The 113543-nt window shown below is 72.1% G+C and carries 100 protein-coding genes and 1 tRNA gene (2 of these 101 only partly in view); 43 read left to right on the top strand and 58 right to left on the bottom strand.

Annotation, left to right across the window (positions count from 1 at the left end; all coding sequences use genetic code 11):
• Nucleotides 1-973, top strand: partial view of a zinc-dependent alcohol dehydrogenase family protein gene (locus ACZ59A_RS29130; RefSeq protein ID WP_470964331.1) — the 3' portion only. The gene continues 59 nt to the left of window position 1, outside the view; 973 of the gene's 1032 nt are visible here — the last part of the coding sequence; the start codon falls outside the window, past its left edge; it ends in the stop codon at nt 971-973.
• A 30-nt stretch (nt 974-1003) separates the two neighbouring features.
• On the opposite strand, the gene ACZ59A_RS29125 is transcribed toward ACZ59A_RS29130, so the two are convergent.
• Together ACZ59A_RS29125 and ACZ59A_RS29120 are read right to left on the bottom strand one after the other, a co-directional pair.
• Nucleotides 1004-1396 (bottom strand): TOBE domain-containing protein, encoded by a 393-nt coding sequence (locus tag ACZ59A_RS29125; RefSeq protein ID WP_468042872.1) that lies wholly within the window; start codon nt 1394-1396, stop codon nt 1004-1006.
• Nucleotides 1397-1448: 52 nt separating this feature from the next.
• Nucleotides 1449-5612 carry a molybdopterin-dependent oxidoreductase gene (locus tag ACZ59A_RS29120; protein ID WP_470964458.1) on the bottom strand — a complete coding sequence of 1388 codons (4164 nt, stop codon included), beginning with the start codon at nt 5610-5612 and terminating at the stop codon, nt 1449-1451.
• A gap of 315 nt (nt 5613-5927) precedes the next feature.
• Between ACZ59A_RS29120 and asnB the strand changes: the two genes are divergently transcribed.
• Both asnB and ACZ59A_RS29110 read left to right on the top strand, forming a co-directional pair.
• Nucleotides 5928-7778 (top strand): asparagine synthase (glutamine-hydrolyzing), encoded by a 1851-nt coding sequence (gene asnB, locus ACZ59A_RS29115; RefSeq protein WP_470964327.1) that lies wholly within the window; start codon nt 5928-5930, stop codon nt 7776-7778.
• A gap of 327 nt (nt 7779-8105) precedes the next feature.
• Entirely contained in the window at nt 8106-9821 is a 1716-nt protein-coding gene (locus ACZ59A_RS29110; protein ID WP_470964324.1) for a cellulose binding domain-containing protein, read from the top strand.
• 66 nt (nt 9822-9887) lie between these two features.
• Here ACZ59A_RS29110 and ACZ59A_RS29105 read toward each other — a convergent pair whose 3' ends face one another.
• Nucleotides 9888-10598 carry a M10 family metallopeptidase domain-containing protein gene (locus ACZ59A_RS29105; RefSeq protein ID WP_470964321.1) on the bottom strand — a complete coding sequence of 237 codons (711 nt, stop codon included), beginning with the start codon at nt 10596-10598 and terminating at the stop codon, nt 9888-9890.
• 211 nt (nt 10599-10809) lie between these two features.
• Between ACZ59A_RS29105 and ACZ59A_RS29100 the strand changes: the two genes are divergently transcribed.
• On the top strand, nt 10810-11154 hold the full coding sequence (locus ACZ59A_RS29100; protein ID WP_468042880.1) for a hypothetical protein: 345 nt from the start codon (nt 10810-10812) through the stop codon (nt 11152-11154).
• Between the two features lies 1 nt (nt 11155).
• On the opposite strand, the gene ACZ59A_RS29095 is transcribed toward ACZ59A_RS29100, so the two are convergent.
• Nucleotides 11156-12250, bottom strand: coding sequence for a cation diffusion facilitator family transporter (locus ACZ59A_RS29095; RefSeq protein WP_470964318.1), 1095 nt, complete (start codon nt 12248-12250; stop codon nt 11156-11158).
• Nucleotides 12251-12320: 70 nt separating this feature from the next.
• Here ACZ59A_RS29095 and ACZ59A_RS29090 point away from each other — a divergent pair, with 70 nt between their 5' ends.
• From ACZ59A_RS29090 to ACZ59A_RS29075, 4 genes are all read left to right on the top strand, one after another.
• Nucleotides 12321-12680, top strand: coding sequence for an ArsR/SmtB family transcription factor (locus ACZ59A_RS29090; RefSeq protein ID WP_470964315.1), 360 nt, complete (start codon nt 12321-12323; stop codon nt 12678-12680).
• Between the two features lie 93 nt (nt 12681-12773).
• Nucleotides 12774-13244: a hypothetical protein gene (locus tag ACZ59A_RS29085; RefSeq protein ID WP_470964312.1), complete on the top strand. Its 471-nt coding sequence runs from the start codon at nt 12774-12776 to the stop codon at nt 13242-13244.
• Between the two features lie 74 nt (nt 13245-13318).
• The gene (locus ACZ59A_RS29080) at nt 13319-13984 is read left to right on the top strand and encodes a DUF3105 domain-containing protein (RefSeq protein WP_470964309.1); all 666 of its coding nucleotides are present in this window, start codon (nt 13319-13321) and stop codon (nt 13982-13984) included.
• A complete protein-coding gene (locus tag ACZ59A_RS29075; protein ID WP_470964306.1) occupies nt 13981-14673 on the top strand; it encodes a DUF305 domain-containing protein in 693 nt (230 codons plus the stop codon). The genes ACZ59A_RS29080 and ACZ59A_RS29075 overlap by 4 nt, the downstream gene beginning before the upstream one ends.
• Nucleotides 14674-14709: 36 nt before the next feature.
• Here ACZ59A_RS29075 and ACZ59A_RS29070 read toward each other — a convergent pair whose 3' ends face one another.
• The 6 genes from ACZ59A_RS29070 to ACZ59A_RS29045 all read right to left on the bottom strand — a co-directional run bounded on the left by ACZ59A_RS29070 (nt 14710) and on the right by ACZ59A_RS29045 (nt 20074).
• The gene (locus tag ACZ59A_RS29070; RefSeq protein ID WP_470964303.1) at nt 14710-15330 is read right to left on the bottom strand and encodes a TetR-like C-terminal domain-containing protein; all 621 of its coding nucleotides are present in this window, start codon (nt 15328-15330) and stop codon (nt 14710-14712) included.
• Between the two features lie 450 nt (nt 15331-15780).
• Complete coding sequence (locus ACZ59A_RS29065) at nt 15781-17052, bottom strand: cytochrome P450 (RefSeq protein ID WP_470964300.1); 1272 nt, start codon at nt 17050-17052, stop codon at nt 15781-15783.
• On the bottom strand, nt 17049-17666 hold the full coding sequence (locus ACZ59A_RS29060; protein ID WP_470964297.1) for a GTP-binding protein: 618 nt from the start codon (nt 17664-17666) through the stop codon (nt 17049-17051). Before ACZ59A_RS29060 ends, ACZ59A_RS29065 begins: the two co-directional genes overlap by 4 nt.
• Complete coding sequence (locus ACZ59A_RS29055; RefSeq protein WP_470964293.1) at nt 17647-18009, bottom strand: DUF742 domain-containing protein; 363 nt, start codon at nt 18007-18009, stop codon at nt 17647-17649. Before ACZ59A_RS29055 ends, ACZ59A_RS29060 begins: the two co-directional genes overlap by 20 nt.
• Nucleotides 18006-18434 carry a roadblock/LC7 domain-containing protein gene (locus ACZ59A_RS29050; RefSeq protein WP_468042898.1) on the bottom strand — a complete coding sequence of 143 codons (429 nt, stop codon included), beginning with the start codon at nt 18432-18434 and terminating at the stop codon, nt 18006-18008. Before ACZ59A_RS29050 ends, ACZ59A_RS29055 begins: the two co-directional genes overlap by 4 nt.
• A 14-nt stretch (nt 18435-18448) precedes the next feature.
• On the bottom strand, nt 18449-20074 hold the full coding sequence (locus ACZ59A_RS29045; protein WP_470964290.1) for a sensor histidine kinase: 1626 nt from the start codon (nt 20072-20074) through the stop codon (nt 18449-18451).
• A gap of 305 nt (nt 20075-20379) precedes the next feature.
• Between ACZ59A_RS29045 and ACZ59A_RS29040 the strand changes: the two genes are divergently transcribed.
• Nucleotides 20380-20997 carry a TetR/AcrR family transcriptional regulator gene (locus ACZ59A_RS29040; RefSeq protein ID WP_470964287.1) on the top strand — a complete coding sequence of 206 codons (618 nt, stop codon included), beginning with the start codon at nt 20380-20382 and terminating at the stop codon, nt 20995-20997.
• On the opposite strand, the gene ACZ59A_RS29035 is transcribed toward ACZ59A_RS29040, so the two are convergent.
• On the bottom strand, nt 20958-23783 hold the full coding sequence (locus ACZ59A_RS29035) for a SpoIIE family protein phosphatase (RefSeq protein ID WP_470964284.1): 2826 nt from the start codon (nt 23781-23783) through the stop codon (nt 20958-20960). The two genes, ACZ59A_RS29040 and ACZ59A_RS29035, sit on opposite strands and share 40 nt — an antisense overlap.
• Before the next feature lie 231 nt (nt 23784-24014).
• Here ACZ59A_RS29035 and ACZ59A_RS29030 point away from each other — a divergent pair, with 231 nt between their 5' ends.
• Nucleotides 24015-24611, top strand: coding sequence for a DUF7144 family membrane protein (locus tag ACZ59A_RS29030; protein ID WP_470964281.1), 597 nt, complete (start codon nt 24015-24017; stop codon nt 24609-24611).
• On the opposite strand, the gene ACZ59A_RS29025 is transcribed toward ACZ59A_RS29030, so the two are convergent.
• Entirely contained in the window at nt 24553-25803 is a 1251-nt protein-coding gene (locus ACZ59A_RS29025; RefSeq protein ID WP_470964278.1) for a PP2C family protein-serine/threonine phosphatase, read from the bottom strand. The genes ACZ59A_RS29030 and ACZ59A_RS29025 overlap by 59 nt on opposite strands.
• Nucleotides 25804-25976: 173 nt before the next feature.
• Here ACZ59A_RS29025 and ACZ59A_RS29020 point away from each other — a divergent pair, with 173 nt between their 5' ends.
• A complete protein-coding gene (locus ACZ59A_RS29020; RefSeq protein WP_470964275.1) occupies nt 25977-27515 on the top strand; it encodes an ATP-dependent DNA ligase in 1539 nt (512 codons plus the stop codon).
• Nucleotides 27516-27579: 64 nt separating this feature from the next.
• The gene (locus ACZ59A_RS29015) at nt 27580-28635 is read left to right on the top strand and encodes an endonuclease/exonuclease/phosphatase family protein (RefSeq protein WP_470964272.1); all 1056 of its coding nucleotides are present in this window, start codon (nt 27580-27582) and stop codon (nt 28633-28635) included.
• Here ACZ59A_RS29015 and ACZ59A_RS29010 read toward each other — a convergent pair.
• Nucleotides 28632-29723: a LysR family transcriptional regulator gene (locus ACZ59A_RS29010; protein ID WP_470964269.1), complete on the bottom strand. Its 1092-nt coding sequence runs from the start codon at nt 29721-29723 to the stop codon at nt 28632-28634. The genes ACZ59A_RS29015 and ACZ59A_RS29010 overlap by 4 nt on opposite strands.
• 229 nt (nt 29724-29952) lie before the next feature.
• The gene (locus ACZ59A_RS29005; protein WP_470964266.1) at nt 29953-32025 is read right to left on the bottom strand and encodes a PhoX family protein; all 2073 of its coding nucleotides are present in this window, start codon (nt 32023-32025) and stop codon (nt 29953-29955) included.
• Nucleotides 32026-32315: 290 nt separating this feature from the next.
• On the opposite strand from ACZ59A_RS29005, the gene ACZ59A_RS29000 reads away from it, so the two are divergent.
• The 3 genes from ACZ59A_RS29000 (at nt 32316) to ACZ59A_RS28990 (ending at nt 36612) form a co-directional block, all read left to right on the top strand.
• Entirely contained in the window at nt 32316-34211 is a 1896-nt protein-coding gene (locus ACZ59A_RS29000) for a VWA domain-containing protein (RefSeq protein WP_470964263.1), read from the top strand.
• A 157-nt stretch (nt 34212-34368) separates the two neighbouring features.
• Nucleotides 34369-36123 carry a methionine--tRNA ligase gene (metG, locus tag ACZ59A_RS28995; RefSeq protein WP_470964259.1) on the top strand — a complete coding sequence of 585 codons (1755 nt, stop codon included), beginning with the start codon at nt 34369-34371 and terminating at the stop codon, nt 36121-36123.
• Between the two features lie 99 nt (nt 36124-36222).
• Nucleotides 36223-36612 (top strand): DNA-binding response regulator, encoded by a 390-nt coding sequence (locus ACZ59A_RS28990; RefSeq protein WP_470964256.1) that lies wholly within the window; start codon nt 36223-36225, stop codon nt 36610-36612.
• Nucleotides 36613-36741: 129 nt separating this feature from the next.
• On the opposite strand, the gene ACZ59A_RS28985 is transcribed toward ACZ59A_RS28990, so the two are convergent.
• From ACZ59A_RS28985 to aspS, 3 genes are all read right to left on the bottom strand, one after another.
• Nucleotides 36742-37671: an intradiol ring-cleavage dioxygenase gene (locus ACZ59A_RS28985; protein ID WP_470964253.1), complete on the bottom strand. Its 930-nt coding sequence runs from the start codon at nt 37669-37671 to the stop codon at nt 36742-36744.
• A gap of 95 nt (nt 37672-37766) precedes the next feature.
• Nucleotides 37767-38594, bottom strand: coding sequence for a L,D-transpeptidase family protein (locus ACZ59A_RS28980; RefSeq protein WP_470964455.1), 828 nt, complete (start codon nt 38592-38594; stop codon nt 37767-37769).
• A gap of 68 nt (nt 38595-38662) precedes the next feature.
• Nucleotides 38663-40480 (bottom strand): aspartate--tRNA ligase, encoded by a 1818-nt coding sequence (aspS, locus tag ACZ59A_RS28975; protein WP_470964452.1) that lies wholly within the window; start codon nt 40478-40480, stop codon nt 38663-38665.
• Between the two features lie 118 nt (nt 40481-40598).
• Here aspS and ACZ59A_RS28970 point away from each other — a divergent pair, with 118 nt between their 5' ends.
• Nucleotides 40599-42713 carry an ATP-binding SpoIIE family protein phosphatase gene (locus tag ACZ59A_RS28970; RefSeq protein WP_470964250.1) on the top strand — a complete coding sequence of 705 codons (2115 nt, stop codon included), beginning with the start codon at nt 40599-40601 and terminating at the stop codon, nt 42711-42713.
• Nucleotides 42714-42750: 37 nt separating this feature from the next.
• On the opposite strand, the gene ACZ59A_RS28965 is transcribed toward ACZ59A_RS28970, so the two are convergent.
• Nucleotides 42751-43704, bottom strand: coding sequence for a pirin family protein (locus tag ACZ59A_RS28965; protein ID WP_470964247.1), 954 nt, complete (start codon nt 43702-43704; stop codon nt 42751-42753).
• A gap of 120 nt (nt 43705-43824) precedes the next feature.
• Nucleotides 43825-44322, bottom strand: a complete 498-nt coding sequence (locus tag ACZ59A_RS28960) for an SseB family protein (protein WP_123107004.1) — start codon at nt 44320-44322, stop codon at nt 43825-43827.
• 159 nt (nt 44323-44481) lie between these two features.
• On the opposite strand from ACZ59A_RS28960, the gene ACZ59A_RS28955 reads away from it, so the two are divergent.
• The gene (locus tag ACZ59A_RS28955) at nt 44482-46308 is read left to right on the top strand and encodes an acyl-CoA dehydrogenase (RefSeq protein WP_470964244.1); all 1827 of its coding nucleotides are present in this window, start codon (nt 44482-44484) and stop codon (nt 46306-46308) included.
• A 94-nt stretch (nt 46309-46402) separates the two neighbouring features.
• Here ACZ59A_RS28955 and ACZ59A_RS28950 read toward each other — a convergent pair whose 3' ends face one another.
• Nucleotides 46403-46780 carry a hypothetical protein gene (locus ACZ59A_RS28950; protein ID WP_470964241.1) on the bottom strand — a complete coding sequence of 126 codons (378 nt, stop codon included), beginning with the start codon at nt 46778-46780 and terminating at the stop codon, nt 46403-46405.
• A 17-nt stretch (nt 46781-46797) separates the two neighbouring features.
• On the bottom strand, nt 46798-47547 hold the full coding sequence (locus ACZ59A_RS28945) for a TNT domain-containing protein (RefSeq protein ID WP_470964238.1): 750 nt from the start codon (nt 47545-47547) through the stop codon (nt 46798-46800).
• 191 nt (nt 47548-47738) lie between these two features.
• On the opposite strand from ACZ59A_RS28945, the gene ACZ59A_RS28940 reads away from it, so the two are divergent.
• The 5 genes from ACZ59A_RS28940 (at nt 47739) to ACZ59A_RS28920 (ending at nt 54129) form a co-directional block, all read left to right on the top strand.
• Nucleotides 47739-49031, top strand: coding sequence for a M18 family aminopeptidase (locus ACZ59A_RS28940; RefSeq protein WP_470964235.1), 1293 nt, complete (start codon nt 47739-47741; stop codon nt 49029-49031).
• Between the two features lies 1 nt (nt 49032).
• Nucleotides 49033-50988 carry an AfsR/SARP family transcriptional regulator gene (locus ACZ59A_RS28935; RefSeq protein ID WP_470964232.1) on the top strand — a complete coding sequence of 652 codons (1956 nt, stop codon included), beginning with the start codon at nt 49033-49035 and terminating at the stop codon, nt 50986-50988.
• Nucleotides 50989-51110: 122 nt separating this feature from the next.
• Nucleotides 51111-51869 (top strand): DUF4232 domain-containing protein, encoded by a 759-nt coding sequence (locus tag ACZ59A_RS28930; protein ID WP_470964229.1) that lies wholly within the window; start codon nt 51111-51113, stop codon nt 51867-51869.
• Between the two features lie 335 nt (nt 51870-52204).
• Nucleotides 52205-53200 (top strand): NlpC/P60 family protein, encoded by a 996-nt coding sequence (locus ACZ59A_RS28925; RefSeq protein ID WP_470964226.1) that lies wholly within the window; start codon nt 52205-52207, stop codon nt 53198-53200.
• Between the two features lie 209 nt (nt 53201-53409).
• The gene (locus tag ACZ59A_RS28920; protein ID WP_470964223.1) at nt 53410-54129 is read left to right on the top strand and encodes an XRE family transcriptional regulator; all 720 of its coding nucleotides are present in this window, start codon (nt 53410-53412) and stop codon (nt 54127-54129) included.
• A gap of 17 nt (nt 54130-54146) precedes the next feature.
• Here ACZ59A_RS28920 and ACZ59A_RS28915 read toward each other — a convergent pair whose 3' ends face one another.
• From ACZ59A_RS28915 to ACZ59A_RS28905, 3 genes are all read right to left on the bottom strand, one after another.
• Nucleotides 54147-55994, bottom strand: a complete 1848-nt coding sequence (locus tag ACZ59A_RS28915; protein ID WP_470964449.1) for an NHL domain-containing thioredoxin family protein — start codon at nt 55992-55994, stop codon at nt 54147-54149.
• Nucleotides 55995-56061: 67 nt separating this feature from the next.
• Nucleotides 56062-56457, bottom strand: a complete 396-nt coding sequence (locus tag ACZ59A_RS28910; protein WP_470964220.1) for a DUF2752 domain-containing protein — start codon at nt 56455-56457, stop codon at nt 56062-56064.
• The gene (locus ACZ59A_RS28905) at nt 56450-56854 is read right to left on the bottom strand and encodes a TM2 domain-containing protein (RefSeq protein ID WP_470964217.1); all 405 of its coding nucleotides are present in this window, start codon (nt 56852-56854) and stop codon (nt 56450-56452) included. Before ACZ59A_RS28905 ends, ACZ59A_RS28910 begins: the two co-directional genes overlap by 8 nt.
• A gap of 313 nt (nt 56855-57167) precedes the next feature.
• On the opposite strand from ACZ59A_RS28905, the gene ACZ59A_RS28900 reads away from it, so the two are divergent.
• Nucleotides 57168-57992 carry a maleylpyruvate isomerase family mycothiol-dependent enzyme gene (locus tag ACZ59A_RS28900; protein WP_470964214.1) on the top strand — a complete coding sequence of 275 codons (825 nt, stop codon included), beginning with the start codon at nt 57168-57170 and terminating at the stop codon, nt 57990-57992.
• A gap of 13 nt (nt 57993-58005) precedes the next feature.
• On the opposite strand, the gene ACZ59A_RS28895 is transcribed toward ACZ59A_RS28900, so the two are convergent.
• The 5 genes from ACZ59A_RS28895 to pdhA (ACZ59A_RS28875) form a co-directional block, all read right to left on the bottom strand.
• Nucleotides 58006-59301, bottom strand: coding sequence for an MFS transporter (locus tag ACZ59A_RS28895; protein WP_470964211.1), 1296 nt, complete (start codon nt 59299-59301; stop codon nt 58006-58008).
• Entirely contained in the window at nt 59298-59957 is a 660-nt protein-coding gene (locus ACZ59A_RS28890; RefSeq protein WP_470964208.1) for a GntR family transcriptional regulator, read from the bottom strand. The genes ACZ59A_RS28895 and ACZ59A_RS28890 overlap by 4 nt, the downstream gene beginning before the upstream one ends.
• Before the next feature lie 93 nt (nt 59958-60050).
• Nucleotides 60051-61439: a dihydrolipoamide acetyltransferase family protein gene (locus ACZ59A_RS28885; RefSeq protein ID WP_470964205.1), complete on the bottom strand. Its 1389-nt coding sequence runs from the start codon at nt 61437-61439 to the stop codon at nt 60051-60053.
• A gap of 22 nt (nt 61440-61461) precedes the next feature.
• On the bottom strand, nt 61462-62439 hold the full coding sequence (locus tag ACZ59A_RS28880) for an alpha-ketoacid dehydrogenase subunit beta (RefSeq protein ID WP_470964202.1): 978 nt from the start codon (nt 62437-62439) through the stop codon (nt 61462-61464).
• 1 nt (nt 62440) lies between these two features.
• Nucleotides 62441-63604, bottom strand: coding sequence for a pyruvate dehydrogenase (acetyl-transferring) E1 component subunit alpha (pdhA, locus tag ACZ59A_RS28875; RefSeq protein WP_470964199.1), 1164 nt, complete (start codon nt 63602-63604; stop codon nt 62441-62443).
• Nucleotides 63605-63928: 324 nt separating this feature from the next.
• Between pdhA (ACZ59A_RS28875) and ACZ59A_RS28870 the strand changes: the two genes are divergently transcribed.
• Both ACZ59A_RS28870 and ACZ59A_RS28865 read left to right on the top strand, forming a co-directional pair.
• Nucleotides 63929-64585, top strand: coding sequence for a response regulator (locus ACZ59A_RS28870; protein ID WP_470964196.1), 657 nt, complete (start codon nt 63929-63931; stop codon nt 64583-64585).
• Between the two features lie 112 nt (nt 64586-64697).
• A complete protein-coding gene (locus ACZ59A_RS28865; RefSeq protein WP_470964193.1) occupies nt 64698-65735 on the top strand; it encodes a phosphotransferase in 1038 nt (345 codons plus the stop codon).
• A 103-nt stretch (nt 65736-65838) separates the two neighbouring features.
• Here ACZ59A_RS28865 and ACZ59A_RS28860 read toward each other — a convergent pair whose 3' ends face one another.
• The gene (locus tag ACZ59A_RS28860; RefSeq protein WP_470964190.1) at nt 65839-67440 is read right to left on the bottom strand and encodes a protein kinase domain-containing protein; all 1602 of its coding nucleotides are present in this window, start codon (nt 67438-67440) and stop codon (nt 65839-65841) included.
• Between the two features lie 310 nt (nt 67441-67750).
• Here ACZ59A_RS28860 and ACZ59A_RS28855 point away from each other — a divergent pair, with 310 nt between their 5' ends.
• Nucleotides 67751-69421: a protein kinase domain-containing protein gene (locus ACZ59A_RS28855; protein WP_470964188.1), complete on the top strand. Its 1671-nt coding sequence runs from the start codon at nt 67751-67753 to the stop codon at nt 69419-69421.
• 428 nt (nt 69422-69849) lie between these two features.
• Here the strand turns inward: ACZ59A_RS28855 and ACZ59A_RS28850 are convergent, their stop codons facing one another.
• From ACZ59A_RS28850 to pdhA (ACZ59A_RS28810), 9 genes are all read right to left on the bottom strand, one after another.
• On the bottom strand, nt 69850-70416 hold the full coding sequence (locus ACZ59A_RS28850) for a bacterial proteasome activator family protein (protein WP_470964185.1): 567 nt from the start codon (nt 70414-70416) through the stop codon (nt 69850-69852).
• Nucleotides 70417-70496: 80 nt separating this feature from the next.
• Nucleotides 70497-70985: a hypothetical protein gene (locus ACZ59A_RS28845; RefSeq protein WP_470964182.1), complete on the bottom strand. Its 489-nt coding sequence runs from the start codon at nt 70983-70985 to the stop codon at nt 70497-70499.
• 137 nt (nt 70986-71122) lie between these two features.
• Entirely contained in the window at nt 71123-72100 is a 978-nt protein-coding gene (locus ACZ59A_RS28840; protein WP_470964179.1) for an NAD(P)H-quinone oxidoreductase, read from the bottom strand.
• 46 nt (nt 72101-72146) lie between these two features.
• Entirely contained in the window at nt 72147-73205 is a 1059-nt protein-coding gene (locus ACZ59A_RS28835; protein WP_470964176.1) for a potassium channel family protein, read from the bottom strand.
• Entirely contained in the window at nt 73202-74953 is a 1752-nt protein-coding gene (locus ACZ59A_RS28830; RefSeq protein WP_470964173.1) for a molybdopterin molybdotransferase MoeA, read from the bottom strand. The genes ACZ59A_RS28835 and ACZ59A_RS28830 overlap by 4 nt, the downstream gene beginning before the upstream one ends.
• On the bottom strand, nt 74950-75768 hold the full coding sequence (locus ACZ59A_RS28825; protein WP_470964170.1) for an NTP transferase domain-containing protein: 819 nt from the start codon (nt 75766-75768) through the stop codon (nt 74950-74952). Before ACZ59A_RS28825 ends, ACZ59A_RS28830 begins: the two co-directional genes overlap by 4 nt.
• 139 nt (nt 75769-75907) lie before the next feature.
• The gene (locus ACZ59A_RS28820) at nt 75908-77299 is read right to left on the bottom strand and encodes a dihydrolipoamide acetyltransferase family protein (RefSeq protein ID WP_470964167.1); all 1392 of its coding nucleotides are present in this window, start codon (nt 77297-77299) and stop codon (nt 75908-75910) included.
• Entirely contained in the window at nt 77299-78333 is a 1035-nt protein-coding gene (locus ACZ59A_RS28815; RefSeq protein WP_468042982.1) for an alpha-ketoacid dehydrogenase subunit beta, read from the bottom strand. The genes ACZ59A_RS28820 and ACZ59A_RS28815 overlap by 1 nt, the downstream gene beginning before the upstream one ends.
• Nucleotides 78330-79478, bottom strand: coding sequence for a pyruvate dehydrogenase (acetyl-transferring) E1 component subunit alpha (gene pdhA / locus ACZ59A_RS28810; protein WP_470964164.1), 1149 nt, complete (start codon nt 79476-79478; stop codon nt 78330-78332). Before pdhA (ACZ59A_RS28810) ends, ACZ59A_RS28815 begins: the two co-directional genes overlap by 4 nt.
• Nucleotides 79479-79658: 180 nt before the next feature.
• Here pdhA (ACZ59A_RS28810) and ACZ59A_RS28805 point away from each other — a divergent pair, with 180 nt between their 5' ends.
• On the top strand, nt 79659-80147 hold the full coding sequence (locus ACZ59A_RS28805; protein ID WP_468042985.1) for an Lrp/AsnC family transcriptional regulator: 489 nt from the start codon (nt 79659-79661) through the stop codon (nt 80145-80147).
• Here ACZ59A_RS28805 and ACZ59A_RS28800 read toward each other — a convergent pair.
• Nucleotides 80144-80749, bottom strand: a complete 606-nt coding sequence (locus ACZ59A_RS28800) for a TetR/AcrR family transcriptional regulator (RefSeq protein ID WP_470964161.1) — start codon at nt 80747-80749, stop codon at nt 80144-80146. The two genes, ACZ59A_RS28805 and ACZ59A_RS28800, sit on opposite strands and share 4 nt — an antisense overlap.
• Nucleotides 80750-80751: 2 nt before the next feature.
• Nucleotides 80752-82284 (bottom strand): 3-hydroxyacyl-CoA dehydrogenase, encoded by a 1533-nt coding sequence (locus ACZ59A_RS28795; RefSeq protein WP_470964158.1) that lies wholly within the window; start codon nt 82282-82284, stop codon nt 80752-80754.
• A 134-nt stretch (nt 82285-82418) separates the two neighbouring features.
• Here ACZ59A_RS28795 and paaN point away from each other — a divergent pair, with 134 nt between their 5' ends.
• The gene (gene paaN, locus ACZ59A_RS28790; protein ID WP_470964156.1) at nt 82419-84140 is read left to right on the top strand and encodes a phenylacetic acid degradation protein PaaN; all 1722 of its coding nucleotides are present in this window, start codon (nt 82419-82421) and stop codon (nt 84138-84140) included.
• Here paaN and ACZ59A_RS28785 read toward each other — a convergent pair.
• Together ACZ59A_RS28785 and ACZ59A_RS28780 are read right to left on the bottom strand one after the other, a co-directional pair.
• Nucleotides 84137-84910 carry a TrmH family RNA methyltransferase gene (locus tag ACZ59A_RS28785; RefSeq protein ID WP_470964153.1) on the bottom strand — a complete coding sequence of 258 codons (774 nt, stop codon included), beginning with the start codon at nt 84908-84910 and terminating at the stop codon, nt 84137-84139. The two genes, paaN and ACZ59A_RS28785, sit on opposite strands and share 4 nt — an antisense overlap.
• A 49-nt stretch (nt 84911-84959) precedes the next feature.
• Nucleotides 84960-86111, bottom strand: a complete 1152-nt coding sequence (locus tag ACZ59A_RS28780; protein WP_470964151.1) for an alkene reductase — start codon at nt 86109-86111, stop codon at nt 84960-84962.
• A 172-nt stretch (nt 86112-86283) separates the two neighbouring features.
• Between ACZ59A_RS28780 and ACZ59A_RS28775 the strand changes: the two genes are divergently transcribed.
• Nucleotides 86284-87174 carry a sigma-70 family RNA polymerase sigma factor gene (locus tag ACZ59A_RS28775; RefSeq protein ID WP_470964148.1) on the top strand — a complete coding sequence of 297 codons (891 nt, stop codon included), beginning with the start codon at nt 86284-86286 and terminating at the stop codon, nt 87172-87174.
• A gap of 47 nt (nt 87175-87221) precedes the next feature.
• Here ACZ59A_RS28775 and ACZ59A_RS28770 read toward each other — a convergent pair whose 3' ends face one another.
• Complete coding sequence (locus ACZ59A_RS28770) at nt 87222-88457, bottom strand: HTTM domain-containing protein (RefSeq protein ID WP_470964145.1); 1236 nt, start codon at nt 88455-88457, stop codon at nt 87222-87224.
• On the bottom strand, nt 88454-89125 hold the full coding sequence (locus ACZ59A_RS28765; RefSeq protein ID WP_470964142.1) for a DUF5819 family protein: 672 nt from the start codon (nt 89123-89125) through the stop codon (nt 88454-88456). Before ACZ59A_RS28765 ends, ACZ59A_RS28770 begins: the two co-directional genes overlap by 4 nt.
• Nucleotides 89126-89378: 253 nt before the next feature.
• On the opposite strand from ACZ59A_RS28765, the gene paaA reads away from it, so the two are divergent.
• The 6 genes from paaA (at nt 89379) to ACZ59A_RS28735 (ending at nt 94202) form a co-directional block, all read left to right on the top strand.
• Nucleotides 89379-90335 carry a 1,2-phenylacetyl-CoA epoxidase subunit PaaA gene (paaA, locus tag ACZ59A_RS28760; RefSeq protein WP_470964139.1) on the top strand — a complete coding sequence of 319 codons (957 nt, stop codon included), beginning with the start codon at nt 89379-89381 and terminating at the stop codon, nt 90333-90335.
• The gene (paaB, locus tag ACZ59A_RS28755) at nt 90332-90628 is read left to right on the top strand and encodes a 1,2-phenylacetyl-CoA epoxidase subunit PaaB (RefSeq protein WP_468043005.1); all 297 of its coding nucleotides are present in this window, start codon (nt 90332-90334) and stop codon (nt 90626-90628) included. Before paaA ends, paaB begins: the two co-directional genes overlap by 4 nt.
• Nucleotides 90625-91326 (top strand): 1,2-phenylacetyl-CoA epoxidase subunit PaaC, encoded by a 702-nt coding sequence (paaC, locus tag ACZ59A_RS28750; protein ID WP_470964136.1) that lies wholly within the window; start codon nt 90625-90627, stop codon nt 91324-91326. Before paaB ends, paaC begins: the two co-directional genes overlap by 4 nt.
• Entirely contained in the window at nt 91320-91838 is a 519-nt protein-coding gene (gene paaD / locus ACZ59A_RS28745) for a 1,2-phenylacetyl-CoA epoxidase subunit PaaD (protein ID WP_470964133.1), read from the top strand. The genes paaC and paaD overlap by 7 nt, the downstream gene beginning before the upstream one ends.
• Nucleotides 91838-92947: a 2Fe-2S iron-sulfur cluster-binding protein gene (locus ACZ59A_RS28740; protein ID WP_470964130.1), complete on the top strand. Its 1110-nt coding sequence runs from the start codon at nt 91838-91840 to the stop codon at nt 92945-92947. The genes paaD and ACZ59A_RS28740 overlap by 1 nt, the downstream gene beginning before the upstream one ends.
• Nucleotides 92948-93050: 103 nt before the next feature.
• Nucleotides 93051-94202 (top strand): acyl-CoA dehydrogenase family protein, encoded by a 1152-nt coding sequence (locus tag ACZ59A_RS28735; RefSeq protein WP_470964127.1) that lies wholly within the window; start codon nt 93051-93053, stop codon nt 94200-94202.
• A 50-nt stretch (nt 94203-94252) separates the two neighbouring features.
• Here the strand turns inward: ACZ59A_RS28735 and ACZ59A_RS28730 are convergent, their stop codons facing one another.
• From ACZ59A_RS28730 to ACZ59A_RS28715, 4 genes are all read right to left on the bottom strand, one after another.
• Nucleotides 94253-94606 (bottom strand): rhodanese-like domain-containing protein, encoded by a 354-nt coding sequence (locus ACZ59A_RS28730; protein ID WP_470964124.1) that lies wholly within the window; start codon nt 94604-94606, stop codon nt 94253-94255.
• Nucleotides 94607-94649: 43 nt separating this feature from the next.
• Nucleotides 94650-95588 carry a hypothetical protein gene (locus ACZ59A_RS28725; RefSeq protein ID WP_470964121.1) on the bottom strand — a complete coding sequence of 313 codons (939 nt, stop codon included), beginning with the start codon at nt 95586-95588 and terminating at the stop codon, nt 94650-94652.
• Between the two features lie 39 nt (nt 95589-95627).
• Nucleotides 95628-97073 carry a DUF2252 domain-containing protein gene (locus ACZ59A_RS28720; RefSeq protein WP_470964118.1) on the bottom strand — a complete coding sequence of 482 codons (1446 nt, stop codon included), beginning with the start codon at nt 97071-97073 and terminating at the stop codon, nt 95628-95630.
• A 204-nt stretch (nt 97074-97277) separates the two neighbouring features.
• Nucleotides 97278-97658, bottom strand: coding sequence for a winged helix-turn-helix transcriptional regulator (locus tag ACZ59A_RS28715; protein ID WP_468043021.1), 381 nt, complete (start codon nt 97656-97658; stop codon nt 97278-97280).
• Nucleotides 97659-97777: 119 nt separating this feature from the next.
• On the opposite strand from ACZ59A_RS28715, the gene ACZ59A_RS28710 reads away from it, so the two are divergent.
• Complete coding sequence (locus tag ACZ59A_RS28710) at nt 97778-98434, top strand: FMN-dependent NADH-azoreductase (protein WP_470964115.1); 657 nt, start codon at nt 97778-97780, stop codon at nt 98432-98434.
• A 280-nt stretch (nt 98435-98714) separates the two neighbouring features.
• Here ACZ59A_RS28710 and ACZ59A_RS28705 read toward each other — a convergent pair.
• Nucleotides 98715-98801, bottom strand: a tRNA-Leu gene (locus tag ACZ59A_RS28705).
• 306 nt (nt 98802-99107) lie between these two features.
• On the opposite strand from ACZ59A_RS28705, the gene ACZ59A_RS28700 reads away from it, so the two are divergent.
• The 6 genes from ACZ59A_RS28700 to pknB all read left to right on the top strand — a co-directional run bounded on the left by ACZ59A_RS28700 (nt 99108) and on the right by pknB (nt 107203).
• Complete coding sequence (locus ACZ59A_RS28700) at nt 99108-99935, top strand: FhaA domain-containing protein (RefSeq protein WP_468043025.1); 828 nt, start codon at nt 99108-99110, stop codon at nt 99933-99935.
• Nucleotides 99936-99945: 10 nt separating this feature from the next.
• Entirely contained in the window at nt 99946-100470 is a 525-nt protein-coding gene (locus ACZ59A_RS28695; protein WP_468043027.1) for an FHA domain-containing protein FhaB/FipA, read from the top strand.
• 75 nt (nt 100471-100545) lie between these two features.
• Nucleotides 100546-102126, top strand: coding sequence for a Stp1/IreP family PP2C-type Ser/Thr phosphatase (locus ACZ59A_RS28690; RefSeq protein WP_470964446.1), 1581 nt, complete (start codon nt 100546-100548; stop codon nt 102124-102126).
• Nucleotides 102127-102149: 23 nt separating this feature from the next.
• Nucleotides 102150-103577 carry an FtsW/RodA/SpoVE family cell cycle protein gene (locus tag ACZ59A_RS28685; protein WP_468043028.1) on the top strand — a complete coding sequence of 476 codons (1428 nt, stop codon included), beginning with the start codon at nt 102150-102152 and terminating at the stop codon, nt 103575-103577.
• The gene (locus ACZ59A_RS28680; RefSeq protein WP_470964111.1) at nt 103574-105046 is read left to right on the top strand and encodes a peptidoglycan D,D-transpeptidase FtsI family protein; all 1473 of its coding nucleotides are present in this window, start codon (nt 103574-103576) and stop codon (nt 105044-105046) included. The genes ACZ59A_RS28685 and ACZ59A_RS28680 overlap by 4 nt, the downstream gene beginning before the upstream one ends.
• Nucleotides 105047-105217: 171 nt before the next feature.
• Entirely contained in the window at nt 105218-107203 is a 1986-nt protein-coding gene (gene pknB / locus ACZ59A_RS28675) for a Stk1 family PASTA domain-containing Ser/Thr kinase (RefSeq protein ID WP_470964108.1), read from the top strand.
• Nucleotides 107204-107352: 149 nt separating this feature from the next.
• Here pknB and ACZ59A_RS28670 read toward each other — a convergent pair whose 3' ends face one another.
• The 6 genes from ACZ59A_RS28670 to ACZ59A_RS28645 all read right to left on the bottom strand — a co-directional run bounded on the left by ACZ59A_RS28670 (nt 107353) and on the right by ACZ59A_RS28645 (nt 111850).
• A complete protein-coding gene (locus tag ACZ59A_RS28670; protein ID WP_470964105.1) occupies nt 107353-108099 on the bottom strand; it encodes a class E sortase in 747 nt (248 codons plus the stop codon).
• 33 nt (nt 108100-108132) lie between these two features.
• Nucleotides 108133-109476, bottom strand: a complete 1344-nt coding sequence (locus ACZ59A_RS28665) for a class E sortase (RefSeq protein WP_470964102.1) — start codon at nt 109474-109476, stop codon at nt 108133-108135.
• A complete protein-coding gene (locus tag ACZ59A_RS28660; RefSeq protein WP_063734566.1) occupies nt 109473-110123 on the bottom strand; it encodes an aminodeoxychorismate/anthranilate synthase component II in 651 nt (216 codons plus the stop codon). Before ACZ59A_RS28660 ends, ACZ59A_RS28665 begins: the two co-directional genes overlap by 4 nt.
• A complete protein-coding gene (locus ACZ59A_RS28655) occupies nt 110120-110296 on the bottom strand; it encodes a hypothetical protein (RefSeq protein WP_470964098.1) in 177 nt (58 codons plus the stop codon). Before ACZ59A_RS28655 ends, ACZ59A_RS28660 begins: the two co-directional genes overlap by 4 nt.
• An 84-nt stretch (nt 110297-110380) precedes the next feature.
• Nucleotides 110381-111058, bottom strand: coding sequence for a class E sortase (locus ACZ59A_RS28650; RefSeq protein ID WP_470964095.1), 678 nt, complete (start codon nt 111056-111058; stop codon nt 110381-110383).
• Between the two features lie 21 nt (nt 111059-111079).
• On the bottom strand, nt 111080-111850 hold the full coding sequence (locus ACZ59A_RS28645; protein ID WP_470964092.1) for a DUF881 domain-containing protein: 771 nt from the start codon (nt 111848-111850) through the stop codon (nt 111080-111082).
• A gap of 145 nt (nt 111851-111995) precedes the next feature.
• Here ACZ59A_RS28645 and crgA point away from each other — a divergent pair, with 145 nt between their 5' ends.
• On the top strand, nt 111996-112253 hold the full coding sequence (gene crgA, locus ACZ59A_RS28640) for a cell division protein CrgA (protein ID WP_385446029.1): 258 nt from the start codon (nt 111996-111998) through the stop codon (nt 112251-112253).
• A gap of 302 nt (nt 112254-112555) precedes the next feature.
• On the opposite strand, the gene ACZ59A_RS28635 is transcribed toward crgA, so the two are convergent.
• A complete protein-coding gene (locus ACZ59A_RS28635; protein WP_470964089.1) occupies nt 112556-113440 on the bottom strand; it encodes a rhomboid family intramembrane serine protease in 885 nt (294 codons plus the stop codon).
• A 95-nt stretch (nt 113441-113535) separates the two neighbouring features.
• Nucleotides 113536-113543, bottom strand: the 3' portion of a protein-coding gene (locus tag ACZ59A_RS28630; RefSeq protein ID WP_009716467.1) for a peptidylprolyl isomerase. It continues 526 nt past the right edge of the window; only the last 8 of its 534 coding nucleotides appear in the window; its start codon lies beyond the right edge, outside the window; the stop codon is at nt 113536-113538.

The raw sequence follows: 113543 nt of genomic DNA, 5'->3' as shown, positions 1-113543 counted from the left end.
CGACGCCCTCCGCCCCGCCGAGCGCGAGGTGCCCGCCCCCGGGCCGCGGGAGGTGCTGGTCCGGATGCGCGCCTGGTCGCTCAACTACCGCGACCTGATGATCGCTTCGGACACCTACGGACGCGCCCTCGCCCCCGGCCTGGTGCCGCTGTCCGACGGCGCGGGCGAGGTGGTCGACGCGGGCGCCGACGTCACCCGGTGGGCCGCCGGGGACCGGGTGGTGGGCATCTTCATGCCGCACTGGATCTCCGGCCGGGCCACCGCGGAGCGGACCGCGGGCGCGCTCGGCGGCCCGTCCGGCGGCGTACTCGCCCAATACGTCCTCTTCGACCAGGACGCCCTCGTCGCCGCCCCCGCCCACCTGGACTTCGCCGAGGCCGCCACCCTCCCCTGCGCCGCCGTGACCGCCTGGCACGCGGTGGTGACAGCGGGCGGGGCCGCCCCCGGGCAGAGCGTGCTGACGCTGGGCAGCGGCGGAGTCTCGCTCTTCGCGCTGCAGTTCGCGGCGCTGAGCGGCGCCCATGTCCTCGCCACCTCCAGCAGCGACGAGAAACTGGCGCGGCTGCGCGCGCTCGGCGCGGCCGAGGGGATCGACTACGTCACGACGCCCGCGTGGGGGCAGACGGTGTACGAGGCGACCGGCGGCGGCGTGGACCACGTGGTGGAGGTCGGCGGCGCGGGCACCCTGCCGCAGTCGCTCACCGCGGTCCGCACCGGCGGGCGGATCAGCGTCATCGGGGTGCTGGCCGACGGCGACGGGGCGGATCCCATGGCGGTGGTGCGCAAGGGCGTCACGTTGCAGGGGATGTTCGTGGGCAGCCGGGAGATGTTCGAGGACATGAACCGGGCGATCGAGCGGCACCGGCTGCGCCCGGTGATCGACCGCGCCTTCCCGTATCCGGACGCGCCCGCCGCGTATCGCCACTTCGCGGGCCGGGGCCACTTCGGGAAGGTGGTCATCACCGACGCGTGACCCGGCCGCCGCCACGACGGCCGGGCGCGCTCACGCTTTCTCGACGACCACGTTGGTCGACTTGATCACCGCCACCGCGGGGACGCCCGGCTCAAGACCCAGCTCCTCCGCGGATTCCCGGCTGATCATGGACACCACCCGGAACGGGCCCGCCTGGATCTCCACCTGCGCGGACACATCGCCGAGGATCACCTCGGTGACGATGCCCGCGAAGCGGTTGCGGGCCGAGGAGACGCCGTTCCCCTCCGGGCCCGTGCCGCGGCTCAGCTCGCGGGCGAACGCGGCGAGCGCCGGGCCCGGGATGATCCGGCGGCCCTGTTCGTCCCGCTCGGCGGTGAGCCGTCCGCCGTCGATCCAGCGGCGCAGGGTATCGGCGCTGACGCCCATCAGGGCCGCGGCTTCGCCGATCCGGTAAGTGTGCATCCCCCCACCCTGGCAGACGCGTTGCGGGTGCGGGTCTTTCGTACACCTCGCGTCAGTAGACATCGCGGGCGTAGCGCTTGTCGGCGGCGAGTTGCTTGACGTACAGCTCGGCCGCGTCCTCGTCGAGTCCGCCGTGGGCGACGGCGATGTCGCGCAGCGCCCGGTCGACGTCCTTGGCCATCCGGGTGGCGTCCCCGCACACGTAGAAGTGGGCGCCGTCCTGGAGCCAGGACCACAGCCGGGCGCCGTGTTCGCGCATCCGGTCCTGGACGTACACCTTGGACCGCTGGTCGCGGGAGAAGGCAGTGTCGAGCCGGGTGAGCGTGCCGTGGCGGCTCAGCTGGTCGAGTTCGTCCTCGTAGTAGAAGTCGGTGGCGCGGCGCTGTTCGCCGAAGAACAGCCAGTTGGGGGCGGTCGCGCCGCGCGCCCTGCGCTCCTGGAGGAAGCCGACGAACGGGGCGACGCCGGTGCCGGGGCCGACCATCACCATCGGCGTCGTGGGGTCGGCCGGGGGCCGGAAGGACGGCGCGCGCTGGACGAAGACGGGCACGGGGCGGTCGGTGGCGGCGTCCGCGAGATGGGTGGAGGCGACGCCCTTGCGGAGCGTTCCGCGGCGGCTCTCGAAGCGCACCACGGAGACGGTGAGCCGCACTTCGTGGGGGTGGGCGAGGGGGCTCGACGATATGGAGTACAGCCGGGGCTGGAGCCGTTTGAGGACGTCGGCCCACTCCTGGGCGGAGGCGCGCACCGGGTGTTCGGCGAGGACGTCCACGGCCTGGCGGCCCCAGGTCCACTGGGCCAGACCATCCTTGTTGTCCGGGCGCAGCAGCCGCTTGAGGTCGTGGTCGTGGGTGCGGTCGAGGACGAAGCGCAGCAGGTCCGGGGTGATCTTCGCGATCTCCAGATGGCTCCGGAGGGCGTCGGCGAGCGGCATCGCGCGCGGGCCGGAACCGGAGCCGGAGCCGGGGCCGTGGACGGCCTGGACGGCCACCTCGGCGGCCGGGTCGAGGCCGGTGACGGCGAGCCATTCGGCGACCAGGTCGGGGCAGTTCTCGGGCCAGACGCCGAGCGCGTCCCCGGCCTCGTAGGCGAGCGCGCCGTCGCCGGTGTCGAACGCGAACTGCCGCACCTCCTTGGCCGCACCGGGCAGGCTCAGCAGCCGGTTGCCGGTGAGGCGGGTGGTGAAGGGCTCGGCCTTGGTGGGGCGGGCGGGGGCGGCGGGGGCTTTCGGCGCGGGTGCCGCCGTCGCTTTCGGCGCGGGTGCTGCCGGGGCTTCCGGCGCCGGGGCCTCGGGGGCGGAGGTGCCCAGGGCGTCGAGGACGGCGTCCAGCCAGGCGCGGGCGGGCTCGTCGTAGTCCGGTTCGCAGTCGGTGCGCGGGGCGAGGCGTACGGCGCCCAGCTCGTCGAGGCGTTCGTCCAGGCGGCGGCCGTGGCCGCAGAAGTCGTCGTACGTGGAGTCGCCGAGGGCGAGGACGGCGTAGCGGGTGCCCTCCAGTCGGGGCGCGTCGGCGGCGGCCAGGGACTCCCAGAAGCCGGAGCCGTTGTCGGGGGCGTCGCCGTCGCCGAAGGTGCTGGTGATGACGAGGAGGTCGGCGGGGCGGGGGAGGGTGGCGGCGGCGGTGCCGTCCATCTCCAGCAGCCGCGCCTGCCGTCCGGTCTCGGTGAGGCGGCGGGCGGTGGCACCGGCGACGTCCTCGGCGTTGCCGGTCTGGGAGGCCCACAGGACGACCACTTCGCGGACGGCCTTCCCGGGTGCCGCCTCGGGTGCCGCGGCGGTTGCGGGGGCGGTGTCGGCGGCGCGTGAGAAGGCCCCGGCCAGGACGCCGTTGACCCACAGGGCGTGCTCGGGCGAGAAAGGCGCGCCCTGGGGCAGCACGGGGACGGCGGTGGCGGCCTCGGTGCCCGGGTTCGTCACCGAGCCGTGCAGCCCGGCGAGGAAGCCGCGCAGATACTGGCGTTCGGGCTCGGTGAGGACCGGCGGGACCGGGTCGCCGAGGCCGAACGTCCCGGCGAGCCCGTCGCCCCCCGCCACTGAGGACGCCGGGCTCGCGGACGGCGCCGACGCGACCTTCGCCAGCGACACCGCGCACACCTTGAACTCCGGCTGGAAGGACACCGGGTCGACCGCGTCGTGGGTGACCGCGTTGACGCTGAGGTATTCACCGAACAGGTCGTTCCAGTGGAACGGCGCGAAACAGTCCCCCGGCCGCACCCGGTCGGTCACCACCGCGGGCAGCACCGCCCGCCCGCGCCGCGAGGCCACCTCCACCGAATCGCCCTCGCCGACGCCCAGCCGCTCCGCGTCCCGCGGATGCAGCTCGACGAACGGCCCCGGGTTGAGCTTGTTCAGCTTGGCGACCTTGCCGGTCTTGGTAAGCGTGTGCCACTGGTGCTGGAGCCGCCCCGTGTTGAGGAGGTACGGGAAGTCGTCGTCCGGCAGCTCGGCGGCGTCCATGTGCGGGCGGGCGTGGAAGACGGCGCGGCCGCTCGGCGTGGGGAACACCAGCCGGGGCCGGGTGCCGTCCTCCCGGACGGCGAGGGTCTGGCTGACGCCGTCGTTGAGGTAGCGGACGGGGTTGCGGTCGTCGCCGCCGTCGGGCGCCGCGGGCCACTGCACCGGGGTCTCGCGCAGCCGCCCGTATGTCACCCCGCGCAGGTCGTAGCCGGTGCGCGGGTTCGAGGTGCGCTTGATCTCCTCGAAGATCTCCTCCGCGCATCCGTAGCCGAAGGCGTCTTCGTACCCCATCTCGCAGGCGATCCGGGCGATGATCTGCCAGTCCGGCAGCGCCTCGCCGGGCGGGTCGACCGCCTGCCGGGCCAGGGTGAGGTTGCGCTCGGAGTTGATCATCACGCCGTCGGCCTCGGCCCACATCGCGGCGGGCAGCACCACATCCGCGTACGCGTTCGTCTCCGTCTCGGCGAAGGCGTCCTGGGTGACCACGAACTCGGCCGCCTCCAGGCCCTCGATCACCGTCCGGCGGTTGGCGACCGAGGCGACGGGGTTGGTGCAGATGATCCAGCACGCCTTGATCTCGCCGTCCGCCATCCGCTGGAACATCTCGACGGTGCCCTTCCCGGCCCCGTCCGCCCGCAGCGTGCCGGGCGCGATCCCCCACAGCTCCTCGGTGAACGCCCGGTCCTCCGCGTCCAGCACCGACCGCTGCCCGGGCAGCCCCGGCCCCATGTACCCCATCTCCCGGCCGCCCATCGCGTTGGGCTGGCCGGTGAGCGAGAACGGCCCGCTGCCGGGGCGGCAGATCGCGCCGGTGGCCAGATGCAGGTTGACCAGGGCGTTGGTGTTCCAGGTGCCGTGCGTGGACTGGTTGAGCCCCATCGTCCAGCAGCTCATCCACTCCCCGGCCGCCCCGATCCACCGTGCGGCCTGGCGGATGTCCTCCTCCGGGATGCCGGTGATCTCCGCGACCCGCGCGGGCGGATAGTCCTCCAGGAAGCCGGGCATGGTCTCCCAGCCCTCGGTGTGCTCGTCGATGAACCCCTGATCGACGTACCCGCCCTCGACCAGCAGCCGCAGCACCCCGTTGAGCAGCGCGAGGTCGGTCCCCGGCTTGATCTGCAGAAACAGATCCGCCTTGGCGGCGGTCGCGGTGCGCCGCGGATCGACCACGATCAGCTTCGCGCCCGCCTTCACCCGGTCCATGAGCCGCAGATACAGGATCGGATGGCAGTCGGCCATGTTGGAGCCGATGACGAGGAACACGTCCGCGTGCTCGAAGTCCTGGTACGAACCGGGCGGCCCGTCCGCCCCCAGCGACAGCTTGTAGCCACTGCCCGCGCTGGCCATGCACAGCCGTGAGTTGGACTCGATCTGATTGGTCCCGATGAACCCCTTGGCCAGCTTGTTGGCCAGGTACTGCGCCTCCAGCGTCATCTGCCCGGACACATAGAAGGCGAGCGCGTCCGGCCCGTGCGCGTCGAGGATCGCCCGCAGCCGCCGCGCGGTCGCCGTGATCGCCTCGTCCACGGGCGCCGCCGCGGGCTCCGCCCCCCGGTCGTCCCGCGACAGCGCCGTCTCCAGCCGCCCGGCCGCCCCGAGCATCTCCGCGCTGGTCGCCCCCTTGGTGCACAGCCGCCCCGCATTGGCGGGATGCGCCTTGTCCCCGGACGCCTTCAGCGCCTTCCGGCGCCCCTCGGCATCCCGCCCGACCTCCAGCACGATCCCGCACCCGACCCCGCAGTACGAGCACACCGTCCGCACCGGCCCCGCCGCCCCCGCGGCAGGCCCGGTACCCGCCGGTTCCGCCGACCGAGCCGATGCCGTCACGACTGCCCCTCTCACGCTCGCGGTGGGCCTCTCCCACTGCCGCACACCGTAAAAAACCCCGGTTGCGAGCGCGTCACAGCCGCCGATCGCGGGCGATTACGTCCCCTGCACAGTCCCCTTCCGTCGCGTGTGAGGCAGGGAGCCTCTGGCCGGAAATGATTATTGCCTGAGGCGACTGGTGGTCGATGCAATTAGTTGAGCGTACGGTGACATCAAGGGCGACTGTCGACCGGAGGGAGTGTTCCGCCGATGTGCGGCATTACCGGATGGATCGCGTACGACAAGGACCTGACCGCCGAGCGCGAGGTGCTCGGCGCGATGACCCGGACCATGAGCTGCCGCGGTCCGGATGCGGGTGGGGTGTGGGCGGACGGGCATGCGGCGCTGGGGCATCGGCGGCTGGCCGTCATCGACATCGAGGGCGGGAAGCAGCCGATGCCGGTCGAGCGGGACGGGCGCACGGTGCTGGTGACCACGTACAGCGGGGAGATCTACAACTACCGCGAGTTGCGGGACGAGCTGACGGCCCGCGGGCACGCCTTTCGGACCAGCAGCGATACGGAGGTGGCGCTGCACGCGTATCTGGAGTGGGGCGAGGGGTTCACCGAGCGGCTGAACGGGATGTACGCGTTCGCGCTGTGGGAGCCGCGGGAGCAGCAGTTGCTGCTGGTGCGCGACCGGATGGGGATCAAGCCGCTGTACTACTGGCCGACGGCGGACGGGGTGATCTTCGGGTCCGAGCCGAAGGCGATCCTGGCCCATCCGGCGGTGCGCCCCGAGGTGGACGCGGAGGGGCTCGCGGAGCTGCTGGCGTTCACGAAGACGCCCGGCCACGCGGTGTACCGGGGGATGTACGAGGTGCGGCCCGGGCATGTGGTGCGGGTGCGGCGGGAGGGGCTGAGCGAGCGGCGGTACTGGGCGCTGGAGGCCCGGGAGCACACCGACGGCCGGGAGACCACCGTGCGCCGGGTGCGGGAGCTGCTGGACGACATCGTGGAGCGGCAGCTGATCGCGGACGTACCGCTGTGCACCCTGCTGTCCGGCGGGCTGGACTCCTCGGTGATCACCGCGCTGGCCGCGCGGCGGCTGGGCGCGGCAGGGAAGGGGCCGGTGCGGTCGTTCGCGGTGGACTTCGTCGGCCAGACCGAGAACTTCCAGGCGGACGCGCTGCGCGGCACCCCCGACGGTCCGTACGCCCACGCGCTGGCCGAGCACGCGGGCTCGGACCACCAGGACATCGTGCTCGGCACCGCCGCCCTGATGGACGGGCGCAACCGCGACGCGGTGCTGACGGCGCGCGATCTGCCGTTCGGCTCCGGCGAGAGCGACACGTCGCTGTATCTGCTGTTCAAGGAGATCCGCAGGCATTCGACGGTCGCCCTGTCCGGTGAGTCGGCGGACGAGGTGTTCGGCGGCTATCGCTGGTTCCACGACGAGGACGCGGTGTGGGGGGACACCTTCCCCTGGATCACCTCGCTCGGCACGAACGGCTTCGCCGGGCGGGAGGCGGGCGGCCGCACGGGGCTGCTCAGCCGCGATGTCCTCGGCCGGATCGACATCAGCGGCTACCGGGACGCCCGCTACCGCGAGGCGCTCGCCGAGGTGCCGCACCTGCCGGGCGCGTCGCGCCTGGAGCACCGGATGCGGGAGATCTCGTATCTGCACCTGACCCGCTTCGTCCAGTACCTGCTGGACCGCAAGGACCGCGCGAGCATGGCGGTGGGGCTGGAGGTGCGGGTGCCGTTCTGCGACCACCGGCTGGTGGAGTACGTGTTCAACACCCCCTGGTCGCTGAAGACGTTCGACGGCCGGGAGAAGTCGCTGCTGCGCGCCGCCGCCCTGGACGTACTCCCCGAGTCGGTGGCGCAGCGCGTGAAGAGCCCGTATCCCAGCACGCAGGACACCCGTTACGCGGACGCCCTGCGCGACCGGGTGCGGGCGCTGGCGGCCGACTCCTCCTCCCCGGCGGGGCCGCTGATCGACCGGGCGGCCGCCGAGCGGGCGGCGAAGGGGACGGGACACCAGTCCCGGCAGAGCATGGAAGTGGCCCTGGGCCTCGACTCCTGGCTGCGGAGGTACGGGGTGGGGCTGACGCTCTGAGCGTCCGCGACGAGACGTGTCCGATGGCGTGTCCGATGGCGCGTCGCACTTCGTTTCTGATGCTGCGTCACACCCATTTCTGACGTAGCGTCAGGAGGCCCGGACCACCACGGTCCGGGCCCCTTGCACACAAGACCTTCGCGACTCCTCTATCGTCTCTTGTCAGTCGACTCACGGACGTGAAAGGCTCGGCCCACCCGTGAAGGGGAACCCCCAACTCCGAGTCTGATCTGTGCTGTTGGCTGTTGGCTGCCCACCCCGCGGCCCCTGTGAGAGGCTTGCCCCCCGGCGGGGGCGCCACTGTTCGTGAGTGAGGAATGTGCCTCCATGCCCGACCACTCGGCATCCCGGGACGGCGTGTTCGCGCCACCCGGCCAACCGTCCGTCTCCGCAGCGGACACCGACGCCGTCTCCCCGACGGACCTGCTCAACCTCTACTGGGACGCGGTAGCGGACTACGCGAACCTGTGCACCACCACCCCCGAAGACGGCATGCGGCTGGCCACCGAGGCGTTCCGGCGCGGCATCCGGGCCGCCCGTAACCGCCGGGCCCGCTCCTGGGGCCCGCGGCTGCCGTGGCTTCCGCTGCTCCTGACGTCCGTACGCAAGACCGCCGCCGACTGGCACCCGCACCGGGACGGCGACCGGCTCGACCCGGAGCTGCGGGTCTGGCTCTCCTCCACCGGCGTCGCCCGCTACGCCGTGCCGCCCCGCGAACAGCCGCTCGCCCTGCGCGGACTGCGCGACATGGGGGAACACGACGGGGCGCTGCTGTGGGCCGTCGAGGTGGAGTCGCAGCCGGTCGAGGCGGTGGCCTGGGGGCTGGGCGGCGACATCGCGTACGCCACCGAGGAGATAGCCCGGGTGCGGGCCGCCTTCCGGCAGCGCTGCCAGCGCAACCATGTGGACACCCTCACGCAGGAGGAGTGCCGCAGCTACGCCAAGCTGCTGGACGCCGCCACCCGTTCGCCCGATGCCCACTCCCCCGCGGACCTGTGGCAGCACCTCGCCGGCTGCCGGAACTGCCGCGAGGCCGCCGCCTGCCTGTATCTGCACGGCGGCGGGCTGCCCAACGCGCTGGCCGGAGGGGTGCTGGGCTGGGGCGGGCACGGGTACGTGACGCGGCGGCGAAGAGCCGTCGAGCGGACCCCGGGCGCCACCCCCGCGTCGACCGCACCGGCGTCGCACGCCGTCCGTATCCCGTTACGGGACCGGGTGCTGGACAAGGTCGGCGGTCCGCTGATGATGGCGCCGCGCCTGCTGCGCCAGAGACTCGGCGGCGCGACCGGGCGCAGACGTGCCGTAAGCGGCGGGCGCAGGGCCCGTACGGCGACGGTCGCCCTGGCCGTGGTGGCCGTCGTGGCGCTGGCCACCACGGTCGCGCTGACGCGAACCGCCGCGGTGTCCGGCGACGGAAACGAGGAGCAGGCCACCGGCCACGTGGCCCGCGACACCACCGCCCCGGGCGGCATGCCCTCGGACGCCACACCGGCGGGCACCGGGACCCCCGGGGGGCCGGGCGGGTCCGCCGAGCCGTCCTCCTCCCGCAGCGGCGACGGCGTGGGCGGCAAGGCCGGGAAGGACGGCACGGACGCCCCGCGGGACAAGGACCGCGCGGGGGACAAGGACGGGAAGCGCACGTCCCCGCCCGCCTCCGCGTCCGCCTCGAAGGACCCGGGCAAGGGCCAGCGGCCCCCCGGCGGCTCCCCCGGGAAACCCCCGCGCGAGTCCAACTGCACGGCCCGCTACGACCTGGTCACCGAATGGCCCGACGGCTTCAAGGCCGAGGTCACGCTGACCTCCCGGAGCGCGCTCGACACCTGGCGGGTCTCCTGGGACTTCCCCGACGACGCCCAGCGCGTCACCCAGATGTGGAACGGCGAATTCACCCAGCGCGGTTCCACGGTGACCACCACACCGGCCGACTACAACCGGAAGGTCGACGCCGACCAGCCGTTCTCCGTGGGCTTCCTCGCCACCTGGGACGGCAGCAACTCCCCGCCCCGCGCCTTCACCCTCAACGGTGAGCGCTGCTCGGCCTGAACGCCCGCTCTGAACGACAGCGGACGCGGCCCGGGATTCCGGGCCGCGTCCGGTGCGCCGGGGCGGTCAGCCGCCGTTGGCGACGAGCTTCCTGATGCCGCGCTGGTCCGCGGCCGTGTACTTCCCGCCGTTGCTGTTCAGATAGCCGCCGTTGGGCGACGTCATCACCGGCTTGTTCTCCTTCGGGTCGAAGGAGGAGGGGTTCGGATGGTCCAGCCCCATCATGTGGCCCAGCTCATGGGTGACCCCGTTGCGGGTCATGGCCGTGTTCTTGGCCTTGTTCGAGCTGAACCAGCCGTTCTCCTTGCCCGCGCTGTTCCAGTACTCGTCGTCCATCAGGACGTAGCCGCCCCAGGCGCTGTTGTCGGTGGTGTTGTAGCAGGGCTTGGCCTGCGACATGCCCTTCTGCCCGTTCAGCGGGCGGTGGGCCAGCGTGAACATGATGTGGTTCCGGGGCCCCGCGCAGTACTTCTTGTTCTTGAGGTTCGTGCCGCCCTCGACCGTGGTGGACAGCTTGAAGGTGATGCCCGCGGCCTTGACCTCCGGCATGGCGTTCAGCTGGGCGACCGGAATCCTCAGATACGGCGTGAGCCGGTCCCGGGCCGTCTTCGTCACGAACGACAGCGTGTACGTGGAGTGGTGGCGCAGCGATTCGATGTAGTAAGGGCTGCCGCTCTCCAGCTTCCAGCCCACCCCGCTGTTCGCGGCGTGGGCGACGCCGCCCGTGGCCAGCAGCGCCGTGGCGGCGGCCACGGCGACGATGCCGATTCTCTTCATCTGTGTTCTCCCGTTGGCGGTCGCTCCCCGTGAGCTTCCGCCCCCCGATTCTGCGGGCGGGTACGCCACGCCGCCTCGGCGGGGGCGCGATCATGACCGGATCATGACCGGATCGGGACCAACGGGCCCCCGGCCACTTCCCCACCCGAATGGCCGTACGGGACCCCCGACCGTGTCACACGAGGGGCGCGGGTGGCATGTAATGGCGCGCATGAGCAGTGTCCTGAGCGGCATCGTGTCCCTGCCCCCGGACACCCCCACGGTCCGGGCGGCCCGGGTGGTGGTGGAGGTGCGCAACGTGTCCCGCGCCGATGTGGCCACCTCCGTCGTGGGGGCGCAGGTGCAGACCGATGTGCCGCTGAGCCCGGCCGGTCACATCCCGTTCAGCGTGACGGTCCCCGGCGAGCTGGACCCCGACGACATCTACGGGCTGCGCGTCCACGTCGACCTGAGCGGTACGGGGTTCCTGGAGCGCGGCGACCTGGTCAGCGCCCGCGTGGGCCCCGTACCCCCGGCCTCCACCGCCGGGCTGATCGCCCCGGTCAGCGAGGTCTGACTCAGACGGCGTGGTGGGCCAGCGCGGCGTGCGGATCGGGGGACCGGTCGGACGGGGCCGGGTCGGCGTGGATCAGGGCGGCGGTCAGCCGGGGAACCGCGTGCAGCAGGGCGTGTTCGGCGTCCACCGCGACCCGGTGTGCCTCCCGTACGGTCAGCTCGCCGCCGACCACGACCGCGACCTCGGCGCGCAGCCGGTGGCCGATCCAGCGCATCCGCAGCTCGCCGATGTCCCGTACGCCCGGTACGGCGCGCACGGCCCGCTCGGCGGCGTCGGTCAGGTCCGGGTCGACGGCATCCATCACCCGGCGGAAGACCTCGCGGGCGGCGTCGCGCAGCACCAGCAGGATCGCGGCGGTGATGGCGAGGCCGACGAGCGGGTCGGCCAGCCGCCAGCCGAGGGCGGCACCGGCCGCGCTCAGCAGGACGGCGAGCGAGGTGAAGCCGTCCGTACGGGCGTGCAGACCGTCGGCGACGAGGGCGGCCGAGCCGATCTCGCGGCCGACGCGGATGCGATAGCGGGCGACCCATTCGTTGCCGATGAAGCCGACCACGGCCGCGGCGGCGACGGCGGGCAGCTGCTCGATGTCGCGCGGGTGCAGCAGCCGGTCCACGGCGGTCCAGGCGGCGAACGCGGCGGAGGCCGCGATGGTGAGCACGATCGCGATCCCGGCCAGGTCCTCGGCCCGCCCGTACCCGTAGGTGAAGCGGCGGGTGGCGGCGCGGCGGCCGAGCAGGAAGGCGAGGGCGAGCGGGAGGGCGGTCAGGGCGTCGGCGGCGTTGTGGACGGTGTCGCCGAGCAGCGCGACGGATCCGGAGGCGACCACGACGAAGGCTTGCGCGACGGCCGTCGCGCCGAGGATGGCGAGCGAGGTCCACAGGGCGCGCAGGCCGCGGGCGGAGGACTCCAGGGCCTGGTCCACCTTGTCGGCCGTGTCATGGGAGTGGGGGCGCAGCAGATGGCCCGCCCGGTGCCGCCACCGGGCGACGCGGCCGTGGGCGTGGGTGTGCTCGTGGGTGTGCTCATGGTCGTGCCCGTGGTCGTGTCCGTGGTCGTGTGATCCGTGCCCGTCGTCATGCCCGTGCCGGTCGTCCATGGCATCCGCCTTCCTCGCTGCGTCGCTTTCGTACTGGACACGGTCCGTCCCCGCCACCCATTATGTGCGTATGAGCGCACGCATGCACCTATCAGATGCGCACGGTTCGCACCCGCGCACCCCGAGCGCCGAGCAGTTCGCGCGCGCCGCCGAGGTCCTGGGCCTGCTCGCCGACCGCACCCGGCTGGCGGTGCTGCACACCCTCGCCGCGGGCGAGGCCGATGTGACGGCCCTGACCGCCGCCTGCGGGGCGGCCCGTCCGGCCGTCAGCCAGCACCTGGCCAAGCTGCGGCTCGCCGGGGTGGTCACGTCGCGCAAGGACGGCCGACGGGTCGTCTACGCCCTCCGGGACGGGCACCTGGCCCGGCTGGTCACCGAGGCGCTGAGCCACGCCGACCACGAACTGTCGGGCCTTCCCCGGCACGACTGACCCGCGGCTGACTCCACGACGGACTCCGCGACTGACGCGATTACCGCGCTACCCGTTCAGCCCCGGCAGGCCCACTGGTTACGATCTGGCGCGATGGTCAGAGGGCGGGGCGGAGACGAGGACATACGGAAGCGCGCGGTGCGAGCCACCGCGCGCTCCGCGCTCAGACGTGTCGTACCGCTCCTCGCCGCCGTGCTGTGGGTGGCGCCGTCGTGCGTCCACTCCGGCGGCGACCACCCGCCGGTGTCAGTGGGTTGTCACCACCGTCTCGTCGCCGAGACGCAGCTCGAACGGCCGCCGACGGGACCGGCCCCGGCCGCCTCCCTCAACCCGTTCCACACCTCCGGGGACGACGCCAAGACCCCGGGCGGCGGCAGCGACGACTGCGTGGCCGGTCCCCGCGGCGGGAACCCCGCCCTGGTTCCCGTCCCCGTCCCGCCGCCCGTCCCCGCCGGTTTCCGGCCGCCGGACGGCCCGCGGGGCACGGACTCCGTACGGGCGCCACCGCCCGACACCCTCGTCCACGCCCTCGGCCTCCATCAGCTCCAAGTACTCCGCACCTAGGCCGATCGCCGACATCCGCCACCACTTCACTCATTCAGTGCGTCAGTGCGAGAACTGCGAGGACTGGGACAGCCATGGCTTCCAAGGGTTCGAAGACGAAGGGCGCGGCCGAGCGCCGCGCGAAGATAGAGGAGCTGCGCCGCGCGGAGAAGGCCCGCGAACGCAGGTACCGGATCATCACCATCACCTCCTGCACCGTGATCGTCGCGGGGCTGGCCGTCGGCGGCTTCTTCCTGGTCGACGCGGGCAACAAGAAGGAGGAGAAGGCGACGAAGGTGTCCTCCTCGGTCGTGAAGACCGGTGAGTTCAAGGGCATGAAGACCTGGAAGAACCTGGGCCGCACCCATGTGGGCGGCACCGTGGAGTACGCCATGTCGCCGCCGGTCGGCGGAAACCACAACCAGGTCTGGCAGAACTGCAGCGGCGACGTCTACACCAAGCAGCTGACCAAGGAGAACGCCGTGCACTCGCTGGAGCACGGCGCGGTGTGGGTGACCTACAACGACAAGGCGTCGAAGGAGGACGTCGCCACCCTCACGACCCGGGTGAAGAAGACTCCGTACTCGCTGATGAGCCCCTACGAGGACCAGGACTCGCCGATCGTCCTCAACGCCTGGGGCAACCAGCTGAAGATCGAGAAGGCGTCGGACCCGCGGGTGGCCGCGTTCTTCAAGAAGTTCGTGCAGGGCAAGCAGACCCCGGAGCCGAACGCCTACTGCACCAACGGGAAGTCGTCGTGACCGACGGGACCACCGCCGTCGGCCGCGCCTCACGTCAGCCGCTGGTGGCGGGGATCACCGCCGCCCTCGCGGTGCTGACGCTGGTGGCGGTGGCGGTGGTGTGGCTGATGAGCGACCGCTCGGAGGGCACGACCGGCACCGGCACCCCGAAGGACACCTCCGCCGAGGCCGGTTTCGCCCGCGACATGTCCACCCACCATCAGCAGGCGGTGGAGATGTCGCTCATCGTGCGCGACCGCACCGGCGACGAGGACGTGCGGCGGCTGGCGTTCGACATCCTCACCGCGCAGGCCACCGAGCGCGGGATCCTGCAGGGCTGGCTGGACAGGTGGGGGCTGGACCGGGCATCGGAGGAACCGCCGATGACCTGGATGAAGCACGGCTCCATGGAGGGCATGGAGGGCATGAAGGGCATGAACCACGCGTACAAGCCGCACGACGGCTCGCTCATGCCCGGTATGGCCACCAACACCGAGCTGGAGAAGCTGCGCAAGGCCAAGGGCAAGGCGGCCGAGGTGCTCTACCTGAAGCTGATGACCGCTCACCACAAGGGCGGTGTCGCGATGGCGGAGGGCGCGGCCGGCCTGGTCACCGACCCGCCCGAGAAGCGGCTGGCCAAGACGATGGTGCAGGCCCAGCAGTCGGAGATCGAGCTGATGGCCGACATGCTGAAGGAGCGCGGCGCCTGACCTGACGCCCCCGGCCCGTCCCATGGGCCGGGGGCGTCACCCGTCGTCCGCCCCGGTACGGAACGCCCCCGCCCGCGCCGCCGTGTACGCCGCCTCGGCGCTGGTACGCATCAGCCGGGCGTCGATGGGCCTGCGCAGGATGAGCACCCGGTAGTAGAACGGCGCGGCCAGCGCGGCGATGACGTCCTTGGCGTCGGTGTCCGCGGCCACCTCGCCCCGGTCGATCGCGCGCCGCACGATCCGGGTCACCTCGTCGGTCCGGCCGACGAAGGCGCCGCGGACGATCTCCTCCAGCTGTGGATCGTGGGCGGCGGCCGCCAACAGCCCCTGGACGACGTTGCGGTTGCGCAGCGCGTCGATGAAGCCGCCGATGGTCTGGGCGAGTTCCTCCAGATCCCGCCGGAAGTCGCCCGAGTCGGGGGTGTGCAGCGTGGAGCTGCGCTCGGCCAGCAGGTCGACGACGACCCCCTCCACCGTGCGCCAGCGCCGCCGGATGGTCGACACATGCACCCCGGAGCGCTCGGCGAGCTTGTCCAGGGTGAGGGCGCCGAACGACTCGGCGCCGAGTGCGTCGTAGGCGGCGGCCAGCACGGCGGCGCGGGTCCGTGCCGTGCGCCCGCCGGGGCGCGCCGAGCCGTGGGGTGGTCGCGCGTTCATAAAAGGTGAGCCGCCATGTCTCCTGTGCCGCGGACGGGGTCGGTAACGGGCCGACCCTATGTCCCGCCCAAACCCGGGCGCACGAGATCTTCACTTCTTCCAGCCACTACCGACCGGTACGCCATTGCGTGACGTGCCCACGTCCGGATACGGTGACGCCTCCAGCTTAATGCGCGCCCATGAGCATTAGGGGCGGGCTATCGAGTAGGCGTGCTGGACCTTCCGTACGCGGGGAGGGAAGGTCCAGCGCGCTTGCGGCCCCGGCGTCGATGTCCCTCGGCCCCGATGATCTCGCCGACACCGCTTGGACCCTGTTCGCCGAGCGCGACCGGCCCGAGGCGGTCTTCAACGCCCTGGGCTGAGCCGCCGAACGGGCGGACAGCCGACGGCGGGCGGACAGCCGACGGCCCCGGCGGGGGCGCGTGCGCACCGCCGGGGCCGAGTGGCGGGTCAGTGGGCGAAGGCCGGGGTGAACTCGACCGGGATGGCGGCGACGCCGCGCATCATCAGCGAGGAGCGCCACTGCAGCTCCTCGGGGGCGATCGCCAGGGTCACGTCCGGGAGGCGGTCGATCAGGACCTCGATCGCGGCCATGGCGATGCTCTGGGCCAGTTCGCGGGAGACCTGGGGGCAGCCGTGCGTGCCGTGGCTGAACGCCATGTGGGCCTGGTTGCCCGCGGCCCCGGCGCGGAAGTCCGGGCGTACGTCGGGGTCGGCGTTGGCCGCGGCGAGGCCCAGCATCAGGCAGTCGCCCTTCCGGATGTGGCGCCCGGCGAACATGGTGTCCTCGGAGGCCCACCGGCCGACCCAGTTGGGGACCGGGGTGGCCTCCCACAGCACCTCGTTGAGCGCCTGGCCCACGCTGCGCCGCCCGCCGGACATGGTGACCGCGAACCGCTCGTCGGTGAGCATGAGCCGCAGCGCGTTGCCGATCAGGTCGGTGGTGGGCTGGTGGGACGCGTAGACGTTGCCCAGGAGGTCGTTGAGGATCTCCTCGTCGGTGAGGCCCGCCGGGTGGAACGCCAGGACCGAGGCGATGTTGTTCGCCTCGGGGTTGGCCCGGGCGTTCTCCAGCAGCGCCACCATCCGGTTCAGCAGGTTCTGGTGCGCTTCCGGTCCCCCCTTGCCGCTGACCAGGTCCACCGTCTCCTGCGTCAGCTGGGGGGAGTCGTCCAGGCCGTACATGCGGTTCAGCACCCGCAGCGGGATCTGGCTGGCGTACTCGGCCATCAGATCGGCGCGGCCGCTGCCCGAGAAGACGTCGATCAGCGAGTCCGCGACCCGCTCGCACTGCGCCCGCAGTTCGAACGGCTCCACGGACTCCATGCTGTCGATGATCGCCTCGGACCGGCGTTCGTGGTCGGCGCCCTCGGAGAACAGCATCGTCGGCCGGTAGGCGACGAACGTCATCAGCTCCCAGTCCGGCGGGACCCGGTCCCAGGAGTGCCAGCGGCGGGAGTCGCGGGCGAACAGGTTGGGGTCCGTGGTGACCCGGAGCAGCTCCCGGTAGCCGAGCACCATCCAGACGGGGATGTCCGGTTCGAGCAGCACGGGGACGACGGGGCCGTGCTCGCGGCGGAGCTTCCGGTACAGCTCGTCCGGATCGTTGCGGAGCAGATCGAGATCCAGCCGCACCGCGTCAGGCTGCTCCGGCCAGCCCAGGAGCGGCGCGTCGGGGGCGAAGGAGTCCTCGGGCGGGGACGTGGGATCCGGGGTGGTCACGCGGTGGTCTCCCGGGCGGAGGAGGTGGACAGGGAGTAGAGGTGACGGGCGAGCGCGACCAGCACGGCCTTGCTCGAATCGCGCTCTCGGGCATCGCAGTCGATCACGGGGACGTCCGGGGGCAGATCGAGTGCGTCCCGGACCTCCTCCAGGGTGTGCTGCGGTTCCGTGAAGTTGTTGCGGGCCACGATGAACGGCGTCCCGTGGTATTCGAGACGGTCGATGGCGTACCAGGAGTCCGCGAGCCGGTTGGTGTCGACCAGGACGACGGCACCCAGGGTGCCGACGAAGAGCCGGTCCCACAGGAACCAGAAACGTTCCTGCCCGGGCGCGCCGAACAGATAGAGCACCATCTCCTCGTCCAGGCTGATGCGGCCGAAGTCGAAGGCGACCGTGGTGGTCGTCTTCGACTGGACGAAGGAGGAGTCGTCGATGCCGACGCCCGCCTGGGTCATCGTCTCCTCGGTACTGAGCGGGCGGATCTCGCTCACCGACTGGACCATCGTCGTCTTGCCCACACCGAAGCCGCCGACGATCACGATCTTGAGGCCGTCGCTCGCGCTCGCCCGCAGCGGTGCCCGGACGTCGGCGCGGTCAGAGGTTCTGGAGTGCAACGAGCACCTTCTTCAGCGTTTCGGGCTCCGGCAGCCCTCCGTTGTCGGGGCGGGCGGCATGCGGATGGCGCGCGGTGATCTTGCCGGTGTCGAGCAGGTCGCACAGCAGGATCTTGACCACGCTGACGGGCAGTCCCAGGTACGAGGAGATCTCCACCACCGCCATGGGCCGCCGGCACATCCGCAGGATCTTGACGTGCTCGGACTGCATGCCGAGTGAGGGTTCGGATTCGCTGACGATGAGCGTGACCATGTCGAACACGCTCTCGTCGACACGGCTGCGGCCGCCGGTGACGGTGTACAGCCGGTCAGGGTCCTCGCTGTCGAGCGGCCCTCGGATCATGCGTTCGTCCCGCCGCCACGGCCGTATCCGGTGGTACGGGGCGCCGCCCGCAGATGGTCGCCGATCTGCTCGACCAGTTCGTTCATGTTGTGCCCGATGATGCCGACGTCGGCCTCGTCGTGCGCCACGACGGCCAGATGGGCGCCCTCACCGGCCTCGACGATGAACAGAATTCCCCCGTGGAACTCCGTCATGGACTGCCGGACGCCGCCGCTGCCGTCCCCGAACTCGATCGACGCGCCGTGGGAGAGACTCTGGATACCCGAGGCGATGGCCGCCAGTTGGTCGGCCTGGTCCACGGAGAGCCCGGACGTGAGACACAGCTTGAGACCGTCCCGGGACAGCACCAGCGCGTGCCGGGCTCCCGGCGTCTTCTCCAGCAGGTTCTCCAACAGCCAGTCCAAGCTGCGGTCTGTGGTGTTCATCGGCGTTCCTATCATCACGGCTGGTCGTTCTCGGCGGACTCGGCGGACTCGGCGGACTCGGCGGTCGGCGCGGGCCCGGTGGCATCTGCGGCCGACGCCGACGTGGTGTTACGCCCGTCGGTACCGCCGGTGGGGCAGCCGCGCGTGGCGTCACGGAAGGCACCGAAGCGGGCCCCGGCGTCGGTACGCGGAGGCTTCGGCTTGGCGTCGGGTGCGGGGCGGGGCGTGGCCCGCGTGGCGGCGGCGAGCGTCTCGCCGCGGCGCCGCCGGGGCAGCCCGTTGATGCGCGGCTCCGCCGGGGCGTCGGCGCCGGAGGAGTCGCCGGACGCGCCGGAGGGCTCGGCGGGCTCCGAGGGCCCGGCGGGCGCGGAGGGCTCCGCCGCGGGCGACGGGGCTGCCGGGGCCGCGGGCGCTGCCGGGGCGGGCGCCTCGGCCACGGGCTCGGCGAGCGGCTCGGCGCTCGCAGCGACCCGGGAACCGGACGGCTCCACCGGCCGCGCCGCCGGGGCGGCGGCCCGCGGCCGGGCGGGCTCGACGCGGTTCCGCGCGGACGCACCGGGCACCGCGTCCTGGTTGATGTGCGTGATCAGCTGCTGCGGGATCAGAACCACGACGCCGGTACCTCCCCGGGCGGACGGGCGGAAGGAGACCGTCAGCCCGTGCTTGCGGGCCAGACAGCCGACGACCGCGAGGCCGAGCCGGGTGCCGGACAGGCTCGTCAGGTCGAGAGTCTGCGAGGAGACCGCCTTCTGGGCACGGGCCAGCGCGGAGGGGCCCATGACCAGGCCGCCGTCCTCGACGGTCACCACGACGCCGGTGTGCGTCTCCTCGACGTACACATGCACCTCCTCGGTGGGAGGCGAGAAGCTCGTGGCGTTGTCCATCAGCTCGGCGAGGGCGTGCATGACGCCTTCGGCCGCGTAACCGGCCACCGCGGCGTTGCTGGCCGCGTGGACCCGTACCCGCTGATAGGCGCTGATCCGGCCGACCGCGCCGCGCAGGATGGACTCCATCACGATCGGCTTGGTCCAGCGGCGCCCGGAGCGGGCACCGGTCAGCACCGCGATGCTGTCCGCGATGCGGCCCGTCTGGGCGGTGGTGTGGTCGAGCTTCAGCAGGTCGCCGAGGACGGACTCGTCGTGCCGGTTCTCCATCTCGCGCAGGTCCGCGAGCATGCTGGTGGCCAGCGCCTGGACCCGGCCCGCGGCGTTGGCGCACGCCGCCATCGCGGAGGCGCGCATCCGCTCACCGGTGCCGATCTCCTGCACCACCCTGCGCAGCACCCGGCCGTGCGCCTGGTCGCCGGGCTTCGTCACCTGCATCAGCACGGTGTCCACCGAGCCACCGTCCCGCAGGCCCTTCACCGCAGCGGGAATCGTTTCGTCAGCGAGCCGGGCGGCCTCCGCGGAGTGCTGTGCGGCCGCGGCCTCCAGGCTCGCGATCCGGGACTGGAGCCGGCCGATGGTCCGCGACCGGTAGGCCGCGACCGCGAGGGCCACGCCCAGAGCCACGGCCGCCAGCGCGCAGAAGACGGCGACGAGGACGCGCTGGGATTCGGGCACCTCGGCCGTCACCCACGCCCCCGCCCCGCCGGCGACGAGAGCGGCCAGCAGGGGCACGGCCAGGGCCTGCCGGGTCACGGCAGGCCCTTGGTAGGGATGGCTGGATATATGTGCTGACATCTATCAGGTCCTCATGGGCGCGTTCGAGGGTTGAGGGTGGACCACGCGGACATCAAGCCGTGGGCGGCACATGGTAGTACTGCTCAGAGAATTTTGAACGACCCCGCTGGGCATTCAATTAATGACGGTCCGTCAGCATGGTGCGGGAGAACGTAAGTTGTTCGATTCCGCCAAAGATGAACGGTTCTGAGCTGCGGTCACGTATCTCCTCCCGTACCCGGTTACCCCGGACGAAACTTCTAGCACTGCTAGGGTCGCCTGTCATGTCCTCCACCGAACGCCGTGAACACGAGCGCGCCCGGCGCCATCAGCTGATCGTCACCGCCGCTCGGGAACTGGCGGAGGCCGAAGGCTGGGACGCGGTGACGACGCGTCGGCTGGCGGAGCGCGTCGCCTACAGCCAGCCGGTGCTGTACAGCCACTTCAAGGGCAAGGACGCCATCGTGCGCGCGGTGGCCGTGGAGGGCTTCGACGACCTCGCCGCCGGGCTGCGGCGGGCCCGGCGCGCCGCGGGCTCGCCCCGGGAGGCGCTGCGCGCGGTGGGCCGCGCCTATCTGGACTTCGCGGTCGCCCGCCCAGCGCTCTACGCGGCGATGTTCGTGCGGGAGACCGACGTCCCGTTCACGCCCTTCGCGGAGCTGGTGGCCGTGACCGGGCCGGGCGACGGACGGGACGAGCTGTACGCGGAGGGCGTCTGGAGCGCGCTGCACGGACTCGCCGTACTCGCCCACGCGGGGCGGATCCCGCCGGAGCGGCAACGGGAGCGGTGGGACGCCCTGGTCGAACGGTTCGCCCGGGACGCGGCGGACGGCCCGGGGCCGGTGGACGGCACGGTCGCCCGTCAGGACAGTTCGGGCACCACCGGCGGCAGCGACGACTGAAGCGAGGGCGGCGCCCCGGACGGCTCCGGCGTTTCGGGCAGCGCCAGTTCGGCCCAGATGACCTTGCCGCCCGCGGTGTAGCGCGTCCCCCAGCGCTCGGCGAACTGGGCGACCAGGAACAGCCCGCGGCCGCCCTCGTCGGTCGATGTCGCGTACCGCAGATGCGGTGACGTGCTGCTGGTGTCGGACACCTCGCAGATCAGGCCGCGGTCGCGGAGCAGCTGGAGCCGGATCGGGCCGGTGGCGTGCCGGATGGCGTTGGTGATCAGCTCGCTGAGGACGAGTTCGGCGGTGAACGCCACCTCCGCCATGCCCCACTCCTCCAGCTGCCGCAGCACCTCGGCGCGTACCCCGGCCACCGCGGCGGGGTCGGACGGCACGTCCGAGGACACCACCCGGCCGGGGCCCAGCACCCTCGTACGGGCGGCGATCAGCGCGATGTCGTCGCCCGGCTGAGCGGGCAGCATCGCCCTGAGCACCTCGGTGCAGATCTCCTCGGGCGACCGGCCCCGGTGCGACAGGGCGTCCCGCAGCATCTCCAGCCCGATGTCGATCTCCCGGCGGCGGTCCTCGATGAGCCCGTCGGTGTAGAGGACGAGATGGCTGTTCTCGGCCAGCTCCAGTTCGGCCGTGTCGAACGGCAGCCCGCCGAGGCCGAGCGGGGGCCCGGCGGGCAGGTCCGGGAACTCCACGGTGCCGTCCGGGCTCACCACCGCGGGCGGCGGATGCCCGGCCCGGGCCATGGTGCAGCGCCGGGTCACCGGGTCGTAGATCGCGTACAGGCAGGTGGCGCCGGTCGCGCCGGTAAGCGGCTCGCCGCCGCCCCCGGGGATGTCCTGGCCGAGGGGGCTCTCGTCCTGGTCGATGCGGGCCACCAGGTCGTCCAGATGGGACAGGATCTCGTCGGGCGGCAGGTCGAGGGTGGAGAAGTTGGCCACGGCGGTCCGCAGCCGCCCCATCGTGGCCGCCGCGTGCAGCCCGTGCCCGACGACATCGCCCACCACCAGCGCCACCCGCGCGCCGGGCAGCGGGATGACGTCGAACCAGTCGCCGCCGACCCCGGATTCGGCGGGCAGATAGCGGAAGGCCACGTCGAGGGCGCTCTGCGCGGGCACGGCGCGGGGCAGCAGGCTGTGCTGGAGGGTCACCGCCATGGTGTGCTCGCGGGTGTAGCGCCGGGCGTTGTCGATGCACACCGCCGCGTGGGCGGCCAGCTCCTCGGCGAGCGTCGCCTCTTCCTCCTCGAAGGGCTCGCTCTCCGCCGTACGGAAGAAGTTGACCACGCCGAGCAGCACACCGCGGGCCCGCAGCGGCACGGTGACCATCGACTTGACGCCGTACTCGATGACCTTGCGGGTCTGCACGGGGTCCTGGGCCTGCCAGCCGGGCGCCTGGTCCAGATCGGTCACCACGACCGCCTCCCCGCTGCGGAAGCCCCACGCCTGGGGCGTGGACTCGGCGAACGTGAACCGCCTGCCGAGCGGATAGAACGGAGGGTCGGACCGGATGCCGTGGATGGCCGACCGGACCATCTCGACGCCGCCGACGGCCGGGGGCTCCTCCCCGCGCGGTACGGGCTCCGCCAGGTCGACCGTGGCGAAGTCGGCGAAGCGGTCCACCACCACCTGGGTCAGCTCCTCGGCGGTGCGGCCCACGTCCAGCGTGGTGCCGATCTCCACGCTGGCGTCGTACAGCAGCTTGAGCCGCTTCTGGGCCACGTCGGCGCGGCCCGAGAGGGCGCGCAGCTCGGTGGAGTCGCGCAGGGTCGCGACGCTGCCGGGCGGGCCGCCGTCGCGGTCGGTGGGGCGGTTGTTCACCGCCAGCAGCCGGTCCCCGGCCACCAGCACCTCGTCGGTCACGACACGCTGGGAGACCAGCAGACCGGCGACCCCGGGGTCCAGGCCCAGCTGGTGCACCGAGCGTCCCTCGGGGCGCGGCGGCAGGCCGAGCAGCCGGGACGCCTCGTCGTTGGCGAGCACCAGGCGGCCGTCGCCGTCGACGATCAGCACACCCTCCCGCACGGCGTGCAGCACCGCGTCGTGGTGCTCGTACATCCGCGTCATCGCGCCGGGTTCCAGGCCCCGGGTCTGGCGCCGCAGCCGCCTGCTGACCATGGCGGTGCCGCCGGTGGCCAGGGCGAGCGAGGCGGTGACGGCGCCGATGAGCAGCGGCATCTGGCGGTCGGCGAGCCCGCTCACCTTCCTGATCGTGATCCCCGCGCCGACCGCCCCGACGACCTTGTGACGGCTGTCGAAGATGGGCGCCACCGCGTCCATCGCCTCGCCCAGGGTGCCGGGTCCGGTACCGGTGGTGGTGTGCCCGCGCATCGCGGGCTCGATGCCGCCGACGTAGTGCTTGCCGATCCGGTTGAGCTTGGGGTGGGTGAGCCGGATGCCCTTGGTCGTCATGACGACGACGAAGTCGAGCCCGGTCCTCTTGCGGATGGCCTCCGCCTTCGGCTGGAGCACGGCGGTCGGATCGGGGCTGCGCAGGGCCTGGACCATCCCCGGCGAATTGGCGAACGACTCGGCCACGGCGACGGAGCGGCTACGGGCCTCGTCGGTGGCGTCGTGCCGCACCTGGAGCACCAGGGCGGCCGTCGCCGCGGCGCCGAGCAGCAGCACGATGATCAGCTGGAGGACGAAGACCTGTCCGGCGACGCTGCGGACGTTCACCCACGCCCGATGGCGCCGCCCCGCCTCCTGAGGGCGCTCACGCCGCCGACTCCGTGGGCGCCGACCGGGGAACATGCGGGCAACCCACGATCGACCCATAAACCGGGCCATAGAGATACATCTACACCGGGATTTCCCGGAAGGCGAACCCCTTCTGTCCACCATGCCCATAAAAAATACCTTGCGCAAAGAAGGGGTGACTTTGCGTGCGGGAAATCGCTGCGGGGCGCGGGGTGCCGACCCCGGCGGACTGTGCAAACCTGATATTAGGGCAATTCACCCGAATTGCCCGCGAAACGGCGGCCACCATGCCGTCGATCGCGCCTGACGAAGGAGCCCGACATGGCCACTCACGCGGGTGGAGTCCACCCGGGAACCGCCCCCCGCACCTACGGCGGGGTAAGCGGACGTCTCGTCTTCGGTGCCGTCATGATGCTCTTCGGTGGTCTGATGACCCTGGCCCAGGGCGTCGCGGCCGTACGGACCGACAAGGTGTTCGTGTCCACCCCGAACTACATCTTCAGCTACGACCTCAACGGGTGGGGCTGGATCCATATGATCCTCGGCATCGTCCTGGTGATCACCGGCCTGGCGACGTTCACCGGAGCGATGTGGGCCCGGGTCGTGGGCGTGGTGATCGCGGGACTCGCGCTGATCGCCAACTTCCTGTGGCTGCCGTACACCCCGCTGTGGGCGACGGTGCTGATGCTCATCGACGCGTTCGTGATCTGGGCCCTGTGCACCGGGGGCCAGGGCACGGAGCCGGGGATGTCCAGGGCTGAATCCAGGGGCGGCGGCTCAATGGGCGGCGGCACCAGGGGCGACGACTACTCCAGGGGCGGCGGCACCAGGGGCGACGACTACTCCAGGGGCGACGACGCTAGGGGCGGCGGTCAGGGTCCCGAGCCCCGGGGCGGACCGGGTCCCGAAGCCCGATGACGACCAGGGCGGTGTCATCGGCGGCCCGGCCGCCGGTGACACCGAGATCGGCCAGCAGCGCGTCCGCCATCGGCTCGGGGTCGAGACCGCGGTGGCGCGCGAGGCTGTCGGCCAGTCTGCCGAGGCCCACGTCGATGTCCTCGTCGCGGCGCTCGATGAGCCCGTCGGTGTAGAGCACGAGCGTGTCCCCCGGCTCGTACGCCACTTTCGCCTGCGGCCGCCGGACATGCTCGGGCCGGGCGCCCAGCGGCGGATCGGTGGCCCGGTCCAGCAGTTCCACGGCCCCCTCGCCGTGCAGCAGCAGGGGCGGCGGATGGCCCGCGCAGCTGTACGCGATGGCGTGCGCCGCCGGGTCGATGACGGCCTCCACGGCGGTGGCGGCCAGCGCCCCGTCGACGAAGCGCGAGTACAGCCCCAGCACCTCCAGCGCCCGGGCCGGTCCGCTGACCACCCGGGTCGCCGCCGACAGCGCGCTGCGCAGCTGCCCCATGACGCAGGCCGCCTCCAGCCCCTGGCCCACCACGTCCCCCACGGCGACCGCGATCCGGCCGTCCGCCAGATCGGTCAGCTCGTACCAGTCGCCGCACACATTGAGCGAGCCCACGGCCGGCCGGTAGCGCACGGCGGCGTACGGATGCTCCCCGGGCGGGCTCGTGGGCAGCATGGAGCGCTGGAGCACCAGCGCGGTCTCCCGCTCCCTGGCGTGCGCCTTCCGCAGCCGCTCGTTGACCTCCTGCAGCTCCCGGGCGCGGATGTAGAGGTCCGCGTCCATGGTGTCGGTCCCGACGGCCCGGGCGGCCGACTCCGCGCCCCGCCCCGTCAGCCGCCGCTCGCGGCCCCGCACGAACGCCGTCACGTCCTCGACGCGGTGGACCAGCAGCACGACCGAGCCGTCGGGGCCGAGCACCGGGGTGTTGATCTGGCTCCAGTACCGCTCCTCGAACCCGCCCTCGGCAGCGGGAACCGGTATGTCGTACCGCTGGAGCGCCATCGCGTCGCGCTCCCCGGTCAGCAGCACCCGGCGCAGCGAGGCGTCCAGATTGCGGGTGGCCGAGGCGTCCGGGTCGGCGGGGTTGTCGGGGAACGCGTCGAAGACGTACCGGCCGACCAGATGCTCGCGCACCCGCCGGGTGACCGTCAGATACGCCTCGTTGACGGCGACGATCATCAAGCCGGGGTCCAGGACCAGCATCGGGCTGGGAACGGCCTCGAAGAGCGCTGCGTAGTCGATCTGCTGTCCCGTGGCCCGCTCCCTGCCTCGACCCCACCGCCCCCTTTGTGACCATTGTGCCAATCTCTTGTGTTTTCGCCGCCCCGGACCCCGGAACGCGTGCGGCCCGGCGGCGGCGGAGGCACGCTGGAGCCATGCTGCTGGCCGATGTCGCACGCACCTCCCGGCAGGTCGCGGCCACCTCCGCCCGCTCGGAGAAGACCGCCGCACTGGCCGGGCTGTTCCGCCGCACCGAACCCGCCGAGGCGGCCGTGGTGATCACCTACCTCGCGGGGAAGCTGCCGCAGCGCCGCACCGGCGTCGGCTGGTCCACCCTGCGGCAGCGGCACGCGCCCGCCGCCGCCCCGCGGCTCGCCGTCCTCGACGTGGACCGCGCGCTGAGCCGGATCGCGGCCGTCTCCGGCACCGGCGCCGGGGCGGAGCGCAAACGCCTCGTCGGCGCGCTGATGGCCGATGCCACCGAGGACGAGCAGCGCTTCCTGCTCGGACTCATCGGCGGGGAGCTGCGCCAGGGCGCGCTGGAGGCGCTGGCCGTGGAGGGGCTGGCGCAGGCGGTCGGCGCCCCGCCCGCAGAGGTGCGCCGGGCGGTGATGCTCGGCGGTTCGCTGGGCGCGGTCGCCGAGGCGCTGCTCACGCGCGGCCCGGCCGCGCTGGCCGACTTCCGGCTGGAGGTGGGGCGGCCGGTGCTGCCGATGCTCGCGCAGAGCGCGGCGGACCTGGACGAGGCCATGGACCGGCTCGGCCCGTGCGTGATCGAGGAGAAGCTGGACGGCATCCGGGTCCAGGTGCACCGCGACGGGGACGACGTACGCGTCTACACCCGCACCCTGGACGAGATCACCGACCGGCTGCCCGAGGTCGTGGCGGCGGCCCGCGAGCTCGCGGTGCGGCGGGCCGTCCTCGACGGCGAGGTGATCTCGCTGGACGAGGCGGGCCGGCCCCGGCCGTTCCAGGAGACTTCGGCCCGGGTCGGCTCCCGCCTCGACGTCGCCGGGGCGTCCGCCGCGCTGCCGCTGTCCCCCGTCTTCTTCGACCTGCTCACCGTGGACGACCGCGATCTGCTCGCGCTGCCGACCCGCGAGCGCCACACCGAACTGGCCCGGGTGGCCCCCGCGCCCCGCCGGGTGCGGCAGCTGGTCGCCGAGGACCCGGCGGACCCGGAGATCCGGCGGGCGGCCCGCGCGTTCGCCGCCGACGTGCTGGCCCGGGGCCACGAGGGCGTGCTCGCCAAGGGTCTTGAGGCCCCGTACGGGGCGGGGCGGCGCGGGGCGTCCTGGCTGAAGGTCAAGCCGGTGCACACGCTGGACCTGGTGGTGCTGGCCGCGGAGTGGGGGCACGGCCGCCGCACCGGGAAGCTGTCCAACCTCCACCTGGGCGCCCGGCGCCCCGACGGCACGTTCCTGATGCTCGGCAAGACCTTCAAGGGGCTGACCGACGCGCTGCTGGAGTGGCAGACGGACGCGCTGCTGTCCCTCGCGGTCAGCGACGACGGCTGGGTGGTGCGGGTACGGCCCGAGCTGGTGGTGGAGGTGGCCTTCGACGGCCTCCAGCGCTCCTCCCGCTACCCGGCGGGCGTCACCCTGCGGTTCGCCCGGGTGCTGCGCTACCGGGAGGACAAACCGGCGGACCAGGCGGACACGGTCGAAACGGTGCTGGCGCTGCGGAGGCCGTGACCGGGCGGGCACAGGCGGGCGGGGGACAATGTGCGCTGCCCCGCCCCGATTCGAGAGGCCCCGCGTGGAGACGACAGTCGCGACGGACCGCGCCGCCGCGCGCGGGACCGGCCGCCAGGCCGCCGCCCGCGCGGCCGCCCGCCGCCTCGTGCGGCTGCCCGGCGGGGGCCGGGCGCGCCGGGTGATGGCCTGGTGCGCGCTGGCGGCGCTGGCCGTGGTGAGCGCCGTGCTGGGCTGCCGGGCCGTGGACGCCGACGGCATCACGCCCGTACCGCAGCTGCTGGCCTTCCTGCCCTGGCTGCTCGTCCCCGCCCTGCTGGGGCTGCTGTTCAGCGTGGCCGCGCGCTGGCCGCTGGGCTGCGGCTGGGCGCTGCTGGCCGCCGCGGCGACCGGCTGGTTCATCCAGCCCTACGACCCCGGCCCGGCGCCCGCGCCGCACGGCCCGGTGGTGGCACGGCTGCGGGTGCTCACCGCGAACCTGGAGTTCGGCCAGGCCACGGACGGGCTGCTGGCCGCGCTGCGCCGGGAGCGGCCGGACGTGGTGTCCGTCCAGGAGTGCGACACGGCATGCGCGGACGCGCTCGGCTCGGCGGCCGTCCGCAGGGCGTATCCGTACCGGGACATCGTCACCGGCAGCCCCGCCGAGGGCTCGGCGATCCTCAGCACCCATCCGCTGGAGCGGGACCGGGGCGTGGACGGCGAGCTGTCGATGCCGGGCGCGGTCGCGCGGATCGCGGGCGTCAGGTTACGGCTCCAGGTCGCCCACCCGATGCCGCCGATGCCTGGGCAGCTGGGCGTGTGGCGCACCGAACTGGGGCGGCTGCGCGCGTACGCGGCCGGGCGCGGCGACGAACCCACGCTGATCGCGGGCGACTTCAACGCGACCCAGGACCACGCCGCCTTCCGGGCCCTGCTGGACACCGGGATGCGGGACAGCGCACGGGCCGCCGGGGTGTCCCGGACGCCGAGCTGGCCGAGCACCACGACCCCGGTGCTGGGCGCGCAGATCGACCATGTCCTGGTCAGCGACGCCCTGCGGCCGCGCACCGCGCGCTTCCTGGACCTGCGGAACACCGACCACCGGGGGCTGCTGGTCGACCTCGACCTGCACGCGCCCTAGAGGCCCTCGCCCGGGTCCTGCGCGGTGGCCAGCTCGAACGGGTCCTGGGCCGGGCCCTCCCCGGGCCCGTACCGCTCGCGCCGCCACCGCTCCTTCTCCACCTCCAGCGCGTTCCACAGCAGATTGAGCGGATGCCCGGCGTCGTACTCCGCGCGCTCGCCGCGGCGGGTGAAGGCGCCGAGCAGCACCTCCAGCTTCGGCCCGGTGTCATGGACCAATTCGACGCCGCGCAGCCCGCGGGCGTACGCCGCCTGCGGATCGCCCGCCGCGTCCGCGACGCTCTCGGTGACCAGCATGCAGCCGCGCACCACCCCGGAACGCAGCAGCTCCAGGCCGTAGTTGACGTTGTCGATCTCGGCGGCGATGCGCAGGCTGTCGCGGTAACCGGCGCCGAACCAGGTGTGCAGCACCCCGGCCATCACGCCGCTGGCCGACACCACCAGCGGAAGCGTGGCCAGTTCACCGCGCTCGACGGCCGGTCCGGGAAGTTCGTCCACCGGCAGATTGGTCACCAGCGACACCGCGCTGCGCCGCCACTCCATCACGTCGAAGGCGTCGAGTTCGCGGCAGATTTCGCTGCCGGTCACCACACTTCCGCACACCAGATCGATTTCCTTGGCGCGCAGTTTGGCCAGGACGTCCCGGGTCCGCACATGGCCGACCCTGAGGTCGATCCCGCGTTCCCGGAATTCCTCGGCGACCCGCTCCCGGGCGCTCGCGAGATAACCGAGAGTAAAGCGCGTGGTGCCCACGATCAGGCTCCGGCCGAGGCGCCGGCGGGAGCCGTGGATGCCGTCCAGCCAGTCGCCGAGCGTTCCCCGGGCCAATTCGACGAGGGCCGCCCCCGTGCCGGTGAACAGCACATCCTTGCCGCGCCCCTGCTTGAGCACCAGCGGCTCGCCGCACAGCTCGGAGAAGTTGCGGTTCATGGTGTCGAGCTGCTTTTGCACGCTGGCCTGTTCCCGCCCGAGCGCGCGGGCGGCGCCCAGCGCCGTACCGGTCTCATGGACCACGACCAGCGTGCGGAGCTGATCCATCGTGGTGTCCATGAGCGCGAGCGGACTGTCCAGCAATCCGGACCTCGTCATGATTGTTTTCCCTCCCCGTTTCCCTCGCTCCCCGCCAAGGGCTCCCGAGTTTACGCAGCCACCTCCCGGTAACCCCGGCGGATATGCGCGGGATACGCACCAAGCCGCCCATTCCGGAGAATGCCTCCGCCCCCTTTCCGGAATGGGCGCGCCGCAACCGACAAACGACCCCTGGGCCCATGCGGGCACCAGGGGTCGTCTTCCGGAATCCGGTGGGCGGCGCCGTCGGCTAGGCGTCGGCGCCGATGTCGCCGCCGTCGCGCCGCCAGACGCTGATCACCGACGGACGCACCAGCGTGCCCGGGCCCTCCGGCCACGTGGACGCGGGCTTCTCCACGCTCGCCCCGTCCAGCTCGCCCGGATGCTGCACCGCCACCAGCACCCGGCGGTCCTGCACGATCGGGCCGCAGGTCTCGGCGCCGTTCGGGACGGTCAGGAACTGCCGCACCTCACCGCGTCGGCCGCCCGCCGTCGCCACCCCGAACAGCCCGTCGTGGTTGCCCAGGGCGTTGCCGTCGGTGGAGATCCACAGGTTGCCGAACGCGTCGAAGGTGAGGTTGTCCGGACAGGAGATCGGGCTGACCTGGTCCTTCGGGAAGCCGCCGAAGTAGCTGCTCGGGTCCTCCGGGTCGCCGCACACCAGGAACAGCCGCCAGTTGAAGCGGGTGGAGCCCGGGTTGTTCCGGCGCTCGGTCAGCTCCAGGATCTGGCCGTGCTTGTTGCCGTTGCGCGGGTTGGCCTCGTCGACCGCGGCCTTGCCGTCCTTGCCCCGGTCGGTGTTGTTGGTCAGCGCGATGTAGACCCGGCCGGTGCGCGGGCTCGGCTCGACGTCCTCGGGGCGGTCCATCTTCGTCGCGCCCACCTTGTCGGCGGCGATCCGCGTGAAGACGTACACCTCCTCGGCCGTCATCCCGTCCACGTGCGAGGTGTCGCCGGTCGCCAGCGGGATCCACTCGCCGGAGCCGTCGAACTCCCCGTCCTCGGGCAGCTTCCCGGAGCCGTCGATCTCCTTCGCCGGGCTGTCGCCGGTGAACTTGGCGACGTACAGCGTGCCCTCGTCCAGCAGCGTGCGGTTGTGCTCACGGGCAGTGCGGCTGCTGCCCTTCATCATGCGCTTGGCCGAGACGAACTTGTAGAAGTAGTCGAACTTCTCGTCGTCGCCCATGTACAGCACCGGGCGGCCGTCGGTCGTCAGCCGCGGCTCGGCGGCCTCGTGCTTGAAGCGGCCCAGCGCGGTCAGCTTCCGCGGGGTGGAGTCGGGGTCGAACGGGTCCACCTCGATCACCCAGCCGAACCGGTTCGGCTCGTTGGGCTCCTTCGCCACGTCGAAGCGGTCGTCGTAACGCTCCCACTTGCGCTCGGACGCGCCCGCCTCGAAGCCGTAACGCTTCAGGCGCGCCTTCGCGGTCGCGTCGGGTGCCTGGTCGCCGTTGGCGAAGTACTGGTTGAAGTTCTCCTCGCCCGACAGGACCGTGCCCCACGGGGTGATGCCGCCGCCGCAGTTGTTCAGCGTGCCCAGGATGCGCTTGCCGGACGGGTCCGCCGACGTCCGCAGCAGCTTGCTGCCCGCCGCCGGGCCCGTCACCTCGAACGGCGTCGTCCCCGTGATCCGCCGGTTGAGGCGGTGCCGGGATACGGCCGTCAGCTTGCCGATCCGCCGCTGCTCCTCCGCGACGACCACCGAGATCCCGTGCGCCGCCCAGCCGATCTCGGCCTGCTCGCGGGTGGGGTTGTCCGCGTCGTACCCCGCGAACATCAACACCTCGTCGGTGTACTCGTGGTTGACCACCAGCAGCTGCCGGTCCCGCTCCTGCGGTACGTCCAGCACGGCCATGTAGTCGTTGTTGTAGCCGAACTGACCGGCCTGCGCCTTCGCCGACTGGTTGTCCGGATCGAAGGCGGGCGCGCCGCGCAGGATCGGGTCGCCCCAGCGGATGACGAGGTTCTGGTCATGTCCCTCGGGGATGACCACCGTGTCCTTCGTGTTCGGCGCGACCGGCGAAAAGCGCAGCCCGCGGGCGGGCTTGCCCGACGTGCCCGACGCGGTCGCCCCGCCCGACGCGGCGGCGGCCCGGGGCGCCTGCCCCACCGCCACCGCCCCGGTCGCGGCCGCCACCGTCACCACGGCGCTCGCCCGCAGCAGGGAACGGCGCGACACGGCGCGCGCGATGACGTCCCCGACGTAGGCGTTGTCACTCGTGTTCGGTGTCTCGTGGAAACATGCGTCGCCACAGCGGTACCGGCAGGTCAGTGCGGAACGACCGCCCGGATGCGAGCTGATGAGCGGCAGGAGCTTGGGCACGACTTCCCCTCCGTTGGACGTCACGTCGTGGCGGCCCCCGCCGACATGACGTCGGAATCCTTTGGCGGCGAAGCTAGGCGTGTAGAACCGCACGACGACGACCGCACCATGAACCGAAGGTGAACGACCGGCGACCGGAATCGGCGGCCGGAACCAGCCGGTGGGCCCGCTAGCCTTTCGGCACCACGGTCATGCGACGTCATGTACCGCACTCGAACACGTGAGAGGTATCTCCCATGGGCATACGGGACCTACTGCGCAAAGTATTCGGACGCTCCCGAACAACCCGGGTGGACGATTCCGCTGCGCCGGAGGAGGCAGTTGTCCCGGACCCCCAGCCCGAGTCGGCCCCCGACCCGGCTGAGTCGGCACCCGAGCCGAAGCCCGACCCGACTCCGGCTGCCGCTCCGGCTGCCGAAGAGCAATCGCACGACCCGGCGCTGGCCGAGCCCCTGAAGACCCTGGACGAGATCCTGGGCTCCCCCGCCGACCCCACCAGCCCAACCGCTGCGCCCACAGCGGAAGCCGAGGCCAAGCCCGAGCCCACGGCCGCGCCCGCGTCGGCAGACGGCGACGCCGCCACCCCGGCAGCAGAAACGGCCACCAAGGCCGAGCCGGTGGCGGCCGAGACCCCCAAGGACGAGCCCGCCCCGGCAGACGACGCACCGAAGCCGGTCGCCGAGGACGCCTCGGCGGCCGCCGAGGCCGAGCCGGTGGCGAAGGCCGAGCCCGCCCAGGCGGACACCGCGCCGGAGCAGGCGGAGGCAACTCCCGCCGCCGAGGATGAGGCAGCCGACGCCGGACCGGAGCCGACGGCCGAGGACGCCCCGGCGGACGACGCCAAGGCCGAGCCGGTGGCGAAGGCCGAAGAGGAGCCCGCCGCGACCGCTGAGGCGGAGACCGAGCCCGAGGTGGCCACGCCCGTCGCGGACGCGACCGCCACCCCGGCCGACGTCACGACCGACACCGCGCCAGAGGCAGCCGAGGCCGCCACGGACAAGCCCACCCCGGCGCCCGCCGCACCGGAGCAGGCGGAGGCAACCGACGCCGCGTCGGAGCCGGTCGCCGAGGACGCCCCGGCAAGCGACACCAAGGCCGAGGCGGCAGCCGAGACCGAGCCGGTGGCCAAGGCCGAAGAGGAGCCCGCCGCGACCGCTGAGGCGGAGACCGAGCCCGCGACCGAGGTGGCCACGCCCGTCGCGGACGCGACCGCCACCCCGGCCGACGTCACGAGCGACACCGCGCCAGAGGCAGCCGAGGCCGCCACGGACAAGCCCACCCCGGCGCCCGCCGCACCGGAGCAGGCGGAGGCAACCCCGGTCACCGAGGACGCCCCGGCAAGCGACACCAAGGCCGAGGCGGCTGTCGATCCCGAGCCCGAGGTGGCCACGCCCGTCGCGGACGCGACCGCCACCCCGGCCGACGTCACGGCCGACACCGCGCCGAAGGCAGCCGTGGCCGACAGCGAGACCGAGACCGCGCCCGAGCCCACGGCAGGCGCGCTCGCCGGGGCGGGGGCGGCCGCGGCCGCGGCGCTGGCGGGGCACAAGCTCGGCGGCACTCGCGCCGTCGTCTACCTCGTCCTCGACCGCTCCGGCTCGATGCGGAACTACTTCAAGGACGGCACCGTCCAGCACTTCGCCGAGCAGACGCTCGCCCTCTCGGCGAGCGTCAACGACAGCGGCACGCTGCCCATCGTGTTCTTCTCGACGGACATCGACGGCACCGCCGAGATCGGTCTGGACGACTACAGCGGCCGGGTCGAGGAGCTGCACGCCTCGCTCGGGCACATGGGGCGGACGAACTACCACCGGGCGATCGAAGCGGTGATCGAGCACTACAAGGCGTCCGGCAGCACCGACCCGGCGCTCGTGGTGTTCCAGACGGACGGCGCGCCCACCGGCAAGGCGGCGGCCGAGAAGGCGCTGTGCGAGGCGGCGGGGCTGCCGCTGTTCTGGCAGTTCGTCGGGTTCGGCGATCCCGAGGCGAAGGGGTTCGACTTCCTCCGTAAGCTCGGCACCTCACCGGCCCTCGCCGTGCCGGAGAAGCGGGCGCTCGACAACGCGGCGTTCTTCCACGCCGGACTGGACCCCCGGTCCCTGTCCGACGCGGAGGTGTACGAGGAGCTGCTGAAGGCGTTCCCGGCGTGGGTCGAGGCGGCCCGGGCCGCGGGCGTACTCGCGTAGGGCAGCGGCACACACGGAACGAGGGCCATCCGCGAGGCGAAACGCCGCGCGGGTGGCCCTCGCCGCTCCGATACGATATGGGCGGCTCGTAAAGGCGGCTGCCACCCGCCCAGCGGACCAAAAGTCACCCACCGTATCGACTTGGGAGCAGCCTGCAATGGCTCGACACCTCATCACCAGCGCCCTTCCGTACATCAACGGGATCAAGCACCTGGGCAACATGGTGGGGTCCATGCTCCCGGCCGACGTCCATGCGCGGTACATGCGCCAGCGCGGCCACGACGTGCTGTACATCTGCGCGACGGACGAGCACGGCACCCCGGCCGAGCTGGCCGCCAAGGAGGCGGGGCTGCCGGTGGACGTGTTCTGCGCGCAGCAGCACGAGGCGCAGAAGGCGATCTACGACGGTTTCGGCCTGGCCTTCGACTACTTCGGCCGCAGCTCGTCCGAGCAGAACGTCGAGATCACGCAGCGGATCGCGCGCGAGCTGAAGGCGAACGGCTTCATCGAGGAGCGGTCGATCCGGCAGGTGTACTCCATCGCCGACGGCCGTTTCCTGCCCGACCGCTACATCGAGGGCACCTGCCCGCACTGCGGTTACGACAAGGCCCGCGGCGACCAGTGCGAGAACTGCACCCGGGTGCTGGACCCGACCGATCTGATCGACGCCCGCTCCGCGATCAGCGGCAGCAGCGATCTGGAGATCCGGGAGACCAAGCACCTCTTCCTGCTCCAGTCCAAGCTGGCCGACGAGGTCGGCGCCTGGGTCGAGGAGCACGGGAAGCAGTGGCCGACGCTGGCGTCCTCGATCGCCCGCAAGTGGCTGACGGAGGGCCTCCAGGACCGCGCGATCACCCGCGACCTGGACTGGGGCGTTCCGGTCCCCTCCGACACCTGGCCGGAGCTGGCGGCCGAGGGCAAGGTCTTCTACGTATGGTTCGACGCCCCGATCGAGTACATCGGCGCGACGAAGGAGTGGGCGGACCGGGACCCGGAGAACCGCGACTGGAAGTCGTGGTGGTACGACGTGGACACCACCGTCCGCTACACCGAGTTCATGGCGAAGGACAACGTCCCGTTCCACACGGTGATGTTCCCGGCCACGCTGCTCGGCACCCGGGACGTCTGGAAGAAGGTCGACGTCGTCAAGGCGTTCAACTGGCTGACGTACTACGGCGGCAAGTTCTCCACGTCGCAGAAGCGCGGGGTGTTCACGGACGCCGCGCTGGAGGTGCTGCCCGCCGACTACTGGCGCTACTTCCTGATGGCGAACGCGCCCGAGTCCGACGACACGTCGTTCACCTGGGAGCACTTCACCGCCACGGTCAACAAGGACCTGGCGGACACCCTCGGCAACTTCGTCAACCGGGTGCTGTCGTTCTCCCGTAAGCGGTTCGGCGACGAGGTCCCCGCGGGTAAGGCCGCGGGGGAGGCGGAGGAGCGCCTCGGCGAGGAGATCGCGCGGCTGCTGGCGGAGTACGAGGAGTACATGGACACGCTCCAGTTCCGCAAGGCGGCGGCGGCGCTGCGGGCCCTGTGGAGCGCGGGCAACTCCTACCTGGAGGAGAAGGCCCCCTGGCTGGAGATCAAGGCCGACCAGGAAGCGGCGGCGCTGACGCTCCGCACGGCGATGAACCTGATCCACCTCTACTCAATCGTCTCCGAGCCGTTCATCCCGGCGTCGGCGTCGGCCATGCGGTCGGCCTTCGCGCTGGAGGGGGACACCGCGCGCTGGGTCGGCCAGGAGGAGGCCAGGGCGCTGGCCTCGGTCCCGGCGGGCACGGGCTTCACGGTGCCGCCGGTGCTCTTCGCGAAGATCACCGAGGAGGACCTGGAGTCCTACCGGGAGCGCTTCGGCGGCACGGAGGAGCCGGTGGCGGCCGAGGAGCCCACGGAGCCCAAGGCGAAGTAGCGGGCGGACCGACGGCGGCGTCGATCGTTCGGCAAGCGTACGTTTAGCCCGCTCGATGACTCTGTGGAGGCAACGTCCACGGGGAAGTCGAGGAGCCCAGTGCCGGACCCAAGTGTCACGGTGTCGGTCCACGGCCCCGATCCGCTCGCGCGGGCCGGGGTCGTCCGGCATCTGGATCAGCAGCCGAGCGTCGAGCTGACGCATCAGACCGGCACGGTGGCCGTCATGCTCGCCGAACGCCTCGACGCCCGCGTCGGGGCCGAGCTGCGCGACCTGGTGCGGGGCGGCCGTCAGCGGGTGGTGCTGGTCGCGGGCGAGCTGCGCGAGGCGGAGCTGCTGACGGTGATGGAGTACGGGGTACGGGCGGTGCTGTGGCAGCACCGGACCACGCCCAGGCGGCTGCTGCGCGCGGTGCACCGGGCCGCCCGCGCGGAGCGGGGCGAGCCGTGCGGCGTGGACCGGCGGCTGACCGACCTGTTCCCGCGCTGACCCGCGGACGAGCCGCGGACGACCCGCTGACGGCCCGCTGACGGCCCGCTGACGACCCGCGTACGACCCCGCTCGACCGGAAACCGGGTGCCCCCGGAGAGCCCCCCACGAGCTCCCCGGGGGCGGCCGTCACATCCCGGTGCCGTCGTTCGTCGCGTCGGGGTCGACGCCGAGGGTCAGCGAGCCGACGACCCCCTTGGCGATCTTCCCCTTGCGGTACTGGAGCTTCAGCAGACCGCCCTCGGCCCCGTTGCCGGGGTAGATGGTGTCGTCGTCGAGGGTGGTGCGCGGAGTGGTGCTGGTGCTGTACGGCGCCACCTCGGCGGAGTCGAGCACGGCCTCCTCGGCGAAGAAGAGCTGCCCGGTGTGGCAGGCGTGGCCGCCCTCGTAGCCGGAGTCGGTCATCTTGCCGCCCACGTGCACCTTGGTGTGGATGTGCACGCACCGGCCCCGGTACCAGCCGGGGAAGACGGTGGTGAACTCCACGAAGCCGTGCCGGTCGGTGAGCTGGGTGCCGCGCAGATACCGCTTGTCGTCGGTCGGGTCCTGGTGACCGCCACCGCCGCCGGGCGGCCCTCCGGTCGGCGTACCGGTGGGAGTGTCCGTGGGAGTGCCGGTGGGCGGGGCGCCGGTCGGCGGGGTGCCGCCGCCGCTGCTGGAGTCCTCGTAGCCGGAGTAGAGCCCGAGCGCGTCGCAGTGCCAGATGTCGACGGCCGCTTTCGCCAGCGGTTTACAGGTCTCGGAGTCGATCAGCTTGAGCCGGAGGGTCATCGGGATGCCCGCCTTGCCCTCCGTGATGTTCTTTCTGATCTTGTCGGCGTCGATGTAGTACGGGCCCTCGGTGGTCTCCGAGGTGAGCTTGTAGCAGACCTCCTTGGACGGGGAGGAGGCCGACGCCGAGGGGGAGGCGGAGGTGGAGCCGTCGGGGGAGGCCGAGGCGGTGGTGGCGGCGACGGTGCCCAAACCGGCTGCCGCGACCGCGGCGCCGCCCGCCACGACGACCCGGCGCCTCGTCATGTCCCGCTCGTTCACGGGGGTGTTCTTCTGGGGTTCGGTCATGGCAGGGGACGCTAGGGCCGCAACCTGGCAAGCGCATGGGTGCTTGCTGTGAATGACTGTGCGAACGGCGTCAACGCGCCAATCTCACCCGGGCGTCAGCGCGCCAGCGAGCCCGCGTCCCCCATCACCACGACCGGATGGCGCGCGGGATCGAGGGTCCGCAGCAGCTTCCGCATGTGCGCCTTGGAGAGGCTGATGCAGCCCTGGGTGGGCCCGTCGTGGTCGACGTGGAACCAGATGCCGCCGCCCCGGTCCTCGCCCAGCGGCCGGGTCCAGTCGCGCGGGGAGGTGCCGGCCTGCCGGTTGTAGTTGATCGCCACCACGTAGTCGAACGCCCCGGCCAATGGCTCGCCCTCGGCACCGGTGCCGGTGATGGTGAAGCCCTGGACGGCGTGGTCGTACGTCAGCCGGGTGCCCGGATCGGGCAGCCGCCCGCCCCCGTCGGTCAGCGGGAAGACGCCGACCGGGGAGCGGAGATCGCCCTGCCGGTGGTGGTCGGTCCAGCCGCGGGCGGCGTTGTGCGCCTTCCAGGAGGGTCCGGCCCGCCAGGCGGGGCCGCCATCGGCGTCGCCCTCCCGGTCGCCGGTCTTCCCGTCCGCCGCGGAGCGCTCGTAGAGCACGGCGGTGGACCGGGACGCGTCACGGCCGCTGCCGGTGACGACGACCACCTGCTCGGCGTCCCGGGGCACCTCGGCGCGGGTGCGCGGGCCGAGCCCGGGCAGATCGCCCGCCCGCTCGGCGGGGGCGGGCCGCCCGGCGGGGCTCTGCGTGCCGCCGGGCGCGCCCACCGCGCCGGAGCGGCCCGCGGAGCCCTTGGCGTCCGCGGTGCCCTTGGTGTCCGTGGCGTGCTTACGGGACCCGTCCCCGGGCCCCGCGCACCCTGCGAGCACCGCGATGAGCAGTGCCGTGGTCACGGCCGGAATCCGTACCCTCACTGTGTCCTCCACCCCTGGGAACGCACCGGGCACGGACTCCTCTCGCTTCCGCGCCGTTACTCGGCGTTCTTCCCCTCAACCGGCTTCTCAGCCTTCTCAGCCTTCTCGGCCTGCTTGATCTGCGGCTTGCGCACCGACAGGTGCAGCTCGCGCAGCCGGGACTCGTCCACCTCACTGGGCGCGCCCATCAGCAGGTCCTGGGCGTTGCCGTTGAGCGGGAAGGAGATGGTCTCGCGGATGTTCGGCTCGTCGGCGAGCAGCATGACGATGCGGTCGACGCCGGGGGCGATCCCGCCGTGCGGCGGCGCCCCGAAGTGGAACGCCCGCAGCATGCCGCCGAATTCCCGCTCGACGTCGTCCCGGGAGTATCCGGCGATCTCGAACGCCTTGAACATCACGTCCGGCTCGTGGTTCCGGATGGCGCCGGACGACAGCTCGGTGCCGTTGCAGACGATGTCGTACTGCCACGCGAGGATGTCCAGCGGGTCCTGGTTCTCCAGCGCGTCCAGGCCGCCCTGCGGCATGGAGAACGGGTTGTGGGAGAACTCGATCTCGCCGGTGTCCTCGTTCCGCTCGAACATCGGGAAGTCCACGATCCAGCAGAACCGGAAGACGTTCTCCTCGAAGTGGCCGGTCCGCTTGGCGGCCTCGACCCGCACCGCGCCCATGATCTTGGAGACCTCGTCGAAGTCGCCCGCGCCGAAGAAGACCGACGTGCCGGGCTTGCCCTCGACCTCGGCGATCAGCTTCTCGACATCCTCGTCGGTGAGGAACTTCGCGATCGGCCCGGTGAGCTTCCCGTCCTCACCGATCCGGACCCAGGCCAGCCCCTTGGCGCCCTGGAGCGTCGCGAACTCGCCCATCTGGTCGAAGAACTTGCGCGGCTGCTCGGCGGTGTCCGGCACGGCCAGCGCGCGCACGTGCTTGTCGGCGAACGCCTTGAAGCCGGAGCCCGCGAAGACGTGGCTGACGTCGACCAGTTCGAGCTTGGCCCGCAGGTCCGGCTTGTCGGAGCCGTACTTCAGCATGGCCTGGCGGAACGGGATCCGCGGGAACGGCGAGGTGACGTGGCGGCCGTTGCCGAACTCCTCGAACAGCTCGGTCATCACCTTCTCGATGACCTCGAAGACGTCCTCCTGCTCGACGAAGCTCATCTCGACGTCGAGCTGGTAGAACTCGCCCGGCGAGCGGTCGGCGCGGGCGTCCTCGTCGCGGAAGCAGGGCGCGATCTGGAAGTAGCGGTCGAAGCCCGCGATCATCAGCAGCTGCTTGAACTGCTGCGGGGCCTGCGGCAGGGCGTAGAACCGGCCCGCGTGCAGCCGGGACGGGACCAGGAAGTCGCGCGCGCCCTCGGGGGAGGTGGCGGACAGGATCGGGGTCGCCATCTCGTTGAAGCCCTGCGCGGTCATCTTCTGCCGGATCGCGGAGATCACCGCGGAGCGCAGCATGATGTTGCGGTGCATCCGCTCCCGGCGCAGGTCCAGGAAGCGGTGCTCGAGGCGGCGCTCCTCGCCCACCCCGTCCTCCGGGAAGACGGTGAAGGGCAGCGGGTCGGCCGCGCCGAGCACCTCGACGTCGGCGACCTCGACCTCGATCTCGCCGGTCGGCAGCTCGGGGTTGACGTTGTCGGCGCCGCGGGCGATCACCCGGCCGTCGATGCGGACGACGCTCTCCTTGGAGATCGAGCCGAGCTTCTCGTTGGCCGCGGTGTCGGGCCGGACGACCAGCTGCACCAGGCCGTAGTGGTCGCGCAGATCGATGAAGAGGATGCCGCCCAGGTTCCGTCGATTGTGCAGCCAGCCGGAGAGCCGTACGTCGGTGTCGACGTCAGCGGCGCGGAGCTCGCCACAAGTGTGGGACCGGTACCGATGCATCATTCATCCAAGTCGTCTGGTCGGGAGTATTGCGTACCCTCGTTAAGCTTCCGGCCAAGCCTACCGGCGCCGTGACCCTCACTGGTAAGCGCGCGGAAAATGCCCATAAGGTAGCGCAATGCGCACCGAGGACCTGCTGGCCGCCATAGCGACCGGCCTGTGGCGGTGGGACAGCGTCTCGGGCGCCGTCTCCTACGACGCCGAAGCGGCCCGGCTGGTGGGCCTGCCCGCCGAGGCGGTCACGCTCCCCGAGGCCGCCGCCCGGGCCTGCTTCCACCCGGCGGACTGGCTGGAGGTCAAGGCCATCGTGGAGCTGGCGGTGGCCGAGGGCACCCTCGCCGAGACCCGGCTGCGCATCGTGGACGAGAAGGGCACGGTCCTGCGGACCGTGCGCACCCGGTCCCGGCCCGTCCCCCGCACCGACGGCGTGGACGGCTTCCATCTGCTCGGCACGCTCCAGGAGGTCGCCGAGCCGCTGCCCGGCACCAGCGCGGGCGGCACCCCGGTCACCGGCGACTGGCGGCGCAACCGCGAGGCGTTCCTGCTGGACGCGGGGCGGGCGCTGGCCGAGGCGATGTCCACCGCCGAGGTGCTGCGGGTGGCCGCGGGGCTGTCGATGCCCGGTTTCTCGCCGGACGGGCTCACCGTCTTCGGCGTCAAGGGTGACCGGATCTCGCTCATCGGCCACCACGGGCACCGGGCGGACACTGAGCACCCCTTCTCCGAGATGCCGGTGGACACCGAGTACCCGGCGGCCGAGGTGGTCCGTACCGGCCGGGCGGTCTACCTGCCCTCTCCGCACGAGTACCGCGGCCGGTTCCCGGCGGCCTGGCACCGGACGCGGCCCCTCGGCCGCCGCTCCTGGGCCTTTCTGCCGCTGATCGTCGCGGGCCGCACCATCGGCGCGTGGATGGCCGGTTTCGCGCACCCTGTCGCCTTCTCGCCCGACGAGCGCTCCGTCCTCACCACGATCGCGCGGATGCTGGCCCAGGCGCTGTCCCGGGCGGCCCTCCAGGAGACCGAGCGCGAGCTGTCGGACGGCCTCCAGCGCTCGATGCTGCCCGCTGCCAAGCCCGACATCCCGGGGCTCACGGTGGCCGCGCGCTATGTGCCGACCGGCGGCGGGCTCCAGGTCGGCGGCGACTGGTACGACGTGATAGCGCTGCCCTCGGGGCGCACCGCCCTGGTGATCGGCGACGTCCAGGGGCATGACGTCCGGGCCGCCGGGATCATGGGGCAGCTGCGGATCGCGGTCCGGGCGTACGCCTCCGAGGGCCACCACCCGGACGCGGTGCTCGCCCGCGCCTCCCGCTTCCTGTGCGGGCTCACGGACCCCGGCGGGGACGGGGGAGACGATCCGCGGTTCGCGACCTGTCTGTACATGGAGGTGGACCCGGTCGCGGGCACCCTGGACATCGCCCGCGCGGGCCATCCGGACCCGGCGGTCCGGCTGGCCGACGGCACGATGATGATCCGCCCCACCGCGGGCGGGCTGCCGCTGGGCGTCGACCCGGAGGGCGACTACCCCACCACCCGGGTCGTGCTGGACCCCGGCGAGACGCTGCTGATGTGCACCGACGGGCTGATCGAGACCGGCGGCCACGATCTGGACACCGGCTGGGACCGGATCCGGTCGGTCTTCGAGCACCCGGCCACCGCGACCGACGGCCCCCACGATCTGGAAGCGCTCGCCGAGACCCTGGTGCAGGCCGTGCACGGGCCGCCCTCGCACCACACCACCGGTCCGCTGGCCGACCGCCGTGAGGACGACATAGCGCTGCTGCTGATCCGCCGGGACGCGGAGGTGTGCCTGGTCGGACCCGGTTCGGCGCCAGTGCGGCGTACCGCGATCACACTCGCCCAGGCCGAGCCGGAGCGGATAGCGGGCGCCCGCCGCCAGCTGCGCGACATGCTGCACGACTGGGCGGACCCGGACCAGGTGGAGTCGGCGGTGCTGCTGCTCTCCGAGATGGTCACCAACGTCCTGGTGCACACCGACGGGGACGCCCTGCTGGTCGCCGAGGTCAGCGGGCGGCGCGGCACCCGGCGGCTGCGGCTCGACGTCGCGGACGGCAGCGACGAGCTGCCGCACCGCCGCCGCCCCGGCGAACTCGCGTCGTCGGGGCGGGGGCTGATGCTGATGGAAATGCTGGCCGACGCCTGGGGGGTCGACCCCCGCGGCGACGGCAAGTGCATCTGGTACGAGCTGCAAGAGCGCCCGCCGGAGCCGTAGCCCCGGCCCCGGGGCGCCCCACCGGCACGGGTCCCGGCTACTCGGCTTCAGCCGGTATCGTGCCGAGCTTTCCGGCGCGGAAGTCGTCGAAGGCCTGGGCCAGTTCGGCGTGGGTGTTCATCACGAACGGGCCGTAGTGCATCATCGGCTCGCGGATCGGCTGCCCGCCGAGCAGCACCACCTCGAAGTTGGGGCTGCGGGACTCCTGGGCCGCGTCCGCCCGTATCGTCAGCGCGTCACCGTCGCCGAAGACCACCGTCTGCCCGGTGCGGAAGGGCCGCGCTTCCGTGCCCGCGGTGCCGCGCCCGGCGAGCCCGTAGGCCAGCGCGTTGAAGTCGGAGCGCCACGGCAGGGTCAGCTCGGCGCCGGGGTTCAGCGAGACGTGCAGCATGGTGATCGGGGTGTGGGTGATGCCCGGCCCCTGGTGGCCGTCGATGTCGCCCGCGATCAGCCGCAGCAGCGCACCGCCGTCGGCGGAGGTGAGCAGCTTGACCTTGGCGCCACCGATGTCCTGGTAGCGCGGCGGCATCATCTTGTCCTTGCTCGGCAGGTTCACCCACAGCTGGAGCCCGTGGAAGAGGCCGCCGGACATGACCAGGGACTCCGGCGGGGCCTCGATGTGGAGCAGCCCGGCGCCCGCGGTCATCCACTGGGTGTCGCCGTCGTTGATCGTGCCGCCGCCGCCCTGCGAGTCCTGGTGCACGAAGGTGCCGTCGATCAGGTACGTGACGGTCTCGAAGCCGCGGTGGGGGTGCCAGGGGGTGCCCTTGGGCTCGCCCGGCGCGTACTCCACCTCGCCCATCTGGTCCATCATGATGAACGGGTCGAGGTGCTGGTAGTCGATCCCGGCGAACGCGCGCCGCACCGGGAATCCCTCGCCCTCGAAGCCGCTGGGCGCGGTGGAGACACCGAGCGCCGGGCGGGTGCGCGCCTCGGCGGGAGCGGCGACCCGGGGAAGGGTCAGGGGGTTTTCTACGGTCACTGCGGGCATGACGGCCTCCTCGGTCGTTCACCATTCAACTTAATTGAAGGCTGAACGACTCGCAAGGGGGACTCTATTCCGGCTCTACCGGGACACGAGGGGCCGGAAAGGCGCCCTCAGCCGGACGCCTCAGCCATACATGCGCCGCATCGCGAAGTCGACCATCTGCTCCACCGCCTTCGCGTCGAAGACCATGCGGTGCTCACCCTCCATGTCGAGGACGAAGCCGTAGCCGGTCGGCAGCAGGTCGATCACCTCGGCACCGGTGATCACGAAGTACTTGGACTCCTTGCCCGCGTACCGCCGCAGCTCCTTGAGCGAGGTGAACATCGGGATCACCGGCTGCTGGGTGTTGTGCAGCGCGAGAAAACCGGGGTTGTCCCCGCGCGGACAGTAGACCTTGGAGGTAGCGAAGATCTGCTGGAAGTCCTCTGCCGCCATGGAGCCCGTGGTGAAGGCGCGCACCGCGTCCGCGAGGGACGGCGGCGAGGGCTCGGGGTACAGCGGCTGCCCACCGTAGCCGGGACCCGGCTGTGAGTGGTGTGACGAATGCGGCTGCTGTTGCGGCGGAGGTGGTGGGGCGGCGTAACCCTGCCCTGCGCTCGCGTTCTGGTCGTAGCCGTACATGCACCGAAGCGTACTGAGTCACAGTTACCCGGTTGAGGGTTGCCCTTTATTACCCACGGGTAGCATCATGGCGGCACCGGCTGGACCGCACCGGACTGCTGATCGATACCGCGCCAAGAAGAGGTCCCCTCCTCTCCCGAGCCATACGGAGCCGTCGCCATGGGGCACTACAAGTCGAATCTCCGCGACATCGAGTTCAACCTCTTCGAGGTGCTCGGCCGCGACACGCTGTACGGCACCGGCCCGTTCGCGGAGATGGACGTCGAGACCGCCAAGAGCGTGCTCTCCGAAATATCGCGGCTCTCCGAGAACGAGCTGGCCGCCTCGTACGCCGATTCGGACCGCAACCCGCCGGTCTTCGACCCGAAGACGCACACGGCGCCGCTGCCCGAGTCGTTCAAGAAGAGCTTCCAGGCGTACATGGACGCCGAATGGTGGCGCCTCGGGGTCCCGGAGGCCCTCGGCGGCACCTCCTGCCCGCGCTCGCTGCTGTGGGCCTCGGCCGAGACGATCCTCGGCGCCAACACCCCGATCTGGATGTACGCCTCCGGCCCGTCCTTCGCGGGAGTGCTGCACGACGAGGGCACCGAGGAGCAGCTGAAGATCGCGCAGCTGATGGTGGACAAGCAGTGGGGCTCCACCATGGTGCTGACCGAGCCCGACGCGGGCTCGGACGTGGGCGCCGGGCGCGCCAAGGCCCTCCAGCAGGAGGACGGCACCTGGCACATCGAGGGCGTGAAGCGGTTCATCACCTCCGGTGAGCACGACGTCTCCGAGAACATCATCCACTTCGTGCTGGCCCGCCCCGAGGGTGCCGGGCCCGGCACCAAGGGGCTGTCCCTGTTCGTCGTCCCCAAGTACGACTTCGACTGGGACAGCGGCGAGCTGGGGGCGCGCAACGGCGTCTACGCGACGAACGTCGAGCACAAGATGGGTCTGCGCGTCTCCAACACCTGCGAGCTGACCTTCGGCGCCGACGCCCCGGCCAAGGGCTGGCTGCTGGGCGAGAAGCACGACGGCATCCGCCAGATGTTCAAGATCATCGAGTTCGCGCGGATGATGGTCGGCACGAAGGCCATGGCCACCCTCTCCACCGGCTACCTCAACGCGCTGGAGTACGCCAAGGAGCGGGTCCAGGGCCCGGACCTGGCCGCCTTCACCGACAAGGCCGCCCCGCGCGTCACCATCACCCACCACCCGGACGTGCGCCGCTCGCTCATGACGCAGAAGGCGTACGCGGAGGGCCTGCGCACGCTCGTCCTCTACACCGCCTCCGTCCAGGACGAGATCATGGTCAAGGAGGCCGCGGGCGAGGACGCCTCGGCCGAGAGCCGCCTGAACGACCTGCTGCTGCCGATCGTCAAGGGCTACGGCTCGGAGAAGGCGTACGAGCAGCTGGCGCAGTCCCTGCAGACCATCGGCGGCTCCGGCTACCTCCAGGAGTACCCGCTGGAGCAGTACATCCGGGACGCCAAGATCGACACCCTCTACGAGGGCACCACCGCCATCCAGGGCCAGGACTTCTTCTTCCGCAAGATCGTCCGGGACCAGGGCCAGGCGCTGACCGTCCTCTCCGAGGAGATCAAGAAGTTCCTGGCGGAGGCCGCCGGCGGTGAGGAGCTGGCTCCGGCCCGCGACCGGCTCGCCCAGGCCGCGGTCGACCTGGAGGGGATCGTGGGCGCCATGCTCACCGACCTCTCGGCCACCGAGCAGGACGTCAGCTCCATCTACAAGGTCGGCCTCAACGCCACCCGGCTGCTGCTCGCCTCCGGCGATGTGGTGATCGGCTACCTCCTTCTGCGCGGCGCGGCCGTGGCCGCGGAGAAGCTGGGCGGGGCCGCCGCCAAGGACGTACCGTTCTACGAAGGCAAGATCGCGGCCGCGAAGTTCTTCGCCCACGAGATCCTGCCGGGCGTCTCGGTGCAGCGCGCGCTGGCCGAGTCGGTCAGCAAGGAACTGATGGACCTGGACGAGGCAGCCTTCTAGCCTTGATCCACAGACCCGGGAGCCGGTCGCCCCTCTCCTTCACCGTGGGGCGCCCGGCTCCCGCCCTTTCCGGGCCTCCTCGCCGGGCCCTTCGTCAGGCCGCTTCGTCGGGCCCCTTGCCGGGCGGATGCTCCCGCAGGGCCCGTTCCACCTCCTCGCGCGCCTGACGCCGCAACTCCTCGCCCTGCGCCAGCAGCTCCTCGACCGTCTCCTGCCCCGCTCCGGGCGGACGCGGCCGGGCACGCAGCTTGGCCAGCAGGTCCTGGCACGCCTCGTCCTCGGAGCCGAAGCGGATGACGTCCCGCTCCACCGAGCGCTCCCACAGCCCGGTCACCCAGCCGCCGTCCGGCGCGGACCGCAGGAAGTAGTAGGCGTCCGGCTGGACTTCGATGTCCTTCACACCAGGAATGTCGTACAAAGCGTCCGGGACCTGCTCGGCGCGCAGCACCCGGACGAGTTCCGTTCTGTCCACTGCACCAGGATGCGCGGTCAGTTCAGCGGACGCAGGTTACCGGCGGATACGAGCTGCGGGATCGAAGGTCCCGTCAGATACTGCAGCCCGTTGCCCGGCTGGCCGAACCAGGGTCTGATGGGTCCCGCGTCCACCAGGAACGGCTTGGTGACCTCGTAGCGGTGATAGCCGTACGGGTACGCCGGATCGTAGGTGTTCAGGTTGCTCGGCGGCAGCGCGCGCTCCGCGTACGGGGTGCCCGCGGGGGCGAGGAAGTGGCCGAAGCCGCTGCCGAAGAGGTCGACCTTCTGACCCACCCTCAAGGAGATGGTGGTCTTGAGCGGTACGCCGTTCAGCAGGACCCAGCCGTCCGGGTACGGGTACCACCAGCCGCCGGTCTGCTCGTTCCAGTAGCACTTGAGAAACGCGGAGGCGGACAGGCTGTCCAGCCGCTCGTAGCCCTTCAGCATCTTCCCGATCGCGCCCGTGCGGGGCAGTTCGGCGGGGCCGAGCCGCCAGTCGCCCTTGTAGTACCGCTGAAAGGGCTGAGCGGGTGCGGAGTTGATCCCCCCGGTGCGGTTCGTCGTCGGACAGGGCGGGTGGCCCTTGGCACCGGCATCGGCGCCGTCCTCCGCGTCGGTGGCGTCGGGCATGGGCTTGGGCGCCGGCGCCGGGGCCGGCAGCCGTCCGGCGGGGAGCAGCCCGGCGGGGTCCGCCATGGCCGGTCCCCCGCCGCACAGCAGCAGCAGCGACCCCAGAATGACGAGGAGGTGTCGAAGAAGGCGCATCCGCTGTCCTCTTGAGTTCCGTTGGTGAGCGGTTAAGTGGACTATCGGCCGATACGCGAGTTTTATACCGCTGATCTGACGTGCATTCATCAGATTGGATCAACCGGACCCCACGGATGGGTCCCGCTAGAGCCCCCCTAGGGCGCACCGCACCCCGGCAGGCAAGGCTGTGCCGAATCTATGCTGATGTCATGAGCGCACACCCCGGCATCGACCGCGGCCATACCGATGACCTGATGTCCTTCCTTCGCGCCAGCCCTTCGCCGTACCACGCGGTGGCGAACACGGCGGAGCGCCTGGAGAAGGCCGGGTTCCGGCAGGCCGAGGAGACGGCGGCGTGGGACGGCGCGGCGGGCGGCCGGTATGTGCTGCGGGGCGGCGCGATCGTCGCCTGGTACGTGCCGGAGGACGCGAGCCCGTCCACTCCGTACCGGATTGTCGGCGCTCACACCGACTCTCCCAATCTGCGCGTCAAGCCGATCCCGGACACCGGGGCCCACGGCTGGCGGCAGATCGCCGTCGAGATCTACGGGGGCGCGCTCCTCAACACCTGGCTCGACCGCGACCTCGGGCTGTCCGGCCGGATCACCCTCCGGGACGGCTCCAGCCGCCTCGTCACCGTAGACAGACCCCTGCTGCGCGTGCCCCAGCTCGCCGTCCACCTCGACCGGTCCGTCAACACCGACGGCCTCAAGCTGGACAAGCAGCGCCACATGACGCCGGTCTGGGGGCTGGGCAGCGCCGAGGAGGGCGACCTCATCCGGTTCGTCGCCGAGGAGACCGGGGTGGCGGCCGAGGACGTCACCGGCTGGGATCTGATGGTGCACAGCGTCGAGCCGCCCGCCTACCTCGGCCGGGACCGCGAGCTGGTCGCCGGGCCCCGGATGGACAACCTGCTGTCCGTGCACGCCGGGACGGCCGCGCTCACCGCCGTCGCGGCCCGCCCGGAGCTGCCGTACATCCCGGTGCTCGCCGCCTTCGACCACGAGGAGAACGGCAGCCAGTCCGACACCGGGGCCGACGGTCCGCTCCTCGGCAACGTGCTCGAACGTTCCGTCTACGCGCGCGGCGGCGGTTACGAGGACCGGGCGCGGGCCTTCGCCGGGACCGTCTGCCTGTCCTCGGACACCGGCCACGCGGTCCACCCCAATTACGCCGAACGCCACGAACCGGGCCATCACCCACGGCCCAACGGAGGTCCCATCCTCAAGGTCAACGTCAACCAGCGGTACGCCACCGACGGCTCCGGGCGGGCCGTCTTCATCGCCGCCTGCGAGCGTGCGGGCGTGCCCTGGCAGAGTTTCGTCTCCCATAACGCGATGCCGTGCGGCACCACGATCGGACCGATCACCGCCGCCCGGCACGGCATCGCCACCGTCGACATCGGCGTCGCGATCCTGTCCATGCACTCCGCGCGCGAACTGTGCGGGGCACAGGACCCGCGACTGCTCGCGAAGGCACTGACCGCCTTTCTGGAGGGCTGAGTTGGACTTCTCCCTGCTGGGCCCGGTGACCGTTACCACCGGCCCCGCGGCGGCCCCCGTCGAGCTTCCGCTCGGACCGGCCAAGCGCCGCAGTGTGCTCGCAATGCTTCTCCTGCGTCCCAACTCGACCGTCTCGGTCGATCAGTTGGTCGCCGGACTGTGGGAGGACGATCCGCCCGCCCACGCCCGTACCGTCATCCAGGGCCATGTGTCCCGGCTGCGCGCGGTCCTCGCCGAGGGCGGCGCCGAGAGCTGCGGCGTCGAGCTGACGACGCACAGCTCCGCCTATCTGCTCCGGCTGCCCGCCTCGCTGGTGGACACGGTGCGCTTCGACGACCTGGTGGCCCGGGCCGACCCCGAGTCCGCGCCCGCCGACGCCGTACCGATGCTGCACCGAGCGCTCGGGCTGTGGCGCGGCCCGGCGCTCACCGGGACGGTGGCCAGCCCGCCGTTCGCGGCGGCCGCGCACGCCCTGGAGGAGCGGCGGCTGACCGCCGTGGAGGCGCTCGCCCGGGCGCACGGGGCGCTCGGCGAGTACGAGAAGGCGGCGGGCGTGCTGCACCCGGCGGCCCTCGGCAATCCGCTGCGCGAGGGGCTCATCGCGGACCTGATGCTGGTGCTGTACCGCACCGGGCGGCAGTCCGACGCCATCGCCTGGTTCCACCGCACCCGCGAAATGCTCGCCGACGATCTGGGGGTCGACCCGGGGGAGCGGCTGACCGCCGCGTACCAGGAGATCCTGCGGGCGGTGCCCGCTGAACCGCAGCCCGAGCCGCGTGAGCCGCAGGCCCCCCGCGACCCGCGCGGCGGCGAGGCACCGGCCGCGGCGACCGCACCGGCCGCGCCCGCGGCGGCGTCCGGACCGGCGCCGGAGCTGCTGCCCCGGCCCCCCGCCGGGTTCCTGGGCCGGGACGCGGAGCTGGCCGAGCTGACCCGGCTGGCGCTGCCCGGCGCCGGACAGGAACACCCGTACGGCGGCGCTCCCGCCGGGCTCCCCGCCGAGGGCGGCATCGCCCTCGTCACCGGGGCCGCTGGGGTCGGCAAGACGGGCCTGGCCGTGTACTGGGGCCATACGTACGCCGCCACCTTCCCCGATGGGCGGCTCTTCGCCGATCTGCGCGGCTTCAGCGGCGGGGAGCAGGCGGAACCCGCCGCCGTGCTGCGCGAGTTCCTGCTCGCCATGGGCACCCCCGCCGACCAGATACCCCCCTCCGAGCAGGCCGCGGGGGCGCTCTACCGCTCGCTCGTGGCCCAGCGGCGGCTGCTGGTGGTGCTGGACAACGCGAGCAGCTCGGCCCAGGTGCGTCCGCTGCTGCCCGGTGGCCCGCACTGCGCCACGCTGGTCACCAGCCGGTCCCGGCTGGACGGGCTGATCGCCACCGACGCCGCCCGGCCGGTACGGCTGCACGCGCTCGGCCCCGAGGACGGGGCGGCCCTGATCGGCGCGCTGCTCGGACCCGACCGGGTCGCCGAGGACCCGGCCGCCGCGCAGGAGCTGGTGACGCTGTGCGACGGGCTGCCGCTCGCGCTGCGCGCCGCCTCCGCCCAGCTGGTGGCCCGGCCGCGGTGGCGGCTGGCCCGGCTGGCCACCGCGCTCCGCGACGAGCGGCGGCGGCTGGCGCTGCTGTCGGCGGAGGACGCCGGGGTGGCGGCCGCGCTGCGCAACTCGGTGGCCCGGCTCTCCGCGGACGACGCCCAGCTGCTGCGGGCGCTCGGCACCGGTTTCGCCCGGGAGGTCAACACCGCGGAGGCGGCCGCGCTGTCCGGGGCGGACCCCGATCTGATCCAGGACTCCCTGGAGCGGCTTGCCGAAATGCATCTGCTGGACGAGGAGGCCACCAACCGCTACGTCATGAGTGACCTGGTGAAACTCTTCGCCCAGGGCGACGGCGGACGGCGCCCCGGGCCGTCCGGGGACGACTCCGGCGGGCCGCGGGAGGAGGCCGGTCCGCCGTGAACAGCGGGGCGTTAGTGAGGCGTTAGCGTTCGGCAGCCGGACGGCAGCGGGACGGCAGTGGCCCCGGACAGAGTTGTTGTCACAGCCGGACAGCAGCCGAAACCCACCGGGGGGACCCCACCATGTCGAACTCCACCGCCTTCCTCGCCCGCCGCGCCCAGACCGTGCGCTCCGTCGCCGCCGGGCTGACCATCCTCGCCGCGGGCCTGACCCTCACCGCCTGCAACAACGACGGCACGGGCGCCAAGAGCTCCGGCAAGGCGGAGTCCTCGGCCACGGCCCAGGCCGACCAGGGCGGCGCCGACGCCGGGGCCCGGGGCGACGGCGGGAACGGCACCGGCGGCGGGAACGGCAGCGGTGGCGGGGACGGCGGTACGGAGAGCGGCGGCACCGGCGGCGCGAAGGGCTCCACCGAGCAGGACGGAAGCGCGGCCAAGCAGAACGGCGGCTCCACCTCGGACGGCGAGCAGGAGATCGGCACCTGCGACGTCAACAAGGCGAACGTGAGCGTCGAGTCCGTCAAGCGGCCGGTCAACCACCTGCTGCTGAAGTTCACCAACCGGGCCGGGGTGGACTGCAACGTCCCGTACTACCCGATCCTCCGCTTCGGCAACGCGCAGGCCGCCACCCCGGCCGCCGAGGAGACCAAGCCGCAGGCCCTCGTCACGCTGGCCCCCGGCGAGTCCGCCTACGCGGGCATCACCACCTCCAGCGGCGACGGCTCGGGCGACGGCGGCATCAAGGAGTCCCAGCTGGAGGTCTTCCTGAAGGGCCTCGACAGCTCGACGACCGTGGACCTGCCGGGCGGCGGCGTGTACGTCGACAACTCCTCGCAGGTGACCTACTGGCAGCGCAGCGCCTCCGACGCGCTCACCTGGTAAGCGGCGCCCCACGAGTTTTCCAGACCGGCAGGTAGCCGACTCCCCCCGGCTACGTGCCCCGACGGCCCCCGCCCCTGGCGGGGGCCGTCCGCTGTCCCGTCATGTCCCACGACGCCACCGCCGATGTCCCGCGCCAGGCCGTCCCCGGGCGCGTCCCGGCAGGTCGCAGCGGTGCGACGGGACGGGACGTCCCATGGGACGAAGGCTCCCCGAAAACCCCCTGCCCGCCGGCCGAGAGTGGTTCCCGTCGCCGCGGCGGATCGGCCCGGCGGCCTCGACCGAGCGGCTCCGACCGGCAACGTCGGCTCGCTCTTTCGTCACTGGGGGATTCACACATGACGCACTCCACCACCACCGCCCGGCGCCGGACCAGCTGGCGCAAGGTGCTCCCCACGATCGCCGCGGCGGGCATCGGCGCCGCCGGACTCGTGGGCTGCTCGGGCGGCGGGGACACCGGCGGCCATGACGCGAAGGCGGAAAAGGCGGGCAGCGCCCGGGCGGCCGACAAGAACGCCCTGAGCCGCGACACGGGGGCCGCGAAGGGCAAGGGCAGCGCCCTCAAGCTGAAGACGACCAGCGGGGAGTTCGGCACCAAGGCGGCGGCCGCCGCCGACTTCCCCACCTGGGGCACGCGCTGGGTCGTCCACCAGACGGCCGACACCGGCTCGCCGTCCGTCGGCATGATCAACAAGGATCAGGCCGGGCAGGACCGCATCACCGCCGACTACCAGATCGACACCGGCAAGAAGGTGTGCGAGAGCGGCGCCTGCTCGTCGTACATGGCGCACATCACCGGGCCGGTCAACGGCTTCCTGAGCGTCCTCGCCGTGGACATCCCCGAGGACTCGCTGCCCGGCGTCCCCGTGCAGAACGGCGGGCAGCAGCCGCCGAAGCCGCCCCAGCCCGGCGGCACCCGCGCCGAGGCGCTCCAGCGCGCGTCCACCTGGCTCACGGCCAACGGCGGCGGCCGGGTCCCGTACAGCCAGGCGAAGATCTGGAAGGACGGCTACCGCCAGGACTGCTCGGGCTATGTCTCCATGGCGCTGGGGCTGAAGACCCCCGGCACCAACACCGTGGGCCTCACCGGCTCCGGCATCACCAAGCCGATCGCGGTGAACGACCTCAAGCCCGGCGATCTGCTGATCGACGCCGCCGGGAACAACAACACCCGCCATGTCGTGATGTTCGAGAAGTGGAACAACGACGCCCACACCTCGTACACCTCGTACGAGCAGCGCGGCGACTTCGGTACGGACCACACGACCCGCACCTATGGCCTGGAGCCGGGCAGCGAGTACAAGCCCTACCGGCCGCTGAAGTTCACGGACTGACAGGGAAGTTCACGAATTGATGCGCGGCTGATCCGGTTCCGGTAACGAGCGGCACGTCCACCTCGGGGGTGTGGACGTGTCGCTCGTCATGTTCATGATCCACATGCTCCAATGGGGGCGTGCCAGCGCATCCGAACCATTCCGAGAATCCACGACGAAAGCCGCTCGCCCCGCTTCCCGAGGAACTTTCCGGCCCGGTACGGGAATTCGTGACCGCACTGCGCCACATGCACGGCGAACTGGGCCTGAGCCTCAAGGAGCTGGAGGGCAGGCTGCCCGCCAGCCGCTCGTCCCTCTCCCGCTATCTGCGCGGCCAGAGCCTGCCCGACGAACGGCTCCTGGTCCAGTGGGGCAAGCTCTCCTTCACCGCCGAGGACCGGCTGCCCGAGCTGGTGAAGCTGCTCCACCAGGCCAACGAGGCCGCCGCCGAGGCCGAATCGGCGGCGGAGCCGGACGGCCCCGCGGGACCGGCCGCCCCGCCGCCGCGGGACCGGCCGCCCCGGCGGCGGCTGCGGCTCACGCTCGCGGCGGCGGGCACGGCCACCGTCGTGGCTGGGACCACGGTCGGCGTCCTCGCCCTCCAGTCCTCCGGCGACGACGAGCCCCCGGCCCTGGGCAACGCGCGGATCACCGTCTACAACGCCGAGAAGAGCTGCCGGGAGACGCACGCCCGCACCTGCTCCCTGGGCCTGGCCGGGGATCCGTACATGGCCTACCGCCCGTCCAACATCACGGGCCGGGCCTGGCACGGCGACGTGCTGCGCGCCGACTGCCGCATCGCCAACGGCGTCACCGTCACCGACGAGGCGGGCGGGCACAGCAGCATGTGGTTCCGGGTCAGGAAGGACGGCAAGCGGATGTGGGTCCCGGCCATCCGGATCGACCACGACCAGGTGCAGTACTCGACGCTCCCCAACTGCCCGGACTAGGTCCGGACCAGGCCCGACTAGTCGGCCTCCTCGTCCAGCCCCGCGAGGACCAGCGGCAGCCGGGCCGCGCCGCCCTCGGTGACCCGGACCGGAACGCCCCAGTCCTGCTGGTGCACATGGCAGGCCGGGTACTCGTTCGCCCCCGCGGCGGAGCCGCTATCGGATTCCGTGTCGTCACAGGACGCGGCCATCGCCGAGACGTGCAGCACGCCCTCGGTCACCCCTTCGGCGAGGACCAGTTCGCGGCGCAGGTCCGTGCCCGCGCCCTCGCCGCCCGCCAGCAGCCCGGGCGGGGTGGAGCTGACCAGCAGCCGGGTGGAGGGGCCGTAGCGGGTGTCCAGCTTCTGGCCCGCGGGCGCCTGGAAGACCACGTCCAGCCGGAGGGTGCCCGGGGCGATGTCGGTGGCGGCGCGCTGGGTGCGGTGGGCCACCGCCTCGACCCGTACGGCCTCCTCGGGCAGCCGCAGCCGGGTCAGCCGGTGCCGGGCGGACTCCACCACCACGATGTCCTGCTCGACCAGGACCGCGCCGGACGGCTCGCGCAGATCCGTGGCGAGCGTGGAGACCTCGCCGGTGGCCGGGTCGTAGCGGCGCAGCGCGTGGTTGTAGGTGTCGGCGACGGCGACCGAGCCGTCGGGCAGCGCGGTGACGCCCAGCGGATGCTGCAGCAGGGCCTGGTCGGCGGCGCCGTCCCGGTGGCCGAAGTCGAAGAGCCCGGTGCCGACGGCGGTACGGACGGCGAAGCCGTCGCCGTCCCGCTCGACCCAGCGCACCGCGGAGCTCTCGGAGTCGGCGACCCACAGCCGGTCACCGGCCGCGGCGAGCCCGGACGGCTGGGAGAACCACGCCTGGTCCGCGGGCCCGTCCACCAGCCCCTCGTTGGTGGTCCCGGCGGCGGCCGCGACGGCCTGAGTCCGCGGGTCGTACGTCCACAGCTGGTGCACGCCCGCCATGGCGATCCACAGCCGGTCGGCGAACCAGGCCAGGTCCCAGGGGGAGGACAGGTCGATGTCGCGGGCGGGTCCCTCGGCGGGCGAGCCCTGCCACCACTGGCGGCCGGTCCCGGCGAGCGTGGTGACCTCGCCGGTCGCGGGGTCGAAGCGGCGCAGCGCGTGGTTCACGGTGTCGGCGACCGCCACCGTGCCGTCGGGCAGCGCGGCGAGCCCCTGCGGCTCGCTGAACCGGGCCCGGTCCGCCGGGCCGTCGGCGAACCCGCGCGTCCCCGCGCCGATCCGCCGCAGCACGCTCTCGCCGTCCGCGGCCAGCTCGACCAGTTGGTGGCGGGTGGTGTCGGAGACCAGGAAGGTGCCGCCGGGCAGCAGCAGCGCCTTGCCGGGGAAGCGCAGCTCGGTGGGGACCGGCTCCGGGGGTACGTACGGGCCGTCGCCGCGGCGCAGCGTGCCCTTGGCGGCGTGCTCGGTCTCCAGCTGCCCCACCAGGGTCTCGATCGCGTGGGCGTGCCCCTCGCCCGCGTGCTGGGCGACCACGTAGCCCTCGGGGTCGATGACGACGAGGGTGGGCCAGGCCCGCACCGCGTACTGCTTCCAGGTGGCCAGCTCCGGGTCGTCCAGGACCGGGTGGTGGACCTCGTACCGCTCGACGGCGTCCACGACCGCCTGATGCTCGGCCTCGTGGACGAACTTCGGCGAGTGCACCCCGACGATCACGACGGTGTCGCGGTGCTTCTCCTCCAGCTCGCGCAGCTCGTCCAGGACGTGCAGACAGTTCACGCAGCAGAACGTCCAGAAGTCGAGGATGACGATGCGGCCTCGCAGATCCGCGAGGGTGAGGTCTTTCCCGCCGGTGTTGAGCCAGCCGCCCCGACCGGTCGGTTCGGGGGCGCGGACACGAGGACGGTGCGGAATGGGGCCAGTGGTGCTCATGGCACCAAGGGTGCCAGGGCCCGGATCGCTTCCCCGCCCCACGTCATGATCAGCCCACCAGGTTGCGGGTGAGCGTCCAGGCCACGGCGGTGGCGAGGACGGCCGCGATGCCGCCCCGGCCGGGCGAAGGCGCCCAGCGGCGGCCCCGCACCCCCTCCCACAGCCAGCGGCCGCCGAGATACGCCGCCACCGGCAGCCCCAGTACGAGCAGCGCGGCGTTGTCGTGGCAGGCGGCGGTGAGGTCCCCGTGCATCAGGTCGTACACCATGCGGGTACCGCCGCAGGCGGGGCAGAGCAGCCCGGTCGCCCAGTTGAACGGGCAGCGGGGCAGCGGCCCGCCGGACTCGTGCGGGTTCCGGCCGTACAGAAAGACCGCTCCGGCCACCCCCGCCGCCAGCGCGGCCAGGGGCGCGGCGGCGGGGTGGGTGAGACGCGGATCAGCCACGCAACGGACGCCCGTGACTGTCCGTGAAGTTGTCGCTGGCGAGCATCATGATGGCGTCGATGAAGGCCCAGATGGCGAAGCCACCGCAGGTGAAGAGCTGGATGACGGCGATCCCGACGTGGCCGGTGTAGAACCGGCCGACCCCGAAACAGCCCAGGAAGAGCTGGAGCAGCCCTGCGGCGACCTTGGACTTGTCGGAGTAGGGGCGGCCGAACCGGTCGTACCCATAGGGAGCATTGGGGTCATGCGCGCCCGGCATCCCCGGCTGCGGGTAGCCGTACTGGCCAGGGGGCTGCTGCGGGTAGCCATACGGGGCGGCGGGGGGCTGCTGCGGGTAGCCGTACTGGCTGTCCGGCTGGCCGCCGGGCGGCTGGCTGTAAGGGTTCTGGTTGGACATCTCCGGTCCCCCGAGCAAAAAGCGGTCTACTGATGAGCGGGCGTACAGTGCGCCATTCTGTCAGCAGGCATATGGCCGACGTGGCGTGGGGCACCCGGCGAAGCCGGTGCGGCATCGGAAGGATTCGACCAACTCATCCGCATCTGCACCGACATGATGCGATGAAGCGCGCACACTACCACCACTCCCCGCGTCCGAGCTGCCGTTCCGGGCCTACGATCGGACGCGAAGCACTGCCCTCGCGCGCGTGGGCAGCGTAACTTGAAGCCACACACCCGCACCCAGCCCGCGTACCAACCGCCCGAGGGGTCCCGTGACCGTCCATCCCAGCCTTCAGACCTCCATCGACGCCTGGACGCATTCCATCGACGCCATATCGGAGTTGGTGAACCCGCTCGCGGAGAGCGAATGGAACCGCGCCACCGAATGCCCGGGATGGTCGGTGCGGGACGTCGTCTCGCATGTGATCGGCCTCGACTGCGAGCTGCTCGGCGATCCGCGCCCCATCCACTCGCTGCCGCGCGACCTGTACCACGTCACCAGCGAGATGTCGCGGTACATGGAAGTCCAGGTCGACGTGCGGCGCTGCCACACAGCCCCCGAGATGACCTCCGAGCTGGAGTACACCGTCATCCGGCGGGGCCGTCAGCTGCGCAACGAGAAGCGCGCGCCGGACACCATGGTGCGCTGGCCCGGGGGCAGCGAGCTGACCCTGGAAGAGGCCCTGACCCGCCGGGCCTTCGATGTGTGGGTGCACGAACAGGATCTGCGGCGGGCGCTGAACCAGCCCGGCAACCTGGACTCGCCGGGCGCGTACCTCAGCCGGGACGTGCTGCTGTCCGTGCTGCCGAGGGTGGTCGCCAAGGACGCGGGCGCGGCGCCCCAGTCGGCGGTGGTCTTCGACGTGCACGGCCCGATCGAGTTCATGCGCACCGTACGGGTGGACGCGGACGGCCAGGCCACGATCGACGGCAGTGTGTCGCTGGGCCCGACCGTCACGCTCTCCCTGGACTGGGAGACGTACGTACGGCTCGCCTGCGGCCGGGTGCGGCCGGAGGCGGTCGGCGAGCGGGTGAAGGTCGAAGGGGACCAGCAGCTGGCCGACGCCATCCTGGCCCACTTCGCGATCACCCCGTGACCGGGTAAGGGGCTCACGCCGGTACGTGCACCGCCTCGACGCGGCTCGCGACCACGCGCTCGCGCTCCCGGCGGTGCGCGCGGCCGCGCAGCCGCAGGATCTGGGAGATGCCCAGCGCCTGGAGCACGAACACCACCGCGAAGGCGACGCGGAAGTCCTGACCGGTCATGTCCAGCAGTACGCCGATGGCGAGCAAAGTACTCATCGAGGCCGTGAAACCGCCCATGTTGACAATTCCGGAGGCGGTTCCGGTCCGCTCGGGCGGGTTGGCGGGGCGGGCGAAGTCGAAGCCGATCATCGACGCGGGCCCGCACGCGCCGAGCACGGCGCACATGACGGTCAGCATCCACAGCGGTGCGTGGTCGCCCGGCCAGCACAGCACGGTGCCCCACACCAGCGCGGTGGCGCCGACCGTGCCGAGGGCCAGCGGGGTGCGGGCGGCGTGGTGGCGGGCGATGACCTGCCCGTAGACCAGGCCGAACACGATGCTGGACAGCACCACCACCGTCAGCAGCTCACCGGCGGATCCGCGGGACAGCCCCTGCGCCTCCACCAGGAACGGCATCCCCCACAGCAGCAGGAAGACCATGGCGGGGAACTGGGTGGTGAAGTGCGTCCACATGCCCAGACGGGTGCCGGGCTCCCGCCAGGCGTCCACGATCTGCTGCCGTACGAAGCCCTTGGCCGCGTGGGAGCGCGGCGGCGGTTCGTGCCCCTCCGGGTGGTCCTTGAGGAACAGCAGCACCAGGACGAGGATGACCACCCCCGCGACCGCGCTGCCCGCGAAGGTCGGGGTCCAGCCGACGCTGTGCAGGGTCTGGGCGATCACCAGGGTGGAGACCAGGTTTCCGGCCATCCCGATCAGCCCGGCGAGCTGCCCGACCAGCGGCGCCCGGCGGGCCGGGAACCAGCGCGAGCCGAGCCGCAGCACGCTGATGAACGTCATCGCGTCACCGCAGCCGAGCAGCGCCCGGGAGCCCAGCGCCATGGAGTACGTGTGGGACAGCGCGAAGCCGAACTGGCCGATGGTGAACAGCACGATCCCCAGCGCCAGCACCTTGCGGGTGCCGAACCGGTCGACCATCAGCCCGACCGGTATCTGCATCCCGGCGTAGACGAGCACCTGGAGCATCGAGAAGGTGGACAGCGCCGAGGCGTTGATGTGGAAGCGCTCGGCGGCGTCGATCCCGGCCACGCCGAGGCTGGTACGGAAGACGATGGCGACGAAGTAGACGGCGACGCCCAGACCCCAGATGGCGACGGCACGCCGCCCTCCCGGCGGGTCCCCGGGCAATCGGTACGTGGTCATCGCACGTCTCCCCGGGCGAGGGTGTTCACCCAGCTGATGTGGCGCTGGACGAACCCGGCCGCCGAGCGCGCGTCCCCGGCGCGCAGGGCGTCCAGTATCTCGGTGTGCTCGGTGATGTTCTTGGCGATCCGGTCGGGCTCGGCGTTCATGGTGGCCACGCCCATCCGCAGCTGCCGGTCGCGCAGCTGGTCGTACAGCTGGGCCAGGATCGTGTTCCCCGCCGCCCGGACGATCTCCGCGTGGAAGCAGCGGTCGGCGATCGCGAACGCGGCCAGGTCGCCGGTCGCCGCGTGCCCCTTCTGCTCCTCCAGCAGCTCTTCGAGCCGCTCCAGCAGATGCGCCCCGGCGGGCACCACCTTGGCGACCGCGTGCTGCTCGACCAGCAGCCGGGTCTCCACCACGTCCGCGATCTCCTGGGCGGACACGGGCAGCACCAGCGCGCCCTTCTTGGGGTAGAGCTTCAGCAGCCCCTCGGCCTCCAGCCGCAGCAGGGCCTCGCGGACCGGCGTACGGGAGACCCCGACGGCCTCGGCCAGCTCGCCCTCGCTCAGCAGCGTGCCGCCCTCGTAGCGGCGCTCCAGGACGGCTTGCTTGACATGGGTGTAGACACGTTCGGCGGCGGGCGGCGGCTTGGTGACCGTGTCGGCGGTACTCATGATGCGCACAGCATAGATACAACACGTATGCACGCCCATCCCCCGTCCGCGATGCGGACGGGGGATCTACGGGGTCCGGCCTCTGGTGAGCGCCTAGCCCCAGGTGATCAGGCGCTTGGGGCGTTCCAGGATGGCCGCGACGTCGGCGAGCACCTTGGATCCCAGCTCGCCGTCGACCAGCCGGTGGTCGAAGGAGAGCGCGAGGGTCGTCACCTGGCGCGGCTTGACCTCGCCCTTGTGGACCCACGGCTGGAGCTTGACCGCGCCGAGGGCGAGGATCGCCGACTCCCCGGGGTTGAGGATCGGGGTGCCGGTGTCGATGCCGAAGACGCCGACGTTGGTGATGGTCACCGTGCCGCCGGACATCGCCGCCGGGCTGGTCTTTCCCTCGCGGGCGGTGGACACCAGGTCGCCGAGGGCGGCGGCCAGGTCGGGCAGCGTCCTGGCGTCCGCGTCCTTGATGTTCGGGACGATCAGACCGCGCGGGGTGGCCGCGGCGATGCCCAGGTTGACGTAGTCCTTGTAGACGATCTCCTGGTTCTCCTCGTCCCAGGAGGCGTTGATGTCCGGGTTGCGCTTGATGGCCACCAGCAGCGCCTTGGCGACCAGGAGCAGCGGGTTCACCCGCAGCCCGGCCAGCTCCGGGTCCTGCTTGAGGTCGGCGACCAGCTTCATGGTGCGGGTGACGTCGACGGTGACGAACTCCGTCACATGCGGCGCGGTGAAGGCGCTGCCCACCATCGCCTGCGCGGTGGCCTTCCGTACGCCCTTGACGGGCACCCGGCGCTCCCGCGCACCCGCGACCGGGGCGACGGGCTCCGGAGCCGCCACGGGGGCCTCCACGGCCGCGTGGACGTCCTCGCGGGTGATGATCCCGCCCGGACCGGTCGGGGTGATCACCGCCAGGTCGATGCCCAGGTCCTTGGCGAGCTTGCGGACCGGGGGCTTGGCCAGCGGCCGGGCGGTCCCGGTGTGGCCGTTCAGCTCGGGCGCGGGCTCCGGGCGCACCGGCGCGGCGGGCGCCGCGGGGGCGGGCGCCGGGGCCGGGGCGGCCTCGGCCGCCGGGCGCCGGGCGCCCGGCTGCGGCTTGCGGGGGCGGCGCTTGGTGGAGGAGGGCGCGGCGCCGTAGCCGACCAGGTTGGCCTGGCGCCCCTCCGGTTCGGCGGCCTCGGCGGGGGCGGCGGGCTCCGGCGCGACGGCGGCCGCGGGCGCGTCTCCGGCACCCGGGTCGGTGTCCACCGAAATGATCGCCGTGCCCACGTCCACCGTGGTGCCCTCGTCGAAGCGCAGCTCGTGCACCACACCGGTGAACGGAATGGGCAGCTCCACCGCGGCCTTGGCGGTCTCGACCTCGCAGACCACCTGACCATCGGTCACGGTGTCGCCCGGCGCCACCAGCCACTTGAGGATCTCGGCCTCGGTCAGTCCCTCGCCCACGTCGGGCATCTTGAACTCACGGAAGCGCTGCTCGACTGCGGTCATCGTCACGATCTCCTCAAGCCCTTCAGTACGCCAACGCACGGTCTACGGCGTCGAGCACCCGGTCCAGGTTCGGCAGGTACTCGTCCTCCAGCCGCGAGGGCGGATACGGCGCGTGGTAGCCGCCGACCCGCAGCACCGGGGCCTGGAGGTGGTAGAAACACCGCTCGGTGATGCGCGCGGCGATCTCGGAGCCGGTCCCCAGGAAGACCGGTGCCTCGTGCACCACGACCAGCCTGCCGGTCCGCTCGACCGACTGCTGAATGGTGTCGAAGTCGATCGGCGACATCGACCGCAGGTCCACGACCTCCAGCGACTTGCCCTCCTCCGCGGCGGCCGCGGCAGCGTCCAGCGCGACCTTCACCATCGGGCCGTAGGCCGCGAGAGTGAGATCGGTGCCGGGCCGCGCCACCCGGGCGGCGTGCAGGGGGCCGGGGATCGCCGAGGTGTCGACCTCGCCCTTGTCGTGGTAGCGGCGCTTGGGCTCGAAGTAGATCACCGGGTCGTCGCTGCCGATGGCCTGCTGGAGCATCCAGTAGGCGTCGGATGCGTTCGACGGCGAGATCACCTTCAACCCGGCGACGTGCGCGAACAGCGCCTCGGGGGACTCGCTGTGGTGCTCGACCGCGCCGATGCCGCCGCCGTACGGAATGCGGATGACGACCGGCATCTTGACCTTGCCGAGCGACCGCGCGTGCATCTTGGCGAGCTGCGTGACGATCTGGTCGTACGCGGGGAAGACGAAACCGTCGAACTGGATCTCCACCACCGGGCGGTAGCCGCGCAGCGCGAGCCCGATCGCGGTGCCGACGATGCCGGACTCGGCCAGCGGGGTGTCGATGACCCGGTCCTCGCCGAAGTCCTTCTGCAGCCCGTCGGTGACCCGGAAGACGCCGCCGAGCTTGCCGACGTCCTCCCCCATGATCAGAACCTTGGGGTCGCTTTCGAGCGCCGTGCGCAGCGACGCGTTGATCGCCTTGGAGAGCGACATCTTCTCGGCCATGTCAGATGCCTTCCTCGGCGGTGACGAACGAAGCCTGGTACGCGGCGAACTGCGCCCGCTCCTCGTCCACGAGCGCGTGGCCGTCGGCGTAGGTGTGCTCGAACAGCGCCATGTCGTCGGGGTCGGGCATCGACCGGACCGCCTCCCGCACCCGCTTGGCGAGCGCGTCGGACTCCTGCTCCAGAGCGTCGAAGAACGCCTCGTCGGCGAGCTTCTCATTGGTGAGCAGGGTGCGCAGCCGCAGGATCGGGTCCTTGGTCTCCCACAGCTCGCGCTCCTCGGACGAGCGGTAGCGCGTCGGGTCGTCGGAGGTGGTGTGGGCGCCCATGCGGTAGGTGAACGCCTCGACGAGCATCGGCCCCTCGCCGGTCCGGGCCCGCTCCAGCGCCGCCTTGGTGACGGCGAGACAGGCGAGCACGTCGTTGCCGTCCACCCGGACGCCCGGGAAGCCGTAGCCCTGGGCTCGCTGGTAGAGCGGCACCCGGGTCTGCTTCTCGGTGGGCTCGGAGATGGCCCACTGGTTGTTCTGGCAGAAGAAGACGACCGGGGCGTTGTAGACCGCGGAGAAGGTGAACGATTCGGCCACGTCGCCCTGGCTGGAGGCGCCGTCGCCGAAGTAGGCCAGCACGGCCGAGTCCGCGCCGTCCTTGGCCACGCCCATCGCGTAGCCGGTGGCGTGCAGCGTCTGCGAGCCGATGACGATCGTGTACAGGTGGAAGTTGTTGCTGTTGGGATCCCAGCCGCCGTGGTTGACCCCGCGGAACATCCCCAGCAGATTCGTCGGGTCGACCCCGCGGCACCAGGCGACGCCGTGCTCGCGGTAGGTCGGGAAGACGTAGTCGTCGTCCTGCAGGGCCCGGCCGGAGCCGATCTGCGCGGCCTCCTGGCCGAGCAGGGAGGCCCACAGGCCCAGTTCGCCCTGGCGCTGGAGGGTGGTGGCCTCCGCGTCGAAGCGCCGCGTCAGCACCATGTCCCGGTACAGGCCGCGCAGCTCGTCGGGGGTGAGGTCGATCGCGTAGTCGGGGTGCTCTACCCGCTCGCCCTCCGGGGTCAGCAGTTGTACGAGTTCCGGTTCCGCCGACTGCTTCTTCGTGCTCCGCGCGCTGGTGCTGCGCTTGGCTCCGCTGCGGCGCGGCTTGCGCGCGGCAGTGCTCTCCACGGTCACGTGTGCTCCTCCGTCTGTCCGGCCTCCGGGATCCGCCGGCGGCCAGTTGCGGCTCGCCCGTCCGACGACGACGCACGGGGTGGGTGCGACGAAACGTCCGTCCGGGCGTGACAGGTTCCCGGCGGTCGGCCCCGCACAAGGCACGTTACCCAGTGGTCCGCATCTCTGCGAAACCCCACCTGACCTGCAATTTTGCTTGGATTTCCAAGTAAATCGCGCGCTTGGGTGAACATCCACTGGTCACAGCCTTGCCGACCGTCGGTCCCTCGCACGTTATCCCGCGGGACAAAGGCACGGGAAGACTCCGTATGTGAGACTGGAGCCGTGCCCGAAGAAGGAAAAATCAGGATTTTCCTACTCGACGACCATGAAGTCGTACGACGCGGCGTGCGCGAGCTGCTGGCGAGCGAGCCGGACATGGAGGTGGTCGGCGAGGCGGGCACCGCGGCCGACGCCCTCGCCCGGATCCTCGCGACCCGCCCCGACGTCGCGGTGCTGGACATCCGGCTGCCCGACCGCAGCGGCGTCGAGGTCTGCCGGGAGATCCGCTCGCACGACGAGGCCATCCGCTGCATGATGCTCACCTCCTTCGCCGACGACGAGGCCCTGTTCGACGCGATCATGGCGGGCGCTTCCGGCTATGTGCTCAAGGACATCCGCGGCAGCGAACTGCTCGCCGCCGTCCGGGACGTGGCCGCGGGCCGCTCGCTGCTCGACCCCGTGGCCACCGCCCGGGTGCTGGAGCGGCTGCGCAGCGGCGCCGCCAAGCCCGACGACCGGCTCGCCTCCCTCACCGAGCAGGAGCGCCGGATCCTGATCCTGATCGGGGAGGGGCTGACCAACCGGGTGATCGGCGAGCGGCTGCACCTCGCCGAGAAGACCATCAAGAACTACGTCTCCAGTCTGCTCTCCAAGCTCGGCATGGAGCGCCGCTCGCAGGCCGCCGCCTTCGTGGCCCGCATGGAGGCCCAGAAGAACTAGGGGGTGTCTGCCCGGTCGCCCGCCCGGTGGGCTTCGCCTCCCCAAGCACCATTCGGCCTGCCACGTCAACTCACGCACGGTCCGTGACGCCGGGTGATCTAACATCTGGCAGGTGCCGCGCTCACATGTACACCTCGCCGAGGCCGCTCCCGACGGGGAAACCCTGGGCGCCCTGCTCCGCCGCTACGACCGGGCCGGTGAGCCGGTGTCCTGCGACCCCCTCACCGAGGGCCTGCTCAACCGCGGCTACCGGCTGGCCACCACCCACGGCCGGTTCTTCCTCAAGCACCACCTCGACGGCGACCGCACCGCCATCGCCCGCCAGCACCGGGTCACCCAGCGCCTCGGCGCGCTCGGCCTGCCGGTCGCCCCGCCGGTCCCGGACGCCCACGGCCGCACGGTCGCCGTCATCGGCGGCCGCTGCTACGCCCTCCACCCGTGGATCGACGGGCGGCACCGCGACGGCGCCGCGCTGACCACGCCCCAGTGCTGGCGTCTCGGCGGGCTGCTGGGGTTCGCCCACACCTGCCTGGAGCAGGTCATGCGGGCCGGGACCAGCGACCGCGAGCCGCCGGAGCCCGCGGCCGACCCCGAGGACACCTTCGCCGTCATCGACGAGCTGCTGGCCCTGGTCCGCGGGCACCGGCCGCGCGACACCTTCGACGAACTCGCCGAACACCGTCTGACCGAGCGCCGCACGCTGCTGGAGCGGCACGCCCACCGGCGGCCGGAGGCGGACGCCATCCCGGCCACCGGCTGGGTGCACGGCGACTTCCATCCGCTGAACCTGCTCTACCGCGACACCGAACCCGCCGCGATCGTCGACTGGGACCGGCTGGGCGTCCAGCCGCGCGCCGAGGAGGCCGTCCGCGCCGCCGCGATCTTCTTCGTACGCCCCGGCGGCACTCTGGAGCTGACCAAGGTCCGGTCCTACGCGCGCGCCTACCGCCGCATGGCGGGCGCCGGGGCCGACGAGATGGCCGCGGCCGTGCACCGGGTGTGGTGGGAACGGCTCAACGACTTCTGGATGCTGCGCTGGCACTACCAGCGCGGCGACCACCGCGCCGATCCGCAGTTCCCGGCCGCGGCCGCGCTGGTGGTGTGGTGGACGCGGGAGTACGAGGCGGTCCGCGACGCCTTCTGCGACTGAGGGCCGCGCGCTTCTCCGCGGGCCGTGCCCTTCTCCGCGTACATGCGACGGCCCCGGCACCGCTTGCGCGGGGCCGGGGCCGTGCTGTGGGCACACTGTCCGGTCAGCCGAGGCCGTCGTCGGACGGGAGGCCGGTCGGCGGGTCGTCGCCACCGTCGTCCGGCGGGGTGGTCTGGCCACCGCCGTCGGGCGGCGTGGTCGGGCCGCCGCTGCCGTCGCCCGGCGTGGTCTGGGTGTCCGTCGGCAGGTCGGTCGGGCCGCTGGTCGGATCGTTCGGCACCTGCGGATCGCTGGGCTGGCCGGTGTACGAGGGGCCGGTCGGGTTCTGGGACGGGGTGTAGTCGCCCGTGCCGCCGGTGGAGTCGTCGGTCTCGGGAGCCTCCGTCGTCTCCTCCGTGGGGTCCTTGCTCGGCTCCTTGCTTTCCTTCTGGTGGGTCGCCGACGGGTTCTTGGTCGGCTGCTTGCCCTTGCCGTCATCGCCGCTGAGGTCCAGCGCGAACGCGACCCCGACCGCCACGGCGATCACCGCGAGCGCCGCGATCAGCCACAGCTTGCCGCGGCCCCTCCGGCGGCCCCGGCCGGAGCCCCCGTCGTAACCGCCGTCGTAGCCGCCCCCGGCGTTCCCCCCGCCGGGCGCGACCATCGGCTGCTGGGAGGTGTCGCCGTGACCCGGATGCGGCATCGCGGTCGTGCCCGCCATGCCCATCGCCCCGGTGGAGCCGCCGAGATGCTGGGTGACCGGGCCGGTGTTCCAGACGCCGGTGTGGCCGCCCGCCTCCTGGAGCATCTGCAGCGCGTACTGGACCAGTCCGCGCATCTCCTCGGCGCTCTGGAACCGGTCGTCCGGGTCCTTCGCGAGCGAGCGCATCACCAGACCGTCCAGCTCCGGCGGAACCTGGCCGCCCGAAATTTCGGACGGTGGCACCGGATTGTCCTGAACGTGCTGATAAACGACCGAAAGAGGAGTCTCACCGGTGAACGGCGGGCGCAGCGCGAGCAGTTCGTAGAGCAGACACCCGGTCGCGTACAGGTCGGAACGGTGGTCCACGGCCTTGCCGAGCGCCTGCTCGGGCGAGAGGTACTGCGGGGTGCCCATGACCATGCCGGTCTGGGTCATGGTGGACTGCGCGCCGTGCAGGGCGCGGGCGATGCCGAAGTCCATCACCTTGACCGCGCCGCTGTTCGTGATGATCACGTTCGCGGGCTTGATGTCACGGTGCACGATGCCGTGCTGATGGCTGTAGGCCAGCGCCTCCAGCACCCCCGAGACGATGATCAGGGCCTGGTCCGGCGGCGGCGCCTCGGCGTTCAGCAGCAGGTCGCGGATGGTGTGGCCCTCGACCAGCTCCATCACGATGTAGGGGACGGTGTTCGGGCCGACGACGTCCTCGCCGGAGTCGTACACCGCGACGACCGCGTGGTGGTTCAGCCCCGCGACGGACTGCGCCTCGCGGGTGAAGCGGGCCTTGGACACCGGGTCCTCGGCCAGGTCGGCGCGGAGCAGCTTCACCGCGACAGTTCTGCCGAGCCGGACGTCCTCGGCGGCGAATACCTCCGCCATACCGCCGCGGCCCAGGCGACCGGTGAGGCGGTAGCGGCCATCGCCGACCAGCCCGCCGTTCCCCCACGCCTCGGGCACATCAGACATTCCGGACCCGGTAGCGTCAGGTTCGGAGGGCCCCTGGGCGCTCTGGGTCTGTGCCATCGGTCCTCGCCGTCTCGGTCTAGGTGGGGGTCTGGTCGAGATCGCCCCGCCCGCGGGCGGTACGGTTCCTGCTAGGCACGCTACAGCCTTCGCGCCGCGCATCGGTTCGTGATGGACCGGCCATCAAACCTGTTGACGGTGAAGTCATGCAAATCGCGTGACGGGTTCTTGAGCATCCGGTCACGGAACGGGCACGTGGCTTGACGTGTCCGTGGCCTGGGGCAGACTTGGCCACGATATCCGGAACACGAAGATCATGGCGTCGAAACGTGCGGGTCCAACGGTGAGTGCGCCAAGGGGGAAGCAAGAGATGAGCCAGCACGGCGCACCGGGCCGATACCAGGGCAGTTCCCTGGCTGGCGGCCGTTACCAATTGCGTGATCTGCTCGGCGAGGGCGGCATGGCCTCCGTGCACCTCGCCTACGACTCCGTGCTGGACCGCCAGGTCGCGATCAAGACGCTGCATACGGAACTGGGCCGCGAGCAGTCCTTCCGCGAGCGCTTCCGCCGCGAGGCCCAGGCGGTGGCCAAGCTCACGCACACCAATATCGTTTCGGTCTACGACACCGGCGAGGATTCCATCGACGGTGCGCTCATGCCGTACATCGTCATGGAGTACGTCGAAGGGCATCCGCTGCGTTCCGTCCTCGACACGGACGTTCGGCAATACGGCGCGATGCCGACCGAAAAGGCGCTGAAAATCACCGGCGATGTTCTCGCGGCGCTGGAGATCAGCCACGAAATGGGCCTGGTCCACCGCGACATCAAGCCCGGTAACGTGATGATGACCAAGCGTAATGTGGTCAAAGTCATGGACTTCGGCATCGCCCGCGCGATGCAGTCCGGGGTCACCTCCATGACCCAGACCGGCATGGTTGTCGGCACCCCGCAGTACCTCTCGCCCGAGCAGGCGCTGGGCCGCGGCGTGGACGCCCGCAGCGACCTGTACTCGGTCGGCATCATGCTCTTCGAGCTGCTCACCGGGCGGCTGCCCTTCGACGCCGACTCGCCGCTCGCCATCGCGTACGCGCACGTCCAGGAGGAGCCGGTCGCGCCCTCCTCGATCAACCAGTCCATACCGCCCGCGGTGGACGCGCTGGTCGCCCGCGCCTTGAAGAAGAACCCGAACGAGCGCTTCCCGACCGCGGAGGCCATGCGCGACGAGTGCGCCCGGGTCTCCCGCACCGGCCAGACCAGCGCCTCCCCGATCATCATCAGCGGCGGTCCGCCCTCCGTGAGCGGCTCCGGCGTCGGCGCGGCGGTCTTCCCGCCCGTCGACCAGCAGGCCCCCGCCCCTGGCCCCGGCAGCGTCCAGACGCCGTACCAGCCGCAGCCCGGCTCGGGGCAGTACGGCACCTTCGGCCCGTCCACCCCGCCGCCGCCCACCCAGCAGGTGAACCAGCAGGCGTACGCCACCCCCGCGTCCCCGTACCAGGGCGGCCACGGCCCGAGCACCCCGCCGCCGTACAACATCGCGCCCAGCCCGGCCCCGTCCCCCTCCCCGGGTTCCACGGGCGGTGGGAACGGCAACAAGCGCGTGATCATCGGTTCCGCCGTGGTAGCTGCGATCGCGGTCCTCGGCGTCATCCTGGTCATCGCCCTCAACGGCTCGGGCGGTGACGACAAGAAGAACGAGAGCAAGGGCGGCGGCGACAAGAAGCCCACCGCCACCGCGTCGACGGCCGCCGCGGGCTTCCGCATGGGCGACAAGACGAAGACGATCGACCCGGCCAAGTGCAAGGACGCGTACGAGGACAGCGACGAGAAGGGCACCTACAGCGTGCCCGACTTCCAGAACCTCTACGTCGACTCGGTGAAGAAGTGCATCCGGGCCGCGGGCTGGAAGTACCGCGTCACGACCCAGGACGAGAACCTGTGGGGCAAGGGCACGGTCCTCAACTACACGTACCGCAACTACGAGCCGTACAACCCGGACACGGACACCATCGAGCTGACGGTCTCCACCGGTAATCCGGGCTGAGCCAGCAGTTTCCCAGGCGTAGCCGGACCGCTTCGGTCCGGCTACGCCTCTTTCATGACCGCTGCTGATGGAAGCCGGTCCGCCAGACCGGGTGGCAAGGGCGGCGGGCCAGGCGGTTCGGCACCACCGGCCCACCATCGCGGCCCCCGGCCGCGCCCGGTGCGTACGCCCACGAGATGGACCGGGCGACGATGAGCCGGACCCCGGCGCGCGGCGCCGCGTCCACGAAGTGCCGGGTGCCCTCCCGGCGGATCCACCGCGTCCGGGGCGGCGTCCGCGACCGTCCGTGCCACGCTCGCGGGACAGGGAGCGACCGGACCGCTGTCAGGGGCCAATGCGGGGGCGTGGGCCGCTTGCCCCGCGTAAACGGCGGGCCGCCCCGGACCATTCGGTCCCGGGGCGGCCCGCCGTTGGTTCGTGCGCCTCCGCTACAGGTACGGGCCCGAGCGGGCGCCGCCGTGCTCCGGGCCCATCTCCTGGCCGTCCTCGCCGCCGCCGACGCCCGGGGGCAGCGCCCTGCGCATCTGCTCCAGCTGCGCGCGGGCCGCCATCTGCTGGGCGAACAGCGTCGTCTGGATGCCGTGGAACAGCCCCTCCAGCCAGCCGACCAACTGCGCCTGGGCGATGCGCAGTTCGGCCTCGGTCGGAACCGAATCCTCCGTAAAGGGCAGCGACAGCCGCTCCAGCTCCCCGATCAGCTCGGGTGCGAGACCGTCCTCCAGCTCCTTGACCGAACTGGCGTGGATCTCCTTGAGACGCGCGCGGCTCGCCTCGTCGAGAGGTGCGGCGCGGACCTCCTCCAGCAGCTGCTTGATCATGCTTCCGATCCGCATGACCTTCGCGGGCTGTTCGACCATGTCCGTCACGGGAACCTCGCGCGACTCGTCGCCACCACTGCCCTCGCCAGGAGTGAGACCGCCGAGCGCCATGCCGTCCGGACCGACGACCAGGACGTGCGGGCTCTCCTGCGATCGTTCGTTCATCGGCTGGTTCATACCCCCATTGTTCCGCACCGCCACCTCCGAGGGAGGCCGTGGGTCATCCCGGGCCCCGGGGAACCGGACCGTCCGCCTCCTCAGCGACGCCGCAGCCGCAGGCCGAGGAGGGTCAGGCCGAGCCCCAGCCCGGTCAGCGCCAGGCCGGTGCCCAGCGGCAGCACCCGCGACGTCCGGTCGCCGGGCGACGCGGCGGTCCGCTCGGTGGCGTACGGACGATCATCCTGGGGCAGCTCCCGCGCCCCGCGCCGCTGCTGCTCTCGGGGGAGCCGTAGCGAGGACGGTGTCCGGTCCGGAACCAGCGGCACGCGCGGGTCGGCCTGGTCCCGCCCCCCCGGGTCGGTCGGGGTGCCCGGGGGCCGTGCGGTGTCGGCCGAGGGGTTGGGCGCGGTGGTGGGGGCCTCGCTCCGGCCGGGGTGGGCCCGGCCCTCCCCGGCGTGGGTCCCCGCCAGGCCGCCGTCGTCGTCGGCGTACGCCACCGCCTGCGGGGCGGCGCCCGCGAGGACGGCGAACAGGGCGGCGCCCGTCACCAGGGCCGTCGCGGGCAGGATGCGGAATGCGCGGTTCACGGTCGTCACCTCCCGTGCCGGGCTGTCGCCTCACGGACGAGCGTCACACGGCGGGACGGGCCGGGCATTCCGGGCGGGGCCGAACAGGCCACCGCACCCGGATCCGGATCCGGGTGCGGACTGGTTCCGGGCCGCGCTCAGACCGTCAGCAGCACCTTGCCCACATGCCCGCTGGACTCCAGCCACCGGTGCGCCTCCGCGGCCTCCCGCATCGGCAGCGTACGGTCCACGATCGCGCGGATACGGCCGCTGCCGATCAGCGGCCAGACGTGCTCCCGTACCGCCGCGACGATGGCCGCCTTCTCGCCGAGCGGACGGCCCCGCAGCCCGGCTGCGGTGACCGCGCCGTTCTTGCCCAGCAGCTTGACCAGGTTCAGCTCGGCCTTCGCGCCGCCCTGCAGGCCGATGATCGCCAGCCGTCCGTTGACCGCCAGCGCGTCCACGTTCCGGGCCAGGTACTTCGCCCCGACGATGTCCAGGATGACGTCCGCCCCGGCGCCGTCGGTGGCCGCGCGGACCTCCTCGACGAAGTCCTGCTCGCGGTAGTTGATCAGCACATCGGCCCCCAGCTCCCGGCAGGCCGCCAGCTTCTCCGCCGACCCGGCCGTGACCACCACGCGCGCCCCGGCCGCCTTCGCGAGCTGGATGGCCATGGTGCCGATGCCGCTCGACCCGCCGTGCACCAACAGCGTCTCGCCCGGCCGCAGATGGGCGATCATGAAGACGTTCGACCATACGGTCGCGGTCACTTCGGGCAGCCCGGCGGCGGTGACCAGGTCGACGCCGTCGGGCACCGGCAGCAGCTGCCCCGCCGGGACCGCCACCTTCCCGGCGTACCCGCCGCCCGCCAGCAGCGCGCAGACCTCGTCGCCCACCGACCAGCCGCTGACGCCGGGGCCCAGCTCCACGATCCGGCCCGAGCACTCCAGGCCGGGGTACTCGGGGGCGCCGGGCGGCGGCGGATAGTGGCCCTGCCGCTGCATCACATCGGCGCGGTTGACGCCACTGGCCACGACCTCGACCAGGACCTCCCCCTCGCCGGGCGCGGGGTCGGGCACCTCCGTCCACTGGAGCGCGTCGGGGCCGCCGGGTTCAGGAATGGTGATCGCATGCATGGCCGCGAGGCTACTCCTGGGCGCCGGGCTACCCCCGGGCGCCGGGCTACTCCTGGGCCAGCGGCGCGCGAACGATGGTGATCAGCCGGTCGGCGGCCTGCAACGGGCTCGCGTCGGGGTCGTCGTACGCCAGCAGGCGATGCCCGCGCCGTACGGACACCACCAGGTCGTCCGTATCCCGCACCGACCTGCCCACCTCGGACTTCACCACCGTGCGCTCCACCAGGTCCAGACCGCTGCCCTGCTGGATCAGGTCCTCGATCACCGCCCCCGCGGTCGGCGACTGCACGCTCATCCCCAGCAGCCGTCCGGCCGCGCTCGCGCTCGTGATCACCGCGTCGGCGCCGGACTGGCGCAGCAGCGGCGCGTTCTCCTCCTCGCGCACCGCCGCCACGATGTTCGCGCTCTTGTTGAGCTGCCGCGCGGTCAGCGTGACCAGCACCGCCGTATCGTCCCGCTGGGTCGCGATCACGAACTGGCGGGCCCGGTGCGCCTCCGCCCGCACCAGCACATCGCTGCGGGTCGCGTCCCCCACCACGCCCGCGAACCCCTCCGAGGTGGCGGACTCGATCACCTTGTGGTTCGGATCGACCACCACGACCCGGCCCTTGGGCAGCCCGCCCGCGCAGAGCGTCTGGACGGCGGAGCGGCCCTTGGTGCCGAAGCCGATGACGACGGTGTGATCACGCAAGGCGGACCTCCAGCGGTTCAGGCGGTATTGCTCGCGGGTGCGCTCGGCGAGGACTTCGAGCGTGGTGCCGACCAGGATGATCAGGAACAGCACGCGCAGCGGGGTGACCAGCAGAACGTTGGTGAGCCGGGCGCTGTCGCTGTACGGGACGATGTCGCCGTAGCCGGTCGTGGACAGCGTCACGGTGGAGTAGTACACGGCGTCGAGGAAGTCGACGCTGTCGTCGGCGTTGTCGTGGTACCCGGCCCGGTCCAGGTAGACGATCAGGACCGTCAGCACCAGGACGAGCAGCGCCAGCAGCAGTCGGCGGCCCACCTGGCGCAGCGGGCCGTCCGGGTAACGCGGCAGTTGGACGCGGTGGCCGGTGTCCTCGGGTGGCGTACGGGCCGCCGCGTCATGACTGGGCAGCTTCACGCCTGGCCCTCCTGGGTGCGTATGCCATCGTCGTCGTCCCGCCGGCCTCTGCCGCCGCCGCTCCCGGCGTTTCCGGCGTTTCCGGCGCTCCCGTCGGGGCCTTGGGTGCCGCTCGGCCAGGGCAGCTCCAGCACCTCGACCTCCGCGCCGCGCCCGGCGCCGCCCGGCGGGATCACCGCGAGACCGTCCGCGACCGCGACGCCGCGCAGCATCGCCGGACCGCTGAAGCGCAGCGGCCGCGCCTCGTCGTACCGGAACGCCACCGGCACCAGCCGGGTGTTGTGCGGATGCCCGGCCACCGTCTCGGCCAGCGGGGCCGGGCGGCGCTCGGGCGCGGGGCGGCCCGTCAGCGTCCGCAACAGCGGCTCCGCGAGCGTCAGCAGCCCCGATACGGCGGCCAGCGGATTGCCCGGCAGGCCGACCAGATGCCGTTCGGGCCCGAGGCGGGCCAGCAGCATCGGATGGCCCGGCCGCACCTCCACCCCGTCCACCAGCAGCTCGGCCCCCAGCCGGTGCAGCGTGGGGTGCACATGGTCCACCGGGCCCGCCGCCGTGCCGCCCGTGGTCACCACCAGGTCCGCCGACGAGCCGCGGATCGCCGCGTACAGCGCGTCCTCCTGGTCGGCGACCCGGCGAGTGGCCGACACCTCCGCGCCCAGCGCCCGCAGCCACGGCCCCAGCATCGGCCCGAGCGCGTCCCGGATGCCGCCCTCGCGGGGCAGCCCCCGGTGCAGCAGCTCGTCCCCGAGGACCAGCACCTCCACCCGCGGCCTGCGGACGGTCGCCACCTCGTCGTACCCGGCGGCGGCCGCGAGCCCCAGCACGGCGGGGGTGATCCGGGTGCCCGCGGGCAGCAGCTGATCACCGCTGCGGCACTCCTGGCCCCGGGGGCGGATGTCCTGCCCGAAGCCGACCGGCTGCGGCGCCTTCGCCGCGTGCAGCCAGCCGTCGCCGGTGTCCGCGCCGTACTCCGTCCGCAGCACGGCGGTGGCGCCGGGCGGGATCCGGGCGCCGGTGGCGATCTGCACGGCGTGCCCGTCGGACAGCGGGTCGACCGCGCCGGTCCCCGCCAGTATCCCGCGCCCCGCCCGGCCCGCCGTGAGCCGCCACGGGCCGGGCCCGGCGAGGGCCCAGCCGTCCATGGCGGACGTGTCGAACGGCGGCAGATCGGTCAGCGCGGTGAGGGGCTCGGCGAGGACGTGCCCGAGCGCGTCGTCCAGCGCCCGCGGGACGGGCGCCGCCTTGGCGACGGCCCTGGCGGGGGCGCGGGCGGCGATGCGGCGGGCGTCGGGCCAGGAAGTCAGGGGGGCCTCAGGTGATGCGGTGTCGTCGGGCACGGGCTGGGTGTCGCGTACGGGACCGGGGGCGGGCGCGGAGTCGTCCGGGACTCCACGGCGCCACACGTCCAGATCGTTGTCCAGCAGGTCGTTGTCCAGGCCAGTGTCCACGACCCTCGCGCCCCGGCGCCCTCCCGGGCGCGGCTGCCCGCCGCCCGGTGGCCTGATACTCGGCGGGGGCCAGCCCAGCGCCTCGTCGGGCTCGTCCTCGGCGGACGCCTCGGGCTCGCGGACGCCGTGCCGGATCGTGCGCGCCACGCTCGGCGGGGGCCAGCCCAGCTCGGGGTCCGGCACATCCGGCGGTGGCGAGGCCCGTTGGGCGGTGGCCTTCTCATTGGCGAGGGCCAGGGCCTCGTCCACCTGGCGGTCGAGCTTGTCGGCGCCCCCGGGACGGGGATCCCGACGCGTCATTCCTCGTCAGCCCAACGCGCCGCCAGGGCCGCCGCCTTGCGGCTGGCGGCGGCCAGGGCCTCGGGACCGCCGCCCTGCTGCGCGGCGGCATAGCCGACGAGGAACGTGGTCAGCGGGGCGGCGGGCCGGGCGACACCGTGCGCGGCGTCCCGGGCCAGGTCGAGGAGGGCGGCGGTGTCGACATCGAGGTCGATTCCCAGTTCCGCTTTGACTGCGGCAATCCATTCTTCCAGCACCCGACCATGCTCCCTGATCCGCGCACGGGCTGTCGTGATGTCCTCCCAGGTGTCGCAGTCGAACGACGCCGTGGCGTGCGGGATGTGGCGGAGATTCAGCTCGGCGGTGAGCAGCCGGAGCGGCAGCCCGCCGAGGCCGCCGTGCTCGGTGGCGAGCAGGGCGATCTCACGCCGCAGCGGTTCGGCGCGGTAGGCGGCGACGAGGGGCTGCTCGCGCCCGTCGGGGTCGATGAGCACGGCGCCGTCGGCCTGCCCGAGCCCGGCGAACAGGGCCTGCACGGTCTCCCCGGTGAGAAACGGCAGGTCGGCGGAGAGCAGGAGGACGACGGGGGCGGTGGTCCCCCGCACGCCCGCGTCGACCGCCGCGACCGGTCCGCCCCCGGGCGGCTCCTCCCGCGCCCACCGCACGGGCCGTACGGTGGGCCGACGCGGCCCGACGACAACGGTCCGCCCGGCACCCCGGCACGCCCCCAGCACCCGGTCCAGCAGGGCCTGCCCGCCCACGCGCAGCGCGGGCTTGTCCACACCCCCGAGCCGCCGGGCGGCACCCCCGGCCAGGATCACCGCGTCATACGTCACCCCCCGAGTATGGCCGCTCGGGTATGCGGCTACCGAGGGCAGGTGCCCCCTCTCTGCCCGGCGGGGAGACGGCGGGGCGGGCGCTGGGAGGTGTGCCCTGACGCCGCGGGCTGATCCGGCGCGACCCTGCGGACACGCCCTACAACCCCCGCAGCAGCACCGAGGGCTGCTCGACGCAGTCCGCCACGTACCGCAGGAACCCGCCCGCCGTCCCGCCGTCGCACACCCGGTGGTCGAACGTGAACGACAGCTGCACGACCTGGCGCACCGCCAGCTCGCCGTCGTGCACCCACGGCTTGGCGGCGATCCGCCCGACGCCAAGCATGGCCGCCTCGGGGTGGTTGATGATCGGGGTGGAACCGTCGACCCCGAACACGCCGTAGTTGTTCAGCGTGAACGTGCCTCCCGTGAGGTCGGAGGGGGACAGCGAGCCCGCTCGCGCGGTCTCGGTCAGGCGCGCGATCTCGGTGGCCAGCCCCTCGACGCTGCGCGTATGGGCGTCGCGCACGACGGGGACGACGAGGCCGCGGTCCGTCTGCGCGGCGAACCCGAGGTGCACGTCGCTGAGCCGGACCACCTCCCGGCGGTCCATGTCCACCGTGGCGTTCAGGTCGGGGAAGCGCGCGAGGGCCGCCGTGCAGATGCGGGCCAGCAGGGCGAGCACGGAGATCTTGGGCCCGCCGGTGGCGTTCATGGCGGTGCGGGCGGCGAGCAGCTCGGTCGCGTCGGCGTCCACCCAGCAGGTCGCGTCGGGGATCTCGCGGCGGCTGCGCGCGAGCTTGTCGGCCACGGCGCCGCGCACCCCGCGCAGGGGGATGCGCTCCCCGCGCTCGGCCCGCTCCGGGCGCTCCCCGCGCGCCTCGCCGGTCGTCTCCGCCGCCCCGGGGACGGCCCGTTCGACGTCGGCCCGCAGGATCAGGCCCTCGGGTCCGGAGCCCACCAGCTGCCGCAGGTCGATGCCGTGCTGCCGGGCAAGCCGCCGGACCAGGGGAGAGATCACCGGGACGGGATCCGTCGCACCCTTGGTCACCATCTGTCCGTTGGCAGGCGCGTCGGCGGATGCGTGGGCAAGCCGTTGGGCGGGACGCACCCTGCGCCGCCGCCCGGCGGGGGCGCCCGTGCCGTAGCCGACGAGCACATTGCCGGACCCCTCGGCCTCGGCGGAGCCGCTCACCGCGCTCCGCTGGCCGGAAGACCCGGGGTCTTCCGAGCCGGATGCCACGAGCCCCTTGCCGGAACCACCGGCCTCAACGGAATCACCACCCCCACCTGGCACACCGGACACACCGGAGGACGCCACGGTCAGCAGCGGCGCGCCCACCGGAAGCTCAGCGCCCTCCTCCCCGAAGCGCGCCGTCACCACCCCGGCATACGGGCACGGCACGTCCACCATGGCCTTCGCGGTCTCGACCTCCACGACCGGCTGGTCGACCGTGACGACATCGCCGACCTCGACCAGCCAGCGCACGATCTCCGCCCCGGTGAGCCCCTCCCCGAGGTCGGGCAGCGCGAACTCCCGCACGACAGCCATCAGACCGTGCTCCCCTCGGTCCACTCCGACTCCCACTGGAGCCGGGCGACGGCGTCCAGCACGCGGTCCACGCCGGGCAGATGGTGCCGTTCGAGCATCGGCGGCGGATACGGGATGTCGAACCCGGCGACCCGCAGCACCGGCGCCTCCAGGTGGTGGAAGCACCGCTCGGTGACGCGGGCGGCGATCTCGCCGCCGGGGCCCCCGAAACCGGCGGCCTCGTGGACGACGACCGCCCGCCCGGTGCGGCGCACGGAGGCGCACACGGTGTCGTCGTCGAAGGGGACGAGCGAGCGCAGGTCGACGACCTCCAGCTGCCAGCCCTCGGCCCGCGCCGCCTCGGCGGCTTCGAGACACACCGGGACGGAGGGGCCGTACGAGATCAGCGTGGCGCTCCGGCCCCCGCCGGTCCCCGGGTGGACCACCGCCCGCCCGATCGGCGGGACCTCGGCCGGGTGGTCGGGGTCCCAGTCGGCCTTGGACCAGTACAGCCGCTTGGGTTCGAGGAAGACGACCGGATCGTCGGAGGCGATGGCCGCCCGCAGCAGCCCGTACGCGTCGGCGACGGTCGCCGGGGCGACGACATGGAGGCCGGGGGTGGCCATGTAGTACGCCTCGGAGGAGTCGCTGTGGTGCTCGACGCCGCCGATGCCGCCCCCGTACGGCACGCGCACGGTGAGCGGCAGCGGCACCGCGCCCCTGGTGCGGTTGCGCATCCGGGAGACATGGCTGACGAGCTGCTCGAAGGAGGGATAGGCGAAGGCGTCGAACTGCATCTCGACCACGGGCCGCAGCCCGTACATGGCCATGCCCACGGCGGTGCCCAGGATGCCCGCCTCCGCCAGCGGCGTATCCGTACAGCGGTCGTCGCCGAACTCCTCGGCGAGCCCATTGGTGATCCGGAAGACGCCGCCCAGGGTGCCGACGTCCTCGCCCATGACATGGACCGCCGGATCGGCGGCCATGGCGTCGCGCAGCGCCCGGCCGAGGGCCTGGGCCATGGTGGCGGGCTTGCGGTCGGTGGCGGTGGTCATCGCTCCCCCTCGGCCTGCCCGGAACCGGCTTCGGCGTCCAGCTCGGCCCGCAGCTGCGCCGCCTGCTCCCGCAGCTGGCTGGTCTTCTCGGCGTAGACGTGCTCGAACAGCTCCAGGGGGTCGAGGACCGGGTCCTGGTGCATGCGGGTCCGCAGATCGGCGGCGAGCCGCTCGGCGGAGTCGCGCACGGCCTGGCAGCCCTCGTCGTCCAGCAGCCCGCGGTCCCGCAGGGCCGCCTCCAGGAGCACGATCGGGTCGTGGTCGCGCCACGCCTCGACCTCGGCGTCGGAGCGGTAGCGGGTGGCGTCGTCGGCGTTGGTGTGGGCGTCGATCCGGTAGGTGACGGCCTCGACCAGGGTGGGGCCGCCACCGCCGCGGGCCCGGCGGACGGCCTCGCCGAGGACCTGGTGCACGGCGGCCGCGTCGTTGCCGTCGACGAGCCGGCCGGGCATCCCGTAGCCGACCGCCTTGTGGGCCAGGGAGGGGGCGGCGGTCTGCTTGGCGAGCGGGACGGAGATCGCGAAGCCGTTGTTCTGGACGAGGAAGACGACGGGCGCCTGCCAGACGGCCGCGAAATTGAGCGCCTCGTGGAAGTCGCCTTCGCTGGTGCCGCCGTCGCCGACCAGGGCGAGCGCCACGACGCCGTCGCCCTTGAGGCGCGCGGCGTGGGCCAGGCCGACCGCGTGCGGCAGCTGGGTGGCCAGCGGGGTGCTCAGCGGGGCGACCCGGTGCTCCCGGGGGTCGTAGCCCGAGTGCCAGTCGCCGCGCAGCAGGGTGAGGGCCCGGACGGGGTCGAGCCCGCGGACGACGGCGGCCAGGGTGTCCCGGTAGCTGGGGAAGAGCCAGTCGCGCTCCTCCAGCACCAGACCGGCGGCCACCTGGCAGGCTTCCTGCCCGGTCGAGGAGGGATAGACGGCGAGGCGGCCCTGCCGGGTGAGGGCGGTGGCCTGGGTGTTGTAACGGCGGCCGTGCACCAGCTCCCGGTGGAGCCTGGTCAGCAGGCCGGGGTCGAGGTCGGCGGCGGCGGAGGTGCCCAGCAGGCGGTACGGCTCGGGGTCGGGCAGCAGCGGTGCGGCGTCGGTACGCGGCCGCCAGGCGGGCGGGGGAGTGGGGTGGTAGGCGCCGGGCTGCTCTAGGACCGTCATGACACGACCTCCTGGGCGGGCAGACTGCTGGAGGGCGGGCGTGCCATGCGGCTACGCCCTCCCCTACCGATTGTTCGGTCGTTGACGCATTTTGGCTACAGGCGACCCGAGCCTGTGGACAAACGGTTCTGCACAGCTTGAGATGAAGACAGGACGTCCATGAAGGGGAGGCGGGGCGGTATGCAGGGCGAACAGATGGCCAATCCGGACGGCAAGCCTCCCGCGCGCCCGCTGGACCCCATCGACCGCGACATCCTGCGACTGCTCCGGACGGACGGCCGGGCCTCCATACGTTCCGTGGCAGAGCAGGTGCACGTCTCCCGCGCCAACGCCTACGCCCGGATCAACCGGCTGCTGGACGACGGGGTGATCCGGGGCTTCAGCGCCCGGGTCGACCAGGAGCGGGCCGGGCAGGGGGCGTCCGCGTACATCACGCTGAAGATCGTGCAGAACTCCTGGCGCACCGTGCGCGAACAGCTCGGGCTGCTGCCGGGAGCGGCGCACATCGCCCTGGTCAGCGGGGATTTCGATGTGCTGCTGCTGGTGCACACCGAGGACAACCGCTCGCTGCGCGAACTGGTCCTCACCCGGATCCAGGCCATACCGGAGGTGCTGAGCACCCGCACCCTGCTGGTCTTCGAGGAGACGGACCTGGACCCGGAGGTCTAGGTGTCCTGGTTTCCGGGGACGCGCAGCCCCGCGAAGGCCGTACGGACGACGGCCTCGGCCACCTCCTCGGCGCCGATGGCCCCGCCCCGGCCGGGCCGGTACCACTCCACAATCGAGTTGATCATGCCGAAGAGCAGCCGGGTCGCCAGCCGCACGTCCACGTCGGAGCGCAGATCACCGTCGGCGGCCGCCCGCTTGAGCAGATCGGCGACCTCGTGGTCGAACTCCCTCCGGCGCTCCATGGCCCACCGCTCGGTGTCCGTGTTGCCGCGGACCCGCAGCAGCAGCGTGACGTAGGGCAGCTCCTCCATCAGCACCTCGGCGGTGCGCCGGGTGACGTACTCCAGCCGTTCGATCGCCCGGCCGTCGCGCGCGCCCGGCTCCCGGAGGATGCCGAACAGCCCGTCCAGCGCACGGCTTATGGCCCGCCGGAGCAGCTCTTCCTTGCCCTTGACGTGGTGGTAGATCGACGACTTGGAGATCCCCGCGGCGCGGGAGAGATGCTCCATGGAGGTGCCGTCGTACCCGCGCTCGTTGAACACCTCCACGGCGACCGCGAGCAGCGATTCGGGCGTATAGGTGTCGCGCTTGACCATGGTCATGATTAGAGCAGCTTTCCTTCGGTGACAGCACGCCGGATCAGGGCCTGGGAGGGGGCGTAGCGGCCGGTGGGGCAGGCGTCGTGGAGGTTCTTCAGGACATCGCGCACCCAGGCGGCGCCGAGCCGCTCCCCCCAGTGCAGCGGGCCGCGCGGATAGTTGACGCCGGTGCGCATGGCGGTGTCGATGTCCCCGGCGCTCGCCACCCCGCGGGCGACGGCGTCCGCGGCGAAGTCCACGAGCATCGCGACGGTGCGGGCCACGATCATCCCCGGCAGGTCCCCCACCACGCTCACCTGCTTGCCGAGCGCCTGGAACAGGCCCGTGGCGGCCGCGACGGCCTCCGGCGCGGCGGTCGCGGAAGGGGCGAGGGCGATGCGGGCGGCGGTGCGGTAGTCCAGCGCCAGGTCGAAGCGGATGCCGGGGGCGCCCGCGTCCGTGGTGGCGGCGGAGCCGTCGGTCAGGGACAGCCGGGTGCCGTCGGGCAGCGCGAGGAAGCCGCCGGATCCGGCCTCCGCGACGGGCTCGCGCGACAGCGTGATGCCCGCCTCCTCGATGAGGGAGGCGAGCCCGGCGGCGGGGCCCAGATCCCCATGGAGGGCGATCTTCGCGGGGGCTTCGCACGGCTCCGCGGTGTGCGGGCGGGGGCGCGGGGCGCCGTCGGCGTGGTCGTACCAGCCGCGGCCCGTCTTGCGCCCGTGGAGTCCGGCCTCGACCAGGCGGCGCTGGGCGAGGGACGGGGTGAACTTCGGATCGTGGAACAGCGATTCCCAGACGGATCGGGTGACGGCCTCGTTCACGTCCTGGCCGATGAGGTCGGTCAGCTCGAACGGGCCCATCCGGAAGCCGCCGGACTCGCGCAGGACGGCGTCGATGGTGGCGGGGTCGGCGCCGCCCTCCTCGTACCCCCGGAACGCTTCGGCGTAGAAGGGGCGGGCGATCCGGTTGACGATGAACCCGGGGGTGTCGGCGCAGCGCACCGGAGTCTTCCCCCACGCGGCGACGGTGTCGTACGCGCGGTCGGCGGCGGCCGGGTCGGTGGCGAAGCCGCGGACGACCTCGACCAGCGGCAGCACCGGGGCCGGGTTGAAGAAGTGGAGTCCGACGAGGCGGCCGGGGCGGCGCAGGGCGCCCGCGACGGCCGTGACGGAGAGGGAGGAGGTGTTGGTGGCGAGCAGACAGCGCTCGGAGACGACGGTTTCGAGGGCGGTGAACAGCTGCTGCTTGGCGCCCAGCTCCTCCAGGACGGCCTCGATGGCCAGCTCGGTGTCGGCCAGGTCCACGAGGTGGTCGACGGGAGCGAGCCGCCCGAGGGCGGCATCGCGGTCGGCCGCGGCGAGCGCGCCCTTGGCGACCAGCCGGTCGAGGCGGGCGGCGATGGCGTCCGCGGCGTGGGCGGCACGGCCGGGCGCGGCGTCATAGAGCCGCACCGGATGCCCGGCGACCAGCGCCACCTGGGCGATTCCCTGGCCCATGGTGCCGGTGCCGACGACGGCTACGGTGCTGGTGCGCGGGATCCCACGGTCGCTCGCAGTCATGCGGCTGGTCCTTTTCGACGACGTTATCCACAGGTGCGCCGGGCCCTCTTGCCCCGACCGATCGTTCGGTTAATCTAACTCTGTCGCCACTTCCAGCCCAGCTCAATCCCAGCTCGACGAGGAGTTGGTCAGCCGTGACCGCCGGACTCACCACAGACCAGTTGACGAAGACGCACCGTCCCACCCTCGACCAGGCCCTGGAGGCGATCCGTACCCGCGCCTACTGGTCCCCGCACCCCGAGCACCCGAAGGCGTACGGCGGGGAGGGCCAGGGCGGGCGCCCGAGCCTGAGCGTCGCCGAGGGCCAGGCCGCCTTCGAGGCGCTGCGCGGCACGCGCCTGGAGCTGGACCAGCCGGGCACCGACGGCTGGGCGGGCTCCGAGGTCTCGCCGTTCGGCGCCGAGATGGGCATGGAGTATCCCCATCCGGACCTCGATGTGCTGCTGCCCGCGATGCGGGCGGGGATGCCCGCCTGGCGGGATGCCGGGCCCGAGGCACGGGCCATGGTCTGCCTGGAGATCCTCGCCCGGATCAGCGCCCGCTCGCACGAGTTCGCGCAGGCGGTCATGCACACCAGCGGACAGGCGTACATGATGGCGTTCCAGGCGGGCGGCCCGCACGCCCAGGACCGCGGTCTGGAGGCCGTGGCGTACGCGTTCGCGGAGCAGACGCGCACGCCGGGGGCCGCCGACTGGTCCAAGCCGCAGGGCAAGCGCGATCCGCTGGAGCTGCGCAAGACCTTCACCGCCGTGCCGCGGGGTATCGCGCTGCTGATCGGCTGCAACACGTTCCCCACGTGGAACGGCTACCCGGGCCTGTTCGCCTCGCTGGCCACCGGCAATCCGGTGCTGGTCAAGCCGCATCCGCAGGCGGTGCTGCCGCTCGCGCTGACGGTGCGGACGGCGCGCGAGGTGCTGCGGGAGGCGGGCTTCGACCCCAATCTGGTGGCGCTGGCGGCCGAGCGGGCGGGCGAGGGCATCGCCAAGGTCCTCGCCGTGCGCCCCGAGATCCGCGTCATCGACTACACGGGCTCGACGGCCTTCGGCGACTGGCTGGAGACCCACGCCCGGCAGGCCCAGGTCTTCACGGAGAAGGCCGGGGTCAACACGGTCGTCATCGACTCCACCGACGACTACAAGGGCATGCTGGCCAATCTGGCGTTCTCCCTGTCCCTCTACAGCGGCCAGATGTGCACCACCCCGCAGAATCTGCTGATCCCCCGCGAGGGCATCGCCACCGACGCGGGCCCCAAGTCCTATGACGAGGTGGTGGCCGATCTGGCGGCGGCCGTCGACGGGCTGCTGGGCGACGACGCGCGGGCGAGCGCGCTGCTCGGCGCGATCGTCGGCCCGCGGGTGCGGGAGCGGCTGGAGGCCGCACCCGGGCTCGGCGGGGTCGCGCTCGCCTCCCGCGCGGTGGCCCACCCCGACTTCCCCGACGCCACGGTGCGCACGCCGCTGATGGTGAAGGCGGACGGGGCGCGGAAGTTCTGGGAGGGGGCGGACGCGGACACGCCCTATCTCTCCGAATGCTTCGGCCCGGTGTCCTTCGCCGTCGCGGTCGACTCGGCGGCGGACGCGGTCGCCCTGCTGCGCCGCACCACCCGGGACAAGGGCGCGATGACGGTCGGCGCGTACACGACGTCGCCCGAGGTGGAGCGGCTGATCGAGGAGGCGTGTCTGGAGGAGTGCGCCCAGCTGTCGCTGAACCTGACCAGCGGGGTGTACGTCAACCAGACCGCGGCCTTCTCCGACTTCCACGGCACGGGCGGCAACCCGTCGGCCAACGCCGCGCTGTGCGACGGGGCGTTCGTGGCGAGCCGCTTCCGCATGGTGGAGGTGCGGCGCCCGGCCTAGGCCGGGTCCTGCGGGTGCGCGGCGGGTCCTCCCCAGTGGAACAGGGCCATGGCCACGCTGGTGGCCAGGTTGTAGCTGGACACCTGGGGCCGCATGGGGAGGGCCACCAGCCGGGTGGCCCGCTTGCGCAGCTCCGGGGAGAGCCCGTGCCGCTCGGAGCCGAACGCCAGCAGGGCGTCATCGGGGATGGTCAGGGACCGGATGTCCTCCCCCTCCGCGTCCAGGGCGTACAGCGGCCCGGGCGGCAGGGCGTCGTCCGGCAGCCGTTCGACCGCGGTGGCGAAGTGGAGGCCCGCACCCGAACGCACGGCATTCGGGTGCCAGGGGTCGATGTCCCCGGTGGTGACCACCCCCGCGGCCCCGAACCCGGCGGCGAGCCGGACCACGGCGCCGACGTTCCCGAGGTTGCGGGGGTTGTCCAAGACGACGACCGGTGCGGACCTGGGCCGCCGCGACAGGGCGTCCAGATTCCCCTGCCGCCCGCGCCTGACCGCCAGCGCGGCGACGCGGGTGGGGTGCATCCGGGGGACGAGCGCGCGCAGGGCCTCGTCCTCCACCTCCACCAGGAGGTCCGCGATCACCTCGGTGAGATCACCGGCCAGCTCCGCCGCCAGCTCCAGCGCGGCGGCCTTGTCGCTGGTGACCGCGACCCGTACCTCCGCACCGAAGCGGAGCGCATGCTTCAGCGCATGGAAGCCGTCGAGCAGTACGGTCTCGGGGGCCGCCTCGCGCCACTGCCGCACGGCGTGCGCGGCCTGGTCCTCAGTCATCCCCTCAGCGTACGGGGGCCAGGGCCGTGACCAGGCGGTTCACCGGTGCTCACCCCAGGCCGTCCCGCCAGTCGCTGACGGGATAGTCGACATAGCCGTCGGCCCCGCCGGTGTAGTACGTGGCGCGGTCCCCGGCCGCCAGCTCGCGGCCCATGGCGAACCGGGTGACCAGATCCGGGTTGGCGATGAAGTGGGTGGCGAAGGACACGGCGTCGGCGTTCCCCGAGTCGATGAGGGCGTTCGCCGAGGCGCGGTCGTAGCCGTTGTTGGCGATCAGCGGGCCGTCGAACCGCCGCCGGTACCGGGCGACCTCCCCGGTATCGGGAGCGGCGTCCGGGACGGCGTCCGCGGTGGCGCCCGGAGCGGCGAGGTCGCGTCCGCGCAGATGCAGATAGGCCACGGGGTGGTCGCCCAGCGCGGATACGAGCGCGTCGTAGTCGGCGAGCGTCTCCTCGTCCGCCCGGAACAGGTCGCCGTCCGTCCAGTACGGCCCCAGCCGCACCCCGACCCCCTGCCCGCCCCAGGGCACGGCGGCCGCGTCGACGATCTCCAGCAGCAGCCTTCGCCGGGCTGCTCGGTCGCCGCCGTAGGCATCCGTCCGGTGGTTCAGCCGGGGGTTGAGGAACTGTCCGATCAGGTAGGGGCTGAGAGCGCCGATCTCGACCCCGTCGAACCCGGCCCGCCGGGCGTTCTCCGACGCGGCACGGAAGTCGGTGACCGTGGCGGCGATATCGGCCGTCGTCATGGCCCGGGGCGTGACGGTCTCCTTGAACCCGCCGGAGGTGAAGGACCGCGTCCGGGGATTGATCGCCGAGGGCCCGGCGGGCAGCCGTCCGCCCAGGTGGTCGGGGTGCGAGGCGGCACCGGTGTGCCACAGCTGGAGCGCGATGCGGCCGCCGAGCGCGTGCACGACGCCGGTGACCCTCCGCCACGCGGCCACCTGCTCCTCGGTATAGACGCCGGGCACGTTGACGAAGCCGATCGCCTGCTCGCCGACCCAGGTCCCCTCGGCGATGATCAGCCCCGCGCTGGCCCGCTGGCCGTAGTACGCCGCGTGCATCGCGGTCGGCACCAGCCCGTCACCGGCGGCGCGGGCGCGGGTGACCGGCGCCATCACCACCCGGTTGGGCAGCGTGAGGCCGCCGAGGTCCGCCGGGCTCAGCAGCGGCTGGGCGAGGGCTGTCGCGACAGCGGTTCCCATGATCGTCTCCTCTTCGTCTCGGGCGCCTTCGTGTCGGGCGCCTTCGTCTCGGGCGCCTTCGTGTCGGGCGCCGTGCGGCGCGCGGCGGGACAGGCCGACGGGCGCCTACGGTCACCTCAGGCCCGTTCCGCGCGTCATCACGGTGACGGTGCACGGCGGCGAAAGGTGACCCATGGACGAGCAGGACCGGCTGGCGGAACGGTTCGAGGCCCACCGCGGCCGGCTGCGGGCGGTCGCCTACCGGATGCTCGGCTCGCTGAGCGAGGCGGACGACGCCGTCCAGGAGACCTGGCTGCGGCTCAGCCGCGCGGACGCCGACCGGGTCGAGAACCTGCCCGCCTGGCTGCACACGGTCGTCTCCCGGCTCTGCCTGGACATGCTGCGCTCGCGCTCCTCCCGCCGCGAGGAGCCGATCGAGCGGCAGTCGGCCCACGAGGTCCGGGACGACGGCGGGACGGGCGGCGGCGATCCCGAGGGCGAGGCGGTCCTGGTCGACTCGGTCGGCCGCGCGCTGCTCGTGGTGCTGGACACGCTCGCCCCGGACGAGCGGATCGCCTTCGTCCTGCACGATGCTTTCGCCGTGCCGTTCGACCAGATCGCCCCCGTCGTGGAGCGCTCCCCGGCGACCACGAAGAAGCTCGCCAGCCGCGCGCGCCGCAAGGTGCGCGGCACGCCCGCGGTCCCCGCCGCCGGACTCGCCGCCCAGCGCCGGGCCGTGGACGCCTTCCTCGCCGCCGCGCGCGACGGCGACCTGCCAGCGCTGCTGGCGGTGCTCGCCCCGGACGTCGTACGCCGTGCCGACCGGGCGGCCCTTCCGCCGGGCGTCCCGACGACGTCCCGCGGGGCGCGTGCGGTGGCCGAGGAGACCACCGTGCTCGGGCGCCGGGCGCGGTTCGCCGAACCGGCGCTCGTGAACGGGTCGGTGGGCGTGGTCGTGGCGCCGCGCGGGCGGCTGCTGCTCGTCCTCACCTTCACGGTCGAGGACGAGAGGATCACCGCGTACGAGGTGATCGCCGACCCGGCCCGGCTGCGCGGACTGGAGCTGGCCGTCCTCGACGGCTGACGCCCCGCCGCGCGCCGGGCCAGCTCAGGCCCGGTGAAGGTGGCAGCTCAGCCGGTGAGCGTGGGGGCGGCGGACTCCTCGTCGTCCTCGTCCTCCGCCGCCCGCTGCCGGGGCAGGCGGACGGCGCGCGCGGCCAGCCGGTCGCGGGCGCGGGCCGCCTTCCGGCCGGTCCAGAGCAGGAAGGCGGTCGGCAGGAACACCGCGTCCGCGGAGATGACGGCGAGCGAGAAGAAGGGCAGGCCGAGCGCGACGGCGATGCCGATGTGCTCCAGCATCAGCAGCACCAGCATGACGTTCTTGGCCCGGCGGTTCAGCAGGGTGAAGGGGAAGGCGACCTGGACGATGACCGTGCCGTAGGTCAGCAGCATCACCAGGGTGCCGCTGCTCGCGAGCGCGTCGGCCAGGGACGGCCAGGGCGAGAAGTAGTCCAGATGCAGCGGGTAGTAGAGGGCGGTGCCGTCCTGCCAGCGCGATCCCTGGACCTTGTACCAGCCCGCGGAGGCGTAGAGCAGACACACCTCGCCCATGATCACCACCAGCGTGCCGTTGTGCGCCAGGTTGGCGAGCATGTCCAGGACGGTGCGCGGCTCCCCCGGCGCGTAACGGCGCGCGAGCCACCAGCCGCCCTGGACGAGCCACAGCCCCCACAGGACCGTGGCCCAGCCCAGCCCGGGGAGCGGGCCGTCGGCGATCGGGGACGGACCGGCGTCGGCGAACAGCTGGACCCCGGCCAGGGCGAGTCCCAGGACCGTCCACAGCACGATTCCGGTCGTATCGCGCGGCGGCTCCTGCCCGTCCGGGCGGCGGGCGGCGCGGCGGGCGTCGAGCGACCAGACCTGGCCGCACCGGGTGAGCACCAGGTAGAGCGACATCAGATGGATGAGGTTGTCGCCGCCGTCGCCCACGAAGATGGAGCGGTTCTGCAGCGACAGCACGCCGAGCATGAACAGCACGGACATGGTGCGGGTGCGCCAGCCGAGCAGGAGCAGCAGGGCCGAGACGAGGGCGACGGCGTAGACGGTCTCGAACCACAGGCCGCTGTCGGACCACATGAGCGCGGTGAAGGCGTGGTTGCCGTCGATCAGCCGACGGGCCATGTCCCAGCTCCAGGGACCGTCGGGGCCGTACAGCTCCCGGCGGTGGGGCCATTCGCGGAGCAGGAAGAGCAGCCAGGTGAAGGAGAAGCCGATCCGCACCACGGCCGTCTGGTACGGGCCGAGCGCGGATCCGGTGACGCGGGCGTGGCCGCGCGCCAAGGCGGCCTGGACAGCGGATATCGTCACCGGCTCGTCCCCTCCGGAAGGTCGGCCTCTGTCGTCGTCCACCAGGGCAGGGTCCGGTAGAAGGTCTTGGTGTCGATCTGCTCGTCGCTCCACGGCGGCGCGGCCAGCTGTGTGGTCGCGGACCGGATCTGAACGCGCTGTACCGCGCCGCCGTCCGGCTTCGGCCCGAGGCGGAGCATGACGATCCGGCGCAGGTACTGCTCGGAGAGGCTGCCGCGGGTGCCATTGGGCCGCTCCCGCGCGTCGTGCGAGCCGGTGTAGAACTCCCAGGCGCGGCGCAGTTCGTTCTGCTGGGTGTGGCTGGGCAGCGGGTTGTGGCGGATGGCGGCACCGTCCTGGGCGGAGAGGCTGGTCCAGCCGGTGGCCGTGAGGCCGCCCTCGGGGGTGCGGATCTCGGCGCGGGCCTGAATGGCGATGTCCTGCTGGAGCGGATTGGGCGCGAAGAGCTTCCAGTTCCGCTCGAATTCCGGATAGGTGTACTCGTCCATCGCCGCGCCGTGCCGCTTGCTGATCGTGTTGGACGGCGCGACGCTCAGGAACGCCATCCCGAGGTGAAGGGCCGCGGCGACCGCGACGGCGGCGACCGCCACCGCGACGATCAGCTGTGACGGCAGTGAGAGCGCGGCGAGCCGTTCCGCCGCCTCGTCGTCCGGCTCCGTTACCGCCATGCCCCGCCCCGCTCCCGATGGTCCAGGTCCTCGCACCCGGCAGGGGCGGCCGCGCGCCCACAGCCCCCGGTGGGTGTCCCTACCGCCCGCACGCTACCGATGCGGCCCATGCGGCACAGCACCCTCGGCGTTATCCACAGGCTTGACACCCTACGTTCCCTCGGCACACCATTGAACCGAACGATCGGTCGGTTGGTGGTTGCCGGGCCGGTCGCGGGACGGACGGCGGGGACGGATGGCGAAGGGGCTTCGCATGACAACGATGGCGGCGGATGCCGGGGCGGGAGCGTACGAGGCGGTGTTCGACGCCGCCCTGGCCGCGGAGGAGCGCATCGAGCCGCGTGACTGGATGCCCGACGACTACCGGGCGTCCCTGGTCCGGCAGATCGCCCAGCACGCCCACTCCGAGATCATCGGCATGCAGCCCGAGGCCAACTGGATCAGCCGCGCCCCCTCGCTGCGGCGCAAGGCGATCCTGATGGCCAAGGTCCAGGACGAGGCGGGCCACGGCCTGTATCTCTACAGCGCGGCGGAAACCCTGGGCACCAGCCGGGACGAGCTGCTGGACAAGCTCCACTCGGGCCGCCAGAAGTACTCGTCGATCTTCAACTACCCGACGCTGACCTGGGCCGACGTGGGCGCCATCGGCTGGCTGGTGGACGGCGCGGCGATCACCAACCAGGTCCCGCTGTGCCGCTGCTCCTACGGGCCGTACGCCCGCGCGATGGTCCGGATCTGCAAGGAGGAGTCCTTCCACCAGCGCCAGGGGTACGAGCTGCTGCTGGCCCTGAGCCGGGGCACCGAGGCCCAGCACGCCATGGCCCAGGACGCGGTGGACCGCTGGTGGTGGCCGTCGCTGATGATGTTCGGCCCGCCCGACGACGCGTCGGCGCACTCCGCCCAGTCGATGGCCTGGAAGATCAAGCGGCACTCCAACGACGAGCTGCGCCAGCGCTTCGTCGACATCTGCGTCCCCCAGGCCGAATCCCTCGGCCTCACCCTCCCCGACCCCGATCTGAAGTGGAACGAGGAGCGGGGACACCACGACTTCGGCGCGATCGACTGGGACGAGTTCGGCGAGGTGCTGCGGGGAAACGGGCCGTGCAACGCGCAGCGGATGTCCCAGCGGCGCCGGGCCCACGAGGAAGGCGCCTGGGTGCGCGAGGCGGCCGCGGCGTTCGCGGCCAAGCACGGGAAGGCACAGGCATGAGCGACAGCGGACACGGCGCATGGCCGCTGTGGGAGGTGTTCGTCCGCGGCAGGCGCGGCCTCGCGCACACCCACGCCGGATCCCTGCACGCCCCGGACGCGGAGATGGCGCTGCGCAACGCCCGCGATCTGTACACCCGCCGCTCGGAGGGCGTCTCGATCTGGGTGGTGCCCTCCGCCTCGGTCACCGCCTCCTCGCCGGACGAGAAGGACCCGTTCTTCGAGCCCGCCGCCGACAAGCCTTACCGGCACCCCACGTTCTACGAGATCCCGGAGGGGGTGCAGCACCTGTGACCGCGGCCCTCGCCCTCGGCGACGACGCGCTGGTGCTCTCCCACCGGCTGGGGGAGTGGGCGGGCCACGCCCCCGTGCTGGAGGAGGATGTCGCGCTCGCCAACATCGCCCTCGACCTGCTCGGCCAGGCCCGGGTGCTGCTCTCCCTCGCCGGCGACGAGGACGAGCTGGCCTATCTCCGCGAGGAGCGGGCGTTCCGCAACGTCCAGCTGGTCGAGCAGCCGAACGGGGACTTCGCCCACACCATCGCCCGCCAGCTCTACTTCTCCACCTACCAGGAGCTGTTGTACGAGGAGCTGGCGCGCGGCGACGGGCCGTTCGCGCCGCTGGCCGCCAAGGCGGTCAAGGAGGTCGCCTACCACCGCGATCACGCCGAGCACTGGACGCTGCGCCTCGGCGACGGCACCGAGGAGAGCCACCGGCGGATGCGCCAGGGGCTGGACGCGCTGTGGCGGTTCACCGGCGAGCTGTTCGAGCCGGTCGAGGGGTGCGACGTCGAGTGGTCCGCGCTGCACGGCGCATGGCTGGAGCGCGTCACCGCCGTCCTCGACCGGGCCACGCTGAGCGTGCCCGAGGGGCCGCGGCGCGACGCCTGGGCGGCCGGGGCCGGGCGCCAGGGCATCCACACCGAGCCGTTCGGCCCGATGCTCGCGCAGATGCAGCATCTGCACCGCAGCCACCCGGGGGCGGCATGGTGACGCCCGCGCCCCACGCGCCCGGCACCACCGCGCTCGAAGAGGAGCTGCGGCGGCTGGCCGGAGCCGTGCCGGACCCGGAGCTGCCGATGGTGTCCCTCGCCGAGCTGGGCGTGCTGCGCGGGCTGCGGGTCCTGGCACCGGGCCGGGTCGAGGTCGAGCTGACCCCCACCTACACCGGCTGCCCCGCGCTGGAGACGATGGCCGCCGACATCGAGCGGGTGCTGCACGACCGCGGTGTGGCCGAGGTCGAGGTCCGCACGGTGCTCGCCCCGCCCTGGACGACGGACGCGATCAGCGCCGAGGGCCGCCGCAAGCTCGCGGAGTCCGGCATAGCGCCGCCCGGGCCCACGCGGGCCGCGGGCGGGCCGGTCCCCGTCGCGCTGACGGTGCGCTGTCCGCACTGCGGCTCGGCCGAGACCACGCTGCTGAGCCGCTTCTCCTCCACCGCGTGCAAGGCGCTGCGCCGCTGCGAGACCTGCCGCGAACCATTCGACCACTTCAAGGAGTTGTGATGGCCGCGGAAGCGGTGCCCGTCGCCGCGCCCCACCACGGCGCGTTCCATCCGCTGCGGGTGGCGGCCGTCGACCCGCTCACCGATGACGCGGTGGCCGTCACCCTCCGGGTGCCGCCCGCACTGCGCGAGACGTTCCGCTTTGACCCCGGACAGCACATCGCGGTGCGGCGGTTCACCGGCGGCGCGGAGATCCGGCGTACGTATTCGATCTGCACCCCGGCCCCGGGCCCGGAGGGGCCCGAGCTGCTGCGGGTGGGGGTGCGGATGGTCGAGGGCGGCGCGTTCTCCACGTACGCCCTCAAGGAGCTGGCGGTCGGGGAGGTGGTGGAGGTGATGGCCCCGGCGGGCCGGTTCGTGCTCGACCCCCGGCCCGGCCACTTCGCCGCGGTCGTCGGCGGCAGCGGCATCACGCCCGTGCTGTCCATCGCCGCCACCCTGCTGGAGCGGCAGCCCGAGGCCCGCTTCTGTCTGATCCGCAGCGACCGCACCGCCGCCTCCACGATGTTCCTGGAGGAGATCGCCGACCTCAAGGACCGCTGGCCCGACCGGTTCCAGCTGGTGTGCGCCCTCTCCCGGGAGGAACAGCAGGCCGGGCTGGTGTCCGGGCGGCTGGATCAGGAGCGGCTGACGGGGCTGCTGCCCGCGCTGCTGCCGGTCCGCTCGGTGGACGGCTGGTTCCTGTGCGGTCCGTACGGGCTGGTGCGCGCCGCCGAGCGGGCGCTGCGCGGGCTCGGGGTGCCCCGCGGCCGGGTCCATCAGGAGATCTTCCATGTGGCGGCGGACCCCGGCGAGGGCGTCTCCCCCGCACCGCGCCCGGCCGCCGCGCCCTCGCACAGCACGGTGACGGCGACCCTGGACGGCCGGTCGGGCAGCTGGCCGGTGCGGGACGGGGAACCGCTGCTGGAGACCGTGCTGCGCAATCGCGCGGACGCGCCGTACGCCTGCAAGGGCGGAGTGTGCGGGACCTGCCGGGCGTTCCTGGTCTCCGGGAAGGTGCGGATGGACCGGAACTTCGCGCTGGAGCCGGACGAGGTGGAGGCGGGCTATGTGCTGTCCTGCCAGTCCCATCCGGTCGGCGAGCGGGTGGAGCTGGACTTCGACCGCTGACCGGCCGCCGCCTCCGGGCGCTGTTCCGGGCGTTCCCTTCTCCTAGAACCTGTTCTATCTTGACGGGCCGTCAGACCAAGCCGCGGCGCGGGAGGTACGGACAGTGGACTTCACCTTCACCGAGGAGCAACAGGCGGCCGTCGAGGCGGCGAAGGCCGTCTTCTCCTCCACCACACCGGACGGCGTGCCCAGCCCCGCCCTCACCCCCGGCGCCGTCGCCGACGACATCGACCGCGCGCTGTGGCGCAGACTCGCCGACGCCGATCTGCTCGGGCTGACCCTCGACCCGCGCCACGGCGGCTCCGGACTCGACCCGCTCGCCCTGTGCCTGGTGCTGCGCGAGTCCGCGAGGGTGCTGGCCCGGGTCCCGCTGCTGGAGACCGCCGCGGCAGCCCTGGCCGTGCAGCGGTACGGCGCACCCGAGCTGTGCGCCGCCGTGCTGCCCCGGGCCGTCCGCGGCGACCTCGTGCTCACCGTTGCCACCGCCGGACGCACCGGCCACGGCCCGGCCGAACTCGCCGTCCAGGCCCGCCGGGACGGCGGCGACTGGGTGCTGGACGGTGTGCAGACCGCCGTCCTCTGGGCCGCCCACGCCGACCACCTGCTGATCCCGGCCCACACCGGTACGGGCCGGACGCTCCTCGCCCTGGTCCCCCGCGACCGGGCGGGCGTCGGCCTGGACGAGCAGGTGTCCACCAGCGGCGAGCGGCTTGCCGAAGTCCGGCTGGACGGCGTACGGACGACCGGCCACGAGGTGCTGAACGCGGACGGCGCCTGGGACTGGCTGCGCGCGCTGCTCACCACCGGTACCTGTGCGCTGGCGCTGGGCGTGGGCACGGCGGTGCTCGATCTGACCAGCTCGTACACGTCCACGCGTGAGCAGTTCGGCCATCCGCTCGCCACGTTCCAGGCGGTCGCCGTCCAGACCGCCGACCGGTACATCGATCTGCGGGCCATGGAGGCCACGCTCTGGCAGGCCGCCTGGCGGCTCTCCCAGGACGAGAAGGGCCCGGACGCGACGGCGAACGGGGCACTGCCGGTCGCCGGAGACGTGGCGGTCGCCAAGATGTGGGCCGCCGACGGCGTACGCCGGGTCGTCCAGACCGCCCAGCATCTGCACGGCGGCTTCGGCGCGGTCACCGACTATCCGCTGCACCGCTATCACGCCTGGGCCAAGCAGCTGGAGCTGTCTTTGGGCTCGGCCGCCGCCCACGAAGAGGAGCTGGGCGACCTCCTCGCCGCCCACACCCTCTAGGTCCTGTCCGGCGGATCTCCGCGGGTCCGCGGAGATCCGCCGGGCCGGGCCTAGAGCACGAAGGCGCCGTCGGCCGTGCCGTCCTGGCCGCCGACCATCGGGCGGCCGGCCGCGTCCCAGGCGAGCATCCCGCCGTCCACGTTCACCGCGTCCAGGCCCTGGGGGACCAGATACTGCGTCACCTGCGCGGACCGCCCGCCGACCCGGCACATCACATGCACCCGGTGTCCCTCGCCGACCGACTCGGTCAGCTCACCGAACCGGGCGACGACCTGGCCCATCGGAATGTGAAGGGCACCGTCGACATGCCCGGCCGCCCACTCGTCGTCCTCCCGGACGTCCAGCAGAAAGCCATCGGCCGGTACCGCCGCGGCCTCCACCTGGGGAAGCTGGGCAAAATGCATCACACACACCTCTCACACGACATCGGCAGCTCGGCAAAACCTACTACCGCACCAGCTCCGCGAGCCGGGCCTCCCTCTCGGAGACCTGGGCGATCAGCTGCTCGGCGATCTCGTCCAGCAGCCGGTCCGGATCCTCCGGCGCCATCTTGATCATCGCGCCGATCGCGCTCGACTCCAGCTCCGAGGCGACCTCGGCCAGCATCTCCTTGCGCTCGGCCAGCCACTCCAGCCGGGCGTACAGCTCCTCGCTGCGGCTCGCCCGCCGCTCGGGCGGCGGCGGACCGGCCTCCCACTCCTCGGCCAGCGCCCGCAGCGCCGCCGCGTCCCCGGCCGCGTACGCCGCGTTGACCCGCACGATGAACTCGCCGCGGCGCTCCCGCTCGGCCTCTTCCTCGGCCAGGTCCGGATGGGCCTTGCGGGCCAGATCCCGGTAGATGCGGCGGGCCTCCTCGCTCGGCCGCACCCGCGGCGGAGGCTGCACCGGCTGCTCGGTGAGCATCGCGGACGCCTCCGGCGACAGGCCGTCGGAGTCGATCCAGCCGTGGAACAGCTCCTCCACGCCGGGCATCGGCTGCACCAGTCCGCGCGCCTCGCGAGCCTTCCGCTGGTCCTCCGGATCGCCGGTGCGCGCCGCGACCGCCTCGGCGATCAGCGCGTCCAGCTCGTCCAGGCGCGAGTACATCGGACCGAGCCGCTGATGGTGCAGCCGGGAGAAGTTCTCCACCTCGACCCGGAAGGTCTCCACCGCGATCTCGAACTCGATCAGCGCCTGCTCGGCCGCCCGCACCGCCCGCTCAAGGCGTTCGGCGGCCTGCGCCTCCTCCTGGGACCGCGCCTCTTCCCCGGACGGTGCCTGCTCGGATCGCGCCTCCTCGGACGGTGCCTGCTCGGACTGGGCCTCGGCCGGTGCCTGAGATTCCTCCTGTGGCTCCGCCTCGGACGCCGCCCGCTGTGCCTGCTGCTGCGCTTCCCGGTTCGTCACCCGCTCAGCCTACGTGGGGCCGCCCCCGGTACTTGAGCCTCACACCCCCGGCTCGGCCGCTATCCGCCCGGCACGCACCGCGGCCAGCAGTTCCGCGTGATCGGCCTCCGTACGGTCCGCGTACGCCACCGCGAAGTCGGCCATCGCCGCGTCCAGCTCCTCTCCCTTGCCGCAGTACCCGGCGAGCAGCCGCGGATCCACGCTGTGCGCATGCGCCCGCGCCAGCAGCGCGCCCGTCATCCGCCCGTAGTCGTCCATCTGGTCGGCGGACAGGGCCGCCGGGTCGACGCTCCCCTTGCGGTTGCGGAACTGCCGTACCTGGTACGGCCGCCCGAGCACCGTCGTCCAGCCCAGCAGGATGTCGCTGACGACCTGCATCCGCTTCTGGCCGAGCACCACCCGCCGCCCCTCGTGGACGACGTCGGGTATCTCGAAACCGGCCCGCCCCAGATGCGGCAGCAGCGCGGACGGCCGGGCCTCCTTCACCTGCAGCACCAGCGGTTCGCCCCGGTGGTCGAGCAACAGCACCACATACGAACGCGTCCCCACGCTGCCCGTGCCCACGACCCGGAACGCCACGTCGTGCACCTCGTACCGGGCGAGCAGCGGCAGCCGGTCCTCGGGCAGCGTCCCCAGATAGTCGCCGAGCGCCGCCGCGACCGCCACCGCCTCGTCGTCCGGCACCCGCCGCAGCACCGGCGGCGCGTCCACGAAGCGCCGGGCCACGGGCCGGCCGGAGGAGCCGCCGTCGCCCGGGACCGCCTCCGTGGCCTTGGCGGCGAAGCGCGCGCTGGTGTTCCGCCGGGCCTTCTCGGCGACCCGCTCCAGGGTGCCCGCCAGGTCCCGGGCGTCGGTGTGCGAGACCAGTTCCTCGTCCGCGATCGCGTTCCACGCGTCGGTGGCGGGCAGCTTGGCCATCAGCCGCGCCGTGCGCCGGTAGGCGCCCGCCGCGTCACGGGCCGCCGACCGGCAGGTGTCCTCGTCGGCTCCGGCCTCCCGCCCGGCCAGCACCAGCGAGGCCGCGAGCCGCTTCACATCCCACTCCCACGGACCGTGGACGGTCTCGTCGAAGTCGTTCAGGTCGATGACCAGACCGCCGCGCGCATCCCCGTAGAGCCCGAAGTTGGCGGCGTGCGCGTCACCGCAGAGCTGTGCGCCGACGCCGGTCACCGGGGTGCCCGCCAAGTCGTGCGCCATCAGCCCGGCCGAGCCGCGGAGGAAGGAGAACGGGGTCGCGATCATCCGCCCCACCCGTATCGGCGTCAGCTCCGGCAGCCGCCCGGCGTTGGACCGCTCGACCGCCGCCACCGCGTCCGGCCTACCGGGACCGGGCGACGGCAGCGCGGCGTGCGCCGAGCGCGGCACCCGCTTCCGCAGCGCCTTTCCCTCCTGCCGGGGAGTGGGGCCCTCGCCGCGCCAGGCGGCGAACCCCGGGACCTGGGGCAGCCGTCGGGCCGCCCCGCCCACACCCATGCCGTCAGCCATCAACGCCCCCCGCTTCGTTCTCGTCCGTCACCGGCACCGCCGACGGCGCTCGCGCCATCGACCGACCAGCACCGTACCCCCGATCGCCCAAGTCCCGTCAGGGCCTGTGGAAAACTCCGGCGGCCCTGCGAAGTCCCTGCTCAGGGCCGGAACCACGCAGGGCCGGAACTACTCAGGACCGGAACCGCTCAGGGCCGGAACCGCTCAGGGCCGGAACTGCTCCGGGCAGCCCTCACCCTCGGGCAGATGGTCCTCGGCCCACCGCCCGAGTTCCTTCAGCGCGGGCTCCAGCGCCTTCCCCGCCTCCGTCAGCCGGTAGCCCACCCGCAGCGGAGGCCCGGCATCGACTTCCCGGATCACCAGCCCCGCCGCCGACAGCTCGGTGAGCCGGTCCGACAGCATCCGCTCGCTGATTCCCGGGATGGCCCGTCTCAGCTCCGCGAAGTACGCCCCCTGCTCGGTCAGAACGGCCACGATCAGCCCGGTCCATCGCTTCCCGAACAGCTCGAAGACCCGGGTCATCGTGCCGTCGACCCGCTTGCACACGTGCTCGTTGTGGACCTCGGGCCCGCCTCCGTCCGCCATGGAATACACGATACTGCGTTCTCGTTGGGTGCTGCAGAAAAGTAAGCTACTGTGCTAAACGTAGGTACATAGAAAACACCCGCTCCTTACCGGAGCGCCTTGTCCACGGAGGCACCACCATGCCCACGCTTCTTCACCTCGACACGTCTGTTTTCCCCGGCGAAGCCTCCGCCTCCCGCGCGGTGACCGCCACCTTCCGCAAGGAGTGGGAGGCGCAGCACCCGAACGGCACGGTCATCTACCGCGACCTGGCCGCCGAGCCGCTGCCGCACCTGGACGGCCTCGCCGCCCAGGCCGGGTTCGTCCCCACTGAGAGCCACACCCCCGAGCAGCAGGCCGCCTTCGCACTGCGCGACACCCTGGCCAGCGAGCTCGAGCAGGCCGATGTGGTCCTCATAGGCGCCCCGATGTACAACTTCACGATTCCCTCCACCCTGAAGGCGTGGCTGGACCACGTGATCATCGTGGGCCGTACCTCCGGCGGCGAGCAGACCACCACCTCGGGCACCCCGACGATCGTCGTCGCCAGCCGGGGCGGCGGCTACGGCCCGGGCACGCCGCGGGAGAGCTTCGAGTTCGTCACGACCTACCTGGAGAAGGCGCTGCGGGACGGGCTCAACCTCGACGTCGAGTTCGTTGTGCCGGAGCTCACCCTGGCCCGCAGCAACCCGGCGATGGCCGAGCTGGTCGAGCTCTCGGACGCCTCCAAGGCGAAGGCCCACGAGGACGTCGCCTCGAAGGCCAAGGCGCTCGCCTCCCGCTTCGCCGCCGCCTGATCCGCACCCGGCCGCGGAACCGCGGGGTCGCCCCAACCGGGGAGGCCCCGCTTCCGTTTGTCCGGACCGAGCCGGTGAAAGCCGGTCCGGCAGAGCCGGGGACGGCTGATGTGGATCAAGCCGAACTGGCAGTGGATCAAGCCGAACTCAAGCGAGACACAAGACTGGGGACAAGCCCAGACACCAGGACCCACACCGGCCGCTTCGCCACGGATCCACCACAGACGCGAAGCGGGCCTCTCCGAGCGACTTTCGTCACTCCGGAGAGGCCCGCTCCGACTGGTGCGCGAGGGGGGAGTTGAACCCCCACGCCCTTTCGGGCACTGGAACCTGAATCCAGCGCGTCTGCCTATTCCGCCACCCGCGCATGGGTGCTTGTCTTCCGCTCACCGCCTGTTTCCCGGGCCTTTCGGCCGGGTCCCCTGCGGCGCCTTCCGACATCCAGAACACTAGCACGCTGGACAGGGTGGATTCACACTCGTTGTCGAGCCCCGCCCGGAGGGGCTCCGCCGCGGTTGCGGGACACTGTCCAGAGGGCACCTCTACGATCCTGTGAGAGGTGACACTGCTCCACAGGGCCAGGAAGGGGAACCACCCGATTTCCCGACGCGTGGATACGATCAGTAAGCAGTACCAGGACGACACTGAGCACGACTGAGGAAGGAGGTGCCCCGTGGGAGTACTGAAGCGCTTCGAGCAGCGTCTCGAGGGTCTCGTGAACGGCACCTTCGCCAAGGTGTTCAAGTCGGAGGTCCAGCCCGTCGAGATCGCGGGCGCGCTCCAGCGTGAGTGCGACAACAACGCGACCATCTGGAACCGGGACCGGACCGTCGTCCCCAACGACTTCATCGTTGAGCTGAGCACCGGCGACTACGAGCGGCTCGCGCCGTACTCCGGACAGCTCGGCGACGAGCTGTCCGGCATGGTCCGCGACTACGCCAAGCAGCAGCGGTACACCTTCATGGGGGGCGTCAAGGTCCACCTGGAGAAGGCCGACGACCTCGACACCGGCCTGTACCGGGTGCGCAGCCGGACGCTCGCCTCCAGCGAGTCCCAGAGCCCGGCCGCCCAGCAGGCTCCGGCCCGCGGCGGGGCACCGCAGCAGCGGCCCGCCGGATACGGCCAGCCCGCGGGTGCGCCGCCCATGCCCAGCGCCCCTCCCGGCGCCCGCCCCGGGGCCCGGAGCGGCGGCGCGGGCGTCGGGCCGCAGCCGCAGGCACAGACCCGGCGCTGGATTGAGATCAATGGCACTCGCCACCAGATCTCCCGGCCGACCCTGGTCATGGGCCGCAGCACCGACGCTGACGTGCGCATTGACGATCCCGGTGTCTCCCGCAGGCACTGTGAAATCCGGGTCGGAACACCTCCGACAGTCCAGGATCTGGGGTCGACGAACGGCATCGTGGTGGACGGACAGCACACCACCCGCGCTACGCTCCGCGACGGCTCACGGATCGTCGTGGGCAGCACCACCATCGTTTACCGGCAAGCCGAAGGGTGAAGCGGGGGCAATGTCAGAGCTGACCCTCACGGTCATGCGGTTGGGTTTCCTCGCCGTACTGTGGCTGTTCGTCATCGTGGCCGTTCAGGTCATCCGTAGCGACCTGTTCGGGACTCGCGTGACGCAGCGCGGTTCGGCGCGACGTGGCGCCCCCGACCGACCGCAGCAGCAACAGCGGCAGCAACAGCAGACCGCTCCGCCCCAGCAGCGCCAGCAGCCCTCGGGCCGCGGCCGCCGCGGGGCCCCCACCAAACTGGTGGTCTCCGAAGGCACGCTGACCGGCACCACGGTCGCGCTCCAGGGGCAGACCATCACTCTCGGTCGTGCGCACGATTCAACAATCGTGCTGGACGACGACTACGCCTCCAGCCGGCATGCCAGGATCTACCCGGACCGTGACGGCCAGTGGATCGTCGAGGACCTCGGCTCCACCAACGGCACCTATCTCGACCGGAACCGGCTCACCACACCGACACCGATTGCGCTGGGTGCACCGATCCGCATCGGCAAGACCGTCATCGAGCTGCGGAAGTAGTAGGACCATGACGACCGGAGGGTGGGCAGCGTGGTTGGCAAGGGGCTGTACCCGGAGCCGACGGGCGAGGTGCGCATGAGTCTGTCACTGCGTTTCGCCGCCGGGTCCCACAAGGGCATGATCCGGGAGGGCAACGAGGACTCCGGCTATGCCGGCCCCCGGCTGCTCGCCATCGCCGACGGCATGGGTGGCCAGGCCGCCGGCGAGGTCGCCAGCTCCGAGGTGATCTCCACCCTGGTCCAGCTCGACGACGACGTCCCCGGCTCGGACATCCTGACCTCCCTGGGCACCGCCGTGCAGCGGGCCAACGACCAGCTGCGGACCATGGTCGAGGAGGACCCCCAGCTGGAGGGCATGGGCACGACGCTCACGGCCCTGCTCTGGACCGGCCAGCGGCTCGGCCTCGTGCACGTCGGCGACTCGCGCGCGTATCTGCTGCGGGACGGCGCGCTCACCCAGATCACCCAGGACCACACCTGGGTGCAGCGGCTCGTCGACGAGGGCCGCATCACCGAGGAGGAGGCGGGCACCCACCCGCAGCGCTCCCTGCTGATGCGCGCGCTGGGCAGCGGCGACCACGTCGAGCCCGATCTGTCCATCCGTGAGGTCCGGGCCGGCGACCGCTATCTGATCTGCTCCGACGGCCTGTCCGGCGTCGTGAGCCACCAGACCCTCGAGGACACCCTCGCCAGCTACCAGGGACCGCACGAGACGGTGCAGGAGCTGATCCAGCTCGCCCTGCGCGGCGGCGGCCCCGACAACATCACGTGCATCGTCGCCGACGTCCTCGACGTGGACGGCGGCGACACCCTGGCGGGCCAGCTCAACGACACCCCCGTGATCGTGGGCGCGGTGGCCGAGAACCAGGTCCCCCTCGGGGACGGCGGCGCCGGGAACACCCCGGCGAGCCGCGCCGCCGAGCTGGGGCGCAACCGTCCCGTACCGCAGCAGAGCGACGCGCCCGGCGGCTTCGGGCCGCCCGGCAGCGGCGGCGACCCGGGCTTCGGCGGACCTCCCGAGGGCAGCTACGGCGCCTACGCGGAGGGCGACTACACCAAGAAGAGCGGCCGTAAGTCCTGGGTCAAGCGGTCGCTGATCATCGCGCTGGGCCTCGCCGTGATCGGCGGCGGGCTCTACAGCGGCTATCAGTGGACGCAGACGCAGTACTACGTGGGCTCCAACGGGGACCACGTCGCGATCTACCGGGGCATCAGCCAGGACCTCGCGTGGATCAAGCTCAACAAGGTCCATGAGGACCACCGCGAGATCGAACTCAAGTACCTCCCGACCGACCAGCGCAGCCGCGTGGAGGACACCATCGCGGTCAGCGGGCTCGGCCAGGCCGAGGACAAGACGAAGGATCTCGCCACTCTCGCCAGCGCCTGCAGAAAGGCTGACGCACAGCGCAAGGCCGAGGAGAGCCAGAAGGACCTCACCGGCGGCAAGGGGCAGGCCGGCGGCGGATCCGGAGGCAAGGCAAGCAGCAGCGGCGGCACGCCGCAGCAGAGTCAGAGCGCGACGACGGAGTTGCGCGCCGCCAAGGCCACACCGACGCCGACGAAGTCGGCGTCGTCCTCTCCCACTCCGAAGCCGGGTCCCACCCTGTCGGAGCAGGAGAAGGAGTTGGTCCCGCAGTGCAGCAGCACCCAGCCGTGAAGCCGTGAGAGGGCCGCCCACCCATGAGCAGTAGTACGACCAACACGACCACGATCAGTACGGCCGGTCCACCGAGCCGCCGCAACACCGAGCTGGCCATGCTGGCGTTCGCGGTGATCATCCCGGTCTTCGCGTACGCCAACGCGGGCCTGGCGCTCAGCGACGAGCTGCCCTCGGGCATGCTCAGCTACGGCATCGGGCTCGGCCTGCTCGCGGGCATCGGCCACCTCGTGATCCGCAAGTTCACGCCGTACGCCGATCCGCTGCTGCTGCCGATCGCCACGCTCCTCAACGGCCTCGGCCTCGTGATCATCTGGCGGCTGGACCAGTCGAGGCGGCTGGCCGTGCGAGCGGAGGAGATCGGTCAGACCTTCGCCCCCTCGGCGCCCAACCAGCTGATGTACTCGGCGATGGGCGTGGCCCTCTTCGTGGCCGTCCTGATCCTCCTCAAGGATCACCGGATTCTGCAGCGGTACACGTACATCTCCATGATCGGCGCGCTGATCCTGCTGATCCTGCCGATGTTCTTCCCGGCCCGGTTCGGCGCACGCATCTGGATCACCGTCGGCTCCTTCTCCATCCAGCCCGGTGAATTCGCCAAGATCATCATCGCGGTCTTCTTCTCCGGCTACCTCATGGTGAAGCGGGACGCGCTCGCGCTGGCCAGCCGCCGCTTCATGGGGCTGTACCTGCCGCGCGGCCGTGACCTCGGTCCGATCCTGATCGTCTGGGCCATGAGCATCCTGATCCTGGTCTTCGAGACCGACCTCGGAAGCTCGCTGCTGTTCTTCGGCCTGTTCGTCGTCATGCTGTACGTCGCGACCGAGCGCACCAGCTGGATCGTCTTCGGTCTGCTGATGTCCGCGGTCGGCGCGGTCACTGTCGCGTCGTTCGAGTCGCACGTGAAGGTCCGTGTGATGGCGTGGCTGCACCCCTTCGCCGTCTACGACACCCCCCGGCCCAGCTGGGCCACCACCGAGCAGATCGCGCTGTCCCTGATGGCGTTCGGCTCCGGCGGCGTCTCCGGCACCGGCTGGGGCCAGGGCGCCTCCGACCTGATCGGCTTCGCGGCCAACTCCGACTTCATCCTCGCCACCGTCGGCGAGGAGCTGGGGCTGGCCGGCACCATGGCCTTCCTCCTGCTGTACGGCCTCATCGTGGAGCGCGGCATGCGCACCGCCCTGGCGGCCCGGGACCCGTTCGGCAAGCTGCTGGCGGCGGGCCTGTCCGCGGCCTTCGGCATCCAGGTCTTCGTCGTCGCGGGCGGTGTGATGGGCCTCATCCCGCTGACCGGTATGACGATGCCGTTCGTGGCGTACGGCGGTTCCTCGGTGCTCGCCAACTGGGCGCTGATCGCGATCCTCATCAAGATCAGCGACACCGCCCGGCGGCCGGCGCCCGCGCCCGCCCCCTCCACTGACGCCGAGATGACTCAGGTGGTCCGACCGTGAACAAGCCCCTGCGCCGAATCGCGATCTTCTGCGGCCTCCTGGTTCTCGCCCTGCTGGTGCGGGACAACTGGATCCAGTACGTCCAGGCCGACGACCTCAAGACGCACGACAGAAACCGTCGCGTGGCGATCGCCCAGTACAGCCAGCCGCGCGGCAACATCATCGTCGACGGTCGCCCGATCACCGGGTCGAAGGAGACCAACGGGGTCGACTTCAAGTACAAGCGCACGTACAAGGACGGTGCGATGTGGGCGCCGGTCACCGGCTACGCCTCCCAGGCGTACGGTGCCACCCAGATCGAGAGCATCGAGGACGGCATCCTCACCGGCAACGACGACCGGCTGTTCTTCAACCGGACGGTCGACATGTTCACCGGCAAGAAGCCGAAGGGCGGTGACGTCATCACCACCCTGAACGCCAAGGCCCAGGAGGCCGCTTACAAGGGCCTCGGCAAGAACAAGGGCGCCGTCGCCGCGCTCGACCCGCGCACCGGCAAGGTCCTCGCGCTCGTCTCCACCCCCAGCTACGACCCGTCGAAGTTCGCGGGCAGCTCGAAGAGCGACGCGGACGACTGGAAGGCGCTGCAGGGCAAGGTCGACGAGGACAACCCGACGCTGAACCGGGCGCTGCGGCAGACGTACCCGCCCGGCTCCACGTTCAAGGTCGTCACCGCCGCGGCGGCGCTGGAGAACGGCAAGTACACGGACATCGACGGAGCGACCGACTCGCCGCTGCCGTGGAAGCTGCCGCTGTCCACCCAGCCCCTGCGCAACGAGGGGAACATCCCCTGCAAGAACGCCACCCTGCGGCAGGCCCTGCGCTACTCCTGCAACACCGTCTTCGGCAAGCTCGGTGACGACCTGGGCAAGGACAAGATGCTGGAGGAGGCGAAGAAGTTCGGCTTCAACGACGAGGTCTTCATGCCCGTCCGCGCCGCCGAGAGCGTCTACCCCGAGAAGATGGACGCGCCGGGCAACGCCCTGTCCTCGATCGGCCAGTTCGACACCCGCGCCACCCCGCTGCAGATGGCCATGGTCGCCGCCGGGATCGCCAACGACGGCAAGCTGATGAAGCCGTACATGATCGACTCGCTGCGCGCCCCCAACCTGAACACGGTCGACCAGACCAGCCCGGAGGAGATGAGCCAGCCGCTCAGCTCGGAAAACGCGGGCAAGCTCCAGGACATGATGGAGACCGTGGTCAAGGAGGGCACCGGCACCAACGCCCAGATCCCGGGCGCCACGGTCGGCGGCAAGACCGGTACCGCACAGCACGGCGTCGACAACAGCGAGAACCCGTACGCCTGGTTCATCTCGTACGCCAAGACCGACGAGGGTTCCCCGGTCGCGGTCGCCGTCGTGGTGGAGAGTTCCGACACCCTCCGCGACGACATCGCGGGCGGCAAGCTGGCCGCGCCGATCGCCAAGAATGTGATGAAGGCGGTACTGGACGGCGAGCGCGACAAGTGACGCCGGTCACGCCCTGATGTCAATCCCGCACGTCGTCGTACCGGTCCGGTATCAAGAATCGGCCGAGGCCGGGTCCCGTAAGACGTGCCGGGTACCGTATGCGCGAGCAGCACTTCGCCGGTCCCCCACACAGGGTGCGGCCGGGAATGACGGAAGAGGGCTGGAGTAGCTATGGAAGAGCCGCGTCGCCTCGGCGGCCGGTACGAGCTGGGCTCGGTGCTCGGCCGCGGTGGCATGGCGGAGGTCTACCTCGCGCACGACACCCGCCTCGGCCGCACTGTCGCCGTGAAGACGCTCCGGGTGGACCTCGCCCGCGACCCGTCCTTCCAGGCCCGGTTCCGCCGAGAGGCCCAGTCGGCGGCCTCGCTCAACCATCCCGCGATCGTCGCGGTCTACGACACCGGCGAGGACTACGTCGACGGTGTCTCGATCCCGTACATCGTGATGGAGTACGTCGACGGCTCCACTCTGCGTGAGCTTCTGCACTCCGGGAGAAAGCTGCTCCCCGAGCGCTCGATGGAGATGACGGTCGGGATCCTCCAGGCCCTGGAGTACTCGCACCGGAACAACATCGTCCACCGGGACATCAAGCCGGCGAACGTGATGCTCACGCGCAGCGGCCAGGTCAAGGTGATGGACTTCGGCATCGCCCGCGCCATGGGCGACGCCGGTATGACCATGACGCAGACGGCGGCCGTCATCGGTACCGCGCAGTACCTCTCCCCCGAGCAGGCCAAGGGCGAGACCGTCGACGCGCGCAGCGACCTGTACTCCAGCGGCTGTCTGCTGTACGAGCTGCTGACGGTGCGGCCGCCGTTCGTCGGGGACTCCCCGGTGGCCGTGGCCTACCAGCACGTACGGGAAGAGCCGCAGCCGCCGAGCACGTACGATCCCGACATCACCCCGGAGATGGACGCGATCGTCCTGCGGGCCCTGGTCAAGGACCCCGACTACCGCTACCAGTCGGCCGACGAGATGCGCGCCGACATCGAGGCGGCGCTCGAGGGCCAGCCGGTCGCCGCGACCGCCGCGCTGGGCGCGGTCGGCTACGGCTCGAACGACCAGCCCACGACGATGCTGCGGCCGCAGGACTCCGGTCCCGCGACGTCGATGCTGCCCCCGATGCGGGACGACGACGGCGGCTTCGGCTACGACGAGCGGCCCGAGCGCCGACGGGGCGGTCCGGAGAAGAAGCGCAACCTCTCGACGATCCTGCTGGTGGTGGCCGGCGTCCTGGTGCTGATCGGCGCGATCTTCATCGGGAAGGCGATCTTCGGCGGCGATGGCAAGAACTCCGACATGGTCCCGGTGCCAACGCTGACCGGCAAGACCTTGAAGGAGGCCAGCGCCCAGGGGGAGAACGGCGACTTCAAGGTGGCGCAGACCGGCTCCATCTTCTGCGACCAGCCGAAGAACACCGTCTGCCAGCAGACCCCCGAGGACGGCGAGATCAAGCGCTACGGCACGGTCGAGCTGACCATGTCCAAGGGCAAGAAGCCCGCGGAGAAGGTCGAGGTCCCCGACGTCCTCAACGTCCAGTTCGATTCGGCGAAGGCCTCGCTGGACGCCAAGGGCTTCGACGTCGAGAAGACGACCGAGGAGTCCGACCAGACCGCGGGCAAGGTCATCCGCCAGAGCGAGGACGCGGGCAAGAAGGTCGCCCGGGGCACCACGATCACCCTGACCGTCGCCGCGCCGCAGCAGCAGGTCCCCGTCCCCGACGTGACCACCAAGCCGCTGGCTGACGCCGAGACGGCCCTCAAGGCGCAGGGCTTCAAGGTCCAGTCGACGGAAGAGGAGAGCGCCGACGCCCAGGCCGGTACGGTCATCAAGCAGGACCCGGCCGGTGGCGGACAGGCCGCGCCCGGATCGGTCATCAACCTGACCGTCGCCAAGGCCCCGGCCCAGCAGGAGCAGGTCCCGGTGCCCAACCTGGGCGGCCAGAAGCTCAAGGACGCCAAGAAGGCCCTCCAGGACCTCGGGCTCAACGTGGGCAACATCCAGGGCGATCAGGGCGACAACGCGACCGTGGTCGCCAGCAACCCCGGCGCGGGCACCCAGGTGCCCAAGGGCACGTCCGTGAACCTCGTCACGGTCAAGGGCAACGGCGGCGGCGGAGGCGACGACGGCGGAGGCTTCTTCGGCGGCCTCGGCTAGCCCGCCTCACGCACGACAGCACAACCGCACGGGGAAGCCCCCGGCGCCCGGGAGAGGGCGCCGGGGGCTTCCCCGTGGTGCGGGAGGCTTCCCCGTGGTGCGGGAGGCTTCCCCGTGGTGCGGGAAGCTTCCCCGTGGTGCGGGAGGGTTCAGCGCAGTTCCTTGGGGGGCGTACGGTCCGCGTCGACCTTCTCGGTGCGCACCAGCTCGCCCCAGACGATGTAGCGGTACTCCGAGGTGAAGACCGGGGTGCAGGTCGAGAGGGTGACGTAGCGGCCCGCCTTCTTCTTGCCCGACTCCTTCGGGACCGCCTTCAGCACGTCCACGTTGAACTTCGAGGTCTCGGGGAGCGCCGCGTAGACCTTGTAGACGAACCAGGTGTCCCGGGTCTCGAAGACCACCGCGTCGCCGTCGTGGACCTTGTCGATGTTGTGGAACTTGGCGCCGTGCCCGTCCCGGTGGGCGGCCAGCGAGAAGTTGCCCGACTTCGCCCAGGGCATCGCCGACTTGATGGGCTCCGTGTAATACCCGGCGACACCGTCGTTGAGGACCTTGGCCGAGGTGCCCTTCCTGACCAGCACCTCACCGTCGCCCATGGCCGGTACGTGCAGGAAGCCGATGCCGTCCTTGGTGTCGAGTCTGCCCGGCCCCTGCGCGGCCCAGTGCTTGCGCACCTGGTCGCCCTGCTTCTTCGCCTCCCGGTCGGCGAGGACGTTCGTCCACCACAGGGAGTAGGCCACGAAGAGGGCCAGGATCAGCCCCGCGGTGATCAGCAGCTCGCCCAGCACCCCGATGGCCGCCGCGATCCGCCCGCGGCCGGAGCCGCGGGTCGGCTGCGCCTGCGCGGGCGGGGCGGGGTCCCGGCCCTGCCGCTGGTCGTGGTCGGTCCGTGCCACCGCGTGGTACCCCTTTTCTGGATCTTCCCGGTCCTACTCGACCAGTGCGTCCGGCTTCCCCTCACCGCGCGGCCGCTCGTCGACCATCTTGCCCCAGACGATCATCCGATACGTGCTGGTGAACTCGGGGGTGCAGGTCGTCAGCGTGAGGTAGCGGCCCGGCTTGCCGAAGCCGGAACCGGACGGCACCGGGCCGATGACGCCCGTGTTCGAGGGGGACGTCTGCGGCAGGATGCTGGTCATGTCGTAGGTGTAGAACCGGCTCTGCGTCTCGACGACGATCTTGTCGCCGGGCTTGAGGCGGTTGATGTAGCGGAACGGCTCGCCGTGGGTGTTGCGGTGCCCGGCGAGCGCGAAGTTGCCCTTCTTGTCCCACGGCATCGCGGTCTTCAGCTTGCCCTTGGCGTAGTGCCCGACCATGCCGCGGTCGAGGACCTTGTGCTTGTCGATCCCCTCGGCGATCGGGGCCTTCACGTCCAGCTTGGGGATATAGATGATCGCGAATCCCTGACCGGGGGAGAACACCCCCGGATCGCGGTCCGCGCCCTTCGTGTCCCACTGCTTCTGCAGATCGCCCGCCGCGCCGTTCGCCTGCTGGTGCGCCAGGATGTTCGTCCACCACAGCTGGTACGTCACGAAGAGCAGCATCACCACACCGAGGGTGATGAAGACCTCGCCGATCACCCGGCTCGCCACCACGCCCGGGCTGTCCTTGCGCGCCCGGGCGGCGCGCTTGGCCTCCATACGGGTACGGGGCCGCGCCGCCGTCTCCGAAGCGCCTGTGGCCCCGCTGACGCCCGAACCGCCCAGCGCCCGGGCTCCGTGCCGTCCGCCGCGCTTCGCGGCCTCCTGAGCCGCCTTACGGCGGGCCGCACGGCCGCCGGTGAGCGGCGCCGCGTCCCCCGGGGTCCTGCCCGGCGCCCGGTCCGCCGCCCGGTCCGCCGTACGGCCCGGCTCGACCGTGCGCAGCGGCACGGTCCGGTCGTGGACGGGCGCCGTACGGGCGGCCAAGGCCCGCAGCGCCATCGTCTCCTCGTTCCCCGCGGGAGCCTCCGGAGCGACCGGGGAGGCGGGGTCCGGGACGACGGGAGCCAGGACGGCAGTCTCGCCCGCACTCGCGGGGCGGTCGGGGGCGGAGGCACTGCCGGGGCCGCCGGGACTGCCGGGGCCGCCGGGGCCCCCGTCCGTGGACGCCGACCGGGCGCGCCGCCGCCCGGTGGGCGCTGCGGCCGCCCCCTCGGGGTGCTCGCCCTCGACCGCCGGACGGGCGCGGCGGCGGCGCCCGGAGGGCCGCGGCTCGGGGTCCGGTGCGGCGCCCGCGGCGGGTTCCGGGGCGCCCTGGGCCGCGCCCTCGCGCCCCGGGCGCGGTGCGGTCACTCGACGGCCTTGCCGCCGACCGCCCCGACCACCGGGGCGAGCCCCGTCGACCGCTCTATCGCATCCGTGTCGCCGCACTCCACCAGCCAGTTGGCGAGCATGCGGTGACCCCATTCGGTGAGGACGGACTCGGGGTGGAACTGGACACCCTCGACCCGCAGTTCGCGGTGGCGCAGCCCCATGGCGATGCCCGTCTCCGTCCAGGCGGTGATCTCCAACGCGTCGGGAACGGTGCCCCGTTCGACCGCGAGGGAGTGGTAGCGGGTGGCGGTGAAGGGCGACGGCAGCCCGCTGAAGACGCCCGCGCCCTCATGGGTCACCAGCGAGGTCTTGCCGTGCAGCAGCTCCGGGGCGCGGCCGACGACGCCGCCGTAGGCGACGGCCATGGACTGCATCCCCAGGCAGACGCCGAACACCGGCACCCCGGTGTCCGCGCAGTGCCGCACCATGTCGACGCAGACGCCCGCCTTCTCGGGGGTGCCGGGGCCGGGGGAGAGCAGCACGCCGTCGAAGCCGTCCTGGGCGTGCGCGAGGGAGACCTCGTCGTTGCGCACCACCTCGCACTCGGCGCCGAGCTGGTAGAGGTACTGGACGAGGTTGAAGACGAAGCTGTCGTAGTTGTCGACGACCAGGACGCGCGCGCTCATCGGGGACCCGCCATTCCCTGGTCGACCGTCACGTCGTTGAACGGCAGCAGCGGCTCCGCCCACGGGAAGACGTACTGGAAGAGCACGAATACGATCGCCAGCACGAGCGCGAGCGAAATCGCCGCCCGTGCCCATGTGTTACCCGGCAGATGCCGCCAGATCCAGCCGTACATGCCATCCCTACTCACCGATGACGAAGTCGATTGCAGCACCGGAGTGCAGGACCAGAGTAAAGGTCCGGGGGTGGGGCCGGAGGGTCAGCCGGACAAAGCCTTGGGCTTGCCTTGGGCAACCGTTTGAGTCGCGTCGAGATGCGCCCAGGCGATCAGCCGGTGGCTGTGCCCCCACTCGGGCTCACAGGTCGTGAGCGTCAGATAGCGGCCGGGGCCGCGGAAGCCGGAGGCGCGCGGCACCCGGTCGAGCACCCCGACGTCGGTCGGCAGGGTGCGGTAGGGCCGCCCGGTGATGCGGTACGTGTACCAGGTGGTGCCGTCGGACAGCACCACCGCGTCGCCGGGGCGCAGCCGGGGGAAGTCCTTGAAGGGGTCGCCGTAGGTGCGGCGGTGCCCGGCGACGGCGAAGTTTCCCGTGGCGCCGAGGCGGCCGGTGCCCGCGTAGTGCCCGAGCCCCTTGCGCAGGGTGGCGGCGGCGGTGCCCTGGAGGACGGGCTTGGCCCAGTCGGCGCCGAAGCGCGGGATGTACATGATCGCGAAGGATCTGCCGCTCTCGTAGGCGCGGGGGCGGGGCGCGGGCCGCTCGGCCGCGGCGACCGGTCCCGCGGCCCAGCGGTCCTGGAGGTGGTCGATCTCACCGTCCATGGCCTGGTCGGCGCGGACGGAGGTCCAGTACAGGAGGTAGACGACGAAGAGGAGGATCAGGGTCCCGGCGGTGACGCAGACCTCACTGAGCGTCCTGATGACCAGCCGGATCCTCATCGGCCCCCCATCGGCGCGCGGCTACGGGACGGGCTGTGCCTGGTGCAGGTCCACTGTGCCGGAGTAGCCGGGAAGAGTCACCGTGTCGTGCTGGTCGACTTTCCAGCCGAGGCCGTACGCCTCGACGTAGGAACGGTAGTTCTGGATGGTGGGGGAGGCGGTGAGCGCGGTGCTCAGCCGGTCCCTGTCACCCACGGCGGTGATCTTGTAGGGCGGGGAGTAGACCCGGCCCTGGAGGATCAGGGTGTTGCCGACGCAGCGCACGGCGCTGGTGGAGATCAGCCGCTGGTCCATCACCTTGATCCCCTTGGCGCCGCCCTGCCACAGCGCGTTGACCACGGCCTGCAGGTCCTGCTGGTGGATGACGAGGTCGTTGGGCTGCGGGTCGGGCACGCCGGGGATCTTGGGGGTGGCGTTCGGCGGGGCGTCGGTGAGGGTGACGGTGAGCCCGGGGCCGCTGAGCCCCCGGGTGCCCGCGGTCTTCTCCAGCTGCTCCAGCTTGCGCTGCTCGGCCTTGCTGCTGCCGTTGTCGCGGCGGGCGAGGGCGTCGACGTCGGAGCGCATCTTGGCGGCGCCTTCGTCGAGCGTGCCGTTCTTGCGGCTGCGCTCCTGGATGAGATCGGAGAGCCGCAGCATCGATTCGTCGCTGCGGATGTCGGTGCCCTGGGCCGTATTGAAGCTGGTCCAGAAGATGATCCCGGCCAGCGCGAAGACCGCCGCGGTCAGCAGCCGGACGGGCCGGAACCGGGGACGCCGGGACGCCGGGGTGGGGGAGTCAGCGGAATTGCTCAACGTACCCTTACTCCTTACGACGCCGCGGAAGGACTACGCTAACTGACGTGTGGGGGAGGGAAACGGTCCCCTTCACCGTCCCGCCCCGGCGCCGTCCGTACACATCCCCGCGCGGTCACGCAGCGCATCGACAGGAGAGTTCCTCGTGCCGAAGTCACGGATCCGCAAGAAGGACGATTTCACGCCGCCGCCGGCGAAGCAGGCGACCAGCATCAGCCTGTCCAGTGGCCGCCGGTGGGTGGCCCCGCTGATGCTGGCGATGTTCCTGATCGGCCTCGCCTGGATCGTCCTCTTCTACGTGACGACGGGGGACATGCCGGTCAAGTCCCTGGGCAACTGGAACATCGTGGTCGGCTTCGGCTTCATCGCCGCGGGGTTCGTGGTCTCCACTCAGTGGAAGTAGACCCGCTCCGCGGGGTCTGCCGCAGCGCCCGTCCACAGGGTTATCCACAGGCGGGGAAAACTCAGAAGATCTGTGGATAACCTCTGTCGCATTGACGCCGGTGTGACCGGTGGAACGGTCACGTTCGAACGTTCACACCTGCGTCTTCCTGCGAAAACGCAGGTCAGTACGGTAACGCACAGATGTTCTCCACAGGATGCGCAAGATCGACCACGTGCTGTGGACAACTGACCGAACCCACCCCCGTTCGAGCCCCCCTCAGGGGCCGCCCGGGCCGGTGGGCCGGTGGGTGGATGAGCGGGTCAGCCGGTGAGCTGGAGCGTACGGACCCACACCGTCGCGACGATCACGAGCAGCATCACGGCGCAGGCGCCCCGCTGCACCAGGGCGCGCCGCTCCCGCGGCGCGTGCACCATCGCGTACGCCACCACCGTGCCGACCACCAGGCCACCGACATGCGCCTGCCAGGCGATCCCGGACCAGCCGAAGGTGAAGATGAGGTTCAGCACGAGCAGCGCAATGACGGGGCGCATGTCGTAGTTGAGCCGCCGCATCAGGACGGCGGTGGCACCCAGCAGCCCGAAGACCGCGCCGGAGGCGCCGAGCGAGGGCTGGTTCTGCGCGGCGAGCAGATACGACAGCGCGCTGCCGCCGAGCCCCGACAGCAGATAGAGCGTGAGGTAGCGGGCGCGGCCGAGCGCGGCCTCCAGCGGGGCGCCGATCCACCACAGGGACAGCATGTTGAAGGCGATGTGCATCGGCTCCTGGTGCAGGAAGACCGCGGTCAGCAGCCGGTACCACTGCCCCTCGGCGACGCCCACGATGTCGGCCGTGCCCGGGTCGTAGGCCCGGCCCACCAGGTCGAAGGCGTCCACCAGGCGGTCTCCGGTCCCCAGCACCGCCAGCCAGACGGCGATGTTGAGACCGATCAGGATCTTGGTGACGAGGCGCGGATCGGCGCTGTACGCGCCGCCGGCTATGGTGCGCGGCTCGGCCGCGCGCCGCGGGGGCCCGGTGGGCTCGCCGGAGGCGGAGGCGGACGCACCGCCGCGGACACACTCGGGGCAGTGGAACCCGACCGAGGCGCTGATCATGCACTCCGGACAGATCGGGCGCTCACAGCGGGAACAGCTGATGCCGGTCTCCCGCTGCGGGTGCCGATAACAGCAGACCGCCTGGTCCTCCATGGTGTCCCTTCGCCCCCTGTCCGCGGACTTGCGCGCGTTCCCCCCGCCCCGCTTGTTCTCACGGACAAGCGGGGCGCGGAGTTCCCGTGCGGGGTTCAGCCCT

It is taken from the genome of Streptomyces sp. NPDC040405 (genome assembly GCF_055595765.1).
This window is presented reverse-complemented; position numbering and strand designations above follow the sequence as displayed.

What these genes read in the sequence shown, in the direction of transcription:
- ACZ59A_RS28660 (WP_063734566.1), bottom strand. Translation starts at nt 110,123, where the DNA reads ATGAGCGCGCGCGTCCTGGTCGTCGACAACTACGACAGCTTCGTCTTC.
- pdhA (WP_470964164.1), bottom strand. Translation starts at nt 79,478, where the DNA reads ATGACGGTCCTAGAGCAGCCCGGCGCCTACCACCCCACTCCCCCGCCC.
- ACZ59A_RS28895 (WP_470964211.1), bottom strand. Translation starts at nt 59,301, where the DNA reads ATGACCACGTACCGATTGCCCGGGGACCCGCCGGGAGGGCGGCGTGCC.
- ACZ59A_RS28695 (WP_468043027.1), top strand. Translation starts at nt 99,946, where the DNA reads ATGTCAGAGCTGACCCTCACGGTCATGCGGTTGGGTTTCCTCGCCGTA.
- ACZ59A_RS29085 (WP_470964312.1), top strand. Translation starts at nt 12,774, where the DNA reads ATGGTCAGAGGGCGGGGCGGAGACGAGGACATACGGAAGCGCGCGGTG.
- paaA (WP_470964139.1), top strand. Translation starts at nt 89,379, where the DNA reads ATGACAACGATGGCGGCGGATGCCGGGGCGGGAGCGTACGAGGCGGTG.
- ACZ59A_RS28710 (WP_470964115.1), top strand. Translation starts at nt 97,778, where the DNA reads ATGCCCACGCTTCTTCACCTCGACACGTCTGTTTTCCCCGGCGAAGCC.
- ACZ59A_RS29100 (WP_468042880.1), top strand. Translation starts at nt 10,810, where the DNA reads ATGAGCAGTGTCCTGAGCGGCATCGTGTCCCTGCCCCCGGACACCCCC.
- ACZ59A_RS28955 (WP_470964244.1), top strand. Translation starts at nt 44,482, where the DNA reads ATGGGGCACTACAAGTCGAATCTCCGCGACATCGAGTTCAACCTCTTC.
- ACZ59A_RS29025 (WP_470964278.1), bottom strand. Translation starts at nt 25,803, where the DNA reads ATGCTGGTCCTGGACCCCGGCTTGATGATCGTCGCCGTCAACGAGGCG.
- ACZ59A_RS28685 (WP_468043028.1), top strand. Translation starts at nt 102,150, where the DNA reads ATGAGCAGTAGTACGACCAACACGACCACGATCAGTACGGCCGGTCCA.
- ACZ59A_RS28785 (WP_470964153.1), bottom strand. Translation starts at nt 84,910, where the DNA reads ATGACTGAGGACCAGGCCGCGCACGCCGTGCGGCAGTGGCGCGAGGCG.
- ACZ59A_RS28830 (WP_470964173.1), bottom strand. Translation starts at nt 74,953, where the DNA reads ATGACGCGTCGGGATCCCCGTCCCGGGGGCGCCGACAAGCTCGACCGC.
- ACZ59A_RS29020 (WP_470964275.1), top strand. Translation starts at nt 25,977, where the DNA reads ATGCTGCTGGCCGATGTCGCACGCACCTCCCGGCAGGTCGCGGCCACC.
- ACZ59A_RS28690 (WP_470964446.1), top strand. Translation starts at nt 100,546, where the DNA reads ATGAGTCTGTCACTGCGTTTCGCCGCCGGGTCCCACAAGGGCATGATC.
- aspS (WP_470964452.1), bottom strand. Translation starts at nt 40,480, where the DNA reads ATGCATCGGTACCGGTCCCACACTTGTGGCGAGCTCCGCGCCGCTGAC.
- ACZ59A_RS28805 (WP_468042985.1), top strand. Translation starts at nt 79,659, where the DNA reads ATGCAGGGCGAACAGATGGCCAATCCGGACGGCAAGCCTCCCGCGCGC.
- ACZ59A_RS28890 (WP_470964208.1), bottom strand. Translation starts at nt 59,957, where the DNA reads ATGAGTACCGCCGACACGGTCACCAAGCCGCCGCCCGCCGCCGAACGT.
- ACZ59A_RS29125 (WP_468042872.1), bottom strand. Translation starts at nt 1,396, where the DNA reads ATGCACACTTACCGGATCGGCGAAGCCGCGGCCCTGATGGGCGTCAGC.
- ACZ59A_RS28655 (WP_470964098.1), bottom strand. Translation starts at nt 110,296, where the DNA reads ATGTACGGCTGGATCTGGCGGCATCTGCCGGGTAACACATGGGCACGG.
- ACZ59A_RS28940 (WP_470964235.1), top strand. Translation starts at nt 47,739, where the DNA reads ATGAGCGCACACCCCGGCATCGACCGCGGCCATACCGATGACCTGATG.
- ACZ59A_RS28965 (WP_470964247.1), bottom strand. Translation starts at nt 43,704, where the DNA reads ATGCCCGCAGTGACCGTAGAAAACCCCCTGACCCTTCCCCGGGTCGCC.
- ACZ59A_RS28945 (WP_470964238.1), bottom strand. Translation starts at nt 47,547, where the DNA reads ATGCGCCTTCTTCGACACCTCCTCGTCATTCTGGGGTCGCTGCTGCTG.
- ACZ59A_RS28905 (WP_470964217.1), bottom strand. Translation starts at nt 56,854, where the DNA reads ATGTCCAACCAGAACCCTTACAGCCAGCCGCCCGGCGGCCAGCCGGAC.
- ACZ59A_RS28730 (WP_470964124.1), bottom strand. Translation starts at nt 94,606, where the DNA reads ATGCATTTTGCCCAGCTTCCCCAGGTGGAGGCCGCGGCGGTACCGGCC.
- ACZ59A_RS29070 (WP_470964303.1), bottom strand. Translation starts at nt 15,330, where the DNA reads ATGAACGCGCGACCACCCCACGGCTCGGCGCGCCCCGGCGGGCGCACG.
- ACZ59A_RS28740 (WP_470964130.1), top strand. Translation starts at nt 91,838, where the DNA reads ATGGCCGCGGAAGCGGTGCCCGTCGCCGCGCCCCACCACGGCGCGTTC.
- ACZ59A_RS28925 (WP_470964226.1), top strand. Translation starts at nt 52,205, where the DNA reads ATGACGCACTCCACCACCACCGCCCGGCGCCGGACCAGCTGGCGCAAG.
- ACZ59A_RS29080 (WP_470964309.1), top strand. Translation starts at nt 13,319, where the DNA reads ATGGCTTCCAAGGGTTCGAAGACGAAGGGCGCGGCCGAGCGCCGCGCG.
- ACZ59A_RS29050 (WP_468042898.1), bottom strand. Translation starts at nt 18,434, where the DNA reads ATGAACACCACAGACCGCAGCTTGGACTGGCTGTTGGAGAACCTGCTG.
- ACZ59A_RS28885 (WP_470964205.1), bottom strand. Translation starts at nt 61,439, where the DNA reads ATGACCGCAGTCGAGCAGCGCTTCCGTGAGTTCAAGATGCCCGACGTG.
- ACZ59A_RS28960 (WP_123107004.1), bottom strand. Translation starts at nt 44,322, where the DNA reads ATGTACGGCTACGACCAGAACGCGAGCGCAGGGCAGGGTTACGCCGCC.
- ACZ59A_RS28985 (WP_470964253.1), bottom strand. Translation starts at nt 37,671, where the DNA reads ATGACCGAACCCCAGAAGAACACCCCCGTGAACGAGCGGGACATGACG.
- ACZ59A_RS28715 (WP_468043021.1), bottom strand. Translation starts at nt 97,658, where the DNA reads ATGGCGGACGGAGGCGGGCCCGAGGTCCACAACGAGCACGTGTGCAAG.
- ACZ59A_RS29035 (WP_470964284.1), bottom strand. Translation starts at nt 23,783, where the DNA reads ATGGCCCGGTTTATGGGTCGATCGTGGGTTGCCCGCATGTTCCCCGGT.
- ACZ59A_RS28780 (WP_470964151.1), bottom strand. Translation starts at nt 86,111, where the DNA reads ATGGGAACCGCTGTCGCGACAGCCCTCGCCCAGCCGCTGCTGAGCCCG.
- metG (WP_470964259.1), top strand. Translation starts at nt 34,369, where the DNA reads ATGGCTCGACACCTCATCACCAGCGCCCTTCCGTACATCAACGGGATC.
- ACZ59A_RS28860 (WP_470964190.1), bottom strand. Translation starts at nt 67,440, where the DNA reads ATGGCACAGACCCAGAGCGCCCAGGGGCCCTCCGAACCTGACGCTACC.
- ACZ59A_RS28815 (WP_468042982.1), bottom strand. Translation starts at nt 78,333, where the DNA reads ATGACCACCGCCACCGACCGCAAGCCCGCCACCATGGCCCAGGCCCTC.
- ACZ59A_RS28800 (WP_470964161.1), bottom strand. Translation starts at nt 80,749, where the DNA reads ATGACCATGGTCAAGCGCGACACCTATACGCCCGAATCGCTGCTCGCG.
- ACZ59A_RS28820 (WP_470964167.1), bottom strand. Translation starts at nt 77,299, where the DNA reads ATGGCTGTCGTGCGGGAGTTCGCGCTGCCCGACCTCGGGGAGGGGCTC.
- ACZ59A_RS28930 (WP_470964229.1), top strand. Translation starts at nt 51,111, where the DNA reads ATGTCGAACTCCACCGCCTTCCTCGCCCGCCGCGCCCAGACCGTGCGC.
- ACZ59A_RS29040 (WP_470964287.1), top strand. Translation starts at nt 20,380, where the DNA reads ATGTCCTCCACCGAACGCCGTGAACACGAGCGCGCCCGGCGCCATCAG.
- ACZ59A_RS28650 (WP_470964095.1), bottom strand. Translation starts at nt 111,058, where the DNA reads ATGAGGATCCGGCTGGTCATCAGGACGCTCAGTGAGGTCTGCGTCACC.
- ACZ59A_RS28840 (WP_470964179.1), bottom strand. Translation starts at nt 72,100, where the DNA reads ATGCATGCGATCACCATTCCTGAACCCGGCGGCCCCGACGCGCTCCAG.
- paaD (WP_470964133.1), top strand. Translation starts at nt 91,320, where the DNA reads ATGGTGACGCCCGCGCCCCACGCGCCCGGCACCACCGCGCTCGAAGAG.
- ACZ59A_RS29010 (WP_470964269.1), bottom strand. Translation starts at nt 29,723, where the DNA reads ATGACGAGGTCCGGATTGCTGGACAGTCCGCTCGCGCTCATGGACACC.
- ACZ59A_RS28850 (WP_470964185.1), bottom strand. Translation starts at nt 70,416, where the DNA reads ATGAACCAGCCGATGAACGAACGATCGCAGGAGAGCCCGCACGTCCTG.
- ACZ59A_RS28795 (WP_470964158.1), bottom strand. Translation starts at nt 82,284, where the DNA reads ATGACTGCGAGCGACCGTGGGATCCCGCGCACCAGCACCGTAGCCGTC.
- ACZ59A_RS28635 (WP_470964089.1), bottom strand. Translation starts at nt 113,440, where the DNA reads ATGGAGGACCAGGCGGTCTGCTGTTATCGGCACCCGCAGCGGGAGACC.
- paaB (WP_468043005.1), top strand. Translation starts at nt 90,332, where the DNA reads ATGAGCGACAGCGGACACGGCGCATGGCCGCTGTGGGAGGTGTTCGTC.
- ACZ59A_RS28775 (WP_470964148.1), top strand. Translation starts at nt 86,284, where the DNA reads ATGGACGAGCAGGACCGGCTGGCGGAACGGTTCGAGGCCCACCGCGGC.
- pknB (WP_470964108.1), top strand. Translation starts at nt 105,218, where the DNA reads ATGGAAGAGCCGCGTCGCCTCGGCGGCCGGTACGAGCTGGGCTCGGTG.
- ACZ59A_RS28765 (WP_470964142.1), bottom strand. Translation starts at nt 89,125, where the DNA reads ATGGCGGTAACGGAGCCGGACGACGAGGCGGCGGAACGGCTCGCCGCG.
- ACZ59A_RS29095 (WP_470964318.1), bottom strand. Translation starts at nt 12,250, where the DNA reads ATGGACGACCGGCACGGGCATGACGACGGGCACGGATCACACGACCAC.
- ACZ59A_RS29105 (WP_470964321.1), bottom strand. Translation starts at nt 10,598, where the DNA reads ATGAAGAGAATCGGCATCGTCGCCGTGGCCGCCGCCACGGCGCTGCTG.
- ACZ59A_RS29110 (WP_470964324.1), top strand. Translation starts at nt 8,106, where the DNA reads ATGCCCGACCACTCGGCATCCCGGGACGGCGTGTTCGCGCCACCCGGC.
- ACZ59A_RS29090 (WP_470964315.1), top strand. Translation starts at nt 12,321, where the DNA reads ATGAGCGCACGCATGCACCTATCAGATGCGCACGGTTCGCACCCGCGC.
- asnB (WP_470964327.1), top strand. Translation starts at nt 5,928, where the DNA reads ATGTGCGGCATTACCGGATGGATCGCGTACGACAAGGACCTGACCGCC.
- ACZ59A_RS29030 (WP_470964281.1), top strand. Translation starts at nt 24,015, where the DNA reads ATGGCCACTCACGCGGGTGGAGTCCACCCGGGAACCGCCCCCCGCACC.
- ACZ59A_RS28855 (WP_470964188.1), top strand. Translation starts at nt 67,751, where the DNA reads ATGAGCCAGCACGGCGCACCGGGCCGATACCAGGGCAGTTCCCTGGCT.
- ACZ59A_RS28720 (WP_470964118.1), bottom strand. Translation starts at nt 97,073, where the DNA reads ATGGCTGACGGCATGGGTGTGGGCGGGGCGGCCCGACGGCTGCCCCAG.
- ACZ59A_RS28880 (WP_470964202.1), bottom strand. Translation starts at nt 62,439, where the DNA reads ATGGCCGAGAAGATGTCGCTCTCCAAGGCGATCAACGCGTCGCTGCGC.
- ACZ59A_RS29055 (WP_470964293.1), bottom strand. Translation starts at nt 18,009, where the DNA reads ATGATCCGAGGGCCGCTCGACAGCGAGGACCCTGACCGGCTGTACACC.
- ACZ59A_RS28970 (WP_470964250.1), top strand. Translation starts at nt 40,599, where the DNA reads ATGCGCACCGAGGACCTGCTGGCCGCCATAGCGACCGGCCTGTGGCGG.